Here is a 114,119-nt window from a genome sequence, read left to right on the forward strand (position 1 = left end):
CGGTGGCGGTGCCGATGGGCACGGCCACCGCCGGGCCGAGACCGATGAACCGTTCCGGCCCGGCGGAGATCCTGGGGTCGCCGGCCGCGTCGGAGCTGGTGACGGGGACGGCTTCGCGGAAGGCGAGCCCGCACAGGCTGGACCCGATGGGCAGCACCAGACCGCGGTGGACGTCCGACTCGCGGCCGATCGCCAGCTCCACGGAGAGATTGGCCCCGTCGCCGACCGGCAGGGCGACGACGGCCAGGACGGAGGACGTTATCTCCCGGGCGCGCTCGGCGATCCTGCCGAGCACCTCGCCGCGCGGCCGGCCGGAGAGCAGTTCGTAGGTGACCTCGCCGCTCGCCCGCAGCCAGCGCTCGCGCTGCCGGGACTCCTCGTACAGCCGGGCGTTGTCGATGGCCACACCGGCCGCGACGGCGAGGGTGGACAGGACGGCCTCGTCCTCGTCGTCGAACTGCCCGCCGCCGCGCTTCTCGGTGAGGTACAGATTGCCGAAGACCTTGCCGCGGACCCGGATGGGGGTGCCGGCGAAGCTGTTCATCGGCGGATGGTTGGCGGGGAAGCCGTAGGAGGCGGAGTGGTCGGAGAGCTTGGCCAGCCGCAGCGGCTCCGGGTTGCGGATGAGCTCGCCCAGGATGCCGTGGCCGGCCGGGTACGGGCCGATGGCGGCGATCTCCTCCTCGCTGAGGCCGACCGTGAGGAATTTCACCAGCCCCTTGCCGTCCTCGCTGATCACGCCCAGGGCCGCGTACTCCGCGTCGACCAGGGCCGCGGCCGCCTCGACGATGCGCTGGAGCACCCCCTCCAGATCGAGCTCCCGCCCGACCGACAGCACGGCCTCCAGCAGGTGGTGGACCCGGTCCCGGGTGCCCCGGGCGGCGTCGATCCGGGCCTGCAGCTCCTCCAGCAGTTCGTCCAGCCGCAGCTGCGGCAGCCGCACCACACCGCTGTCCTCGGCGCTTCCCACCCTGTGCTCACCTCCACATGGTCCCGGCGGGCCGAACGCCGGCCGGGGTCACGCACCCCACGGTATCCGGACCACCGGGGTCTCAGACACGCTCCCACCCGCGCCGGGGGCCGCGGGAGCCCAGCTGGACGTCGCGGCTGCGGTAGACGATGTACGGACGGGTGAGGTAGCCGAGCGGCGCGGTGAGCATGTGCACGAGCCGGGTGAAGGGCCAGGCGGCGAAGAGGGCCAGCGCGCTGAGCGCGTGCAGCTGGAAGAGCACGGGTGCGCCGGCCATCAGGGCGGGGTCGGGCTGGAAGAAGAAGATGCCGCGGAACCAGGGCGAGATGGTGGTGCGGTAGTCGTAGCCGCCGCCGACGACGTTCGCGGCCACGGTGGCGACGAGCCCCAGGACGATGGCGAGCACCAGCAGCAGGTACATGAACTTGTCGTTGCGCGTGGTGGCCAGGAAGACGGGGCCGACGGTGCGCCGCCGGTAGACGAGGATGGCGATGCCGGCGAGGGTGCTGATCCCGGCGATGGTGCCCAGCACGACGGCCGTGACGTGGTAGGTGTGCTCGCTGATCCCGGCGGCCTCGGTCCAGCTCTTGGGGATCACCAGCCCGCCGATGTGGCCGATGAGCACCACCAGGATGCCGAAGTGGAAGAGAGGGCTGCCGATCCGCAGCAGCCGGCTCTCGTGGAGCTGGGAGGAGCGGGTGGTCCAGCCGAACTTGTCGTAGCGGTAGCGCCAGACGTGGCCGGCGACGAACATCGTCAGGGCGATGTACGGCAGCACCACCCAGAGGAAGATCTCCGGGGCGCCGGACTCTCCCACGGCGGCATCGGCGGTCCCGGCGGCCAGGGCGCGCAGGGGCCCGGGTGTCGTGGCGGGGGGAATCATCGGCGGCCTCCGACGGCGTCGGGCATGAACTGCGGGGGTGTGAAGGGGGCCAGGCCGACCTCTTCCTCGGGCGGGCCCTCGGCGGCGAGCCGGGCGACGGCCTCCCGCTCGTTCCCGCGGAGCGGGGGCAGGGTGGCCGAGACGGAGTCCAGGACGTGCGCCCAGGGCGCCTCCGAGTCGCGCAGGGCGAGACGCAGCAGCTCCAGCCCGGCGCGGTGGTCGAGGAGCAGCGTGCGGCCCGCCTCCGGGTGCTGGGCGGCGAATTCCAGGACGACGGCGAGGTGGTCGGGGAGTTCGTCGTCGGTGAGGCGCAGTCCGGCCCGGGCGTAGGTCTGCTTCAGCCGGAGGAGGGCGACGCCGCGCTTCCGGGTGTCGCCGTGGGCGTAGTACGTGAGGAACGGGCAGCAGCGCTTGCGGTGGTCGAAGACGGCCACGTAGTCGGCGGCCAGCGCGGTGATCGGGGTGGCGCCGGCGTGGTCGAGGAAGCGGAGGAGCGGGGCGGCGGCCGCCTCCGGCAGGGCCGCGGCGGCCCGCCGGGCGAGCCGGGTGTGCTCCGGGAAGCCGTCCTCCGGATAGGCCAGCAGCAGGGACTGCACCTGCCAGGCCACCGGGATCCAGGGGGTGACGGAGCCGCTCACGGCCGGTCCTCCTTGCGCTCGGGGCCGCCGGAGGTGTTCGGGGAGGAGCCGCGCTCCTCGCTCTCCGGCGGGAAGAGTCCCTCGGGGTGCCCCTTGCCGTCCCAGTTGAGGAGGTTGACCCGGGCGGTCTTGTCCTCGGGGGAGGCGACGCTGTCGGAGGTCTGCCGGTCGCGCAGCGCCTGGTAGTTCTCCACGGCGATGGGGCTGGCGCCGCCGGACGCCTCACCGAAGGGGCCGGAGCCGCTCGGCAGTCCCGCGCCGCCCATGCCGGGGCCGCCCTCGTAGTCGAGGCTGCACTCGGTGGCGAGTTCCTCCAGGTTGTGCGCCTGCTCCGCGTGGGCGGGCGGGATGACGTAGCGCTCGTCGTACTTGGCGAGGGCCAGCAGCCGGTACATGTCGTACATCTGCTCCTCGCCCATGCCGACGGCGGCGGGGATGGCGCCGTCCGGGTCGCGGCCGAGGTTGATGTCGCGCATGTAGGCGCGCATGGCGGCCAGCCGGCGGAGGACCGCGTCGACCGGGGCCGGGTCGCCGGCGGTGAACAGCTGGGCGAGGTAGTCGACGGGGATGCGGAGCGCGTCGATGGCGGCGAAGAGGTTGCCGGAGTCCTCGGCGTCGTAGCCGGTGTCGCGGACGACGTCGACGACCGGGGAGAGCGGCGGGATGTACCAGACCATGGGCATGGTGCGGTACTCGGGGTGGAGCGGCAGGGCCACCTTGTAGGTGTTGATGAGGGCGTGGATCGGGGAGCGCTGGGCGGCCTCGATCCAGTCGCGCGGGATGTCCGCCTTCTCGGCCTCGGCGATGACCTCCGGGTCGTTCGGGTCGAGGAACACCTCGCGCTGGGCCTCGTAGAGCCCGGTGTCGTCGGGGGTGGAGGCGGCTTCGAGGACCTTGTCGGCGTCGTAGAGCATCAGGCCGATGTAGCGGAGCCGGCCGACGCAGGTCTCGGAGCAGACGGTGGGCAGCCCGACCTCGACGCGCGGGAAGCAGAAGGTGCACTTCTCGGCCTTGCCGGTGCGGTGGTTGAAGTAGATCTTCTTGTACGGGCAGCCGGTGACGCACATCCGCCAGCCGCGGCAGCGGTCCTGGTCGACCAGGACGATGCCGTCCTCCTCCCGCTTGTAGATGGCGCCGGAGGGACAGGAGGCGGCGCAGGACGGGTTGAGGCAGTGCTCGCAGATGCGCGGCAGGTAGAACATGAAGGTCTCTTCGAACTGGAACTTGACCTTCTCCTCGATGCCGGCGAGGAGCACGTCCTTGTCGCCGTGGTCGGGGGAGCCGCCGAGGTCGTCGTCCCAGTTCGCCGACCAGCTGATCTTCATGTCCTTGCCGGTGATCAGCGACTTGGGCCGGGCGACGGGGGTGTGCTCCTGGAGCGGGGCGTTGGTGAGCGTCTCGTAGTCGTACGTCCAGGGCTCGTAGTAGTCGTCGAGGCTGGGGAGCTTGGGGTTGGAGAAGATGGTGATGAGCTTCTTGAACCGGCTGCCGGCCTTGAGCCCGAGCCGGCCGCGCTTGTTGAGCTCCCAGCCGCCGCGCCAGGTCTCCTGGTCCTCGTAGCGGCGGGGATAGCCCTGGCCGGGGCGGGTCTCGACGTTGTTGAACCAGACGTACTCGACGCCGCTGCGGTTGGTCCACGCCTGCTTGCAGGTGACGGAGCAGGTGTGGCAGCCGATGCACTTGTCGAGGTTCATCACCATCGCCATCTGTGCCATGACGCGCATCAGTACTGCACCTCCTGGCCGCGGCGGCGGATGACGGTGACCTCGTCGCGCTGGTTGCCGGTCGGGCCCAGATAGTTGAAGGCATAGCTCAACTGGGCGTAGCCGCCGATGAGATGGGTGGGTTTGACCAGCAGCCGGGTGAGCGAGTTGTGGATGCCGCCGCGCCGCCCGGTGGTCTCGGTGCGGGGCACGTCGATGAGCCGGTCCTGTGCGTGGTGCATGTAGACGGTGCCCTCCGGCATGCGGTGGGAGACGATGGCGCGGGCGGTGACGACGCCGTTGCGGTTGACCGCCTCGATCCAGTCGTTGTCGTGGATGCCGAGCTTGGCCGCGTCCTCCTGCGCCATCCAGATGTTCTGCCCGCCCCGGGAGAGGGAGAGCATGAAGAGGTTGTCCTGGTACTCGGAGTGGATCGACCACTTGTTGTGCGGGGTGAGGTAGCGCAGGGTCAGGCCGGCCTCGCTCTGCTCGCCGAGCCGGGGCTCGTCGAACAGGGCGTGCATGTTGAGCGGGGGCCGGTAGACGGGCATCCATTCGCCGAGTTCGGCGATCCAGTCGTGGTCGAGGAAGAAGTGCTGGCGGCCGGTGAGGGTGTGCCAGGGCTTCAGCCGTTCGACGTTGATGGTGAAGGGCGAGTAGCGGCGGCCTCCGGACTCGGAACCGGACCACTCCGGGGAGGTGATGACGGGGACGGGCCCGGCCTGGGTGTCGGCGAAGGTGACCTGCTTGCCCTCGTGCTCGCCGGCCAGGTCGGCGAGCCGGCCGCCGGTGCGGGTCTCGACCTGGCGGAAGCCCTGGGTGGCCAGATGGCCGTTGGTGGTGCCGGAGAGGGCGAGGATCGCCTCGCACGCCTGGACGTCGCGGGCGATGGAGGGGCGGCCGGCGGCGGGGCCGCCTCGGACCGTGCCGTTCTTCTGCCGGAGGTACTCCAGTTCCCGTTCGTAGTGGAAGGTGACGCCCTTGGTGGTGGCGCCCATGGTGTCCAGCAGGGGGCCGAGGGCCGTCATCTTGTCGGCGACGGCCGTGTAGTCGCGTTCGACGGTGATGAGCTTGGGCATGGTGCGGCCGGGGACGGGCTCGCACTCCCCCGCCTTCCAGTCGCGGACCCGGCCGTGCGGGTTGGCCATCTCGTCCGGGGTGTCGTGCAGCAGGGGGGCCGCGACCACGTCCTTGACGGTGCCGAGGTGGCCGGCGGCGAGGGTGCTGAAGGACTTGGCGATGGTGTTGAACGCGTCCCAGTCCGTCCGGGTCTGCCACGGCGGCGGGATCGCGGGGTTGAAGGAGTTCACGAACGGGTGCATGTCCGTGGTGTTGAGGTCGTGCTTCTCGTACCAGGTGGCGGCGGGCAGCACCACGTCGGAGTAGAGGGTGGTGCTGGTCATCCGGAAGTCGAGGGTGAGCAGCAGGTCGAGCTTGCCGGTGGGGGCCTCCTCGTGCCAGGTGACGTCGCGGGGGCGGGCGCCGGGCGGGGCCTCGGTGGCGCGGACGGAGGAGTCGGCACCGAGGAGGTGCTTGAGGAAGTACTCGTTGCCCTTGGCGGAGGAGCCGAGGAGGTTGGCCCGCCAGATGGTGAGGACGCGCGGGAAGTTCTCGGGCGCGTCCGGGTCCTCGCCGGCGAAGCGGAGGTTGCCGGACTTCAGTTCGCCGACGATGTGCTCGGCGGGTTCGCGGCCGGCGGCGGCCGCCTCCTCGGCGAGGGTGATCGGGTTGCGGTTGAAGGTGGGGTAGGACGGCATCCAGCCCATCCGGGCGGACTGCGCGATGACGTCGGCCGTGGACTTGCCGGTGAAACTGCCGCCGGCCGTGGTGGCGGAGAGGGCGTCGGCGCCGAAGGGGTCGTAGCGGAACTGGTCGGAGTGGAGGTACCAGTACGCGGTCTGGATCATCTGCCGGGCGGGCCGGTTCCAGTCGGAGGCCGTGGCCAGGGCCGAGTAGCCGGTGATGGGCCGGACCTTCTCCTGGCCGACGTAGTGCGCCCAGCCGCCGCCGTTGACGCCCTGGCAGCCGGTGAGGGTGGTCAGGGTGAGGAAGGCGCGGTAGATGGTGTCGGAGTGGAACCAGTGGTTGGTGCCCGCGCCCATGACGATCATCGAACGGCCGCGGGACTCCTCGGCGTTGGCCGCGAACTCCCGGGCGATGCGGGCCGCCTGCTCCCCCGGTACCCCGGTGATCTTCTCCTGCCAGGCAGGGGTGTACGGCTGTTCGGTGTCCGCGTAGCCGGTGGGCCACTCGCCGGGCAGGCCCGGGCGGCTCACGCCGTACTGGGCCAGCAGCAGGTCGTAGACCGTCGTCACCAGGCGGCCGCCGATCCGGCGGACGGGGACGCCGCGGCGCAGCCGGCCCGCCGAGCCGTCGGGGGTGTCGAAGCGGACGAGGTCGACCTCCACCGGCGGTTCGCCGCCGCCGTCGGCGCTCAGCAGCGGGTCGGTGCCGCCGAGGTCGAGGTTCCAGTGGCCGGCGCCCGCCTCGCCGAAGCGGTGGCCCAGGGAGCCGCCGGGCACCACGGGGCGGCCGGTGGCGGCGTCGAGGAGGACGGTCTTGAAGTCGGCGTTCTCGGCCGCGGCCTCCTCGCCGTCCAGATCGGCCGCGGTGAGGAACTTGCCGGGCTTGTAGGCCGGCCCCCCGGCGCCGGTGCCCTCTCCGGTCTCCTCCAGGGCGACCAGGTAGGGCAGGTCGGTGTAGCGCTTGACGTAGTCGGTGAAGTAGGGGGTGGCGCGGTCGGTGAAGAACTCCTTGAGGACCACGTGGCCCATGGCCATGGCCAGCGCGCCGTCGGTGCCGGGGCGGGCGGGCACCCACTCGTCGGCGAACTTGACGTTGTCGGCGTAGTCGGGCGCGACGGCGACGACCTTCTGGCCGCGGTAGCGCGCCTCCGCCATCCAGTGCGCGTCGGGGGTGCGGGTCACCGGGAGGTTGGAGCCCCACATGACGAGGTAGCCGGCGTCCCACCAGTCGCCCGACTCGGGCACGTCGGTCTGGTCGCCGAAGACCTGCGGGGAGGCGACGGGCAGGTCGGCGTACCAGTCGTAGAACGACAGCATGACGCCGCCGACGAGGGAGTAGAAACGGGCGCCGGCGGCGTGGGAGACCATCGACATCGCGGGGATCGGCGAGAAGCCGGCGAGCCGGTCCGGCCCGTACTCCTTGATGGTGTGCACATGGGCGGCGGCGATCAGCTCGGCCGCCTCTCCCCAGCTCGCCCGGACCAGGCCGCCCTTGCCGCGTACGGACTTGTAGCGGCGGGCGCGCTCCGGGTCGGAGACGATGTCGGCCCAGGCGAGCACGGGGTCGCCGAGGCGCTGCTTGGCCTCCCGGTACATCTCCAGCAACAGGCCGCGGACGTAGGGGTAGCGCACGCGGGTGGGCGAGTACGTGTACCAGGAGAACGCGGCGCCGCGCGGGCAGCCGCGGGGCTCGTACTCCGGGGAGTCGGGGCCCACCGAGGGGTAGTCGGTCTGCTGCGACTCCCAGGTGATGATGCCGTCCTTGACGTACACCTTCCAGGAGCAGGAGCCGGTGCAGTTGACCCCGTGGGTCGAGCGGACCACCTTGTCGTGGCTCCAGCGGTCACGGTAGAAGTCGTCCGCCTGCCGGCCGCCGATCCGGTGGAGCGTCCGCTTGTCGGCGGAGACCTCGGCGCGGGTGAAGAATCTGCGGGTTCCGACCAGGGCGTCGGCCAGTTCACCGTCCAGGCCCGGTGCCGCACCTTCCCCGTTCCGTCCCTTGCTCCTCGTCCTCGCCATGGCGTCCTTTTCCCGGGCACGTGTACCCGTGTGTCGTACGGCGGTTCGGAACTGCGAGCTCCGCCGCCACCCAACGACACATCACGCCATGACGCAAGATCCCCGTCCGCGTGTCCACCAACCTCCTGGAGGACATCGGCGCTGGTGAACACGGAGGGGAACGGGCCGCTGCCCGGGGGTGTCCGGTCAGGCGGCCGGGAGCCGGGTGCCCACCCGGCCGCGCACCGCCTCGACCGCCTCCCACTCCTCCGTCCCCAGCAGGGCCAGGGCGGCGGGGAAGACGCCGTCCTGTTCCTTGAGGATGTGGTCGCGCAGGACGGCCAGGGCCTCTTCCAGGCGCCGCGGCCAGGACGGGTCGGCGGGGACGACCGGGGCTCCGGCGCCGTCCGGGCCCTCCCCGGCGTCCGGGGCGCCGGCCTCGGCGAGGACGGCCTCGATGCGGCGGTGCTCGTCCTCCAGAGCGGCGATCTGGTCCGGGAAGTCCGCGGTGAGCGCGGGGAACAGGCCGTGCTCCTCGACCTCGGTGTGCGGGCCGAGGACGCCGGCGATACGACGGGCGGTGGCGGCCATGCGGGGCAGGTCGCCGTCACGGCGGGCCTCCCGCACCTCGGCGATCATGGTGACGACGAGGTCGTGCTCGCGGGTCAGCTCGTCGATGGACGTCAGCGACTGGCAGCCGCAGTACTCGCACATGGGGTCGGCTCCTTCGGTGTGCCGGTGTGCCGTGGGGGCGGGGGTACCGGGGGCGGGGTTTCCGTGTCGGCGCGGTCAGACGCCGTGGCCGGAGATCTCGGCCCGGACCTTGGTGACGGTGTAGAGCAGAGCCGCCGCGGACACCACTGCGAGCAACACCAGACCGATGGCATAACTTCCCGTGGCCCCGTAGACGGCGCCCATCACGAGCGGCGGTACGAAGCCGCCCAGGCCGCCGGCCGCGCCGACCACGCCGGTGACCGATCCGACCCGCTCGGGCGGGGTGATCAGGGCCACCAGGGCGAACACGGCGCCGCTGCCGACGCCCAGGGCCGCGGCCATCGCCAGGAAGGCGAGGGTGCCGACCGGCATCAGCTCCGGGGTGAAGGACTGGACGACGGCTCCCGTGATCACCACGCCCAGGGCGCCGGCCAGCACGCGCACCGGGCCGAGGCGGTCCGAGAGCCAGCCGCCCACCGGGCGCATGAGCACGGCCAGCAGCACGAATCCGGCCATCCGGTTGGCGGCATCGGCGGGCTCCAGACCGTAGGCGGTGCGGAGGTAGGTCGGCAGGTAGACCGAGAAGGCGACGTAGCCGCCGAAGGCGAGCGCGTACAGACCGGATGCCTGCCAGGTCGCGACCAGCCGCGTGGTGACCGCCAGCCGGCTCAGCATGGAGCCGCCGGACACCGTACGGCCCGGGACGTCCCGCAGCAGGAGGATGGCGACGAGCGCGTAGACGCCCAGGGCGACGGCCGTGATGACGAAGGGCGCCGCGGTCCCGTACTCCTTGACCAGGTTGACCGTGGTCAGCGCGCTGATCGCGGTGCCGCCCATGCCGGCGCCGAAGACGCCGACGGCGAGACCGCGGCGCTCGGGCGGAAACCAGGAGTTGACGAAGGGGACGCCGACGGCGAAGGCCGTTCCGCCGATGCCGAGGAAGAAGCCGCCGATCAGCAGGCCGGCGAAGGTGGTGTGCCCGACCAGCCCCAGGTAGAGGACGGGGACGATGGTCGCGGCGGAGACCAGGGGGAACATGACCCGGCCGCCGTAGCGGTCGGTGAGAGCACCCACCGGGATGCGGCCGACCGAGCCGACGATCACCGGTACCGCGACGAGCAGCGACTGCTCGAACGAGGAGAGGTCCAGGATCTCCTGGAAGCGCGGCCCCAGCGGGCTGAGCAGGGCCCACGCCCAGAAGTTGAGGGCGAATCCGAGGGTGGCCAGGGTCAGCATCAGCCCGCGCGGCCCGGGCGAGGCGCCGGTGCCGGACGGCGGAGGTGCTGCGGTGGCCGCTCGCGAGGTGTCGTCCATAGGGGTGTCCGCATCCCTCGTGTGGCTGTCAGTGGTCATCGTGTCCCCGGCTGTCGTTCGATAGGAGAAGAGCGGGAAGGCTCCGGGGCCGCGGTGGGTTCCGTATGGGTGCCCTCCGGCCGCGGGTGTCATCCCCGTGCGGTCCAGGATCTTCACTCTTCCGGTGACCGGTAAGGGACCATTGGGACCGTCGCGAGGGGCCGTGTGGTCTCCGGTTTCCCGATGACGTGGGGTCCTGTGGGAGAACGGGCGGTCCCGGGGCACGTCGTGGGAGCGCGGGTGTCGGCGGGATCACACCGGGCGGGCCGGGCAGCGGACCCGTGTCCGGGGCCGGGCCGCGCGGGGTGTCCGCGGCCGTGGACGACGCGGAGGGCGGCGCCGGTTACGCGTGCGCGCGGGGGACGCCGGGGGGAACAAGGGGCGCCAGGGGGACGCGAGGGTCCGGGGAGCGGCGGCGGACGCGGGGTGAAATGACGGCGCGTCGCGGAAGCGGGAACGGGGGTGGGGGCGGGGCCCCCATGCGAACGGGCCGCCGGGGGCGGCCCGTTGTGCGGGGTCGGTCGAGCCGGTCGAGCCGGGGCCGCCGGGGCATCGGGCGGCGGCCCCGGCGGCTTCAGCGGCCGGGCGTGTCAGCGGTGGCTGAGGCGGAGGCGCCAGGCCTCCGGCCCGCGCTCCAGGTACTCCACCGAGAAGACACCCGGGTTGCGGTCCTCGATCTGGGCCAGCAGCGGCTTGGGGTCGTGCGGCGCGACCAGCACCATGGCCCGGCCGGCCGGAACGGCCCCGAGCGCGCCGAACACGGTGGCGTGACGGATGGCGTGCGGGACCTCGCGGACGTCGAGCTCGGGGTCGGCCTCCTCCTCGGTCTCGCCGCAGGTGCAGTGGCCGCCGCAGCCGCCACCCGCCTCCTGGCCGTCCTCGCCGTGCTCGTGGCCGCCGAGCAGGTCGTGCATCCCCGCGAGCAGCTCCGCCAGGGAGACCTCGGTGGACCCCGCGATCAGCGGCAGGATCAGGTTGTTCTCCTTGTCCAGGTGCTCCTCGAAGAGCACCTGGAGGGCCCTGCCCTCGGCGGCCGCGTGGACCGCGGTGGGCGCGGAGCGGACGGCGGCGACGAGCCCGGCGAGCCGGCGGTGCTCGGCGAGCATGCCGTCGACGAGCAGCCGGGCCTCCTTGGTGCCGTGGGCGGCCGGGTAGAGGGCCGCCTCCTCCGCGGCGGCGTGCGGGAGGAGCTCGCGTTCGCAGAAGGCGGCCAGGCTCGCCCGGGCAGCCTCCGCGCCGGCCGGGTTGCGGGCGGCGGTGTCGAGGAGGACGGAGACCCGTCCGGCCAGCTCACCGGCCAGATGGGTGTGGTGTGCCTCGACGGCCTCCACGGCGGCGGCGTCCTCGGGGTCCGAGGCGAGGGTGACGGTGTTCATGGCGCTTCCTCCAGCGTTGGCGGCCGGCCGGTTCCGGCCGGGTCCGGTGCCTGCAATATACTCCGGACATGTCCGTGAAAAATAAGGGTCCCCAGCCGGGAGGCGGATCGGACGGCCGGCCGCCCCTGTCGCGCCAGCGCGGTGCCGTGCTCCAGCAGCTGCGCGGCCAGGCCGGTTCCGTCACCGTCACGGCGCTGTCCCGGCTCTGCGGCCTGCACACCAACACCGTCCGTGAGCATCTCGACGCGCTGGTCGGCGCCGGGCTGGTGGTGCGCGAGCGCGCCCCGGTCGTCGGCCGCGGCCGTCCCGCGTGGCAGTACCGCGCCCGGCCGCCGCAGCAGTCCGCCGTACGCGAGTACGCCGGGCTGGCCACCGTGCTGGCCGGGCAGATCGCCCGTTCCAGCGCCGATCCGCGGGCGGACGCCCTCGCGGCCGGTGAGGAGTGGGGCCGCGCCCTTCTCTCCGGCGCGGAGCCCGCCCGGTCGACGGGGGACGCGCGCGGGCGGGTGCTGGATCTGCTGGGCGAGATCGGTTTCGCGCCGGAGCCGGACGAGGACGGTCTCGGGGCGCGGCTCCCGCGCTGCCCGTTCATCGAGGCCGTCCGCGAGCACCCGGGCGTGATCTGCTCGGTCCACGCCGGGCTGGCCCGGGGCGGCATGGCGGCGCTGGGCGGCGATCCGGACCAGGTGGAGCTGCTGCCCTTCGCGGAACCCGACGCCTGCCGGCTGCGGCTGGGCGTCCGGCCCGCGGGAGCCGGCGGACCGGCCGAGCCGGCCGGACGCGAGGGTGCCGCCGGCCCGACGGACGGCGGGGGGACCCGATGAGCGGACCGGGGCGTGCGGAGGCCCGGAACGCCGGGACGCGGCGGGCCGTCCTGCTGCTGCCCGCCGGGCTGGCGCTGCTGCTCGGGCTGAACGCCGCCCTGATGCTGCTGGAGCTGCCCGCGCCGCTCACCGTCGAACGGCTGCCCGAGGTGCACGGCATGCTGCTGGTCCTCGGATTCGCCGGAACGCTGGTCGCGCTGGAGCGGGCCGTCGCCCTGGGCACCCGCTGGGCGTATCTCTCACCGGCCTGCCTCGGCGCGGGCGGTCTCCTGCTCGCCACACCCGTCGACATCCGCGCCGGACGGCTGCTGCTGGTGGCCGGTACGGCGCTGCTGCTCGCCCTGTACGCCCGCTTCTGGCGGCGTCAGCCCGGCGCCGCGCTGCTGGCGCAGGGCGCGGGCGCGGTGGCCGCGCTCGGAGCGGCTCTGCTGTGGCTGGGCGGGCTCGACGTCCCCCGGCTGCTGCCCTGGCTCGCCGCGTTCCTCGTGCTGACCATCGCCGGTGAGCGGCTGGAACTGGCGCGGGTGGCCCTGCTCGCGCCCCGTGCGGAGAACATGTTCCTGGCCGCGGCGGGTGCCGTGCTCACCGGGGCCGTCGTCACCCTGCTGTGGCCGGCGGCCGGCACCGTGCTGCTCGGCGCGGCGCTGCTCGCGCTGGTCGGCTGGCTCACCGTGTACGACGTGGCCCGCCGGATGCTGCGCTCCACGGGCCTGCCGCGCTTCTCGGCCGCCTGCCTGCTGGCCGGCTACGCCTGGCTCGCGCTGGCCGGGGCGCTGTGGCTGCTGGGCGGTCCGGTGGGAAACGGGCCGCGGTACGACGCCGTGGTGCACGCCGTCTTCCTGGGCTTCGTCCTCTCGATGATCATGGCGCACGCGCCGGTGATCCTCCCCGCCGTGCTGCGCCGCCCGCTGCCGTACGACCGGGTGCTGGCGGGGCCGGCCTGGCTGCTCCATCTCTCGCTGGCCCTGCGCGTCCTGGTCGGGGACCTGCGGGAGACCGAGGGGGCCTGGCGGCTCGGCGGGGCGCTGAACATCGCCGCCGTGCTGCTCTTCGTCGTCTCGGCCGCGGCACTCTCGGTCCGCGCGGGACGCGCGGAGCCCGGGGCGGGCAACCGCCGTGCCGGGGGCTCCGGTTCCGGGGGCTCCGGTTCCGGGGGCTCCCGTTCCTCCGGCGCGGCACCGGAGCGGGCCGACGGCACGGCGGCCGGCTCCGGCAGCGCCCGCCCCGCTCCCGGAACACCGGATCCCGTCCCGGGCGCGCCGGATCCCGCGCCCAGCTCACCGGGCCGCGGGCCCGGCACCGAACACCCGGAGGTCCCGCGGTGACTCTGCTCTCCTCTGCCCCGTCGCCCGGACGGCCGCCCGCCGCCCCGGCGCGGCCCTCCGCCCGCGCCTCCTGGCATCTGGGGGTGAACGCCCTCGTGGCGGGCTGGCTCGGCCTGTTCGTCGTCGGGGTGTTCGTGCACCCGTTCGTGCCGGTGGCCCGCTGGCTGCTGGTGCATCTGCTGCTGCTCGGCGCGGTCAGCAACGCGATCGTCATCTGGTCCGGCCACTTCGCGGCATCGGTGCTGCGGCTGCCCGAGGCCGACCGGGGCGCCCCGGCGGCGTGGCGGCTCGGGGTGCTCAACGCGGGAGCGGTCGCCGTGGTCGCCGGCATGGTGGCCGGGATGTGGCCGGTGGTCCTGGCGGGCGGCGGCGCGGTCGGGGGCGCCGTGCTGGCGCACGCGGTGTGGCTGGTGCGGCTGCTCAAGCGGGCGCTGCCCGCGCGGTTCTCCATGACGGTGCGCTACTACGTCGCCGCCTCGTCGATGCTGCCCGCGGGTGCCGTCCTGGGTGTTCTCATGGCGCGCGGCGGCCACCCGGACGAGCTCGCGGCGCGGATGCTGGTGGCCCACGAGTTCGTCAATCTGCTCGGCTGGGTCGGCCTGACCATCGCCGGAACGCTGATCACCCTCTGGCCGACCATGCTGCGCACCCGGGTCGCCGACGGGGCCGAGCGGGCCGCGCGGCGCGCCCTGCCCCTGCTGGTCGCCGGACTGGCCCTGGCGGCGGCCGCGGCGCTGGCCGGACCGCCGCCGGCCGCCGCGGCCGGGGTGCTGCTGTACGCGGAGGGGCTGGTGCTCGCGGGCGCGCCCTGGCTGCGCGAGGCCCGGGGGAAACCGCCGCGTGCCTTCGCCCCCTGGTCGGTGGCGCTCGGGTGCGTCTGGCTGGCCGGGTCGCTGGTCGCCCTGGCGGCCGTCCTGGTCACCGCTCCGTCGTGGGCCGCCGTCGCGGAGCGCACGCCCGCGCTGACCGCCCCGCTCGCCGCCGGGTGGATCGCGCAGGTGCTGCTGGGCGCGCTCAGCTTCCTCGTGCCGGTGGTCCTCGGCGGCGGGCCCGCCGCCGTACGGGCGGCCACCGCCGGTCTGGAGGGCGCCTGGGCGGCCCGGCTGACCGCGGGCAATGTGTCGCTGCTGCTGTGCGTGCTGCCGGTGCCCTCGACCGTCCGGGTCGTCTGTTCGATGGTGCTGCTGTGGGTGCTGGTGCACTTCCTCGTGCTGCTCGTCCGCACGGTGCTGCGGAGCCGGAAGGCCCGCCGCTCCCCCGCTCCGGACGGACCCGCGCCCGTTCCCGCGCCGCTCCCCGGACCCCCCGCCGGCCCGGACCGGCACCGGCTGCTCGGCGGGGTGGCGGCCGGGCTGGCCGTCGTGGTGCTGGCCGTGGCGGGCGGCGCGGCCCTGGACACCCGTTCGCTGCCGGTCCTCGCCACCTCCCCCGCGGCGACCGAGGACGGCGGCGAGGTCACGCCGACGGGCGAGACCACCACCGTCGAGGTGACGGTGAAGAACATGCGGTTCACCCCCGCGGACGTGGACGTCCCCGCCGGGGACCGGCTGGTGGTGGAGTTCCGCAACACCGGCACCGACCAGCACGACCTGGTGCTGGAGTCCGGCAAGCGCACCGGGCGGCTGGCGCCCGGTGACCGGGAGACGCTCGACGCGGGCGTCATCGGCCGTGATCTGGAGGGCTGGTGCTCGGTCGTGGGGCACCGACAGATGGGCATGGTCTTCGCCGTGAACGTCACGGGCGGCGGCACGGACGGCGACGGGACCGCCGCCGGCGGGAAGGACTCCGGGGACCCGGCGGGCTCCGGCCACACCGGGCACACCGGGGGCGGTGCGGACACGCCGGCGAGCGGTGCCGCGGAGGACTTCGACCCGATGGCGGAGCCCGCCGAGGGGTTCGAGGCCCGGGACGCCGTGCTCCCGCCCGCCGCCGGCGGAACGGAACCCCGCACCCACCGGCGCACGCTCACCGTGCGGGAGACGGAGCGCGAGGTGGCCCCGGGCGTCCGGCAGACGCTGTGGACCTTCGGGGGCACCGCGCCCGGTCCCGTGCTGCGCGGACGGGTCGGCGACACCTTCGAGATCACGCTCGTCAACGACGGCTCGATCGGGCACTCGATCGACTTCCACGCCGGGGCGCTGGCCCCGGACCGGCCGATGCGCACCATCCAGCCGGGCGAGTCGCTGACCTACCGGTTCACCGCCGAGCGCAGCGGGGTGTGGATGTACCACTGCTCGACGATGCCGATGTCCGCGCACATCGCCAACGGCATGTTCGGCGCGGTGGTCATCGATCCGCCGGATCTGCCGGAGGTCGACCGCGAATACCTGCTCGTGCAGTCCGAGTCCTACCTCGGGGCGCAGGGCGGGACCGCCGACATGGGCAAGATCGCGGCGGAGAAGCCGGACGCGGTCGTCTTCAACGGCTATGCCAACCAGTACGCGCACGACCCGCTGACCGCGCGCGTCGGCGAGCGGGTACGGGTCTGGGTGCTGGCGGCCGGGCCGAACCGGGACACCGCCTTCCACGTCGTCGGCGGCCAGTTCGACACCCTGTACGAGGAGGGGAGTTACCGCCTGCGGCCGGACGACCCGGGCAAGGGCGGCGCCCAGGTCCTCGGCCTGGCCCCCGCCTCGGGCGGCTTCGTCGAACTGGCCTTCCCCGAGGCCGGCAGCTATCCGTTCGTCTCGCACCGGATGACCGACGCCGAGCGGGGCGCGAAGGGGGTGTTCGAAGTCCGGCGCTGACCGGGGAGCGGGAGCCGGGGCACATACCGGGACACGGGCCGGGGCGGTGCGGACACGCGGAGGTCCGTACCGCCCCGGCTCATGGCGTCACGCGCCGTGCGTCACACGCCGTGTGTGGTGCGTCATGCGTGGTGCGCTCGTTCGTGCCGCGTCATGCGGGCGGGGCGGTACGCGCGGTTTCCGGCGCGCGCCGCCCCGCCACCGCCCGTCCCGGCCCGCGGGCCGTTCCGTTCCGTCTCAGCCGGCCGGGGGCAGGAACTCCGCCAGGTCCTCCTGGTACGGGAAGGAGCCCGGCCGGTAGCCGCACCACGGCTCCTCCGCGTACGGGTCGCCGGTGACCCCGTAGGCGCGCGAGCGCGAGCCGCCGCAGACCCGGCGGAACTCGCAGGCGCCGCAGCGGCCGCCCAGCCGGTCCGGGTCGCGCAGGCCGGTGAAGAGATCGGACTCCCGGTAGATCGTGGCCAGGTCGTGCTCCCGCACGCTGCCCGCGCCCAGCGGCAGGAAGCCGCTGGGGTGCACGGTCCCCAGGTGCGAGACGAAGACGAAGCCGCGCCCGGCGTTGACGTCCAGCGGCGGGCGGCGGGCGTTGCGGACGGCGGTGTGCAGCCCCAGTTCCCGGGAGCGGTCCCGCAGCTTCTCGTACAGCGGGCCGAGCCCGAGCACGGCCACGTGGTCGGCCTCCCGGCGCTCCAGCACCCGGCGCTGGAGCACCACCCGCCGGAAGTGGTGCGCCTCCGTGGTCTTGGCGGGCACGGTCAGTCCCACGTCGTACACGAAGTTGAGGACGTCCTCGGCCTCCTCCGGGGTCAGGGCCTCCAGCAGCCGGCCGCGCCCGGTGGGCACCAGGAAGAAGGCGCTCCACAGCATCGCCCCGTGCTCCCGCACGAGGGCCACGACGTCGGGGAGGTCCAGCAGATTGCCGCGGTTGACGGTGGTGTTGACCTGGACCTTCATCCCGAGGCTCCGGGCGGTGTCCCAGGCGTCCAGGGTCCAGCGGAAGACGCCGGGCACGCCGCGGAAGCCGTCGTGCAGTTCGGCGGTGGAGCCGTCCAGGCTGAGCGAGAGGCCGGTGCAGCCCGCCTCGCGCAGCGCGGTCAGGTTCTCCGGCGTCAGGGTCGGGGTGCCGGACGGCGAGACGGCCATCGGCACGCCGAGCGAGGTGCCGTACGCGACGAGGTGCCGCAGGTCGGGCCGCTGGAAGGGATCGCCGCCGGTGATGACGAAGAGCGGCGCCGGGCGGCCGAACGCGGCCACCTGGCGGAGCAGTTCCTCGGCGGCCTCGGTGTCCAGCTCGCCGGGGTTGCGCCGGGTGACGGCCTCGGCCCGGCAGTGCAGGCAGGCCAGCGGGCAGGCCCGGGTGGACTCCCAGATCACGATGAACGGCCGCTCGGCGACGTTCTGGTGCTGTCTGCGGAGCGCGCGGGGGCCGTGCGCCGGAGCGCGGCCGGGTGCGGGCGCGACGGCCGCGCCCGCCCCGCCGGCCGGTGCGGCGCCGGGCACGCTGCCGCCGGCCGGTCCGTGATCGGTCATGGTTCGGTCCCTCCTGGAAGGCATCCGGCCCAGCATGCTCACCGCCCGCCTCCCGCGGCAGCGGCCGTCCGGGGGCCGCCGGCCGGGACCTTGGTCCTCTCCGCGCGGTCCCATCAGGCCCGGCCGGGCCCGTGCCGGAGGACCTACCGGACGTTCCCGGGGGACCATCGGGCCCTGCTGGGGGCACTTGTCCGCGATCTAGTTTCTGGCGCATGGCGAACGAGAGAACCGCAGATCCCGGCGGAGATGCCCCCGGCCGCAACTGGCCCCTGTCCGCACGGCGACTGCTGACGCGCGGTGAGGTGTCCGCGGACGGGCGGGCGGTGTACGGCGAGAACGACCCCCGGTGGGAGGACTTCTACCGGGGCCGCTGGGCGCACGACAAGGTGGTCCGCTCCACCCACGGAGTCAACTGCACCGGCTCCTGCTCCTGGATGGTCTATGTCAAGGAAGGGCTGATCACCTGGGAGCACCAGGCCACCGACTACCCGTCGATCGGTGCCGACTGCCCCGAGTACGAGCCGCGGGGCTGCCCGCGCGGCGCCTCGTTCTCCTGGTACACCTACTCCCCCAGCCGGGTCCGCTACCCGTATGTGCGCGGCACGCTGCTGACGATGTGGCGGGAGGCCCGGAAGCGGCTGGGCGACCCGGTGGCCGCCTGGGCGGAGATCACCGGGGACCCGGCCAAGGCGCGGGCGTACAAGCGGGCGCGCGGCAAGGGCGGGCTCGTCCGCGCCGACTGGGACGAGGTGGCGGAGCTGATCGCCGCCGCCCATGTGCACACCGTCAAGACCTACGGTCCGGACCGCACCGCCGGCTTCTCCCCGATCCCCGCGATGTCCATGGCGTCCTTCGCCGCGGGCACCCGCTTCCTGTCGCTGATCGGCGGCACGCTGCTCTCCTTCTACGACTGGTACGCCGACCTGCCGATCGCGTCCCCGCAGTCCTTCGGCGACCAGACGGACGTCCCGGAGGCGGCCGACTGGTGGAACGCCGGCTATCTCGTGATGTGGGGCTCCAACATCCCCGTCACCCGCACCCCCGACGCGCACTTCCTCACCGAGGTCCGCTACCGGGGCACCAAGGTGGTGGCGGTCGCCCCCGACTACGCCGACAACGTCAAGCACGCCGACGAGTGGCTGGCCCCGCACCCGGGCACCGACGGCGCCCTGGCCATGGCGATGGGGCATGTGGTCCTCAAGGAGTTCCTCGTCGACCGCGAGGTGCCGTACTTCCGCGACTATCTGCGCCGCTACACCGACGCCCCGTTCCTGATCACCCTGCGCGAGCACGGCGGCTCCCTGGTGCCGGACCGCTTCCTGACCGCCGCCGACCTGGGCGAGGGCGGGGAGCACCCCGAGTTCAAGACCGTGCTGCTGGACGAGACCACCGGCGAGCCCGTGGTCCCCGGCGGCTCGCTCGGCTTCCGCTGGGGCGAGCAGGGCAAGGGCAAGTGGAACCTGGAGCTGGGCGACACGGTGCCCGCGCTCACCCTGCAGGAACGCGCCGAGGACCGGGTGGAGGTGACCCTCCCCCGCTTCGACGAGGGCGCGACCGAGGGCGGCTCCTCGATGGTCCGCGGGGTCCCGGTGCGCCGGGTCGGCGGCCGGCTGGTGACGACCGTCTTCGACCTGATGCTCGCCCAGTACGGCGTGAGCCGCGAGGGCCTGCCCGGCCGCTGGCCGACCGGTTACGAGGACGCCTCCGAGCCGTACACCCCCGCCTGGCAGGAGACGGTCACCTCGGTGCCGGCCGTGCAGGCCGCGCGCATCGCGCGGGAGTTCGCCCGCAACGCGGAGCGCACCGAGGGCCGCTCGATGATCGCCATGGGCGCGGGGACCAACCACTGGTTCCACTCCGACACCATCTACCGGGCGTTCCTGGCGCTCACCACGATGACCGGCTGCCAGGGCGTCAACGGCGGCGGCTGGGCGCACTACGTCGGCCAGGAGAAGGTGCGCCCCGTCACCGGGCTGCAGCACCTGGCGTTCGCCTTCGACTGGCAGCGGCCGACCCGGCACATGGCCGGCACCTCCTACTGGTACATGAACACCGACCAGTGGCGGTACGAGGCGTTCGGACCCGAGGAGCTCTCCTCGCCGCTCGGCGAGGGCCGCTTCACCGGCCGGGCGTTCGCCGACTGTCTCGCTCAGGCGGTGCGGATGGGCTGGACCCCGGGCCACCCGGCGTTCGACCGCAACCCGCTCGACCTCGCCGACGAGGCGAAGGCCGCCGGCCGCGACGTCCCCGCGCACGTGGTGGACCAGCTGAAGTCCGGCAAGCTCAAGTTCGCGGCGGAGGACCCGGACGACCCGGCCAACTTCCCGCGCGTCCTCACCGTCTGGCGGGCCAACCTGCTGGGCTCCTCCGGCAAGGGCAACGAGTACTTCCTCCGCCATCTGCTGGGCGCGGATTCCGCGGTGCGCTCCGAGGAGACGCCGCCCGAGGGGCGCCCGAAGGAGGTGACGTGGCACGAGGAGGCCCCGGAGGGCAAGCTCGACCTGATGGTCTCGGTGGACTTCCGGCTGACCTCCACCGGCCTCTTCTCGGACGTCGTGCTGCCGGCGGCGACCTGGTACGAGAAGGACGACCTGTCCAGCACGGACATGCACCCCTTCGTCCACGCCTTCACCCCGGCCATCTCCCCGCCCTGGCAGGCGAAGACCGACTACGACACGTTCCTGGCCATCGCCGACCGGTTCAGCGAACTGGCGAAGGACCACCTGGGTACGCGCACCGACGTCCTCGCGGTGCCGCTCACCCACGACACCCCGGACGAGCTGGCGCAGCCCGGCGGCATCGTGCGCGACTGGAAGACCGGCGCGTGCGAGCCGGTGCCGGGACGCACCATGCCCAAGCTGGTGACGGTCGAGCGCGACTACGCGGCCGTGGCGGACCGGATGCGGGCCGTCGGCCCGCTGCTGGACACCCTGGGCACCACCACCAAGGGCGTCACCGTCCACCCCAACCGCGAGATCGAGGAACTGCGGCGGCGCAACGGCACCGTGCGCGGCGGCGCGGCCGACGGCCGGCCGTCGCTGGCCACCGCCTCCCACATGTGCGAGGCGATTCTCGCCCTCTCCGGCACCACCAACGGCCGCCTGGCCACCGAGGGCTTCCGCGCCCTGGAGGAGCGGACGGGCACGGAGCTGGCGCATCTCGCGGCGGAGCGGGAGGGCGAGCGGATCACCTTCGCCGACACCCGCAGCCAGCCGCGCGCGGTGATGACCTCGTACGAGTGGTCGGGCAGCGAGACCGGGGGGCGGCGCTACTCGCCGTTCACCATCAACGTCGAGCAGCGCAAGCCCTGGCACACCCTCACCGGCCGGCAGCACTTCTTCGTCGACCACGACTGGATGGCCGAACTGGGCGAGCAGCTCCCGGTGTTCCGCCCGCCGCTGGACGCCCGCCGCCACTACGGCGACGAGCACCTGGGCGAGGACGGCCGGGCGGAGGTCACGGTCCGCTATCTGACCCCGCACTCGAAGTGGTCGATCCACTCGGAGTACCAGGACAACGCGTACATGCTGGCGCTCTCCCGCGGCGGCCCGGTGATCTGGATGAGCTCCGCCGACGCCGAGCGCATAGGCGTCCGCGACAACGAGTGGGTGGAGGCGTACAACCGCAACGGCGTCGTCGCCGCCCGGGCCGTGGTCAGCCACCGGATGCCCGAGGGGACGGTGTACATGTACCACGCCCAGGACCGCACGGTGAACGTGCCGAAGACCGAGGTCAGCGGCAAGCGCGGCGGCACCCACAACGCGCTGACCCGGCTGCTGCTCAAGCCGTCCCATCTGATCGGCGGCTACGCCCAGTTCACCTATGCCTTCAACTACTACGGCCCGACCGGCAACCAGCGCGACGAGATCACCGTGATCCGCCGCCGTGCCCAGCAGGTCGACTACTGATGGCCGGCGCACGGACCCCCGCCCCACGGATCGCGGACGCCCGGACCCCCGGCGCCCAGAGCGGAGCAGCACGATGAGAGTCATGGCACAGGTCGCCATGGTGATGAACCTCGACAAGTGCATTGGTTGCCACACCTGCTCGGTGACCTGCAAGCAGACCTGGTCCAACCGGCCCGGGGTCGAGTACGCCTGGTTCAACAACGTCGAGACGAAACCCGGCGTGGGCTACCCGCGCGGCTACGAGGACCAGGAGCACTGGAAGGGCGGCTGGATGCTGGACCGCCGCGGCCGGCTGGTGCTGCGGTCCGGCGGCCGGGTGAAGCGGCTGCTGTCGCTCTTCTCCAACCCCGACCTGCCGTCGATCGACGACTACTACGAGCCGGTCACCTACGAGTACGACACCCTGGTCGACGCCCCCGTGGGCACCCATGTGCCGGTGGCCCGCCCGCGCTCCGTGCTGACCGGCGAACCCACCGCGATCACCTGGGGCCCCAACTGGGAGGACGGGCTCGGCGGCGCCGAGGAGACCGCCGGGGCCGACCCGAACCTCCGCGGCTCGCTCGCCGAGAAGGTGAAGTTCGAGTTCGAGCAGACCTTCATGTTCCACCTCCCCCGGCTGTGCGAGCACTGCCTCAACCCGGCCTGTGTCTCCGCCTGCCCGTCGGGCGCGATGTACAAGCGGGAGGAGGACGGCATCGTCCTGGTGGACCAGGACCGCTGCCGCGGCTGGCGGATGTGCGTCACGGCCTGCCCGTACAAGAAGGTCTACGTCAACCACGCCACCGGCAAGGCGGAGAAGTGCACCTTCTGCTTCCCGCGCATCGAGGCGGGCCAGCCGACCGTGTGCTCCGAGACCTGCGTGGGCCGGCTGCGCTACCTCGGCCTGGTGCTCTACGACGCCGACCGGGTCGGCGAGGCCGCGGCCGTCCAGGACGAGCACGACCTGCTGGACGCGCAGCGCAACGTCTTCCTCGACCCGTCCGACCCGGAGGTGATCGCGGCGGCCCGCCGCGACGGCATCGCCGAGGACTGGCTGGAGGCGGCCCGCCGCTCCCCGGTGTACGCGCTGATCTCCCGGTTCAAGGTGGCGCTGCCGCTCCACCCGGAGTACCGCACGCTGCCGATGGTCTGGTACGTACCGCCGCTCTCCCCCGTGCTCGACGCGGTGGGCGAGGCGGGCGGCAACGCGGACGACCCCGACCACGTGTTCGCCGCCGTGACCCGGCTGCGGATCCCGCTGGAGTATCTGGCGAACCTGTTCAGCGCGGGTGACACCGATGTGGTCGCCGGGGTGCTGATGAAGCTGACCGCGCTCCGCAGCCACATGCGCGCCGTCAACCTCGGCGAGACCGGCGAGGAGGCCGCCCTGGCGGCGGTGGGGCTCGACTCCGTCGAGGCGGAGGACCTGCACCGGCTGCTGGCGATCGCCAAGTACGAGGACCGCTACGTCATCCCCGCCGCGCACAAGGAGGACGCCGCCGCGCTCAGCGCGATGGAGAACCGCTGCCCGGTGGAGAGCTCCGGCGAGGAGCCGGCCGCCGGCGGCAAGGTGATGCTGGGCCTGCCCAGGATCCGGCGCCGGGACGCCGCCCCGGAGACCGGCGGACTGGCGGGAGGAGTGTCATGAGCCCCCTGAACCCGCTGCAAGCGGTCCGCACCCGGATCCGCCCCGCCGCCCGGCGGCCCGCGGACCTCACCCCGGAGGAGCGGGAGACCCGCTGTCTGCTGCTCCGCCTCTGCTCGCTCCTGCTGCAGTACCCGGACGACGAACTGGCCGCCGCCCGGGCCGTGCTCGACAGCTCCGTACGGGCGCTGCCGGACTCCCCGGCGGCCGCCGAGCTGGCGGAGTTCGCCGGCTGGTTCACGGCCACCGGCCCGGACGACCTGCGGCGCCACTACGTCGAGGTGTTCGACCTGCGGCGCAAGAGCAGCCTCTACCTCACCTACTACCTGCACGGCGACACCCGGCGGCGCGGCATGGCGCTGCTGACGCTCGCCCAGTGCTACCGCGCCACCGGCTGGGAGAGCGGCAGCGGGGAGCTCCCCGACCACCTGCCGGTGGTCCTGGAGTACGCCGCGCTGACCGGCACGGCGGCCGGTGAGGCGCCGCTGCGGCGGCACCGGCGCGGCCTGGAGCTGATCCGCCGCTCCCTGGGCGCGGCGGACTCCCCGTACGAGCACGTCCTGGCCGCGCTGCTGTCGCTGCTGCCGCCGGCGACCGACGCGGATCTGCGGGCCGTGGCCGAACTGGCCGCGGCCGGTCCGCCCGCGGAGGACGTGGGCCTGGATCCGTTCGACGGCGGCGTGTTCGCGCCGCCCGGCACCTTCGTGCCCCCGGCGCCGGAGCCGCCCACCCGGGTGCCCGCTCCCGGCCCGGCCGCCGTTCCCTCCACCGACCCGACCGCCGACCCGACCACCAGGGAGAACCTCCGATGACCGTTGCCGGCGGCCAACTCGCCGCTGCCACCACGGCAGGGGACCTCCTGCTGTGGGTGGCCCTCCCCTACGCCGCGCTCGCCGTCTGCCTGGTGGGCCACGTCTGGCGCTACCGCAGGGACCAGTTCGGCTGGACCAGCCGCACCACGCAGTTGCTGGAGCACCGCTGGCTGCGCTGGGGCGGCCCGCTGTTCCACCTGGGCGCCTTCGCGGTGATCGGCGGTCATGCCGTCGGTCTGCTGATCCCGGCCTCCTGGACGGAGGCGGTCGGGATCACCGAGCACATGTACCACGTGACGGCCGTGTGGCTGGGCACGGTCGCCGGGATCGCCATGGTGGCCGGGCTGGGGATGCTCAGCGCCCGCCGGCTGCTCTCCCACCGGATCCGCACCACCACCGACCGTTCCGACAAGGTGCTCTTCCCGGTGCTCGCCGCGACGGTGCTGCTGGGCATCGCGGCGACGGGCGCGCACAACGTCTTCGGCGGCGGCTACGACTACCGCACCACCATCTCGCCCTGGTTCCGCGGGCTGTTCACCCTGCAGCCGCTGCCCGAGGCGATGACGGGGGCGCCGCTGCTGTTCCAGCTGCACGCCCTGTCGGCGCTGCTGCTCTTCGCCGTCTGGCCGTTCACCCGGCTGGTGCACGTGTGGAGCGCGCCCGTCGCGTACCTGTCCCGGCCGTACCTGGTGTACCGGCACCGCGCCCCGGTGGCGCCGGCCGGCCGGCGCGGGACCCCGGCGGGGAACTCCCGGGAGCGGCAGGGGGCCCGGCGATGAGCGCCCGGCCCTCCCCCACCGCGGACTCCGCTCCGGACTCCGCCGCCGGCCGGCCCGCGCCGATGCACGCCCCCGAGGGGGACGGCATCGGCGCGGGCCGTCTCACGGCCGTCGTCATCACCGTGGCGGGCGCCCTCGGATGGCTCGCCTCGTTCGGCCTGGCCCGGGACTCCTGGGCGCTGCTGGAGGACCCGGCCTACGCACCGGCCTGCGACATCAGCCCCGTCATCGGCTGCGGTGACATCGCGCGGACCTGGCAGTCGGAGGCCTTCGGCGGCGTCCCCAACATGCTGTGGGGCCTGGGCGTCTTCGCCGTCGTGGGCGCGCTCGGCCTGGCCCTGCTGGCCGGGGCGCGGTTCCGCCGGTGGCTGTGGCAGCTCCTCCTGGGCGGGTCGCTGCTCGGCGTGGCCTTCGCGCACTGGCTGATCTACCAGTCGCTCTACGTCCTCGGCGAGCTGTGCCCGTACTGCATGCTGATCTGGGTGGTCACCATCGCCCTCTTCTGGACGCTGCTGACGGACGGCCTGCGCAACGGGGTGCTGCCGGTGCCGGAGCGCCGCCGGAAGGCGGCCGAGGCGGTGCTGGACGTGCGCTGGCTGCTGCTCTTCGGCTGGTACGCGGTGATCGCCGTGTTCATCCTGACCCGCTTCTGGTCGTACTGGACGAGCCTCGTCTGAGCCGCGCCGGCCGGCCGTCCACGGGCGCTTCCCGTGGGCGGCCGGCACCGGCGTGCCCGGGACCGGCGTGCCCGGCACCGGCGGCCCACACGGCTGCGCCCCGTCCCCCGCCTGGTCGCGGGGGACGGGGCGCCGGTGTTCGCCGGTGCGCGTCCGGGGAGGGGAACGCCTCCCGGCGGAGCCGGTCAGGCGGCGGCGTCCGCCAGCCACAGGTCCGGGCCGAAGACCTCGTACTTGACGTCACGGGCGGCGACGCCCGCCCGCAGGAGGTCCGTCCGGGCCCCGCGCATGAACTCCAGCGGGCCGCACAGGTACGCCTGGGCACCGGCGGGGATCTCCACCCCGGAGAGGTCCATCAGGCCGGTGCGGTCGCCGGACTCCTCGGCGCCGTTCTCGTACCAGAACAGGGCGCGGGTCGCGGGCAGCTTCGCGGCCAGCTCCAGGGTCTCGCCGCGCAGGGCGTGGTCGCCGGGCGAGCGGTCGGCGTGCAGGACGAGCACCTCCCGCTCGGGCGTGGTGGAGGCGACGTGCGCCAGCATGGCGGCCATGGGGGTCACGCCGACGCCCGCGGAGGCCAGGACCAGCGGCCGGTCGGAGTCCTCCAGGACGATGTCGCCGAACGGCGGGGAGAGCTCCAGCTCGTCGCCGACGCGGACGGTGCCGTGGAGCAGGTTCGACATCTCGCCGTCGGGGGCGCCCTCGCCGTCGACCCGCTTCACGGTGATGCGCCGCTCGTCCTCGCCGGGGGCGGAGGAGAGGGTGTACTGCCGGAGCTGCCGCACACCGTCGGGCATCACCTTGCTGACGCTCACGTACTGCCCGGCGCGGGCCTCGGGAGCGGGGCCCCCGTCGGCCGGGCGGAGCACGAAGGACACCGTGTCGGCGGTCTCCTCGCGGCGGTCGGTGACCCGCCACGTCCGCCAGTTCTGGCCCGGCCGGACGCCCGCGGCCTGGTAGAGCCGCGCCTCCTGGGCGATGAGGGCGCCGGCCATCAGCCAGTAGACCTCGTCCCAGGCGGCGGCCACCTCGGGCGTCACGGCGTCCCCGAGGACGTGGGCGATCGCGCCGAAGAGGTACTTGTGGACGATCACGTACTGGTCGTCGGTGATGCCGACGGAGACGTGCTTGTGGGCGATCCGGTCCAGCAGGGCGTCCGGCCGGCTGTCCGGGTTCTCCAGAAGCCAGGTCGCAAAGGACGCGATGGAACCGGCCAGCGCCTGCCGCTGGGCACCGCTGGCCTGGTTGCCCCGGTTGAACAGCCCGTCGAGGAGGTCGGGGCGCTCGGAGAACATCGTGCCGTAGAAGCGGGTGGTGATCTGTTCCAGCGCCCCGCCGACGGCGGGCAGGGTGGCGCGGACGAGCTCGGCGGACTCGGCGGACAGCACGGCAGCTCCCAGGGGGTGAGGGGAAGGGATTTCCGGCCTCCCGTTCGGGCGGCTCATTCGTGTATAGCAGCCGAAATACGAGGTCAGAGGGGTGATGGGACCTCTGCGGAGCATCTCGGGACGGAGGGCCCGCACACCCGGGCCCAAGGTCCCGGGTACCCCCGGGCACACCAGGGCCGGACGGCACCCCGGGGGGTCGCCGTCCGGCCCTCGTACACCGGCTACGGGATGGTCCAGAGCCCGGCCGCGGACGTCGCGTCGCGGGGCTCGGGCGGGGCGATCAGGTCGGCGTGACTGCCGAGAGCGCGCCCGGTGACCAGTTCCGGTTCGATGAGGATGTAGACGCCGTCGGCGACCGGTCCCCAGGAGTCGGGTCCGACCACCTCCAGCCTCCGGTGCTCCGCGGGATCCGTCACGACATGGGCGATCCCGGTGACGATCACGCTCCAGCCGCTCGACGTGGCCGCGTCGATCTGGTCGGCCTCGAACGCGACCACGGCGCCGTTCACCGATCCCGCCAGCCGGGAGCCGGTCGAGGTGCGGATGATCACCGAGTAGTCGCTGTCGAGGGAGAAGTTGACCGGCAGCACGGCGGGCAGCGCCTCGCTGGTGTAGACGATCCGTCCGATCGGGACGGTGGCCAGCCGCCGCAGACACTCCTGCCGGTCGAGTTGGTGAAAGCCGTTGTCTGGGTGCATCTGTCCATCCTTGGTACGGCGCAGCGGTCCGCGCCGGGGCAGCTGTGCCCCACGGGTGCCGGCGGGGCGTGGTTCCGGGGCGGGTGCCGGGCCCCGGCCGCCCGGCCGGGGACGATGCCCGCCCCAGCGGCCCAGGATCCACCGGCCGGGCGGCGGACGGCAGGGGCCACAGGTCCCGATCCCCGGCCGGCTGGTCCCGGCCTTTCCGGCGGAAGGGACGGATCGGACCGGCCTCCGCGCCCTTCCGGCCGTCCTCCACCGGGTATCCGCCGGAAGAGGGCGCCACACACCGGATACGGCGATCCCCTCGCACCGGATACGGTGGGGGGTGCGCGGCGCGGGCCCGCGACCGGGCCCGGCCCCGCGTATCCGGGCGGGCCGCACGCCGCCGCAGGTACGCAAGGCGCCACCCACCCCAGCGGGCGGCGCGGACAGAGGAGCGATGCATGGCGGAAAACGACCTGGCCACCGGAGACAGTCCGGTCAAGGTCTTCCTGCTCGACGACCACGAGGTCGTCCGGCGGGGGGTGCACGACCTGCTGGACGCCGAGCCGGACCTCACGGTGATCGGTGAGGCGGGCACCGTCGAGCAGGCACTCGTCCGGGTCCCCGCGCTGCGCCCCGATGTGGCGGTGCTGGACGTCCGGCTGCCCGACGGCAACGGGGTCAGCCTGTGCCGGGAGCTGCGTTCGCGGATGCCCGATCTGGCCTGCCTGATGCTCACCTCCTTCGACGACGAGGAGGCGCTGCTCGACGCGATCATGGCGGGGGCCGCCGGCTACGTGCTCAAGCAGATCTCGGGAACGGACCTGGTCGCGGCCGTGCGCACGGTCGCCTCCGGCCAGTCCATGCTGGACGCGAGCGCCACCACGCGGCTGATGGCCCGCCTCCGCTCCGACGAGGAGAAGGAGCCGGAGCCGGACGCTCTGCCGGGGCTGACCGCCCGCGAGCGGGAGATCCTGACCCTGATCGGTGAGGGCCTCACCAACCGCCAGATCGGCCAGCGGCTCTACCTGGCGGAGAAGACGGTGAAGAACCACATCTCGCGGCTGCTGGCCAAGCTGGGCGTGGAGCGGCGTGTGCAGGCCGCGATCATCGCCACCCAGGCGGAGGCCCGGGAGCCGCACCCGCCGGTGCGCGGCCGCACCCACGGCTGACCCGGGATCGCGGGACGGCAGGGGCGGGGCGGGCCGGACGGGTCCGCCCCGCCCCCGCGTATGTCCCCGGCGCGATCGGTCGTCGCGGGCGCCGTCCCGTCGCCCGCGCGGAGCCGCGGGACCACAGGCCCGGCGGAGGGCCCCGGGCGGCCCTACCCGGCCGGACGCCGCCGCACCGAGGCTGGAGGGACGCCGCCGACCGCCGACGTTCCCGGAGGACGCCATGCGCGACATCGCTCCCCAGCCCCTGTCCGACGACGACTTACAGGCCCTGGACGCCCATTGGCGTGCCGCGAACTACCTGGCGGCCGGGCAGATCCATCTGCTCGCCAACCCGCTGCCGGACGGATCCCTCGGCCCCGGGCACATCAAGCCGCGGCTGCTCGGCCACTGGGGCACCACCCCCGGGCTGAACCTCGTGTACACCCATCTGAACCGGGTGATCAAGGCCCGGGACCTGGACGCCCTCTGCGTCTGGGGGCCCGGCCACGGCGGGCCCGCCGTGCTGGCCAACTCCTGGCTGGAGGGCACCTACTCCGAGACGTACCCGGATGTGAGCCGGGACGCGGAGGGCATGGCGCGGCTCTTCCGGCAGTTCTCGTTCCCCGGCGGGGTGCCGAGCCATGTGGCGCCGGAGACCCCGGGCTCCGTCCACGAGGGCGGGGAACTGGGCTACTCCCTCGCACACGCCTACGGGGCGGCGTTCGACAACCCGGAGCTGCTGGTGGCGTGCGTCATCGGGGACGGGGAGGCGGAGACCGGGCCGCTCGCCGCCTCCTGGCACTCGAACAAGTTCCTCGACCCGGTCCGCGACGGTGCCGTGCTGCCGATCCTCCACCTCAACGGCTACAAGATCGCCAACCCGGCCGTCCTCGCCCGTATCCCCGGACAGGAACTCGACGAACTGCTGCGCGGCTACGGCCACGAGCCGATCCACGTCACCGGCGAGTGCCCCACCACCGTCCACCGCTCCATGGCCCTGGCGATGGACACCGCCGTCGACCGGATCTCCCTGATCCAGCGGACGGCCCGCGAGCAGGGCGTCACCGAACGCCCCCGCTGGCCCGTCATCGTGCTCCGCACCCCCAAGGGGTGGACCGGGCCCGCCGAAGTGGGCGGCCTCCCGGTGGAGGGCACCTGGCGCTCCCACCAGATCCCGCTGCCGGAGGTCCGCGACGATCCGGAGCAGCTCCGGCAGCTGGAGACCTGGCTGCGCTCGTACCGTCCCGGGGAGCTGTTCGACGAGCGGGGCCGGCCCACCGCGCAGGTGCTCGCCTGCGTCCCCGAGGGCGCCCGGCGCCTGGGCGCCACCCCGCACGCCAACGGCGGCCTGCTGCTGCGCGAGCTGCCCGTCCCGGCCCTGGAGGGGCACGCCGTCCCCGTCGACAAGCCCGGCACGACCCTGCACCAGCCCACCCGCGTTCTCGGCGGCCTGCTCGAAGGGATCATGGAAGCGACCACCGACCGGCGCGACTTCCGCGTCGTCGGCCCGGACGAGACCGCCTCCAACCGGCTCCAGGATCTCTACCGGGCCACCGGCAAGGCCTGGCAGGCGGAGGTCCTCTCCACCGACGAGCATCTGGAGCGGCACGGCCGGGTCATGGAGATCCTCTCCGAACACACCTGCCAGGGCTGGCTCGAGGGCTACCTGCTCACCGGCCGCCACGGCCTGTTCTCCTGCTACGAGGCGTTCGTCCACATCATCGACTCGATGGTGAACCAGCACATCAAGTGGCTGCGCGTCACCCGCCGGCTCCCCTGGCGCCGCCCCATCGCCTCCCTCAACTACCTGCTCACCTCGCACGTCTGGCGGCAGGACCACAACGGCTTCTCGCACCAGGACCCGGGCTTCGTCGACCACGTTCTCAACAAGGCGCCCGAGGTCGTCCGGGTGTACCTCCCGCCGGACGCCAACACCCTGCTCGCCGTGGCCGACCACGCCCTCCGCAGCCGCGACTACGTCAATGTGATCGTCGCCGGGAAGCAGCCCTGCTTCGACTGGCTGAGCCTGGACGCGGCCCGCGCCCACTGCGCCCGCGGCGCCGGGATCTGGGACTGGGCGGGCACCGAAGACGGAAGCCGCGAGCCCGACGTGGTGCTGGCCTGCGCGGGGGACGTGCCCACGCAGGAGGTGCTGGCCGCCGCCTCGCTGCTCCGCGCCCATCTGCCGGAGCTGTCGGTGCGGGTCGTCAACGTGGTGGACCTGGCCCGGCTGCTGCCCGGCGAGGAGCACCCGCACGGGATGCCCGACGCGGAGTACGACGCGCTGTTCACCCGCGACAGGCCGGTGATCTTCGCCTACCACGGCTACCCCTGGCTGATCCACCGTCTCGCCTACCGGCGGGCCGGCCACCGGAATCTGCACGTCCGCGGCTACAAGGAGATCGGGACCACGACCACGCCGTTCGACATGGTCGTCGGCAACGATCTGGACCGCTACCGCCTGGTGATGGACGTCATCGACCGGGTGCCGGGGCTGGCCGTACGGGCCGCCTCCGTGCGGCAGCTGATGGAGGACGTCCGGCTGCGCCACCACGGCTGGATCCGGGAGCACGGCACCGACCTCCCGGAGGTCACCGGCTGGACCTGGACCGGCTGACCGGCTGACCGGCCGGGCGGACGGGCCCGCCGGGCGCGCGACGGCGCCGTGGCCACCCGGTCCGGGGGAGGCGGCCTCCGCCCCCGGACCGGGTCACCGCCTCGTGGGACGGGCCCGGGCGGCGGACCCCGCCGCGACGGTCTCCGGGCGGGGCCGGGCCGGCCCCGTCGTACGGGCGGGGGCGTCGTACGGGCGGGGGCCGGGCCGGCGACCGCCGGTGTCAGGCATCCGGCACCAGGGCGACCGGGCAGCGGGCGTGGTGGGCCACCGCGTGCGGGACACCGACCAGGGCCGTCCCCGGCCCGCCGCCGCGTCCGGCGACCACCAGCCCGGCCCCCGCCGAGGTCTTCACCAGGGCCTCGGCCGGGGAGAACAGCCGTACGTCCGGGAGGACCGGGACCGTGGGGTACTCCTCCCGCCAGCCGCGCAGCGCGTCATCGAGCAGTTGCACCTCCTGGTCCTCCCAGGCGCCGCGTTCCTCCTCCAGCACCTCGTACGGGGCCCACGGCGCCGCGTACGGCGCGGGCAGGCTCCAGGCGTGCACGGCGCGCAGCCGGGCGCCGCGCCGGCGCGCCGTCTCGAAGGCGAAGCGCAGGGCGGCGCGGGCGGGGCGGCGGGCGTCGATGCCGAGGACGACCTCGGGTTCCTTCTCCTCCCCGGTCCGGGCCGCGGGGACGAGCACCACCGGGCAGGGCGCCAGGCCGGCCAGCTCCAGGGCCACCGATCCGAGGGCCAGCCCCTCGAAGCCGCCCAGTCCGCGGGTTCCCAGCACCAGCAGCCCGGCGGAACCGCAGGCGGCGGCCAGCGCGGCGGCGGGGACACCGGTGGCCTGTTCGCCCACGACGTCCAGGCCCGGACGGCGCCGGGTGATCTCCGTGACCGCTCCCCGCACCATGCGTTCCGCGCCCAGCCGCCAGGTCTCCGTCCCCCGCGCCGGCCGTTCCGCCGGTTCCGGGGGTGCCACATGGACGAGGCGGAGCGCGGTCCCCCGCGCCTCCGCCTCCGCCGCGGCCCACTCGGCCGCCGCCAGGCCCGGCCGGGAACCGTCGATTCCGGCCACCACATGACGGTCCATCATGTCCTGCCCCTCCCTCGCGCGCGTCTGTCCCTTCCGGCCACCCTGCCACCCCCGCCCCGGCCGCCCCAGAGGGCCGCGGCGCGGCAGGCGGCATTCCAGCCACGGGAACGGCGCGGCGGGCCGGGGCCGAACGGGGCCCGCCGGGTGCGACGCGGCCGGGGCACCGCGCGGCGCCCCGGCCGTCCCGCCCCGGCCCTCCCGCTCCGCCCTGCCCCGCCGCGGCGGTTCAGCCCTCCGGACCGGTGACCGCCCGGTTGAGCTCGCACTCGACCCCGACGACGCCCTCCACCGCGCGGGCGAGCCGCGCGGCCACCGGCACCAGCGAGGTGTCCCGGATCCGGCCGCTGAGGGTGACCACGCCGTCCTTCACCGAGACCCGCACCGGTGCGGCGGGGTCCGGGAAGAGGTAGGAGGTGACGGTGCGCCGCACCTCCTCGGCGATCTCCTCGTCCTTCCGCAGAAAGACCTTCAGCAGGTCGGCCCGGCTCACCAGGCCCTGCAGCCGCCCGTCGGCGTCCACCACGGGCAGCCGCTTGACGTGCCCGACGGCCATGATGCGCGCGGCCTCGGAGAGCGTCGCGTCGGCCCGTACGGTGACCGGCGGCGAGCTCATCAGCTCCTCGGCCGTGGTCGCGCCGGCCTTGGCGAGGTCGGGCAGGCGCAGCATCTGCTCCCGGCGGCTGGGGTCGCTGTCCCGGAACTCCTCCTTGGGCAGCAGGTCCGCCTCCGAGACCACCCCGACGACCCGCGACTCGCCCGCGAGCACCGGCATGGCGCTGACCTTCCACTCCGTCAGCATCCGGACGATCTCCTTGAAGGAGGCGCCGCGGCCGATGGCGACGACCGTCTGTGTCATCACATCGCTCACGATGTGCGGGGTCTCGGTGGGCATGGTCCTCTCCTCTGCGGGGAAGCGCGTGCGGGTGGCCGGCGGGGCCGGCCGGGCGGCCGGGGCGCCGTCAGCTCCGGTTGATGACGACCTTCAGGGCTCCGGTCTCCGCCGCGCGGGAGAAGACGTCGTACGCCTCCTCCATGGCGTCGAGCGCGAAGGTGTGGGTGGTCAGTTCGGCGGCGGGCAGCCGTCCGGCGGCCAGCATCCGCAGCAGCGCCGGGGTGGACGAGGTGTCGACCAGACCCGTGGTGATGGTCAGGTTCTTGATCCACAGGTCTTCCAGGTGCAGGGCGGCCGGCTTGCCGTGCACACCGATGTTGGCGACGTGACCGCCGGGGCGGACGATCCGGGTGCAGAGCTCGAAGCTCTGCGGCACGCCGACCGCCTCCATGACGACATCGGCGCCCAGTCCGCCGGTGATCCCGCGGACAAAGCCCTCGACGTCCTCCTCGGCCTGGACGACGTCGTCGGCGCCGAGCCGCTTGGCCGCGTCCAGCCGGGACCGCGCGAGGTCGACGGCGACGATCCGGCCGGGCGAGTACAGCCGCGCCGTGGCGACGGCCGCCAGGCCGATCGGTCCGGCGCCGACGATCACGACGGTGTCGCCGGGGGTCACCCGCCCGTTGAGCACACCGACCTCATAGGCGGTGGGCAGGATGTCGGAGAGCAGGATCGCCTGCTCGGAGGGCACCTCGTCCGGCAGCCTGTGCAGGGACAGGTCCGCGAACGGCACCCGCACGTACTCGGCCTGGGTCCCGTCGACCAGGTGGCCGAGGATCCAGCCGCCGCCGCTCAGGCACTGCCCGTAGGCGCCCTCGCGGCAGTAGCGGCAGCGGCCGCAGCCGGAGATGCAGGACACCAGGACCCGGTCGCCCACCCGGAACGCGCCGACCGCGTCCCCGGTCTCGGTGATCACGCCGACGGCCTCGTGGCCGAGGACCGTGCCCGGCCGGACCTCCGGGACGTCACCCTTCAGGATGTGCAGGTCGGTTCCGCAGATGGTCGTGGTGTCAACCCGCACGATCGCGTCGGTGGGCTGCTGGATGGCGGGGTCGGGGACGGTGTCCCAGGAGGACTGCCCGGGACCGTGGAAGACGAGTGCTCGCATGATGTTTCCTCCGTCGTCGTGAGTCCAGCATCCGGTGGCCGCGAGGGCGCCGCCCAGTGCCGAGCGGTGCATGCCCGGGACCGATGGTCCCGGGCCGCGCACCCGCCCCCACCGGCCCGGTCCGGCCCGTCCGGTGACGGTGCGTCAGCCACTCGGCACCGGGGAGGTCCGGCACGCGGGGCCGCGTACGTCAGTCGTGCGGGACGACGGCGACGGGGGCCGCGGAGTGGTGCAGCACCGCGTGCGCCACGGACCCGATGTGGGTGCCCAGCGGGGAGCGCCGTATCCGCCGGCCCACGACGACCAGCGAGGCCTCGGCCGACGCTTCCGTCAGATGGTGGGCGGCGGCGCCGACGCCCGTCTGCTCGGCGACCTCGACCTGCGGGAAATCGGCCCGCCAGCGGGCCAGGGCCGCGGTCAGTGCCCGCTCCTCGTACCGGGAGAAGTCCGCCGCGCTGGGCACGATGTCCGCGGTGGTCGGCGGGTAGGCGCCGGCGGACGGCCGGCTTCCCCAGGTCTCGGCGGGCGGCAGCCGGTAGCTGTGCACCACGCGGAGCCGGGCGGAGCGCCGGCCGGCGGCCTCGAAGGCGAAACGGATCACCTCGGCACTGGGCTGGGTGAGGTCCAGACCGAGGACCACGTCCCGGTGCGGGGGCGCGGTCGCGGGTTGCCCGCCCGCGCCGGCGCGGTGGCCGTCCCCCTCCGCCGTCCCGGCCCGTACGAGCACGGTGGGCCGGGTCGCGTGCGCCACGGTGGCCAGGGCCACGGAGCCGACCAGGAAGCCGGCCATGCCGCTCAGCCCCCGGGAGCCCAGGACCAGCAGCTCTCCCGTGCGCGCGATGCCCTGCAGCACCTCCGCGGGCCGCCCGGTGACCTCGTCGGCGGTGATCTCCAGTTCGGGGTGGCGCTCCCGGAGCGCGGCGACCGCCTCCTCGGGGATGCCGCCCGCCCACTCGTGCTGGGTCTCGACGCCGACGAAGGGCGCCTGGACGAGGTGGGGCTCCTTCTCCCGGGCATGGACCAGCCGCAGCGGCACACCGCGGAGCAGCGCCTCGCGGGCCGCCCACTCGGCGGCCGCGGCGCTCTCGGGGGAGCCGTCGAGACCCGCGGTGACGGTGCCGTTCATGGGTGAACCTCCGGAAGGTGAGCGGTGCGGCCCGCGGAGCCGGGCGGCCGGCCGCGGCACGCCCGGCCGTCCGGGCTGCCCACCGGCCCGGACGGCTGAGCGGCGTGCCCGGGGCAGCCGTGTCCGTTCCCGCGAGTCCCCCGATCCGGCCGGTGTAACCGGCCCCGGCCGGGGATCACACCTCCGGCCGGTCGCCGCTCAGGGAGCCGGCGGAGCCGGCGGACCGGGAGAGCCGGGACGCGGACGCGGCGGGAGGCCACCGCACAGGGGAGCCGGGGCACCCCTCGGGGTACGCTCCCCCGGACGGCGGGCTTCCGCCGTCTCGGCGGGGCGGCGGGCGGTTACCGGGACACCGGCCGCCGGCCGGGGCCGACCGGGCCCTCCGGCTGTACAGCGGGACCAGAGTCCCTGTTCAGGCCCCTCCCGCCGGCCGGAAACTGATCACATGGAGCCGGGACCGCCCGGATCCGCCGGCGCCCGCGGCGCCGTTCACGCGATTTTCTGGAGGAGTCGGCATGAACCACCCTGTCACGGTCGGACTCGACGGTTCGCCCGAGAGCCTCGCCTCTGCCGAATGGGCCGCCGGGGAAGCCCTCCGCCGGAAACTGCCGCTGCGGCTGGTTCACGTCCGCCCGCCGGCGCCGCCGACCCCGCCGGGCGGTGTGGACATCCACCACTGGGAGGAGAAGCTCCTCCGGGAGAACCGCGAGGCCCTGGAGCAGCGCCACCCCGGCCTGTCGGTGACGACCGGCCACATCACCGACCAGGACCCGGTGCACGCCCTGCTGGACGCCTGCGACGAGGCGGACCTGCTGGTCCTGGGGTCCCGGGGGCTGAGCGGCATGGCCGGTTTCCTCCTCGGTTCCGTCGCCATGGCCACGGTCGCGCGGGCCGCGAAGCCCGTGGTGCTGGTGCGGGCGGCCACCGCCGGCGCCGGTGCCCCGGGGGCGACCACGCCGGCGCCCGAGGGCCGCGAGGTGGTGCTGGGCTGGGACGTCCGGCATCCGAACGACGCCCTGGTGGAGTTCGCGTTCGACGCCGCCGAGCGGCGCGGTGTCCCGCTGCGCGTGGTGAGCGCCTGGGCCCCGGCCCCCGCCCTCCGCTACGAGCCGACGGCGGCGGCCGGCGGGAACCTGGAGCCCAGCACCGAGGAGCTGGCCCGGGAGCGGGCCGAGACGCTGGAGGGTCTGCTGCGGCCGTGGCGGGAGGCGCACCCCGGCGTCGAGGTGATCCCGGGCGTGCCGCTCGGAAGCGCCGGGCGGGAGCTGATCGAGGCGGCCGAGGACGCGAGTCTGGTGGTCGTCGGCCGGCGGCGCACGTCCGGCCTGCACATCGGGCCGCGGCTCGGTTCGGTGGCGCACGCGGTGCTGCACCATGTGTCCGCGCCGGTCGCCGTGGTGCCGCACGACTGACTCCGGGCCGGCCGGCCCCGGAGCACCGGGCCCGCCGCCGTCTCCCCGTTCGGTGCGGGGAGACGGCGGCGGGCCCCTGGCGTGTCCGCCGGCCCGTCCCGGGGCCGGGGCGGTCAGAGGGCCCGGAGCCCGGCGATCACGTCGCGCAGGATGCTCTCGTCCGGCAGTTCCGCCGGGGGCACCGGGCGGGAGACCCGGACCAGGTCCCCGTCGATGAGATCACCGATGAGCACCCGTACGACCCCCACCGGCAGATCGAGGTCGGCCGAGAGTTCGGCCACGGACTGCGGGACGTCCCGGCACCGCTCGACGATGTCGATGTGCTCCGGGGAGAGCGTGTGGTCCACGGCCGAGTGGCCCGCGTAGAGATCGGTCATCCCCCGGTCCTGGGCGACGACGACGGCGATCAGGTCGAGCTTGTCCTCCGCCGCGCTGCGGGTGCGTCCGCGCGTCATCGCGTACGGCCGCACGACCGGTCCGGCCTCGTCGTCGAACCAGTGCCCTTCCCCCTGGCCGTCTTCGCTCATGCCACCCCCCGTCACCCTCCGCCGGCCAGGTCTTCGCGCGGGGCGGTACCGAGGTGCGCGCCCACCCGCTTGACCAGCAGAGTCATCTCGTATGCGATCTGGCCCACGTCGGAGTCCGCGTCCGCCAGCACGGCCAGGCAGCTGCCGTCGCCCGCGGCGGTGACGAAGAGGAACGCCTCGTCCAGCTCGACGACGGTCTGCCGGACCCGGCCCGCCTCGAAGTGCCGGCCCACGCCCCTGGCCAGGCTGTGGAAGCCGGACGCGACGGCCGCCAGGTGTTCGCCGTCCTCGCGGCCGAGGTCCCGGGAGGTACCGGTCGGCAGTCCGTCACGGGACAGCACCAGGGCCTTCCGGATGCTGCCGACGCGCTCCACCAGCTCGTCGAGGAGCCAGCTCAGCTCGCCCGCTCCGCCCCGTGCGGCATTGCGTCCCATGGCCTGCGGTGAGGTCATCGACCGTTCCCCTCATGTGTCGTTCCTGGTGCTGTGTCCCCGGTGGTTCCGGTGTCGTCACCGTCGTGTGCCCGGGCGCGCTGCCAGCCGCGCTGGAGCGAGGCCATACGGGCCCGCACCTCCTCGGCGTCGCGGTCGGGCTCCGGGTCCGCTGTCTCCGGCGGCGGCTCGGACCGTGGCCCGTGCTCCGCCTTGAGCTGGGGGGCGAGGCTCGCCTGGCGGACGCGCTTGGGCAGTCCGCCCGGGCCGACGGGCCCGGCGCCGGGCCCGGCCTCGCCGTCGGGGGGCGGGGTCCGGCGGGCGGCGTCGACGGGCCGGCCGTGGTCGGACACCAGGACCGGGGCGCCGCGGCGGGGCCGCGGCGCGGAACGGGTGGCCTCCGGCCCCGCGGTGTCGCCGTCGCGTGCCTGCTGGTGCTGCTCCGCGGCCGGTGCGGCGGGCGGGCCGGGGCGGTCCCGCCGCGCGGGGCGGTCGGGGCGTTCGCCGCGCTCGTCCCGGTCGCCGTACCGGCCGGTGCGCCGGCGGGCCCGGAAGAGCAGCCCCTCGTGGTCGACCTCGTCCCCGGGTGCGTCCGGCGCCTCCAGTTCGACGGGGCCGTCGAGGGCCGGCATACCGCGCCGCGAAGGGCCGCCCAGCGGGACGGGCACCTGGGCGAGGGCGGCGAGCTTGCCGCCCGGGGCCGCCGTCTCGGTGGTGTCCTCGGAGCGGTCCCGGCCCTCCGGCGCCTTCTCGGTGAGGAGGGCTGCGGGGATGAACACCACCGCCGTGGTGCCGCCGTACGGAGAGGTCTGGAGGGAGACCCGGACCCCCTGCCGCTGCGCGAGCCGGCTGACGACGAAGAGGCCGAGCCGGTCGGTGTCGGAGAGTTCGAACTCGGGGGTCTCGGCCAGCCGGAGGTTGGCGTCGAGCAGCGTCTCCGGTGTCATGCCGAGACCACGGTCGTGGATCTCCAGGGTGAAGCCGTTGGCGACCCGCTCGCCGTGCACCTGCACGGCGGTGTGCGGGGGCGAGAACACCGTGGCGTTCTCCAGCAGTTCGGCGATCAGGTGCGTGAGGTCGGCGACGGCCGGCCCGGCGACCGCCAGCCGCGGCAGCCGGCGCACCTCGACGCGCTCGTAGTCCTCGACCTCGGCGACGGCGGCCCGGACCACGTCCATGAGCTGGACGGGCTTGCGCCACTGCCGGGCGGAGGCCGCGCCGGAGAGGATGACCAGGCCCTCCGCATGACGGCGCATACGGGTGGTGAGGTGGTCGAGCTTGAACAGGTCGGCGAGCTCGTCGGCGTCCTGGGTCCGGCGCTCCATGGTGTCGAGCAGACTGAGCTGCCGGTGGAGCAGCACCTGGCTGCGGCGGGCGAGGTTGACGAAGACCTCGGAGACGCCGCGGCGCATGTCGGACTGTTTGACGGCTGCCTCGACGGCGGCCCGTTGCAGGGTGTTGAGGGCCTGGCCGACCTGCCCGATCTCGTCCTGGCCGTACTCCAGCCGGGGCGCCTCGGCCTCGACGTCGACCTGTTCCCCGGCGGCGAGCCGGCGCATGACGGCCGGCAGCCGGACACCGGACATCTCGTGGGCGTCCCTGCGGAGCCGGCTGAGGTCGCGGGCGAGGCTGCGGCCGATGCGGAACGAGATGGCGATGGAGGCGATCACCAGCAGGAAGCCGAGCACGGCCACCGCCGCCGCCTGCAGGAGAACGCGGGTGACGTGCGGCTCGACGCGCTCCTGGTAGCGGCCGATGGCCTCGATGCCCATCCGGTCGAGGTCGGACAGGGCGGTCTCGGCCGCGGACTGCCACCGCTCGGCGTTGACGTCCTCCAGCCCCTCCGGGCCCTCGGAGATCAGCTTCTCCTCGGTGGCGCGCAGTTCGGAGGTCTCCGAGCCGGTCCAGAACTTCTCGTAGCGCTCCCGCTCGGCGGCGGGGAGCTGCGCCAGGTTGAGGCTGTAGAGGAGCCTCCGGTCGGCCACGCGGTCGGCGAACTTCCGCAGGTCGCCCTCGGACAGGGTGCCCGCGGTGAGCGCGGCGGCGAGCAGCGAGTCCTCGCGGGCCAGGGCCTCGCGGGCGCGGATGGTGCCGATGTGGGCGCGCCCCTCCTGGTCGAGCTCCAGCTCGTCGAGGGCGTAGGCGTGCAGGGCGAGCAGCAGCTCGTGGCAGGGGTCGACGAGTTCGTTGTACGTGGCGAAGGCGTCGGCGGGGGCGAGGGTGCCCTCCTGGGCCTTGCGCCGGACGCTGTCGAGGCCCTCCAGCTCGTCCTCCAGGTCGTGCAGACGGTCCCGGGCCCCGTCGTCGGCACCGATCTTCTCGTGGACGCCCTCGGCGGCCAGGGCCTTCCGGAAGGTGCCGAGCGCCTCATCGGTGGCGCTCTCCGTGCTGTGCAGCTCGGCCAGGGTGTCGGCGCTGCGCGGGTCGGCGAGGTAGACGAGGGTCTGGCGGCGTTCCCGCTGCAGGGTCTGCGCGAGCTGCTCGGCGGGTATACCCACGTTGTCGATGAGCGGGCTGATGTCGAGCAGCCGCTTGGCCTGGCCGCCGGTGAGCGCCGTGGCCAGGGCCCATGCGGACACGAGCGACACCAGCGGCACCAGCAGCAGCGCCACGATCTTCCTGCGGATCGACTTCCCGCGAAAGCGCATGGCCTCCCCCACTGTCAACCCCGGCTCGCCGGAGGTGGTGTTCCGTATTCCGTCTGCAAACGGCGTGAGCCTACTACTGCGAGGGTGGCAACTCGAAGACCAGTCCGGGTATCCGCGCATGTGCCGGTAAAGCCCCGACCCGGAGCTGTCGGATGATTCCAGGACATCACACCGGGAGGGTCCGCGCAGGCAAGAGCGCGCAACACCTCGTGAACGCGGCCATGTTGGCCGGAAAGCGATGAGCCCGGGAACCTCTGCCCCTTTCCGGTCGTGGTCCCTGGTGGAGGGGCGGAAGCGGATTTCTCCCCCACTCCGGTTTTCGGAACGACGCAAGGCGGGCAGCCGACCGGATACCCGGACTCCCGGGCCCGGCCCGGCACCACCGCCCGCGGGGGAAAGTGAAGGTTTGATGGATACGCAGACACACCGCCCGACCGAGGGCGGCGCGGGATCTCCGTATGAGGCGCGGGATCACGTCATCCCGGCGGACCCGTCGTTCGACGCACCCGGGGCCGGCACGCTGTGGACGGTCGAGCCGGCGGTCCGGCCGCCGCTTCCCGAACCGGTCCGCTCGGCCGCCGTGCGGGCGGGCATCATCGTCGCCGTGACCCTGATCACGGCCATGGTCGCCTTCTTCTGCACCATGGCCGCCGTGTGGGCGGCCCTGCCCGCCGTCCTCACCACCGTGGCCATGACCATCGCCGCCACCTGGAGCGTCCTCGACGTCTGGATCACCCGGCAGGTGTGGAACCAGCGGCACGGCGTCGTCTCCGTCCCGAGCAGTACCGCGCGGGCCCTGCGGCGCGAGCGGCGGCGGGCCCGGCGTGCGGCGCGGGCCGCCGCGCGGGAGGCCGCACGGAAGACGGCCGGGAAGACTGCCGGGAAGACCACCCGCTCCTCGCGGCCCGCGGGGCGCCGCCTGTCCTCGGTCTAGGCTCTCCCCGCTCCGGGCTCTCCCCGGTCTCCCCGGCCGGCCTCCGGGCCGTCCCGGAGCGGCCGTCCCGGGCTTCCGGGCTTCCGTGCTCCTGACGGCCCCGCCCCGGTGTCCCGGCCGCCCACTCCGCCGGCTCCCCCTACTCCGTCTGCTCCGGCTGCTGCGTCTGCTCCCGGGCGGCCGCCGCCTCTCCCCCGCCACCGGTCTCCGGCGGGCGGCGGAACATCCGGGTGGCGGTGATCTCCCCGTGCACCGTCTCCCCCGCGTCCTGCCGGGGCAGGCCGGGGCGCAGATGCTCCTCCACCCGGATGTACTTGAGCCCGGCCCGCAGATCCGCGTCGTTCCGCAACCTGATCACCAGCGGGAACTCCGCGAGCGCCGTGGTGTCGAACAGCCCGGTGGTGTAGAGGAGCTGCACGCCGAGGGCGTCCGCCACCGCCCGCTGCAGCTCCAGCAGATAGGTGGCGTTGGCCCGGCCGATCGGGTTGTCGAGGAAGAGCGTCCCCGCGTGCCGGTGCCGGTCGCGGCCGCGGTCGTTGCTGCGGAGCGCGGCCATGGTGCAGTACAGCGCGATGGCGGCGGTGAGCAGCTGGCCGCCGGAGAAGACGTCTCCCATCTGGCCGACCGGGACGCGCTCGGCGCGCAGCACCGCGTCCGGTTTGAGGATCTCCACGGCGATGCCGCGCGGCTGGAGGGCGGCCGCGACCCCGCGCAGCAGCAGGGTCATGCCGTCCCGGCGCAGATCGGAGTTCTTGCGCACGGCGCCGCGGGTGGCCTCGTCGATCACCTCGCCCAGCCGTTCGGTGAGCGTCGCCTGGTCGGGCTCCTCGAAGCGGATGCGCAGGAACTCCTGGCCCGACCACTCCCCCAGCCCGCCGGGCAGCCTCGACAGCCGCTGCGCCGACCGCAGCGTGGCCAGGGAGGCGTCCACCAGGCCGCGCAGCCGGTCGACGATGCTGTCCCGGTTCCGCTTCAGCTGCTCCAGTTCGTCGGTGAGGACCCGCAGCCGGGGCGCGAACGCCTCCCGCCAGGCCCCGGCGTGCTCGGCGAGGGCGGCGGCGGGCAGTTCCCTGATCTGCTGGCGGGCGGGGGTGCGGACCTGCTCGTAGCGGGCGGAGTTGGCGTGCCGCACGAGGATGTCGCTCGCCTCGCGGACCGCCGACTCGGCGGCGGAGAGGTCGGCGGCGCAGCCGCGCAGCGACCGCCGCGCCTCGGCGGCGGCCTGCCGGGCCTCCTCGGGGCCGCCCGGGTAGGGCGCGGGCGGCTCCTCGCCGTCCTGCTCACCGGCCCGGTCCGGCTCGCGCAGCAGTTCGCGCAGGAAGGCGGCCGTGTCGTCGAAGCCGCTCGCCGCCTCCTCGGCCGAGCGGTGCGCCCGCAGCAGCCCGGCGTGGGCGGCCCGGGCCGTCTCCCACGCCTCCTCGTGCCCGGCGAGTTCGGCGGTGGCGGTGCGCAGCAGGGCCTTGGCCTCCTCGGCTCCGGCGGGGACCAGCTCCCCGGGCAGTTCCGTGTAGGCCTCCCCCGGTTGTCCGTCGGGTCCGGGCGGCGGGGCGAGCCGTTCGGCCTCGCCCCGGTAGCGGCCGAGCTGTTCGCTGGCGGCGGAGGCGCGCGACTCCAGCATCTGCACCCGGGACTCCGCGCGGGCGGCGGCCGCCTGGCGGGACGGGCCGTCGGCGCCGTCGGCGCTCTCCAGGAGCTGGGCGGCGCGGGTGCGCACCTTGTTGGTGAGCCGGTCGAGTTCGGCGCGGGCCGCGCTCTCGTCGCTCTCCGCGCGGGCCTGTTCGGCGCGGAGGTCGGCGCCGACGCCGACCTTCTCGTAGAGCTGTGAGGCGGCCCGGTAGGCCTCGCGGAGATCGGGGAGGGCGGCGCCGCGGGCCTCGGCGGCGTCACGCCCCTCCCGGGCCGCGTCCTCGGCGACGCCGGCGATCTCGGCCCGCTCGGCGCGCAGGGTGCGGGCGGTGCGCCGGGCGTCGTCGGCGGCGCGCTGGGCGGCGCGGCGGTCCTCGTCCGCGGCCCGGGCCCGCTCCCAGCAGGCCGTGGCGCGGGTCTCGGCCTCGGCGGTCTCCTCCGCGGTCTCCCGCAGCCGGCTCTGCCAGCGGGCCCGTTCCCGGAGCCGGAAGGCGAGGCCGGAGAGGGCGTCGGCGGTGCGGCGGGCGCGCTGCGCGGCCTCCTGCCGCTCGTCCGCCGCCGAGACGGCTCCGGCCGCCGCCTCCTCCGCCTCGGCGCGGGCGGTCCGGGCCACGGCGAGCCGTTCCCGGGCGTCCGCGGCCGCGTCCCGGGCCGAACGGGCGGCCTCCGCCAGCTCGGTGAGCCGGCCGGGCGGGCAGTCCTCGCGCCAGGAGGCGATCCGGGCGGCCAGCGCCCGGTCCCCCGCCAGCCGGGCCGCCAGGGCGCGGATCTCCTCGTCGCGGGCGGCGGCGCGGGCCCGGCGGGCCCGCCGCTCGTCGTCGGCGGCGTGCTCGTCGTGCATGGCCGGGTTCGGCGGGACGAGGAAGACCTCCGCCCCGGGGCCGCCCCCGGCGCCCGCGCCGGCCGGCGGGGGCGGGGCGAGCAGCGCGGCGGTGCCGACGGCCACGGCCGAGCGGGGCAGCAGCGCGGCGCCCGCGAGCACCTCGCGGGCGCGGGCGTGGGTGGCGGGATCGGTGATGACGACGCCGTCGACGAGCTCGGGGCGGGCCGCGAGCACCGTGGCGTGGTCCTCCGGGGCCACGGCCTGGGCGAGGTAGCGCCAGCCGGGCAGGGCGGGGATGCCGTGCTCGCCGAGGTACTCGACGGCGGCCAGGACGTCGGGGCCGGGCGGCAGGAGGCCGCCGTCGCCGAGGGCGCCGAGGATGCGGGCGTCGTCGGCGGCGGCCGTCCTCAGCTCGAACAACTGCCGCTCGGCGGAGGTGACTCCGCGGTCGAGCAGATCGCGCAGCGCCTCGGCGTAGCGGTCCAGCTCCTCGACGGTCAGCGGGCCGTCCCCGGTGCCGTCCCCGGTGCCGTCCCCGGTGCCGTTCCCGTGGGCCGTTTCCGGGCCGGTTCCCGGCGCGGCGGCCGGTCCCGTTCCGGCGGCCGCGGTGCCCGCCGGGCGCCCGGGCACCGTCCCCCGGCCGGCGCCGTGCCCCTCTCCGGGGCCGGACGGCACGCCGCCGCCCGCCGCTTCCCCGCCGTCCGCCCGGCCGTTCGGACTCCCCTCGGCCGCGGGGGTACCGGTGCCCCCGCCCCCGGTGGCCCGCAGGTCCTCCGGGCCGCCCGGGTGCGGGACCGCCGCGACGCGGGGTCCGGACGGGGACGCGGCGGCCGAGCCGGACGGGGCGGATCCGGCGCCGCGCGGAGCGGGTACGGCGGCCGTTCCCGCCCGCCCGGGGGTTCCGGTCCCGCCGCCGTCCTCGGAGCCCGGTTCGGCGGCCGCCGCCGCGCCGGGTGCCGGAAGGCTCAGCAGCTCGGCGAGCCGGGGTTCCGCGGCGATGGCGGCGGCCGTGCGGCGCTCGGCGGCGTGGGCGGACTCCGCCGCGCGGGCGGCGTCCTCGGCGCGGGAGGCTGCCAGGTCGGCCCGGGTCTCCTCGGCCGCGGCCCCCCGGGCCCGGTCGGCGGCCTGCCGGGCCGTGTCCCGGGCGGCGTCCGCGGCGGCGACCGCGGTCCGTACGGCCTCGCCGGCGGCGAGCGCGGCACGCGCCGGGTCCGCGTCGGGCGCGGTGTCGTCGAGCCAGCCGGAGCGGACGGCCTCCGCCGTCTCCTGTTCGACCTCGGCGAGCCGCTGCCGCAGATGTTCGGCCTCGCTGCGGGCGCGCTGGGCGGCGGTCGCGGCTTCGGTGGCACCGCGGTGGGCGGTCTCCCCCTCGCTCTGGAGGGCGGCGGAACGGGCCTCTTCCCCGGCCGCGATCCGCTCGCCGTTCTCGACGGCCGCGTCCAGGGCGCCGACCAGTTCGGCGGCGGCGGTCGCCCGGGCGGCGAGCGCCGGGGCGGCGTCGCGCTCCGCCTCGCGGATGGCGGCGGCGACGCGCGCGGAGCGGTCGGCGGCGGCCCGGTGGCGCAGGACGGCCTCCGCGGCCTGCCAGGCGGAGAGGAGGGTGCGGGCCTCGCCCAGTTCCCGCTTCTGCGCGGCTGCGGCCTTCTCGGCGGCGGCGAGGGCCAGCGAGGCGTGCCGGTACGCGAGTTCGGCGGCGATCAGGGAGCCGCGCTCGCGGGCGTTCTCCGCCTCGGCGACGGTCCGTTCCGCGGCGGTGACCTGGCCGGCCAGTTCGGCGGCCCGGCCGCGCTCCTCGCGGGCGCGGGCGGCGAGCCGCCGGACGAGGGTGCGGGTGCGCCGCTCGGCCCCGGCGTGCACCTCGCGGGCGCGCTCCCGTTCCGCCGCGGCCTCCGTGATCCGGCCGAGCAGGTCGACGGAGCCGGCGGTGAAGTCCCGTTCGGCGGTGAGTTCGGCGCGGCGGCCGAGCTTGTGGGCGAAGCCGTGCACGAGGTCGGCGAGGCCGTCGGTGTCGCGGGTGTCGGTGACGGCGCGCAGCAGCAGGTCGGCGAAGTCGGCGTCGTTCTTGACGGCGAAGAGGCCGGCGGCCTCGCCCTCGTCGGCGTTCATCTCCCGCTGGTAGCGGAAGAGTTCGGGGTCGAGGCCGAGTTCGCCGAGGTGCTCGTTCCAGCGCTCGTGGATCTCCTCCCAGACCACGTCGAGGTTGGGGTAGGCGCGGCCCGCCTCGGTGAGGGCGTCGCGGAACCCCTTCATGGTGCGGCGGCGGCCCCGGGCGCCCGACACGCCCTCGGCGGGGGCCCGGACGGCGGTGGACTCGGCCACCGGCAGCGAGTCCAGGCTCATCCCGGGGCCGGGGCGGAAGGAGTACCAGGCCTCGGCGAACTTGCGCGGGTCGGAGGAGACCTGGCGGCCGCGCCACTCGCTGACCTTGCCGACGACGACGGTCTCACCGGTGAGGGTGTGCGTCCACTCCAGGGCGACGTGCCCGCAGTCGTCGGCGAGGAGGAACTTGCGGAGCACGCCGGAGCTGGCGCCGCCGAGGGTGTTGCGGTGGCCGGGCAGCATCACGGAGAAGATCAGTTTGAGCAGGACGGACTTGCCGCCGCCGTTCTCCAGGAAGAGCACTCCGGCGGGGGCCGGGCGGCGCGGCGGCCCGGTGGGCTCCTCCTCGAAGAAGTCCGCCTGGGCGGGGGCGGGGTGGGCCACGGGGTCGCCGACGCCGCGCAGGTCGAGCACGGTGTCGGCGTAGCGCGCGCCGGCGGGGCCGATGGAGTAGAGGCGGACCCGGGACAGCTCGTACATGGCGGCGGACTCTCGGTGTGATGCGGACGGTCGGGGTGGGGCGGCCGGCGTTCCCGGGGCGGCGGTTCGGGAGGTCCCGCCCCCGGGGTGCCGGGTGCGCCGGGCCCGTCAGGTGTGGAAGGGCAGTCCGGCGTCGGCGACGAGTTCGTCGCTCTCGTCGGGGGGCAGCAGGGTCGGGGTACCGTCGCCGACGGCCACGACGCCGAGCTCCAGCAGCTCGGCCAGCGCGGCGGAGCCGGCCATGTCGCGCACCTGGAGCTGGTAGCGGGCGGTGGTGCGGTACGAGCCTCCGGCGTCGTCCCCGGTGCGCTGGAGGAAGCCGGAGTCGGTGAGGAACGCGACGGCCTTGCCGACGATGCCGGTGGTCGAACCGGCCAGCCGGCGGGCGTCCTTGGTGGCGCCGGTGGCGCTGCGCCGGGACCACACCCGCCAGGCGGCCTCCAGCCCGGGGGCGCCGGTGGCCGGGTCGGTGTTCTCGCCCGCCGCCTCGGCGCGCTCCTCCAGCCGGCGGCAGGCCTGCCGGACGAAGGCGTCGACGCCGTTGACGGTGATCCGGCCGATGTAGCCGTCGTCGGCCAGGTCCTCGGGGCGGGGGAAGGCGAGGGCGGCGACGGCGAGATGGGCCAGGCCGTGCAGGAAGCGGTCGGTGGTGTCGGAGACGGCGCGGCGGGCGTAGTCACCCATGCGGACGGCGAAGACGGAGTCCTCGGCGGCCGTCACCACCATGCCCGCGCGGGACGACACCTCCAGGACGACGAGGCCGAGTCCGGTGGCGACCGCGTCGGCGAGCCGGGCGAAGGCCGGGTCGTCGCGGTGCCGGCGCAGCAGTTCGGCGTAGTCGGCGTCGCGGGCGGGGAGCAGCTTCGGCTGGAGGCCGTGGGAGACGAGCCGCGCGGCGTCGGCGGCGTCGGCCGGGGTGACCGCGGCGGTGCCCGCCGGGGCGCGCGGTGCGGTCTCCTCCCGGTCGCCGGGCGGCGGGGGGCCGTCGCCGGGCAGGCCCCGGGAGCCGTCGTCCGTGCCGTACTCGTTCACTGCTGTCGCTCCTTGCCGGGTGCGGGGCCGGGTGCGGGGGCCGGGGGCGTCACGCCGCCTCCGTGCTGCGGTCCGCGGCCATGCCCGCCGCGTCGAGCAGGGCGGTGCCGACGATCAGGTCGGCGCCGCCGTACTCCGGGTCGTCGAGCTGGACGCCGTCGTCCACGGCGAACAGCAGGCGCCGCTCACCCTGGCGGTAGGCGGTGCCGACCGGCGGGCTCGCGGCGTGCACCGCCAGCAGCGCGACGAGATAAGGCAGTTCGGGGTCCTGGCGACGGGCCTCGGCCAGCAGCCCGGAGAGCCGGCGCGGGGCGTCGGGCGGCAGGTCGAGCAGGTCCAGGGCGCGGGCCAGCTGCTCCTCGCTGAACCGGCTGTCGTCGGGCGTGGTGACGAGGTCCGGCTCGGGCATCTCCGCGCCGAGGTGCTCGCGTTCGGCGGGCGGGGTGAGGAGCAGGGCGGTGAGGTCGCCGAGGCGCACGGCCGCGGGTGTGCGCAGTCCGGTACCGCGGGCGAAGAAGGCGTCGGTGACGGGCAGGGCCCGCTCCACGGGCAGCGGCAGCAGCGGCGCGAGGAGCTGGCCGTACAGGTCGAGCCCGGCCCGCGCGGACGGCGGGGCGAACGCCTGCCGGTCCTGCTCGGCGCGGAACAGCGGTCCGGCCTCCAGCAGCCGGGACTGCAGCTGGGTGTGGCGCCGGACGCAGTCCTTGACGATGTCCACGAGCTCGGCGGCGCGCCGTTTGTGCTCGGCGTCCTCCGCCTCGTCGCGGGCGCGGCGGATGTTGGTGAGGATGGCGTTCTCGTGGCGGTAGCGGTCGGCGACGTGGTCGAGCGCCTCCGCGATCAGATCGGGCACCCGGTTCAGCCAGTCGACGGCGCGGACGTTGCGGCGGGTGGCCTCCAGGGTGCGGCGCAGCGTCTCGGCGTACTGCACGGTGCGGTAGCGGGCCTGCTCGGCCGCGAGCTGGGCGTCGGCGAGCCGGCCCCGGCTGATCAGCACCTCCAGCTTGACCTCGGCGGCGATCTGCGCGCTCGTGACATCCGTGTCGAGGGCGCCGACCAGGACGTTGACCGCCTCGTCGGTGGTGCGCAGATAGACACCGCCGCCGGGCCCGGGGACCTCCTCGATCAGCTTGAAGTCGTAGTCCCGGCGGACGTAGCGGCCGTCGGGGCCGAAGGTGCCGTAGACCGCGCGGAAGCCGCGGTCCACGCTGCCGACGTTGATGAGGTTCTCCAGGACCCAGCGGGCGACCCGTTCGTGCTCGGCGGCGGGGCGCTCCGGGGCCTGCGCGGCGACCCGGGGCAGCAGCCGGGCGACGACCTGCTCGTGGTCGGCGCCGGTGTCGAAGTCCATGTTCAGCGTGACGAGGTCGATGGCCGCCAGCGCCGTCTCCGCCATGGCGTAGACCGTGTACTCACCGGCGAGGTTGGCCTTGCGCGCGTCGAGGTCGTGGAGCGGCGCGGTGCAGGCGAGCGCGCGCAGCCGCCGGGCCAGCCCCTCGTCGGCGGCGGGCCCGGGGGCGGGCCGGGCCACCGAACCGGGCTGCACCCCACTGAGCTGCGGCGGAACGGATTCCGAGACGTGCGACTTCACGACGCACAGAGTAGGTCCTCGCGCTGACATCCTCCCAAACGGCGCGGATGGGACCGGCCGCGGCGGCTCAGGGAAGGACGTCCGCGGGGGTGCGCACCGCCTGGCGCAGGCGGGCCGCGTCCCGGCTGGGGGGCGCGCCGAACTGGCGGCGGTACTCCCGGCTGAACTGTGACGGGTTGTCGTAGCCGACACGGTGGCCGACCCCGGTGACGTCGCCGGGGCGGGCTGCGAGCAGCAGCCGGGCCTCCTGGAGCCGGATCTGCTTCTGGAACTGGATCGGGGTCATCGCGGTCACCGCCCGGAAGTTGCGGTGGAAGGCAGAGACGCTCATGCCGGACAGCCGCGCCACGTCCTCGACGCGGAAGGGCTGCGCGTAGTGCTCGCGGATCCAGCGCACCGCCCGCGAGATGTGGCTGAGGCCGCTGTCGGGCAGCCCGAGCTGACGGACCGTCGCACCCTGCTCCCCGGTGATCAGGCGCCACAGGATCTCGCGTTTGACCAGTGGGGCCAGCACGGCCCGGTCCCGCGGTTCGTCCAGCAGGCGCAGCAGCCGGACCACCGCGTCGAGCAGGGCGGCCGGAGCGTCGCTGACGGCGATCCCCGGCGGCGCGCCCTCTCCCGCGCGGTGCCTGTCCCCGGGGCCGGCCCGCAGCAGCAGTTCGGCGACCTCGGACGGTTCCAGCCTCAGGCCGAACCCCAGGGCCGGCCGCTCGGGATCGGCCCGGGTGAACTGCCCGGTGACGGGCAGGTCGACCGACGCGACCAGGTACTGCCCGGCGCGGTACTCGTACACCCGGTCGCCCAGGGCGAGCCGCTTGGCGCCCTGGGCGATGACCGCCAGCACCGTGCCGGACATCGAGGGGGCCGGCGGGTCCGGCCGGTCGACCTTCGAGACGAGGACGCCGTCGACGGCGGTGGTCGAGTCGGGCCGGGCGTGCCGGGCCAGCAGGGTGCGGAGCTCTTCGAGGTCCATGGGCCCATTGCAGCACCCCTCCGCGCCCCGGCTCCCCGAGCCGCCAGGATCGTGCAAGAACCAGCGAGCATCGTTCTAACGTTTCCGCAGGTCAGGGCGGTTGACTGGAGTCACCTCACTCCACCACGGCGAAAGAAGGCAGCCATGACCGCCCGCTACGGCTTCACCGCCACCCTGACCGCCGAACCCGGCAGCGGCGACCGGCTCGTGGAGCTGCTGCTGACCGGCCTGGACGAGGGCGCCCCGGGTTCGAGCGAGCACTGCCTGGTGTATCTCGTCTCCCGTTCCGCGTCCGACCCCGATGTCGTCCACGTCATCGAGGGCTGGACCAGCGAGGAGGACCACCACCGGATCTTCGCCGGCGAAGCCGCCCAGGCCATCGTGGCGCGGATCGGCGGGCTGCTGGCCAAGGAGGCCCAGTACACCGATTACGTGCCGGTGCACGGCAAGGCCGCGTTCTGAGCCGCCCGGCGTCCGCACCGGCCCCCTCCCCGCCTCCCGTCCGTCCGCACCGCCCGATGAAAGGCAACCCGCATGACCACGGCACACTCCGGCCTGGACCCCGAACTGCACGCGCTGCTGGCCGGGATACCCCGGATACCGGCACTCGATCCCGAAGTCCTCGCGCAGCTGCGCCGGCTGCCCCCGACGCCGGTCGACGCCCTCCTCTCCGACCGCCGGGCCGGCCACCGCGAGGTCACCGTGGACGCCGGGGACGGCGCCGGGATCCCTCTGTCGGTCTTCACCCCCGCGGACACCGGCGCCGCCGCCCCCTGCGTCTACTGGATGCACGGCGGCGGGATGGTCATGGGCGACCGCTTCTCGCAGATCGACATCCCGCTGGAGTGGCTCGACGCGCTCGGCGCGGTCGTGGTCTCCGTGGATTACCGGCTCGCGCCGGAGGCCACCGGCACCACCCCGGTCGACGACTGCTACCGGGGACTGCTCTGGGTCGCCGAGCACTCCGCCGAACTGGGCGTCGACCCCGCCCGGATCGTCGTCGCCGGCGCCAGTGCGGGCGGCGGCCTCGCCGCCGGTGTGGCCCTGCTGGCCCGTGACCGCGGCGCCCCGGCGATCGCCGCGCAGATGCTCGTCTGCCCCATGCTCGACCACCGCAACACCAGCGTCTCCAGCCTCCAGTACGCGGACGGGCCCGGTGTCTGGACGCGCCGGATGAACGAGTTCGGATGGCGCAGTCTCCTCGGCGGCCTCACCGGCGACGAGGTGCCCGCGTACGTCTCGCCCGCGCTGGCCGGCGATCTCTCCGGTCTGCCGCCGGCCTACATCGACACCGGCTCCGCCGAAGTCTTCCGCGACGAGGACGCCGAGTACGCCACCCGCATCTGGGCGGCCGGCGGCCGGGCCGAACTCCACGTCTGGGCGGGCGGCTTCCACGGCTTCGACGCGCTGTTCCCGCAGGCGCGGATCTCGGTCACCGCCCGCCGGACCCGCACCGACTGGCTCACCCGGGTTCTGTCCCCGGACCGCCCCGCCGCGTAGCGCCGCCGCTCCCCGCGCACATCGCCCCCACCCAGTCCACACCGGTACCACCGCACCCAGGAGGAACACCATGCAGGTCGCCATCGTCACGGGCGCCAGTTCGGGCATCGGGCAGAGCGCCGCGATCGAAATCGCCCGACGGGGAACCGGGGTCGTCCTGACCTACGGCCGCAACCGGCGGGGAGGACTCGAAACGGCCGCCGCCATCGAGAAGGCGGGCGGCACGGCCGTCGCGCTGCCGCTGGACGCCGGCGACACCGGCACCTTCGCCGCCTTCCGCGACACGGTGGCCGGCGTACTGCGCGACACCTGGCGGCGCGACACCTTCGACTGCCTGGTGAACAACGCCGGATTCTCCCGCACCTCGCTGATCGAGGACACCACCGAGGAGGAGTTCGACCAGCTCATGCGAGTCCTGCTCAAGGGCCCCTACTTCCTGACGCAGTCGCTGCTGCCGCTCATGGCGGACGGCGGCGCCGTCGTCAACACGAGCAGCAGCAGCGCCGCCGCGCGGACCGGCCTGGAGCCCGGCTACGCGGCCTACGCGTCGATGAAGGGCGGTCTGGACGTCCTGACCCGGTACATGGCCAAGGAGTTCGCCTCGCGGGGCATCCGTGTCAACGCCGTCTCCCCGGGACCGGTGCGCACCCGGATCGCCGGCGACGCCTTCACCCGGTTCCCCGAGGTGGTCCCGGCGCTCGCCGCGAGGACCGCGCTCGGCCGGATCGGCGAACCCGGCGACGTCGGAGCGGTGATCGCCGCCCTGGTCTCCGGGGAGAGCCGCTGGATCACGGCGCAGAACATCGAGGTGTCGGGCGGCTACGACCTCTAGCACCGGCGGGCCCCGCGCCGCCCGGAACCACCCCGGCCGCCGGGGCCGGTTGTCGGAGGACGGTGGGATGCTTCTCGCGTCGCCGCACCGCCCCGGCTCCCCGGCCGGCGGGGAGCCGGACCGGTACCGGCTCCGCTTCCGGGGGCCGGGACCGACCGGCCGGAGCGGCCGCGGATACTGTTGTTCAACAATCCACGCCGTGTTCCGCTCGCCCACGGGGGGCCCATGGACCGCACCAACGCGCAGGCCGCGTCCGCCGCCGATCCCTTCGCGCCGCTCGCTGCCGACCGCGACCGGCTCGGACGCGGCAGCACGGCGCAGCGCGTCGCCGACGTCCTGCGCGACCGGATAGCCGAGGGGACGCTGCCGCCCGGCACCCGGCTCTCCGAGGAGGCGCTCGGTGCCGCGCTCGGCGTCTCCCGCAACACGCTGCGCGAGGCGTTCCGGCTGCTGGCGCACGGCCGCCTGGTCGTGCACGAGGTGAACCGGGGAGTCCGGGTGCGGGTGCTGAGCCGTGCGGACGTCCTGGACATCTTCACCGTCCGGCGGGCCCTGGAGCTGGCCGGGCTGCGCGCCGCGCCGGAGGCCCGCCCGAGTCAGCTGAGCGCTCTGGCGCAGGCGGTGGCCGGGGGCGAGGCCGCCGCGCGGGCCGGTGACTGGCGGGCGGTCTCCACGGCCGATCTGCGGTTCCACCGGGCGCTGGGCGGGCTGGCCGGCAGCCCCCGGATCGACGAGTACCTGAGCCGCGTCCTCGCCGAACTGCGCCCCGCGCTGCTGGCGCTGCCCCGGGCCCGCTGGCTGAACGAGCCGCCGCCGGTCCGGAACCGGCGCTTGACGGATCTCCTGGAACGCGGTGCGCTGCACGTGGCCGAAGCGGAGCTGGAGAGCTCCCTCGCCGACTCCCGGCAGATGCTTCTGGACACGATGGGGAAGGCCGCCACATGACCGCTTCCGCGCCTCCGTCCGCACCCGTCATCGACCTCAACGCCGACCTCGGCGAGGGGTTCGGCCGCTGGAGCCTGACCGACGACGACGCCCTGCTGTCGGTCGTCACCAGCGCCAATGTGGCCTGTGGTTTCCACGCGGGCGACCCGTCCACAATGCGCCGGGTGTGCGAGCTCGCCGCCGAGCGGGGGGTGCGGATCGGCGCCCAGGTCGCGTACCGGGATCTGGCGGGCTTCGGCCGCCGCGCCATGGACGTGCCGCGCCGGGAGCTCGCCGACGAGGTCGCCTACCAGATCGGGGCGCTGGACGTCTTCGCGCGCGCCGCCGGTTCGCGCGTCGCCTATGTCAAGCCGCACGGCGCGCTGTTCAACCGGACGGTGCACGACGAGGAGCAGGCCGCCGCGGTCGTCGAGGGAACCGTGCTCGCGGCGGGAGGCCGTCCGCTGCCCGTCCTCGGGCTGCCGGGTTCGCGGCTGCTGGCGGCGGCGGAGGGCGCGGGCCTGCCCGCGGTCGCGGAGGCGTTCGCCGACCGCGCCTACTCCACGGACGGCACGCTGGTGCCGCGGGGCCGGCCGGGTGCCGTCGTCGAGGACCCGGAGGAGGTCGTGGCGCGCTCCCTGCTGATGGCCGTGGACCACCGGGTGGCGACCGCCGAGGGCGAGAAGATCACCGTGCGGGCCCGCTCCCTGTGCCTGCACGGCGACACCCCCGGGGCCGCCGCGCTCGCCCTGCTGGTCCGGGAGGCGCTGGCCGCCGACGGGGTGGCGCTGGAGCCCTTCGCATGAGGGTCCTGCGGGTGGGGCGGCACGCTCTGCTGGTGGAGCCCGGCAGCCCCGAGGCGGCGAGCGCGCTCCACGCCGAGCTCGTGCGGCGCCGTGAGACGGGAGAGCTGCCCCCGGTGCGCGAGATCGTGCCGGCCGCGCACACCGTGCTGATCGACGGCCTGGACGACCCGCGGGCCCTCGCCTCCGAACTGGCCGGGTGGGAGGTGCCCCCGCAGTCCGCCGGGGCGGGGCGCACGGTCCGACTCCCGGTCCGGTACGACGGCCCGGACCTGGCGGAGGTGGCGGAGCGCTGGGGCGTCCGCCCCGAGGAGGTCCCGGAGATCGTCGGCGGGGTGCGCTTCCGGGTGGCGTTCTGCGGTTTCGCCCCGGGGTTCGGCTATCTGACCGGGCTGCCGGAGCGCTACCGGCTGCCGCGCCGCCCGACGCCCCGGACATCCGTACCGGCGGGCTCGCTGGCTCTCGCCGGGGAGTACGCCGGGGTGTACCCGCGCTCCTCGCCGGGCGGCTGGCAGCTGATCGGCAGCACCGGCGAGGTGCTGTGGGACCCGGCCCGCGAACCGGCCGCGCTGCTCGCCCCGGGCACGGAGGTCCGTTTCGTCGCCGCCGACGGCCCGGCGGCCGTGCGGGACGGTCTGCGGTGAGCGCCGTCCGTGCGTCAACGGACGTGCCCGGACCGGCGGTCCGGGCCGAGCGGCCGGGCGCGCTGACGACCGTCCAGGACCTGGGGCGCACCGGCCACGCCCATCTGGGGGTGCCCCGGTCCGGCGCGCTGGACCTCCCCGCGCACCGGCTGGCCAACCGTCTCGTCGGCAATCCCCCGGAGGCCGCGACGCTGGAGACCACCGTGAGCGGTGCCGCGCTGCGCGTACGGACGCCGGTCACCGCCGCTGTCACGGGCGCGCCCTGTGCGGTGAGGGTCGACGGCCGGCCCGCTCCCTGGGGTGCGCCGGTGCGGCTGCCGGCGGGCGCGGTCCTGGACGTCGGTCCGGCGGCCGGCGGGCTCCGCTCGTACATCGCCTTCGCGGGCGGGGTCGCGGCCGCACCCGTGCTGGGCAGCCGCTCCGCCGATCTGCTCTCCGGACTGGGCCCTCCCCCGCTGGCCGCCGGTGACGAACTCCCGCTCGGGACGCCGCACGGGCCGCCGCCCCCGGTGGACGCGGTGCCCTGCCCGGGTCCGCCCGCCGAGCTGGTGCTGCCGGTGCTGCCGGGCCCGCGCCACGACTGGTTCGCGCCGGACGCGCTGCGCTGCCTGGCACGCGCCCGGTACGCGGTGTCGCCCGCGAGCAACCGGATCGGGCTGCGCACCGACGGGCCGCCGCTGCGGCGCTCCCGGGCGGGTGAACTCCCCAGTGAGGGCATGGTGGTCGGCGCGGTGCAGGTGCCGCCGGACGGCCGTCCGGTCGTCTTCCTCGCCGACCATCCCGTGACCGGCGGCTACCCGGTGATCGGTGTCGTCCCCGAGGAGCGCCTCTGGGCGGCGGCGCAGGCTCCCCCGGGCACGCCGCTGCGCTTCGTGCCGGTCAGCCGCTGACCGCCGGGCGGGGGCCCCGGTGCGGGGCTCACGCGTGCGGCGCCCGGGGCCCGCCCGGCCGGAGCGGCCTCGCCCGCCGGCAGGCCGTGCCGCCCCGCTCACACCCCGCCGGGGGCGAGTCCCGCGTCGGGGCCGATGCGGCTGCGGACGGCCGTCTGGACCTCGGCCTCCTCGGCGGGATCGCTGGCCAGCCGGCGCAGCTGCTCGACGACCCGGGTGTCTCCGATGGCGGCGTGCCGGGCGGCCAGTTCGCGGGTGGACTCCTCGCAGTCCCAGAGGCATTCGACGGCGAAGCCCGCCGCGAAGGAGGGATCGGTGGCGGCGAGGGCGCGGGCGGCCCGGCCGCGGAGCTGGGAGGAGGAGGTCTCGCGGTAGATGTGCCGGAGGACGGGGGCGGCGCTGTCGATCCGCAGCCGGCCGGTGCCGTCCACGAGGGTCCACAGGTCACGGGCGTCGGCTCCACCGCTCCGCACCGTGCGGCGGAGCGCGGCCAGGACGAGGCCGGCGTCCCGCACGCCGCCGCGGCAGGCGAGCATCCCGGCCGCGGCGTTGCCGACGGCGTCGTCGCGGTGCGCCCAGGCGCGGGCGCGTTCGAGGGCGGCGATGCTCCGCATCCGCTCGAAGGAGGCGAGGGCGGTCTCGGCGACGAGCCCGGACGGGCCGGAGGCGGAGGAGTCCGAGGCGGCGAGGTCCAGCAGATCGAGGACGCCGGGGTCCTGCCGGTCGGCGAGATGGCGCAGCGCGGCGCTGCGGGCGGCCTCGGGGCCGTTGCGGGCGGCTTCGAGGAGCAGCGGGCGGTCCTCGGGGCCGGCCACGGCGGCGAGACAGCGGGCGGCGGCCTCGTGCCGCGGCTGCTCCGGCTCCTCCTCGTAGGAGCGCTGGGCCCACTCCAGGATCTCCGGGACGCTCCAGCCGGGGCTGGGTCCGGCGGGCCTGAGCTGGCGCTGCCAGCGGTCGAAGGAGCCCTGTTCCCGCGCGGCGCGGACGCGGGCGGCGACGTCCGGGCCGGCGGCGCCGTCCGCCCACAGCCGCCAGGCCCGGGGTTCCCAGGCGTCGCGCACGGCGGCGGTGAGGGCGGCGTCGCCCTCCGGGCCGGCCGGGAAGCGGGCGAGGACGGGCGCGCCCAGGGAGCGGAGCACGGAGTCGTCGGCGCGCAGGGCGAGTTCGTCCAGCGCCCACGGCCAGTTGGTGCCGGCGGCGGTGTAGCGGCGCAGGAGGTCCACGGCGTCGGTGCGGCCGTAGCCGGCGAGGTGGCCGAGGAAGGAGAGGGCGAGGCCGGTGCGTTCCTCGGCGGTGTCCATCACGTCGTCGGCGTCGAAGAGGTGCTGTTCGATCGCGTCGAGGCCGCCGTCGAGCGCGAGGTGGAGGCGCGCGTAATAGAGGGAGCGGTTCTCCAGCTGCCAGTCGTGACGGGGGTCACGCACCACGCAGTGGTGCAGTGCGGCGAGCGCCTCGCCCCGGGGGGCCGCGAGGGCGTGCAGGGTCCCGTCGCCGCGGCCTCGCTGCAGGAGGCCGAGCAGGGTGCCGCTGGGCGCTATGTCTGGATCGAACATGAGGTCAGCATCCGGTGCGGGAGGGTCGCTGGCAACGGGATATTTCCGCTGACCGGCATTCTTGCCGGTGACCGCGGCCCCCATGCCCGGCGGGGAGAGGGTATTCCGGGTCCCGAACGCCGCACCCTACCCGGACGCGGCCGTTCCGCCGAGCCGGGCCGGGAACACCGCCGCGGACCGGCGTCATATGCCGTCCGCACCACCGGGTCGGGTATCGCCGAATCTCTTACGGACCGTCGCTCCCTGTGCAACAGTCGTAACCGGCCCTCCCGGCAGATCCCCGACCTGTCCGTGCCGCGCCTGTATCGGAGTCCCTCATGCCGTCCCATGTGTCCGCGGAGCACCCGGCCGCCCAGCCGCCCGAGCCGGGCACGGTCGAATCCCTGATCTCCCAGGCCATGCGCCTGCGCGGAGAAGTCGACGCCGTACGGCGCACCACGACCGCCGAACCGGAGGACGCGCGGCTGCGCTGGCAGCGCGCGCTCTGCGAACTCGCCGTCCACCACCTGGACGATCTGGGCCGCCGGCTGGGACAGCTGCGCGACGGCCCGGCCGCCGAGCCCGCCGGCGCGGCCGTCTCCGCCGGGGCGGCGGCCGGCCGTGTGCCGCTGCCTGCCGCGCCGCCCGAGGCGCCGGCCCGCCGCCCGGCCGGCCGGGCGGGCAGCGCGGAGTGGAACCTCCTCACCGACGAGGCCGACTGGTCCGGCGAGCTGTACGGGCTCTTCGCCCGCTCCCCGCAGGAGGGCCCGCTCTCCCTGGACGAGCTGCCCTCCTGGCTCGTCGAGGAGGACCAGCCGCTGCTGACGGCGATCGTCACGGACTGCCTGGTGGACGGCCGCCCGATCGACGGCGAGTTCCGCATCGTCCGCGCCGACGGCGTCGTGCGCACGGTCCACATGACGGGACAGCCCGTCCTCGACACCGACGGCCGCACGGCCTCCATGTGGGCCGTCCTCCGCGACGTCACCGAACTGCGCCGCAGCGAGCGGGAGGTCCGCGACAGCCATGAGGCGCTGCTGCGCCGGCGGCAGATCGCGCGCACCGAGCACCGGATCGCGGTGGAGCTGCAGGAGGCCGTGCTGCCGCCCTGGCGCGAGACCCTGCGGTTCCCGCCGGCCACGGGCGGCGGGCCGGATCTCGCCGCCCACTACCTCCCCTCGGCCACCAGCGCCCTGATCGGCGGCGACTGGTACGACGCCCTGCAACTCCAGGACGGCGGCGTGCTGTTGAGCGTGGGGGACCTCACGGGCCACGGTGTCGCCGCCACCTCCGGCATGGCCATGCTGCTCGGCGCCCTGCGCGGGATGGCGCTCGCCGGGACGGAGCCGGGCGCGCTGATGGAGCGGCTCAACCAGCTGCTGGACACCGCGGCCCAGCCGGCCCTCGGCAGCGCGCTGTGCTGCCGGTACGACCCGGCCGGCCGGGCCCTGGAGTGGGCACAGGCCGGCCATCCGGCTCCGCTCCTCTTCCGCGGCGGCACCGGGCGCGCCCTCCCCCGGCCGGAGGGCGTGCTCCTCGGCGCCACGAGCGGAGCCGCCTACGGGCAGGCACGGGAGCCCCTGGAGCCCGGCGATGTGGTCGTCCTCCACACCGACGGACTCGCCCGGCGGGCCGCCGGCCTGTCCGACTCGCCCGACGGCGAACCCGGCGGCGCCCGGCGCCTGCTGGAGCTGGCGCCCCGGTTCTGCGCGGCGCGCAGCGCACGGGAGTGCGTCCGCGTCGTGGTCGAGGAGTTCGGCGGCACGGAGCGTGAGGACGACGCCTGCGTCCTGGTCGCCCGGATCGGCGGCGGGGAAGCGGAGCGGCGGGAGCCGTTCCGGGACGTGCCGTAACGCCGGAACTCCGCGCGGCCGGCGGCCGGTTCGCCGACGGGCCGGCACGCCGGCGCCCCGTGGGACCCGGCGGGTCACCGGGCCCGTGCCGCGCGCCCCCTCGGGCGCCGGACGGGAGAGGTCGGCTACACGCCCGTCACCCGTCCCCCGGCCCCGCGCGCGGAGGCACGGGACGACGGCGCCTTGGGCAGGGCCGCCTGGATCTCCGCGCGCAGGTCGTCGACCGTGGAGTGCCCGGCGTACTGCCCCGTCAGCCGGTACATCTCCCGGAGCCGGTCCCACGTCCGGTGCGAGGAGGTCTCCCCGATGCTGACCAGCGCCAACCGGGCGTAGCGGTCGGCCTGTTCCGGGTCGTCGGCGATGAAGCACGCCGAGGCGAGCGAGATGTAGTCGAAGATCTGCGAGCGCTGGTGGCCCTTGCCGCGAAGCCGCAGCGCCTCCTTGGCGTGACGTTTGGCGATGACGGCGGCCGACGGGTCGTGTTCGGCGAGGGTGCGGAACGCCAGGGCCTGCATGCCGTGCAGGTCGGCCTCGTCGAACATCTGCATCCAGCTGGGCGGCGGTACGTCGCCCCGGTCGGAGGCGAACAGGTCCTCGGCGCGGCCGAGGGTGCGGCGCATCGCCTGCCCGCGGCCCAGCGAGGCCTGGGCCCACGCCTCGATCGTGCAGAGCATGGCGCGGGTGCGCGGCAGGGTCTCCTCCCCGGAACCGGAGGCGGCGAGTTTCATCAGGTCCAGGGCCTCGTCGGGGCGGCCGAGGTGGACCATCTGCCGGGCGGCGCGGGACAGCGCCTCCCCGGCCCGCGGCCGGTCACCGCCCTCGCGGGCGGCGTGCGCCGCGATGACGAAGTACTTCTGCGCGGTCGGCTCCAGGCCGACGTCGTGGGACATCCAGCCGGCGAGCACCGCGAGATTGGCCGCGACGCCCCACAGCCGGCGCTGGAGGTGCTCCGGGTGGCGGTAGGCGAGTATGCCGCCCACCTCGTTGAGCTGGCCGACCACGGCCTTGCGTTGCAGCCCGCCGCCGCGGGCCGCGTCCCAGGCGCGGAACACCTCGACCGAGCGCTCCAGCGCCTCGACCTCCTGTGTTCCGACGGGGGCCGCGTCGAACCGGTCGAAGTCGGCCATTCCGGCGGTCGCCGGGCTGCCGGTGCGGGGCCCGGGGAGGGCGCCCGCGGGGTCGGTGTCCAGCCAGTCGCGCATGGCGACGGCGAGTGCTGATCCTGTGGTGAGCGCGGCGCCCGCGCCCACCAAGCCGCGTCGGTTGAGCATGAGGTCCATTCCCGTGAATTCGGTGAGAACCTCGGCGGTCCGCTCGGGCGCCCAGGGGAGTCCGTCGTCGGACTGCCGCGTCCTCCCCGCACGCCCGCGCCGGCCGAGTCCGAGGTCCTCGATGGTCACGACACGGCCGAGACGCTCGGTGAACAGGGTCGCCAGCACCTTCGGCACGGGATCGCGCGGCACCTCGCCGGTGTCGATCCAGCGCCGCACCCGCGAGGTGTCGGTCGCCAGCTGGGGGTGGCCCATGGCCGCCGCCTGCCGGTTGACCAGCCTCGCGAGCTCGCCCTTGGACCAGCCGGTGAGGCCGAACAGGTCCGCGAGTCGGGTGTTGGGTTCCTTGGTCACGTCAAGCCCCCAGGTTCCTCGGCTGCCTCGACATTAACGGCCTGTCAGGGGGGTGCGGAGTATTCGCCAGGCTTCGCCAGGGTCCGCCAGGTGGTGTGCCACCCGCGCCCGGGTGTCGGGTAGGAACCGCGCCACCCGTCCCGGTGACCGGACCGCATTTCCCCAGGGTGCGGAGCCCGGCCCCCGGGCGGGCGGCGCAGGCATGCCGTCGGCCCACGAAGGGATCCGTTCCGCCCATGTACGCAGCGCCGTCCTCCGTGTCCGCCCCGCCTCCGCCGTACCGGCCGCAGGCAGGTGGTGGCAGGCCGTACGCCGCCGGTGCCGTACCGGCAGGGCCGGCCCTGCCGGCCGTCGGGCGGCCGCAGCGCGCGGTGGGCCGGGGCGGCCAGACCCTCAGCGGGAGGATCGACTTGTCCGGCCCTCAGGGCACCCAGCTGCGCACCGCCATCGCGGCGGTGCACCGCGTCTGCCCGGAGTTCCATCCGGTGCAGGTGCTCCGCCGCAGCGGGCGCTCGGTGCTGATCGTCGGCACCACGGGCCGTGCCACGGCGGTGGCGAAGTGCCTGCTGGACCACTCCCCCGACCGGTCGGAGCGGGCCCGGCAGGAGATAGCGGCGTACCGGGCGTTCGTCCGGCACCGCCCGCCCGTGCGGGTGCCCCGGCTGGTCGCGGCGGACCCGGACAACGGCACGCTGGTCGTGGAGCGGATGGCGGGGCGGCCGGCGGCTCTGCAGCGGCATCCGGTGGAGGGCCCGCCGCGTACCGACATCAAGACGGTGCTCCAGGCGGTCTGCCGGGTCAACCAGTGGCGGCCGCCGGCCGGGCTGTTCGGCGTGCCCCTGGACTACGCGGGCCGGCTGAACCGGTACCACGAACTGGGCCTGCTCACCGACCGGGACACCAGCGACCTGCAGAAGCTGCTGCACGGCCTGGCGCAGTCGGGCAGCCGGCAGGGACAGGGGCAGGGGCAGTTCTGCCACGGCGACGCGCTGCTCTCCAACGTCCTGCTCTCCCCGGCCGGCCCGGTGCTGCTCGACTGGGACCATGCCGGCTGGTACCTCCCCGGCTACGACCTGGCGACGCTGTGGGCGGTCCTCGGCGAGGCGCCCGCCGCCCGCCGCCGGATCAGCCGGCTGGCGCAGGCGGCCGGCCCGGCCGCGCGGGACGCCTTCCTCGTCAATCTGATGCTGGTGCTCACCCGGGAGATCCGCACCTGCGAGACCACCGTGCAGCGCATGATGCGCGAGCCCGCCCCGGTCCTGCCCGGGGCCACGGGCTCCCCCGGTGAGGCGCAGCGGCTGCTGCTGCGGCGTCTCCACGACGACTGCGGAATGGCCCGGCGGGCGGTACGGGCAGCGGTGGGCACCCGCTGAGGGGCGCCGTACGGGGCGCGCCCCCCGGGGGCGGGGCGCGCCCCGTACGGTGGGGGCCGGGCGCTTCCCGCAGGGCGCGACGCGGTGCCGTCCAGGCGCGGTACGGCTTCCCCGCGCCCCGGTGCCACAGGTCACCCCACGGCCCGCGAAGCCTGTTGCCCGCCGTCGGCCCCCCTGGGCCGCAGTTCACTGGTCGCGGCGGTGCACGGCGGCGACGGCGAGGACGACAGCGGCGAGTGCCCAGGCCGCGTAGACGGTCCAGGCCCCGCTCACCGTCCAGGGGTACGGCCCGTGGGGGAAGCCCTGCACGGCGACCAGGCGGCTCCAGGCGCCGAGGGGCAGCGCGTGGTCGAGGACGGCTGTCCAGTGGCGGTTCTCCTGGACGGCCGCGGGCAGCAGCAGAAGCACCGCGAAGCATGCGACCGGGGTGGCGGCGCCATGCCGGATGAGAGCGCCGAGCGCCAGGCCGGTGAGCGCGGCCACCGGGGCCAGCAGCGCGGAGGCCGCGACGACCCGCAGCGCGCCCGGGTGGCCGAGCGAGACCCCGGCGTCCCGGCCGCCCAGGATCGCCTGCGTCAGCAGGAACGAGGCCCCCGCTACGACCGCTCCGAACACGGTGGTCACCACCGCCACGACGCACACCTTCGCCGCCATGAGTGAACGGCGGGCCGGGACCGCTGCGAAGGTCGTGCGGATCAATCCGGTGCCGTACTCGCCGGTGATCGCGGCGGCCCCGATGGCGCCGGTGACGAGGAGCATCACCAGGGCGGCGTTGGCGGTGAAGGCGTCCAGCAGCGGCATGCCGTCGGCCACGAAGCCGGCGCGGCTGCCCGGCTCGGACGCGTCCCAGTAGCGGTAGCGGTCCCAGGCGGCGCCCACGTTGAACGCCATGACGGCCGTCGCGCCCGCGAGCAGGCTCCAGGGGGCCGAGCGGAGCGACCACAGCTTGAGCCACTCGGCGGCCAGGAGGTCGCGGAACCGGGCAGGGGGCTCCGTCCCCGCCGTCCCGGCCAGGGCTGTCCTTGTCACTGTCCTCACCGTCGGCACCGGCCCTCCCCCGCGGGGTATTCGACACTGCCGGCGGTGAGTTCCATGAAGGCGTCCTCCAGCGAAGCGGTGCGGGTGGCCAGTTGGCTCAGCGGGATGCGGTTGCGGCAGGCGATCCCGCCGATCCGCTCCGCGGTCATACCGGTCACGGCGAGCAGGTCCCCGTCCTCCGGGTGTACGGCGGCTCCCGCCGCGGTCAGCAGCGCGCTCAGCCCGCCGGGGTCCGGGGTCCGTACGGCCACGCCCGTGCGGGTGCCGCGGGCCGCGAACTCCCGCAGGCTCTCCGCCGCGATCAGCTCACCCCGGCCGATGACGATCAGTTCGTCGGCGGTGTGTTCCATCTCGGACATCAGATGACTGGAGACGAAGACGGCGCGGCCTTCGGCGGCCAGCTTGCGGAACAGTCCCCGCACCCACTTCACACCTTCCGGGTCGAGCCCGTTGAGCGGTTCGTCGAACAGCAGGACCGGCGGGTCGCCGAGCAGCGCGGCGGCCATCCCGAGCCGCTGCCGCATGCCGAGGGAGAATCCGCCGACGCGGCGCCGCGCCGCGCCGGCCAGTCCGACCTCCTCCAGCACCTCGTCCACCCGGCGGCGCGCCATGCCGTTGCTCCGGGCGAGAACGGCCAGATGCGCCGACGCGCTGCGGCCGCCGTGCACATCGCCCGCGTCCAGCAGCGCGCCGGCATGGCGCAGCCCGCGCGGGTGTTCGCGGAAGGTCCGGCCGCCGACGGTCACGGTGCCGCCGGTCGGCTCGTGCAGGCCCAGGACCATCCGGAGTGTCGTGCTCTTCCCGGCGCCGTTGGGGCCGAGGAACCCGGTGATCCGTCCCGGTCTCACCGTGAAACTCAGGTTGCGCACGGCGGTCGTCCGGCCGTACCGCTTGGTCAGTTCATTGGCTTCGATCACCTTGCCCACGGTGCCGGGGCGTGCCCGCGCCTGTCGTCGGGCCCCCGGGGGCAATCTCCGCGGGGACGCCGACCACGGATGTACGACCCAGGTCCGACGACCGGCCGGTACCGTGTCGTTACCATCGCCCGCATGCCGGCTTCACTGTCCCGCGCCGCCCGTACCCGGACGTCGCCCTCCGTCGTCGTCCGGAGGTGGGGACGCCTACCGCCCGGTGCATGGGTGGCCCTCACCTGGTGCGTGGGGACGGCTTTCGCGTTCCTTTCCCGCGTGCGGCTGCCCGGGGAGGCGCAACCCACCGTCCACCCAGGGGTGTATCTCTACCGCTGGGACGGCCTGACGGTGATGGCACTGGCCAGTGCCGCGACGCTGGCCGGGGCCGGTCTGCTGCGCCGCCGTCCCGCGGCGGCGCTCGCGCTGATGCTCGCGGGGGCCGCCATCGCGTCCACGGCACTGAGCGTGGGAGAGATCCCCCTGGCACAGTTCCTCGCGGTCGATGTCGCCCTGTACGCCATCGCTGCGACCCGGCCGCGCCGGACCGGAATCGCGGCCACCGTCACGGCGCTCGGCGTACTGGCCGGCTACCTTGCCACCCGCTTGTCGTTCGGATGGCCGGTGGGCACCTCGGTGGAGCTGTCCGTGGCTCTGACGGCCGTTGTGGCCTGGCTGCTCGGCGACGCGGCGCGCCGGTCCCGGGAACACGCCGAACAGTCGCGCGCCCAGGCCGCCCAGCAGGCCGTCACCGCCGAACGGCTCCGCATCGCCCGGGAGTTGCACGACATGGTCGCGCACAGCATCGGTGTCATCGCTCTCCAGGCCGGCGCGGCGAGCCGGGTCATGGAGACCCGGCCGACGGTCGCGCGGGAGGCGCTGGCCGCCATCGAGACCTCCGGCCGGGAGACGCTGTCGGGGCTGCGCCGGATGCTCGGGGTCCTCCGGCAGCCCGAGTCCGTTGAGCCGGGCGCGCCGACGCGGGTGCCGCCGACCGGTCCCGGTCTGGGGCTGGCGGACATCGGCCGGCTGGCCGCGGCCACGACGGCGGCCGGGGTCCGCGTGGACGTGGAGTGGCGCGGCGAACCGTGTCCGCTGCCTCCGGAGCTCGACCGGTCCGCCTACCGCATCATCCAGGAGGCGGTGACCAACGTGGTCCGCCACGCCGGCACCGGCTCGTGCCGGGTGGCCGTCGACCACGCGCCCGACCAGCTGTCCATCCAGGTCACCGACGAAGGGTGCGGCCGGCCCGGGGAGGCGGGCGGCCCCGGCTCGGGGCTGGCCGGGATGCGTGAGCGGGTCCGGCTGCTGGACGGCGAGTTCGCCGCCGGGCCGCGCCCCGGCGGCGGTTTCCGGGTGGCGGTCCGGCTGCCCGTACCGGCGGGGGCGCGGTGACGGTCCGCGTCGTGCTCGCCGACGACCAGCCGCTCGTCCGCGCGGCGCTGCGGGCGGTCCTCGCCGATGCCCCGGGTCTGGAGGTGGCCGGTGAGGCGGGCACCGGCGCCGAGGCGGTCCGGCTGGCGGCGGAACTCCGCCCGGATGTCGTGGTGATGGACATCCGCATGCCCGGTATGGACGGCATCGAGGCCACCCGGCTGATCACTTCGGACCCAGGTGGCGCCCATGTCATCGTGCTGACCACCTTCGACGACGACGAATACCTCTACGGGGCGCTGCGCGCCGGCGCGTCGGGCTTTCTCGTCAAGGACATGGCCCTGGAGGACATCCTCGCGGGGATCCGTGCCGTCGCCGCCGGGGACGGCCTGATCGCCCCGGGTGTCACCCGCCGGCTGATCAAGGAATTCGCGGGCCGCCCCGAGCCCGCCCCCGCCTCCGGGGCCGGCGGCGGGTTCGTGCCGCCCGCGCTCGGGAGCATCACCGCACGGGAGCGCGAGGTGCTGGCGCTCATCGGCAGCGGTCTGTCCAACGGGGAGGTCGCGGAGCACCTGGTCATCAGCGGGGCGACCGTCAAGACCTATGTGACCCGGTTGCTCTCCAAGCTCGGCGCCCGCGACCGGGTCCAACTCGTGATCATCGCCTATGAGACGGGGCTGGTGGGGACGGGCCGCTGAGGGGTACGGGCGGGGGTGGCGGGGCGCGGCCGCCGCCGATCGGGTGCCCGCCCGGGAGGCCGCTTCACCGCGCGGTGATGACGTACCGGTGTCCGGCGCGGGCCCGCAGCAGAATGGCCCCGTCATCCCCCTTCCGGGTTTCCGCCGTCCGGCCCCCGGTCGACTCCTCGACGGCGTACGGCCCTTCGAGCAGGCCGCCGCGGAGTCGGAGCTTCCCGGTGTGCCCGGTGGCGAGGACGGCCGTGTGCGCTCGGCCGCCGGACCAGGCCAGGTCCACCGTGACGTCGCCGCGGGCGCGGAGGCCGTGGACGGAGCCCTCCGGCCAGGCGGCGGGGAGTGCGGGCAGGAGTTCGATCTCGCCGTGATGGCTCTGCAGCAGCATCTCGGCGATTCCGGCCGTGGCCCCGAGGTTGCCGTCGAGCTGGAACGGCGGGTGGGTGTCGAGGAGGTTGGGGAGGGTCGATTCCCGCAGTTGCCCGGCGAGCAGGGCGTGGGCCCGGTCGCCGTCGTGGAGCCGGGCCCAGAAGTTGATCTTCCAGGCCCTGCTCCAGCCGGTGCCGCCGTCGCCACGCGCCCCGAGTGACGTCCCGGCCGCCGCCGCCCACCGACTGCCCGGGCTGATCTGCCGCCCGGGGTGGAGGGCGAAGAGGTGGGAGACGTGCCGGTGGCGGTCCTCCGGGTCGTCCAGGTCCTCCTTCCACTCCTGGAGCTGGCCCCAGGAGCCGGTGCGCAGGCCGGGGCCGAGGCGGTCGAGGGCCCGCCGCACGCCGTCCCGGAAGTCCGGGTCGTCGCCGAGGACGCGGGCGGCCTCAAGGGTGTTGGACAGCAGGTCGTGGACGATCTGCTGGGCCATCGCGGTGCCCGCGGTGAACCGGCCGTGCTCCGGCGAGTACGCGGGGGAGACGACGAGCGTGCCGTCGGAGGGGTCCGTGCGGAGCTGGTGCAGCCAGAAGACGGCGGCCTCCTTGAGCGGAGGGTAGGCGGTGTCACGGAGGTAGCCGGTGTCGAGGGAATAGCGGTACCGGTCGTGGAGGAGCTGCGTGAGCCAGGCGGCGGCCTCGGGGAACCAGAAGGCGGTGGGCCAGTCGTGGACGCCCGTGAAGCCGTACGGATTGGTCTCGTTGTGCACCACCCAGCCCGGTGAGCCGAACATCTCCCGGGCCGTGATCCGGCCGGGGGCGAGCAGGGCCGTCACGAAGCGGTCGTACGGCTCGGCGGTCTCGGACAGATGGGTGGAGTGAGCGGGCCAGTAGGCCATCTGGAGATTGATGTTGGTGTGGTAGTCGGCCGCCCAGGGCGGTGCCGTGCTGTCGTTCCAGACCCCCTGGAGGTTGGCGGGCAGCGAGCCGGGGCGGGAGGAGGCGATCAGCAGATAGCGGCCGTACTGGAAGGCGAGCGCCTCCAGCGCACGGTCGGCGGCCGCGGCGTCGCTGCGGACGGCTCCGTCCGCGTCGGTGATCCCCGCCGCGCCGGCGGTCCCGTCCGCGCCGGGGCCCTGGCCGGTCCTGGCGGCCGCCGTCCCGCCCGCGTAGTCCCGGAGCAGACGGTCCGTCGGTATGTCGGCCGGCAGCCGGCCGCCGAGGTCGAGCCGTACCCGGTCGAACAACCGCCGGTGGTCGGCCGTGTGTTCGGCGAGCAGGTCGCGCGGGCCGCGGCGTACCGCCCGGTCGACGGCGGTGGTCACCCGCGGGTGCGGATCGTCACCCCGGTAGTGCGGGTGGATGTCCGCGTAGCCGGTGCCGGCGGCGAGGACGAACCAGGCGCTGTCGGCGCCCTCGACGGAGACCCGCCCGTCGTCGCCGTCACGGCGGGTGCCGCCGTCCGCGATCACCTGCAGCTGGGCCTCGAACAGCAGGCCGTTGTCGTGGAGGGTGCCGCGTACGGTGATCCGTCCGCCGGCGGCGGTGACGGTGACGTCCCGGTCGTCCTCGGGTGTGGTGACGCGCAGGGTGAAGCCGGTGCTCCCCGGCCGGTCCGCGCCGAGCCGTCCGACGAGCACACCGGCCGGGTGGGAGGCGAAGAACGCGCGCCGGTGGGTGACCCCCCGGTCGTCGGTGTGGCGGACGGTGGCCAGGGCGGTGCGGAGGCCGAGTGCGCGCCGGTAGCGGACGGGGGCGCCGTGCGCCTCGGGCGGCAGGTCGAGCCAGAGGTCGCCGAAGGGCTGGTACGCACCGTAGCCCCGGCGGGGACGGCCGAGAAGCGCCGCCGCCTCCTCCGGGTCGAGGGACCCGGACGCGTCGATCCGGCGCCGGGCCTCCTCCAGTGCTCCGGGGCGCGGGGCGGGCCAGTTGCCGTGGTCGTATCCGGCGGCGGAGCCGGGGCCGCCGGTCCACAGCGTCTTCTCGTTGAACTGGAGCCGCTCGGTCGGGACGGTTCCGAAGACCATCGCCCCGAGCGCGCCATTGCCGATGGGCAGGGCCTCCCGCTCCCAGTCGGCGGCGGGTCGGTCGTACCGGAGGACGGGGTCCCCGGCGCCTTCCCGGGGACCGGAGCCGGACATGCCGTGCCCGGACGTGCCGTGCCCGGGCGGGCCGCCGGGGGCGGAGGGGGGCTCCTGCGACCGGTGCGCGCCTGGTGACATGCCGCGTCACGCTAGAGGTCCGTGCGGTACGTGACAACAAGGCGTGGAGCGCGGGGGCGGGCGGGCCGTCCCCGCGCCGCCCGGCGTCACCGGCCGGATGCCTCCGCCGCGGACCGGCCGCCGCGCTCACTTCCGGGCACGGCCGCACCGCGTCCGCGAACTGTGTCCGGCCGCGGACTTCCCCGCGGGGAACCGCGGATCCCGGGGAGAGCCGGCGGAGTGCCGCGGGCTCAGGCCGTCTGGAACATCTCCGCGGGCAGCGGCTTGAGGAGGCGGTAGAGATCGTCCGTGATGGGCCGGTCCCAGCTCGCGATGGTGACGAGCACGCCGTCGCTGCGGTCGAACTGGGCGCAGGAGATCCGGCTTTCGGAGAATTTCAGCCGGCGCACGATGAGGAGGTTGTCCTCGTGCATCACCGGGGTGTCCTCGGTCTCCGTCACCCGCACGGGCTCGTCGTTGTCCAGCGCTTCGAGGAGCTGGGCCACCTCGAAGGGCACCTCGTCCTCCCCGGTCTCCCGGGCCGGGGAGCCCTCCGGCAGGTTGCCGATGATCATCGCCGGGCCGCGGCCGCCGAACAGGTCGTAGCGGAGGAAGACACCCTGGCAGCTTCCGTCCGGCGCGGGAAGCAGCCCGGCACCGAGATTGCCCGGCCAGTCACCGGGATCCATCGCGAGGACGTCGAAGTCCGGTCCGGTGGGCGTGGCTGCGCTGCGGCGGCGGAGGAAGGACATGCGGCCATGGTACGGGGCCGCCGTTCACCCGGGCGCGGGCGGCCGGGCCGGACGACGCGCACCGTGATCGGGTGCGGCGGCCGGGCGACCGGCCCCGGACACGGCGTCCGCGGGCCGCCCGGGCCGCCGCCCCGGTGCGCTCTATCCGCCCGAACGGGTGATGCGCGGCCGGGCGGCGCGGGGGCGGCAGTCCGGGCGACCGGGCCACCGGGCGGGACCAGGGCCGGGTCGCAGGCGGACGGCGGCCCGGAAGGGCGCGTGTCGCCCGCCGCGCGCCCCGTACCAGGGGATCCGGCCACCGGCTCCCGGGCCCGGAACCCCGGACCCCGGCCCCGGCCTCGGCCTCGGCGTCGGCCTCGGCGTCGGCGTCGGCCTCCGGGCAGCCGGTACGGCCGGGAGGGGCACGGCTCACCCTCCGGCGCCGCTCCCGGGCCGGGCGGCTAGGGTCCGTGTCCGTCCACCATGACCGGGAGGAGACCCGTGACGACGACAGACCTTCGGCAACTCCTGCGCGGGCTGGGGGTGTTCGAGGGCGAACTGCCCCGCTTCGACCCCGCGGGCACACCACCGGCACCGCACGAGCTGTTCACCGGCTGGCTGCTGGAGGCCATCCGCGCCGGCGTCCCCGAACCGCACGCCATGACGCTCTCGACGGCCGGCGCGGACGGTGTTCCGTCGGCCCGGGTGCTGATCCTCAAGAACGTCGACGCGGCGGGCTGGCAGTTCGCCGCGCACGCGCGCAGCCCCAAGGGCCGGGAGCTGGCGGAACGGCCGTACGCGGCGCTGACCTTCTACTGGCAGCCGCAGGCGCGGCAGGTCCGGGTGCGGGGCCCGGTGGTGGCGGAGTCCCCCGAACGGAGCGCCGCGGACTTCCGCGCGCGGGGCGCGGGCGCCCGCGCGGAGGCCCTGCTCGGCCGGCAGAGCGAGCCGCTGGATTCGCCGGCGGCCCGCGATACCGCCGTGAGGGACTCGCTGGCACGGCTGGAGCGCGAACCGGACCTGGCGTCCCCGGAATGGACGCTGTACACCGTGCACGCCGAGGCGGTGGAGTTCTGGCAGGGCGACCGGGACCGCCGCCACACCCGGCTCAACTACCGCCGGGAGGCGGACGGCTGGCGGAAGGAGCTGCTGTGGCCCTGACCGGATCCGCGGTGGCCGGACCGGCCGCGCCCGAACAGCGCCCGGCCCCCGTCACCACCGGACACGAACACGTCTCCGTGCCGACGGCCGGCCCATGGCCGTAGCGGAGCCGGCCGGTCGGGGCACGGAGTCGCTGCACCTGTGGAATCGCGGACTCGGCACCGTTCCGGAGGAGGTCTGGGACCGTACGGGGCTGCGCGTCCTGGTCCTCGCCGGCAACGGGCTGACCGAGCTGTCTCCCCGGATCGCGGGACTGCGCCGGCTGCACACCCTGGATCTCGGGCACAACGCCCTCACGGCCGTCCCGGAGGAGATCGGCGGGCTGACCGGCCTGACCCGCTTCCTGTATCTCCACGACAACCGGCTGACAGCGCTTCCCCGTTCGCTGACCCGGCTGACCGCACTGCGCTACCTCAATGCCGGCGAGAACCCTCTCACCGCCCTGCCACCGGACCTCGGCGTCATGACGGGCCTGGTCGAACTGCGCGCACAGCACGGCGCGCTGACGACGCTGCCCGAGTCCGCCGGGGAACTGCGGAATCTGCGCGAGCTCTGGCTGCGCGGAAACCGGATCACCGAACTACCCGGCACCCTGGGCGCGTTGGCGGAACTGCGCGAACTCGACCTGCGCGGGAACCGCCTCACGGGTCTCCCCGACGGCATGGCGGGGCTGCCGCTGCTGCGCCGGCTCGATCTGCGGGCCAATCCGCTGCGCCGGCTGCCGGAGTGGCTCACCGGGCTGCCGTCCCTGGAGAAGCTCGACCTGCGCTGGACCGGCGTCGACGAGGACGGCCCGGTGGTACGGGAGCTCGCCCGGCGGGGCTGCGCGGTACTGCTCTGAGCCACCGCCCCCGCCGGGGCGGCCCGGCGGGCGGACGCCCGGCCCGGACGGCGCCGCTCCGGCCCGCCCCGGCTCCGTCGTCTCCCGTTTCCCGCGCCTCCCGTTTCCGTCGCCTCCCGTTTCCGTCGCCTCCGCCGCTCTCAGCCGAGGTCGAACTCGCCGTCGCGGGCGCCCAGGACGAAGGCGCGCCACTCCCCCGGGGTGAAGACCAGGGCCGGGCCCTCGGTGTTCCGGCGGTCGCGCATCGCGACGAAGCCCTCGACGAAGGCGACCTGGACATCGCCTCTCCCCTGGCCGCTGGACTGCCAGACCGCGTTGTCGAGATCGAGCTGCGGCTTCCCGTGCTCCGTGCCCGCCCGCCGTGTGGGAGTGTCCGCCATGCCCCTGCTCCTCCCGGTCCGTTTCACCCGGTCAGCCTAACGACGGCGGGCGGCGCCGGACAGGGCCCGGCGGGCCCGCGGCGGTGGAGGAGACAGCGGCGCCGGGCCGCCCACGGGGGCAGCCCGGCGCGAGGCCTGCAATGCGGCGCATGCGGCGGCCACCGCCCGCACGGTGTACGGGTGGTGGCAGCCGCCGGTCAGCCCGCCTTGCCGAATTCGTCGGTGATCGCTTCGCCGAACGCCTTGAGGTCGTCCGGCTTGCGGCTGGTGATCAGCTTGTTGGGGCCGGCGGAGCAGACCTTGAGCTGTTCGTCGACCCAGGTGCCGCCGGCGTTCTCGATGTCCGTCTTCAGGCTCGGCCAGGAGGTGAGGGTGCGTCCGCGCACCACTCCGGCCTCGACCAGGGTCCACGGTCCGTGGCAGATCGCCGCGACCGGCTTGCCCGCGTCGAAGAAGCTCTTGGCGAAGGCCACGGCCTTCCGGTCGAGCCGCAGGAAGTCGGGGTTGGCGACACCCCCCGGCAGGACCAGGCCGGCGTAGTCGTCGGCGGAGGCATCGGACACGGTCTTGTCCACGGGGAAGGTGTCCGCCTTGTCCAGGTGGTTGAACGCCTGGATCTCACCGGAGGAGGTGGAGACCAGCTCCGGTGTCCAGCCGGCGTCCTTCACCGCCTGCCACGGCTCCGTCAGCTCGATCTGTTCGACACCCTCCGTGGCCACGAGGAAGGCAACCTTCACGTTTCCCACGTCCTCTCGAACTCTTGCGTCGCTTGCCCGGTGCACTCGCCGCGTACCCGGGCGTATCCGGGCGAAACAGCCGGAGGGAGAGGGCGGGAGGGAGGGCGCGGCCGACGGGTGCTCAGACCGTGCCGGAGCCCGTGACCGGCCTGCCGTCGAAGATGCCGAGGCGTTCGCGGTAGAGCTCGATCGGCACGCCGTTGGGGTCGCGGAAGTACAGGCTCTCCTCGACGCCGCGGTCGGGACCCGCGTACTCCACGTTCTCCCGGTCCAGCGCCGCACGGGCGGCGGCGAACTGCTCGTCGCCCACGGAGAGGGCGAGGTGCTGGATGCCGCCGACGGTCTCGGTGGCCGGCGGGTGCTCGTGGCCGGGGAAGTCGAAGAAGCCCAGCAGATTCCCGTGGCCGAGGTCGAAGAAGAAGTGCGTGGAGCCGCGGTAGTCGCGGTTCTCCACGATCTCGACGAGCGGGAAGCCCAGGAGCTCCTGGTGGAAGCGGATGGTCTCCTCGACATCGCGGCAGATGAAGGCCACGTGGTGGATCCCGCGCACCGTGGTCGGCGGCCGGTCGCCGGGCTCGCGCAGCCAGCGTTTCCGCAAGCGCTCGCGGCGGTCTCGGACGGCTTGGAGTTCAGCGCCCTCCGGTTGCGGCATACCGCTTCTCCTCTCGCCCCGGGGTCGCGGCGGTGGACCCCGTCACCGCCAGTATGCGGGCGGGGGCCGCTTCCGCGCCCCGGGTTCCCGGCGGCCGTACGGAGGAAACGGGTGGCGTCCGGAGGGGCGCGGGTGCCGTCCGGCCCGGCGGGGTTGACAGTGACATGAACACGGGAAGAAAGTTTCAGCTGGTGGCCGACCGTCCGGAAATTTTCTCCAGAGGAGCTGCGATGGCGGACGACACGGTGGACGGCGGCACGGGGGACGGCGGACTCTCCCGGCGCCGGTTCGCGGGCGGCGCGCTGTCGCTCGGCGGGGCGCTGTTACTGGCCTCCGCGCCGGCCCAGGCCGCGCCCCTCCTCTCCGGCAGCGGCCGCGCCCCCGTCCTGCGCCGGGGCTCCGCCCGGCAGGCGGGGCTGCTCCGGCCGCACCTCGACCGGCTGATGGAGGACGCCCGCGGCTTCCTCGGCCCGTCCCCCGAGCACCCCTGGTACGCCGGCGCCGTGGTCCTCGCCGGACGCGGCCGGACGGTCGCCCTGCACGAGCCGATCGGCTACGCGGTCCGCTACGCGGCGTACGACGAGGAGTCCGACAGCGGGGTGGAGTTCCCCCCGGACGAGCGGATCCCGATGTCCGCCGGCACCGTCTTCGACCTGGCGTCCCTCTCCAAGCTGTTCACCTCGGTCCTCGCGGTGCGGCAGATGGAGCGCGGGGCGCTGGAGCCGGCGGCGCCCGTCGCCTCGTATCTCCCGGCCTTCGCCGGCGGCGGCAAGGAGGAGATGACCGTACGGCAGCTCCTCACGCACACCTCCGGTCTCCGGCCCTGGATCCCCCTGTACCGGGAGCCCACCCGGGAGGGGAAGCTCCAACTCCTCTGGGACGAAAGGCCGGTGAGCCCGCCCGGCACCGCCTACGCCTACTCCGACCTCAACCTCATCTCCCTCCAGCTCGTTCTGGAGGAGATCACCGGCCGGCCGCTGGACGCCCTGCTGCGGCGGGACGTCACCGGGCCGCTGGGCATGCGCCGCACCCGCTACAACCCTCCCGCCTCCTGGCGTCCGCGGATCGCCGCGACGGAGGACGCCCGGGCGCCGTGGAGCGGCCTGGACCGCGGGCTGGTCTGGGGCGAGGTGCACGACGAGAACGCCTGGTCGCTCGGCGGTGTCGCCGGGCACGCGGGGGTGTTCTCCTGCGCCTGGGACCTGGCCGTGCTGTGCCGCACCCTGCTGAACGGCGGCGCGTACGGCGACGTCCGCATCCTGGAGCGGGAGTCGGTCGAGCTGATGTTCACCGACTACAACACCGGCTTCCCCGGCGACGAGCACGGCCTGGGCTTTGAGCTCTACCAGCACTGGTACATGGGCGCGATGGCCACCCCGCGCAGCGCCGGGCACACCGGCTTCACCGGCACCTCCCTCGTGCTCGACCCGGTGTCCGACTCCTTCCTCGTCCTGCTGGGCAACTCCGTCCACCCGGTGCGCACCTGGCGCTCCGGCAGCGCGCCGAGGGTGGCGGCGGCGACACATCTGGCGCGGGCCGTGCCGGTCCGTCCGGACGAGGGCCGCACGGCCTGGTTCACCGGCATGGAGAACGGCGCGACGACCACCCTCACCCTGCCGGAGCTGACCCTCACCGGAACCGCGCCCCGGCTCGTCTTCTCCCTGTGGTGGGACACCGAGCCGAACGCCGACCGGCTGCGTCTGGAGGCCTCGGCGGACGGCGGGGAGAGCTGGCGGCCGGTGCCGTTCACCACCGAGGGGCCCGGGGACGCGGCCCCGGCGGAGCATCCGGAGGGCACGGTCGGCGGCTGGTCGGGACGGGTCTGGCACCGGGCGTCCGCCGGCCTGGCGCAGTGGCGCGGCGGCCCCGTGCGGCTGCGCTGGCGCTGCGAGACGGACGTCCGGTACGTCGGGCGGGGTGTCTACGCGGACGGGATCCGGGTGACGGACGGCCGCCGCACCGTCTTCGACGGCTCCCGCCGGGCCGACGCGGAGCGCATCGAGGCGGTGGGCTGGGCGCCGTCGGCGGACTGAACCACCGCTGCGGGGAATCCGGTTGCGGGGGTTTCCGGGGCCCGCACCGCACGCCCGTACATCGCGGTGTCCGGCCGGCCGCTCAGACCGCCCTGTCGGTCAGATCGAAGCGGCAGAAGACGCTCTTGCCGCCTCGGGCGCGGGGCGCCCACCAGGTGGCGTCGGCCAGGGTGGTGACGAGGAACAGGCCCCGGCCGCGGTCGGCGAGCGGGAAGCCCGGCAGGGCCGCGGGCAGTTCGTGCGGAGAGACCTGCGCCGCGGGAGGGGCGGGCGGCCGGGGGTCGCCGTCGGTGACCTCCAGGAACAGCCACTCCGGCCAGGCCCGCAGCGTCACGCCGATCCCGTGGGGGCCGTCATCGGCGGGTCCGTGCCCGGACGGCCTTCGGTTTCCGGCCGCTCCGTGCCCGGCCGGGGGCTCCGGGTGCGGCGCGGCGTGCTCCACCGCGTTGCCGACCAGCTCCGACACGCACAGCGTCACGTCGTCGGCCAGCGAGGGCAGCCGCCACTCGCGGAGGGTCTCCGCGACCGCCCGGCGCGCCGCTCCCACCGACTCCGGGGCGCCGGCCGCCAGGCCGATCCGCCGGCATCTCTCCGCCGGGTGGACGGCCGCCCGGGCGCCGTGCGGCTCCCGGGGTACGAGGGATGCCGTCCGCGCCGTGCACACCGGCGGCTCCCGTAACTCGCGCGAGTTCATCGCCCTGCCCTTCGGTCACCGGCGGAGTGCGGCCCGCCGTCTCATGGCTACCAGTGAACGGCCGATACCGCGCGGGCGGCAGTGTTCAAAGGGGGTTCACGCACACAGAGGGGTGCACGGAAGGGCCCATGAGTGCCGAACGTGAACCCCCCGCACCCCCAACGGAATGCGACGCGGTGAGCACGGAACGTCACATCCGGGGCAGCGGTGCGGGACGGGAGGGGCCCGGGCTGCGGACGGACGCCTCAGCGGCGGTATCCGGAATCCCCCGCGGCGACCGCGCCGGACCGTACCGGGCCCTGTCGGCGGCGGACCAGCACCCGGCCGTTCCGGAACGTGCTCCCTCCGTGCGCCGCCGGAGGAGTCAACGGCGCACGGGAGCAAGGGAGTTGCCGCTGGGCCGGTCCGGTGCGCCTCCTTCACCGCCCGTGCGACGGGGCGGATTCCGGACGGACGGCGGCGAGGGCGTGGCTGCTGCGAGAACGGGCGGCGGCCAGGGGCGGGCGGAAGGCCAGGGCCGCCGGGGGTCCGGCCGTTCAGCGGCCCAGGGCCGCCATGGCCGCGTTGTGGCCGGGAATGCCGCTGACCCCGCCACCGCGCACCGCGCCCGCCCCGCACAGCAGCACATTGGCGTGCCGGGTCTCGACCCCCCAGCGGCCGGTGGCCTCCGTGGCGTAGGGGAAGGACAGGTCGCGGTGGAAGATGTGGCCGCGGGGCAGCCGGAGTTCGCGGTCCAGATCGAGCGGTGTCTTCGCCTCGATGCAGGGCCTGCCCTCGGCGTCGGTGGCGAGGCAGTCGGAGAGCGGCTCGGCCAGGTGGGCGTCGAGCTGGGCGAGGGTGGCCCGGAGCAGGCGGTCCCGGACGGAGTCCCCGGTGCCGCCCGCACCAGGCGCGCCCGCACCCTGCGCGCCGCCGCTCGCGCCGCTGTCCTGCGCCGGGTCGCCCTCGAAGAGCCGGGCCGGGGTGTGCAGGCCGAAGAGGGTGAGGGTGTGGTGGCCGCTCTCCGCGAGCTCCGGCCCGAGGATCGACGGGTCCGTGAGCGAGTGGCAGTAGATCTCGCTGGGCGGCGCCCCGGGGAGCTCCCCCGCCGCCGCCTGCCGGTGGGCCTCGGCCAGTTGGCCGTAGCCCTCGGCGATGTGGAAGGTGCCGGCGAACGCCTCGCGCGGGTCGGCTTCCGGGTCCCGCAGCCGGGGCAGCCGGCGCAGCAGCATGTTGACCTTGAGCTGGCAGCCCTCCGCGCGTCCGGCCGCGGGCGGCTCGTCGCCGAGAAGCGCGGCCAGTTCCTCGGGGGAGGCGCCGGCGAGGACGTGCCGCGCCGCCACCGTGCCCGTGCCGTCCGCGTGGCGGTACGTCACCTCGGCGTGGGTGCCGTCCGTCTCCAGACGCGTCACCTCGTGTCCGGTGCGGATCTCGGCGCCCGCCGCGCGGGCCGCGCCGGCCAGGGCCGTGGTGAGCGCGCCCATGCCGCCCACGGGCACGTTCCAGTCACCGGTGCCGCCGCCGATCACGTGGTAGAGGAAGCAGCGGTTCTGGGCGAGGCCCGGGTCGTGGGCGTCGGCGAAGGTGCCGATGAGGCCGTCGGTGAGGACGATGCCGCGTACCAGGTCGTCGGCGAACGTTTCTTCGATCGTGACGCCGAGCGGCTGCTCGAACAGCGCCTGCCAGGCCGCCTCGTCGTCGATCCGGTCGCGCAGTTCGCCCCGGGTGGGCAGCGGCTCGGTGAGGGTGGGGAACACCCGCTCGGCCAGCCGGCCCGTCATGCCGTAGAAGCGCTCCCACGCCTCGAACTCCCGGTCGGAGCCGGTGAGCCGGGCGAACGACGCGCGGGTGCGGGCGGTGCCACCGCCGACGAGCAGCCCGGTGGGCCGGCCGTCGCGGACGGCGGGGGTGTACGAGGAGACCGAGCGGTGCCGGACGGCGAAGTCCAGCCCGAGATCGTCGACGATCTTCCCGGGGAGCAGGCTGACCAGGTACGAGTAGCGCGAGAGGCGCGCGTCCATCCCGGCGAAGGGGCGGGTGGAGACGGCCGCGCCGCCGACCCGGTCCAGCCGCTCCAGCAGCAGCACGCTGCGGCTGGCCCGGGCGAGGTAGGCGGCGGCCACCAGGGCGTTGTGCCCGCCGCCGACGATGACGGCGTCGTAGGCGCCCCGGATCGGGGTCGCCGGCGCGGAGGACGCGGCGGGTTCCCGGGGGCTCGGTTCCGGTGCGGTGGGTTCCGGTGTGGTCGGCATGGCTCTTGTTACCACGCCCGGGACGGCTCCCAGCGGTCGCGGGACGCGGTGCGGGCTGCGAGGATCACCGCAGGCGGGCGCGGTACGGGCCCGGCCCCGCCGGGGCGGAGCGCGGTCGCCCTGTGCGGTCGTCGCCCTGTGCGGTCGCCCTGTGCGGCCTACGGGCCTGCGCCGGGCGCGGTGCCGCGCCGGGTGCGCGGGGCAGACCGGACACGCGGGGGCACCCCTGTGGGCTGCGGCCGGCTCCCGGACCGGGCCGGCATGGCCGCGGCGGGGCCGTTGTGGTGCGGTGTACGGCCGCCGAGCTGCGGGCACTGACTGCGGCCCCGGCCGTGGTCCCGGTCGTGATCGTACGGGTGCCGGTGGGTGAGGTGGCGGATGCAGACCTTTCTCCCTTGTGCGGAGTTCCTGGAGAGCGCCCGGGTGCTGGACGCGCGGCGGCTGGGCAAGCAGCGGGTCGAGACGATCCAGGTGCTGCGGGGCCTCACCGTGCCGGGATACGGCTGGCGGCATCACCCGGCCGTCCGGATGTGGGCGGGCTACGAGGAGGCGCTGGTCCGGTACGGCCTGGACATGATCCGGGTGTGGTGTGAGAACGGCCGCCGGGACACCTGCGCGGCGACCCTGGTCACCGATCTGTCCCACGCCACGGGGCGCACGGCGGCCCGGTCCCAGGAGGAGCTCGGCGCGGCGGGCGAACTGCCGCCCTGGCTGGGCGATCCCGCCTTCCATCTGAGCCACCGGTCGGCGCTGGTACGGAAGGACCCGGAGCGGTACGGACCGCTGTTCCCGGGGGTTCCGGACGATCTGCCGTACGTGTGGCCCGTCTCGGACCGGTACGGGTCGGCGGGGCCCGGCGCGGCGTAGCCGCTCCCGCGCCGGTGCGGCCGCGCCCGGCGCGGGCAGGACGCGGGCCGGAGACCCTCCGTCCCGGAGCGGAACCGCCCCGGCGAGCGCGGCGCCGTTCCCCTCGCCGCACGCGGAGTGTCTCCGCCTGCGGCCGCCCGCCCGGCCCGCACCCGCTCGCGGCCGCCTCCGGCTCCGGCTCGGGAAGCCCTCGATACCCCGGATACCCCGGATACCCAGAGGTCTCCGGAAGCCCGGGAAGCCCTCGGAAGCCCCGGAAGCCTACTGAACCGCGTCCGCCCCGGCAGCCGTCAGCCCGGCCCCGGCCCGCCGCCGCGGAGCCCGGCCAGGCGGCGGTAGATCTCCACGGCCTCCGCCGACCGCCCCAGCTGCTCCAGGCAGTGGGCCTCGTCTCCCCGGCTGGCCAGGGAGTCCGGATGGCCGGGGCCGAGGACGTTCTCCCGGTCGCGGGCGACCCTCCGGTAGACGTCGAGGGCGTCCTCCCAGCGGCCCAGCCAGCCCAGGCAGACGGCGATCTCCCGGCGGCCGGAGAGGGTGTCCGGGTGCTCGGGGCCCAGGACCCGCTCCCGGACGGCGCAGACCTCGCGGGCCTCGCTCAGCGCCTCCGGCCACCGCCCCAGCCGGCCGAGGTTGACGCCCACCCCGTGCCGGGCGCGGAGGGTACCGGGGTCCTCCGGGCCGCCGGCCCGGGTCCGTTGCTCCACCAGGTCGCGGTACAGCTCCAGGGCCTCGGCGCCGCGGCCCAGCCGGCCGAGGCTGACGCCCTCCTCGTGGCGGGCCGCGAGGGTGTCCGGGTGGAGCGGGCCCAGGACGCGCCGCCGGGCCGCGGCGATCTCCCGGTAGACGCGGAGCGCGTCCGCCCAGCGGCCGAGCTGTCCGAGAGCGTGCGCCACCTCGTGGCGGGTGGTCAGCGTGTCGGGGTGGTCGGGGCCGAGGATGCGGGAGCGGGCGGCGGCGACCTCGGAGGCCGTCCGGTAGGAGTCCGCGGACCGCCCCAGCCGGCCCAGGGTGACGGCGAGGTTGTGGCGGCAGCGCAGGGTGTCGGGGTGGCCGGGGCCGTCGGCGCGTTCGCGCGCGGCGAGCACGGCGGCGTAGAGCTGGTGTGCCTCGAAGTCCCGGCCGAGCCGCCCGAGGACGTGGGCCTGGTCCTGCCGGACGAGGAGGGTCGCGGGGTGGTCCGGGCCGAGGGCGCGCTGCCGCAGCTCCGCCACGTGCTCGTACTCGGCCAGGGCCTCCGCGGGGCGTCCGGCGCGGAGCAGGGCGGTGCCGGCCTCGTAGCGGCTGGCGAGGGTGTCCGGGTGGTCGGGGCCGAGGATCCGCTCGCGTTCGGCGGCCACGGCGCGGTGCGTCGTGGCGGCCTCCGCCCAGCGGCCGTGGCGGGCGAGGGTGAGCCCGGACACGTGGCGGCGGGCGAGAGCGGCGGCCGCGCCGGACGGCGGCGGGGGCCGCACCGGTGCCTGCGGCGGCGGGCCGGTGGCCGTGGGGCCGGTGCGGCCGGTCCAGGGGCCGGTGAGCCCGGTGGAGACGTCGGGGGGCGTGGCGCGGGCGAGGGCGCCGACGGCCTTGGAACCGGTGGTCATGCCGCGGGTCCAGGCCGGCAGCCGCGGCTCGTACGGCTCGTCGAGCGGTACGGGGCTGCCGGCCGGGTGGGCGTAGCGGGCGGCGGCGAGCCGGTCGCCGAGCTCGGCGGCGTCGCCGGGACGGTCGTCGGGGTCCTTGGCGAGCAGGTCGAGCACCAGCCGCTCGAAGGGCTCGGGCAGCTCGGGCCGGTGGTCGCGGAGCGGGCGGGGCGTGGTGTCGCGGTGGCCGACGAGGACGGACCAGGCGTCCTCCTGGTCGAACGGCGGGGTGCCGGTGGCCAGTTCGTAGAGCACGCAGCCCAGCGAGTAGAGGTCGCTGCGGTGGTCGGCGGAGCCGCCGGAGATCTGCTCGGGCGACATGTAGTGCGGGGTGCCCATGGCGATTCCGGCACTGGTCAGGCGGGAGCCGGGGTCCATGTCGCGGGCGAGGCGGGCGATGCCGAAGTCGCAGATCTTGAGGGTGCCGTCGGCGAGCCGGACGATGTTGGCCGGTTTGAGGTCGCGGTGCACCACGCCCTGCCGGTGGGTGTAGGCGAGGGCGGCGGCGATCTGCTCGGTGACGTCCACCAGGTCCGGGAGGGGCAGCGGGTGGTGGCCGTTGTCCTCCAGCACCTGCCCGAGGTGGCGGCCGTCGAGGAGTTCCATGACGAGGTGGAGCACGCCGTCGTCCTCGCCGAAGTCGTGGACGACCGTGATCCCGCGGTGCTGGAGCGAGGCGGCCACCCGGGCCTCGCGGCGGAAGCGTTCGCGCAGCACGCGGGCGGACTGCTCGTCGAGTTCGGGTCCGAGCGGCTTGAGGCACTTGACGGCGACCTGGCGGCCCAGCGACTCGTCCAGGGCGCGCCAGACCTCGCCCATGCCACCGCGCCCGATCCGTTCGAGCAGTCTGTAGCGGCCGCGGACCAGTCCGGTCTTCTCCACTGCGATCGCCGCCCCCGTCGATTCGCGCCCTCCTCGGCGGACTCCAGTATGACGAGCCGTGTGTGAACTGTGTACGGCGCCGTCCGGGTTGGCGGCGGGAGCGCGGGGCCGTCGGCGGTCGGCTGGTGGCAACTCCCGGAGTTGAGAGGGGACTTGGCGCCCCCCGGGCGGGGGGCGCATGACCACCGCGTCCTGGCGCCACGCCGCCGCGAGTACGCGGCGGCCACACACCGCCGGACGGACGCGCACCGCCCCGCGCTCCGCACACGGTCTCCCGGGGACGGGCGCACGACGGCGGACGGGCCCGTACGGACCCGCCCGCGCCGTGTCGTGGTGCGCCCGGACGGCGGCCCGGGCGCCCGTCCGCGGCTACGAACCGCTGCCGCGGTCCTTGGCCTCGCCGGCCACCGTGCGGCCCGATTCCCGGGCCCGGCCGGTGACGTGGCCTGCCTGTCCGCGGGCCTCCTCCCCGGTGTGCCGGGCCGCGCCCATGGCCGAGCGTGCCACCTCCTCCGCGGCGTGCCGCGCGGTCTCCCCCGCGCCCGCCTTGAGGCGTCCGGCGTACTCTCCGGCCGCCGCCTTCACGGGGCCGGTGGCGCCGCCGGTCCGTTCGGCGAACCGGGAGACGGTCCGCTGCTCGGTCTCGGAGCCGGGGAGCAGCGACGCTCCCAGCATTCCGGCGCCGAAGGCGATCACTCCGGCCGCCACCGGGTTGCCCTCGGTGCGGCGGGCGGCCTCGTGCGGCGCCCCGCGGGCCCGGTGGCCGGCCTCTTCGGCGGTCCTCCGGACGGATTCGGCGGCGTCGGCGGAGGTCTCCTGGACGGAGTGGGCGGTGTGCCGGGTCCGTTCCCGCGCCTGCTCCTTGCCGTGCGAGCTGCTGCCCATCACGCGTTCCCGGGCGCCGGTCACGGCCTGCCGCATCCGCTCGCGCCGCCGCTCGACCGCCCGGCGGGGGCTGGCGCGGTCGGCCAGTTCGTCGACGTCGTGGGCCAGTTCCTTGCGGGTGGATTCGATGCCCGCCCTTATCCGGTCGGGTGAGTCGGGTGACGTGCCCATTCCGCGTCCTCCTTCAGGGTCTCGATGGTCTGTTCCGGCGCCGGGGAGAACTGCCGCGTCCGGGCCCGGCCGACCAGGGCCAGCACGCCGCCGGCGACAGCCCACAGGCCGGTGACGATCAGCGCGGCCCAGGCCGGGTCCATGACGTTGGACAGCGCGAACACGGCGGTCAGCGAGAGGAACAGGGCGACCATGTAGCCCGCGAACACCGCGCCGCCGAACATCCCGGCCGCCTGGCCCGCCTTGGCGCCCTCGGCCTTGAGTTCCGCCTTGGCCAGCTGGATCTCCTGGCTCAGCAGCCTGCGGAAGTCGTCGGTCACCCGGGAGACGAGTTCGCCCATCGAGGGCTCGGCCTCCCCGGGCCGCCGTGCGGCGCGGCCGGCGGTTCCGGCCTCCAGGTCGCGGAGGATGTCCTCGCGGTCGCGTTCCGCGGCCGGGGCCGCTCCGGTTCCCCGTGCTGTGGTCAGGGTCATCTCAGCCCACCTCCGGCGGCCGGCCCGGCAGGCCCGGCCAGTCGGCTTCGCGTGCGGTCGTCCGCCCGGGGACGCCCGGGTCCCGTGTCTCGGGGCGGGTGCCGCGGGACGGCGCCGGGCTCTCCCCGGACGGTCCGGTGCGGCCGCCGGCGGCCCGGTCGCGCATCGGGCCGGTGCGGTCCGCCGCGGTCCCCTCGCCCCCGCTCTCCGTCCCGGAGGACGCGGACTTGAGGTCCTTGGCGATCCGGCCCGCGGCGAGTCCGGCGGCGGCCGCCGCGCCGAGGAAGACGCCCGGCTTGCGCCGCGCGAACGACTGGATCTCCTCGGTGATCCCGCCAGCGCCGCGCTTCTCCAGGAAGTCGGCGGCGCGGTGTCCGCCGTCCGACGCCTTCTCGGCCATGGTGCGGGCCGGTGAGCCCTCCCGGGCGCTGCCGGCCATGCCCGCCAGGTCGTCCGCCCACTGCCGGACGGTGTCCGCGGTGCGCCGGACCTGGCTGTCCGCCTCGCTCCTGGCGCGGTCGCGCAGGTCGCCGAGGGCCGAGCCGGCCTGTTCGCGTGCCGTGTCCGCGACCGCCCTGGCCTCGTGTCCGGCGGTGGCGCGCACCTCGCCGGCGGCGTGTCGGGCCTCTCCGGCCGTGGCTGCGGCCTCGTGTCCGGCTGTCTCCCCGGTCTGCCGACCGGGTCCGGCACTCGCATGACTGGCACGTGCCGAGTCGCTCATGGGTGCCTCCCTTCGCCTGTCGCCCCACAGGGCGTTCGACCCCCGTCAGCTCTCGGTCCGACGGGTAACCAGCCCGATACGGACAAAACAGGCAAATCCGCAAGACGGGTTCGGCCGGACGGTCATCACCGCAGGTGAGGAACGCCCACACCACGCAGCGGCCCCGGCCGCCGGCCGCGGTGCCGGAGGCCTCGCGAACCACCGGGATCGCCGACTTCCGGTGCGGTGACGCCCCCGTTCAGCACACTGGTGGGGACGACCGGTGTCGAGCCGCCTGGGAGACGCGTGATGAAGATGCTGATCAATGTTCCGGAGACCGTGGTCGCGGACGCGCTGCGCGGGATGGCCGCAGCGCATCCCGAGCTGACCGTCGACGTGGAGAACCGCGTGATCGTCCGGCGGGACGCGCCCGCCCCCGGCAAGGTCGGCCTGGTCTCGGGCGGCGGCTCGGGGCACGAACCGCTGCACGGCGGCTTCGTGGGCCACGGAATGCTGGACGCGGCCTGCCCCGGCGAGGTGTTCACCTCCCCCGTCCCGGACCAGATGGTGCGGGCCGCGGCGGCCGTGGACAGCGGCGCGGGGGTGCTGTTCGTCGTGAAGAACTACACCGGGGACGTCCTCAACTTCGAGATGGCGGCGGAGCTCGCCGAGGACGAGGGCATCCGGGTGGCCAGTGTCCTGGTCAACGACGACGTGGCCGTGACCGACAGCCTCTACACCGCCGGGCGGCGCGGCACCGGGGCCACCCTCTTCGTCGAGAAGATCGCCGGGGCCGCCGCCGAGGAGGGCGCGCCGCTGGAGCGGGTGGAGGCCCTGGCCCGGCGGGTCAACGACGCCTCCCGCAGCTTCGGGGTGGCGCTGAGCGCCTGCACCACCCCGGCCAAGGGCGGCCCCACCTTCGACCTGCCGCCCGGCGAGCTGGAGCTGGGCATCGGCATCCACGGCGAGCCGGGCCGGGAGCGGCGCGCCATGATGACGTCCGGGGAGATCGCCGACTTCGCCGTGGACGCCGTCCTGGAGGACCTGGACCCCCGCGAGCCGGTGCTGCTGCTCGTCAACGGCATGGGCGCCACCCCGCTGCTGGAGCTCTACGGCTTCCACGCCGAGGTGCACCGGGTGCTGCGGGAACGCCGGGTGGACGTGGCCCGCACGCTGGTCGGCAACTACGTCACCTCGCTGGACATGGCGGGCTGTTCGGTGACCCTCTGCCGGGCGGACGAGGAACTGCTGCGGCTGTGGGACGCGCCGGTGGCGACCCCCGGGCTGCGCTGGGGACGCTGAGCCGCCGGGCGGACGGGCGGCGCCGCTGCCGGGCGGACGGGCGGCGCCGCTGCCGGGCGGCGCCGCCCCTCGCTCAACCCGGCTCGCGCGGCGGCCGGTTCAGGCCGCCGTACCGATGCTCCGGTGGGCCGGGGCCGTCACCGGGACCAGGATGACCGGGCAGTGCGAGCGGCGCAGCAGGGCCTGGGCGACCGGGCTGAGCCGCGGCCCGAAGGGGCCGGGCCTGCGATGGGCGGGGACGACGACCACATCGGCCCGCCCGGTGTCCCACAGCAGTCCGCGCCTGCGGTCGTGGGCCCGGCGGCGCCCGGCGCGGGAGCGGGCCGGCGCGGGCGGGCCGGTCTGCCGTATCCGCAGGGCGGTCCCGCGCCGCTCGGCCTCCCGGAAGGCGTAGACGGCGGCCTCGGCGTCGGTGGCCTCGTCCGCGCCGAGGAGCACTCCGCGGCGCTCGGGGCGCCGTTCACCGGGGAGCCGGCTGCCGCGGACGACGAGCAGCGGCCCGCGGGCGCCGGCCGCCACGCGCAGACTGACAGAGCCGAGCAGCAGCCCGGCCGCGCCGCCGAGACCGCGGTGGCCGACGACGGTGAGGACCGCGTTGCGGCCGCGGCGCACCAGGGCCCGCGCGGGATCGCCGACGACCGGGGTGCCGGTCACGGGCAGCTCGGGGTGGCGCTCCATCACCCGGCTGACGGCCGACTCCAGAATGGGCCCGGCCCGGTCCAGGGCGGGGACGGCGTGGACGATCTCCAGGAGGGCTCCGCAGTGCTCGGCCTCCCGGGCCGCCATGTCCAGGGCCCGCACGGAGGCGGCCGAGTCGTCCACCCCCACCACCACGTGCCGCGGGGTCATGTCCGCTCCTCTCCGTTACGGGGCCGGGATGGCCGGGGGTGCCCGGCGGGCGGCCCCGGCCGCCGTGTCCGCCGGGGGCCGCGCGTACCGGCCGGCCGGTGCCGGGTGCGGCCGGTGCGACCTCGGCCCCGAACCCGCGGTCACGGGCGCGGGAGCGCTCCCGGCACCCGTACTCTCGCACCGCGCACGCGCCGTCCGGGAGAGGCTGACCGGCCCCAGCCGGGGGCGCACGGCCCCGCGTTCACGCCGGTCCGGAGGGCCGGGCGTCCCGGGGCGACCGGGGCCATAGGGCCCTTCCCCCGGCCTGGCCGCTGTTCTTAGCTGAAGGCGCACCGGCTGTACGCGGGGTACGACCGGGCCGAGAGACAGGTGGACGACCATGGTGGAGGCCGGGAGTCGCACGGCGGACGGCCTGCGCGTACGGGGGACCGACGGCGTCGTCGTCGCCGAACTGCGCGGGGAGATCGACATCCTGACCGCGCCGGCCCTCTCCGTACGCCTCGACGCGCTCACCGCCTCCGCCGCCCCCGACCTGGTGGTCGACCTGCGGGCGGTGACGTTCCTCGACTGCCGGGGCCTGGCCATGCTGTGCCGGGCCCGCAACCGTGTCCTGTCCCGCGGCGGCCGGCTGCGCCTGGTGGCGGGCGACGGGCACATCCTGCGGGTGATGCGCCTGACGCGGCTCGCCCGGGTCTTCGACGTCAGCGCCGGCCTGGCCGAGGCCCTCGGCTCCCCGGCGTCCGCCGGGCTCCCGCCGGCCGTCCTGGCACGGGCGGAGGCCGCGGCGCCATGACCGGCCGGCGCGGCTCCGGCCGCACCGTCGTCATCGGCGTCGGAAACGACTTCCGGCGCGACGACGGGGTGGCCTGGCGGGTCGTCGGACGGCTCCGGGAGCGCGCGGAGGGGAGTCCGTTACCGCCGGGCACCGAACTGCGGGAGTGCGACGGCGATCCCGGGCGGCTGATCGGCCTGTGGGAGGGCGCGGAGCTGGCCGTGGTGGTGGACGCCGCCCACGCGCACCCTCCGTCTCCGGGCCGGGTCCACCGGCTGGAGCTGGACCGGCGCCGGCTGTGGCGGGACGGGGCAGCCAGCTCCCACGGACTCGGGCTCGGCGAGGCGGTGGAACTCTCCCGCGCGCTGGGCACGCTGCCCGCCCGTCTCGTCGTGTACGCGGTCGAGGGCGCGGACAGCACCCTGGGCACCGGGCTGTCCGCTCCGGTCGCCGCGGCCGTGGAGCCGCTCACCGCGCGGATCGAGGCCGACATCGGGAGCGGCGACGGGACCGGATGCGACGGGGACGGCCCGCCCGGGATCCCCGCCGGGCCGGCGCGGCCCGCGGAACGCCCGGGGTCCGCGGACGGCCCCGGACCGGACCGGCCGCCGGGCCCCGGGCCGGACGGGAGCGCCGCCGCGGGCGGGGACCCCGCCGCGGCCGGGGGCACCCCTGCGGCCGGGGGCACCCCTGCGGCCGGTACCGTGCCCGGCCCGGCTGCGGCGGAAGCGGACGCCGGGCGCGCCGGGGACGACGGCGGGGGGTGAATCACCGTGTCCGGGACAGCGGACGGGACCGCGCGGGCCGCGCGGCGCGTCGAGGTGTCCGGCACCGTGCAGGGCGTCGGCTTCCGCCCGTTCGTCCACCGCACCGCCACCCGGCTGGGCCTGGACGGCTGGGTGCGCAACGCCGGCGGGCGGGTGGTCGTGACCGCCGCCGGCCCCCCGGAGGCACTGGACGCGCTCATCGAACAACTGCGCGACGACGCACCGCCGCTCGCCCGGGTCGGCCGGGTCCGCGTCACCGGGCTGACCGGACGTGCCCCCGACCCGGGCTCGGGTTTCGCCGTCCGCGACAGCACTCCGCACCGGGACGGCGCGGACGGCGGCCGGGCCCGGACGGCCCGTCCGGCGCCCGGCTCAACGGCCTTGTCCCCGGACCTCGTTGACAGGGCGGCGGACGACGAGGGCGACGGCGACGCGGTCGATGACGTGTCCCGCGCCGATGAGGCGGCCGTCCGGGAGATCCCGCCCGACGCGGCGACCTGCGCCGCCTGCCTGCGCGAGCTGTTCGACCCCGCCGACCGCCGCCACCGCTATCCCTTCGTCAACTGCACCGACTGCGGCCCGCGCGCCACCGTCATCGAGGATTTGCCGTACGACCGCGAACGCACCACGATGCGCGGCTTCCCGCTCTGCGCGCGGTGCGCGGCCGAGTACGCCGACCCCGCCGACCGGCGCTTCCACGCCGAGCCGCTGGCCTGCCCCGGGTGCGGGCCCCGGCTTGCGTGGCGGGCGGCCGGCGGGCCGGTGTCCGCGAGCGGCGAGGAGGCGCTGCGGCGGGCGGTCGGCGTCGTCGCGGGCGGCGGCATCGTGGCCGTCAAGGCGCTGGGCGGTTACCAACTGGTGTGCGACGCGCGGAACGCGGCGGCCGTGGCCGAGCTGCGGCGGCGCAAGCACCGACCCGCCAAGCCGCTCGCCGTGATGGTGCGCGACCTGGCCGCGGCGCGGCGGCTGGCCCGGGTCGGCCCCGCCGAGCAGGCCGTGCTCACCTCCCCGGCCGCGCCGGTGGTCCTGTGCCGCGCCCACACCCCGCCGCCGCTCGCCGCCCACACGGCGCCGCCGCTCGCCGCCGACAGCCCCGCCCCTCCCCCCGCGCCGGACGGCACGGTCCCCGTCCGGCCGGATCCGGGCGCTGCCGTGGAGAGCCGCCGGGCGCCCCCGCCGGGCCCGGTGGCGCCCGGTGTCCACCCCGGCACCCACCGGATCGGGCTGTTCCTGCCCACGTCGGGGCTGCACCATCTGCTGCTGCACGACCTGGCCCGGCCGCTGGTCGTCACCAGCGGCAACCTCGCCGGCGAGCCCATCGCCACCGACGACGCCGAGGCCGTCCGGCTGCTGTCCTCCGTCGCCGACGGCTTCCTCTTCCACGACCGGCCGATCCGCGCCCGCTACGACGACTCGGTCGTGCTCGTCGCCCGCGGCCGGCCGCTGACCGTCCGCCGGGCGCGCGGCTGTGCCCCGGCGCCGCTGCCGCTGCCCGTACCCGCCGGGGTCCCGCTGGCCGCCGCCGGGGCGCAGCTCAAGCACACCTTCGCCCTGGCCTCCGGCCACCGCGCGGTCCTCGGGCCGCACACCGGCGACCTCCAGGACGCCCGCGCCCAGGAGGCGTTCGCGGCCTCGTACACCGATCTGACGCGGCTCACCGGCATCGCCCCGCGCGCGGTCGCGCACGACCTGCATCCCGGCTATCTCTCCACCCAGTGGGCGCGGGCCCTGCTGCCGGACGCCCTCGTCCCGGTCCAGCACCACCACGCGCACATCGCCGCCGTCGCCGCCGAACACGGCCTGACGGAACCGGTCACCGGCGTCGCCTACGACGGCCTGGGGCTCGGCGACGACGGCACGCTGTGGGGCGGCGAGATCCTGGTCGCCGGCCTGACCGGCTGCCGCCGCGTGGGCCGCTGGGGCACGGCCCCGCTGCCGGGCGGCGAGGCGGCGGTGCGGAACCCGGCCCGGATGGCCCTCGGCTACCTCCACGGCGCCGAGCCCCTGGGCGCGCCCCCGCCGCCCCCCGCGCTCGCCCGCCCGTTCACCGGCCGGCTCGACCCGCGCCACATGGCCGTCGTCCGGGCGATGATCGCCCGCGGCCTCAACTCCCCCCGCGCGTCCAGCGTCGGGCGGCTGTTCGACGCGGCGGCGGCGCTGCTCGGCCTCGGCGACACCGTCTCCTACGAGGGCCAGGCCGCCGTGGCCCTGGAGGCGGCGGCCGGTACGGTCCGCGCCGAGCCGCCGGCCTGGCATATCGTCCGGGCGGGCGGGCTGTGGGTCTCCGACCCCGTACCCGTCCTCACCGGACTGCTGGAGCGGCAGGCCGCGGGGGTCCCGGTGCCGGAGCTGGCCGCCGCGTTCCACACCGCGGTCGCCGCGGCCACCGCCGCCCTGGTCGAACGGGCCGTCGCGGAGGGCGCGCCGCGCACGGTCTGCCTGGCCGGCGGCTGCTTCCAGAACCACCGTCTGCTCACGGAGGTCTCGGCGCTGCTCCGCGACCGGGGGCTGCGGGTGCTGACCGGCAGCGCCGTCCCGGTCGGCGACGGCGGCATCAGCTACGGCCAGGCGGCCGTCGCCGCGGCCCTGCTGCGAGCGTGAACGCCTGAGAGGAGCGTGATCCCCATGTGCCTGGGCATCCCCGGCCGGGTGATGGACGTCCGCGAGGACGCGGGCCTGCGCATGGCCACCGTCGACTTCGGCGGTGTACGGCGCGAGGCCTGCCTGGAGTACACCCCGGAGGCGGTGCCGGGTATGTACGTCATCGTGCACGTCGGCTTCGCCATCACCGTCGTCGACGAGGAGGAGGCCCGCCGCACCCTCGACGTCCTCCGCGCCATGACGGACGCGGTGGCGGGCGAACTGGGCGAACCTCTCCCGGCGCGGCCCCGGCCCGGACCGTCGGCGAGGACGGAGGGAACGGAGCGGCCGCGGTGAAGCGGCGCAGCCGGGTCAGCCGGTGTCGAGGCCGTCGACCAGGCGGTTGAGGAACCGTGTGAAGGTGGCCTCGGGGGTGAGGGGGCGCCCGGTTGCGGCCAGCGCTTCGGCCAGTTCGGGATGGCGGCCGTCGGCGGCGACGGCGGCGAGATAGCGGGCTTCGGCCGCGGCCCGGCCCGGGGACCGCGAGGCGTCGGCCTGGGCGACCTCGTGGGCCACGTGCCCCGCCACGAAGGCCGTGAGCTGGGCGAAGATCTCCAGCTTCGCGGCACCGTCCAGACCGGTGGGCCGCAGAGCGGCGAGCGCGTGCTCTAGGAAGGCCAGGGTGTTGGGGCCGGGGGTGCGGCGCGTGGACAGGGCGGCGGGCAGCCAGGGGTGCCGCAGCATGAGGGCGCGCTGCTGTCGGCCGATGTGCTTGAGGTCGGCGCGCCAGTCCCCGGTGGGCGGGTCCGAGGCCGGCAGTTCGCCGCTGACGTGATCGACCATCAGTTCCAGCAGTGTCTCCTTGTCGGGGGCGTAGCTGTACAGCGACATGACGCCGGCTCCGACCCGGGCGGCGACCCGCCGCATGGTGACCGCTTCGATCCCTTCCGCGTCCGCGAGGGCGACGGCGGCCGCCGTGATGGCCTCCCGGCTGAAGGCGGGCCTGCGGCCCCTGCGGGGGCGCTCGTTGAGCCAGAGCTGCTGGGGATCGACGCCCGGGGCCCCGGGCCCTCCGTCACCGGTCACGGTCCTCGTGCTCCCTCTCCCCGAACGCGGCGGTCCTTGCCCGTGCCATCCAAGCACCTCCTCTATTCCCGTACGATGTACGAGAATAGAGGAGGGGAACGATGACATCCCGCGCGCACCGCCCCGTGCCGAGACCGGCCTGGGCACCGCCTTCCGCGAAGCCGCCCCTGTCCGCACGAGCGCTGAGGGCGACATGGCGCCGCCTCCCGGCCAAGCGGCACACCGCCGGGTGGGAGCCGGGGCTGGTGGTGCCGGCCGCCGACGGCAGCCCGCTGGTCACCGATCACTACTTCCCACGCGCCGAGGGCGACTTCCCCACCCTCCTGGTGCGCTCGCCCTACGGCAGGGGCCTGCCCTGGTCTCCCCTGTACGGCGTGCTCTTCGCCGAACAGGGCTTCCACGTGGTCCTCCAGAGCTGCCGCGGCACCGGCGGCTCGGGCGGCGCGTTCCATCTGTGGCGCAACGAGGCGGCCGATGGCCGGGCCGCGGTGGCCTGGCTCCGGCAGCAGCCCTGGTTCAACGGCACCCTGGGGACGGTCGGCCCCAGCTACCTGGGCTATGTGCAGCGGGCCCTCGCCCTGGACCCACCGCCCGAGCTGAAGGCGATGGTGGTGCAGGTGGGGCTGCACGATCCCCACGCCCTCTTCCACGCACACGGCGCCCTCCGCCTGGAGAACGCCCTCGCCGTCGGCGTCGGCATGACGTATCAGCACCGGGGGACGATGCCGTTCCTGAAGGCCACCCTGCGGCTGCGGCGCCGCCTGCGGGACATCACCACCGCCCGTCCGCTGCGCGGCGCGCAGGTGTCCGCCCTCGGCCGCGAGGCGCCCTGGCTGGACGACGTGATGACGCACCCGGACCCCGGGGACCCGTACTGGCAGGGCGCGTCGGCGGCCGAGGCGGCGGAGCGGCTGAGGGTGCCGACCAGTCTGATCACCGGATGGCACGACGTGCTGGCCGACCAGACCTTCGAGCAGTACGGCCGGCTGCGCCGGGCCGGGTGCGAGACCACCCTGCTGGTCGGCCCCTGGACCCACACCTCCGCACTGCAGCAGGGGTGGCCCGAGGTGTTCGCCGAGAGCCTCGCCTGGCTGCGCGCACACCTGGAGGCCGACCCCTCCGGTCTGCGTCCCACGGCGGTGCGCGTGCACCTCGGCGGCGAAGGCGGCCGGCGGGACCTCGACGCATGGCCCCCGGGCCCGGCCGCCACCGCGTGGTACCCCACCCCGGAGGGGCACCTCACCCGGCAGGCACCCACCGGCTCCCTGCCGGTGGCCTCGTTCCGCTACGACCCGGCCGATCCCACCCCGTCCGTCGGCGGCCCGCTGCTCTCCCGCACCGCCGGTCCGCGCGACAACGGCGCTCTGGAGGCCCGGGACGACGTCCTGACCTTCACGGGCCCTCCGCTGACCGGGCCGCTGGACGTCCTCGGTCCGGTCTCCGCGCGGCTGAGCGTCTCCACCGACACCGGCCATGCCGACGTCTTCGTCCGCCTGTGCGACGTCGACCCGCGAGGGCGCTCCGTCAACGTCTGCGACGGGCTGGGCCGGCTGAGGACGACCGGCCGGGCACCGTCGCGGGCCGACGTGGCGATGGGCGCCGCCGCCCACCGCTTCGCCACCGGCCACCGCCTCCGCTGGCAGATCAGCGGAGGAGCCCATCCGCGCTACGCCCGCAGCCCCGGCACCGGGGAGTCACCGCTGGACGCCAGCGCCTTCGCACCGGTGCGCATCACCCTCCACGCGGACTCGGCGCTGACGCTTCCGCACGGCTCCCGGCCCGGTCAGCTCTCGTCACGCGACGCTCGGGCCGAGCGCGGATCGGCCGACGCACCGGCTGCCGGGTCCCGCGGCCGCGCCGGAGGCGCCGCCCGGTGAGAGCCGCCGGGACACCCGGTGTCCCCGCCGGCGCGGCGCCTCCCCGCCCCGGCGGAGACGACCGGGCTGCCTCACCGGTCGCCGGTCTCAGCAAAGGACACGGGCCCGGCCGGCACTCCCCCCGTCACCGGCGGGATTCCGAGCCGGGCCGTGGTCCGCCGGGGGGCCGAACGTCCCGGTCACCGTGCCCCGTCGGCCCTCACGGCCGTCGGGCGCGGGGGGCGAGACTGGGCGCGTCACGCCCCGACTTCCGGGAGCCGCCACCATGTCCGCATCCGGCCGCACCCCCGTGTCATCCCCGCCGCCCGGGCCGCCGGGGGGCCATCGGGCGCCGCGCGTTGTCGTCGGCGTCGACGGGTCGGCCGGTTCGGTCGCCGCGCTGCGGTGGGCCGCCGCCCGGGCCCCGTCGCTGGGTGCGGGGCTCGTCGTCGTCCACGCCTGGGAGCCGGCCGCCGTCCGCTGCGCGCCGTACGCGCCGGCCGCTGCCCGCCCGTCGGCGGAGGAGTCGCGGGCGCGCGCCGGCGAGGTCCTGGAGCGGGCCCTCCGCGCCGGGCTCGGGCCGGGTGCGGAAGCCGGGGTCCGCGCGGTCCTCGCCGAGGGCCCGCCGGCGGCGGTGCTTCTGCGGTACGCCGGCGACGCCCTGCTGCTCGCCCTGGGGCGGCGCCCGCCGCCGGGGCCGGGACCCGGGCCGGTTCCCCCGGACGCGGGCGGCGGGCCGGTGGCGCGGGACTGCCTGCGGCACGCCCGCTGCCCGGTGGTCGTCGTCCCCGGCGAACCGGCCCTGCCGCACGGCGGCCACGGCGCACCGGGCGCCGGCGCGGAGGCGTACGGCCCGGAGACGTACGGCGCGGAGCCGTACCGCGCCGGGGTGTACGAGACATACGGCGCGGTGGGCTGTGGTCCCCCCGTACGGGCCCCTCGGCCCCCGCGGGCGGCGTTCGCGGCGCACCGGCACTGAGACGAGGGGCGGCGGACCGCCGCCGCACCGCCCCGGACCGAGCAGGACCCGACCACACCCCCGAGGGGGAATCATGGCGGAGACCGGAACGGACATCGGCGCCCCGGCCGTACTCGACCGGGACGGGCTCGACGCGCTCGTGAGGGCGCTGGCCGCGCGCGGCCGGACGGTGATCGGGCCGACCGTGCGCGACGGGGCCGTCGTCCTCGCCGAGATCGACTCGGGCGACCGGCTGCCCTACGGCTGGGGGGTCGAACTGGCGGCCGGACGCTACCGGTTGCGGCGGCGCACCGACGGCGCGGCCTTCGCGCACAGCGCCGGGCCGCAGTCCTGGAAGACGTATCTGCATCCGGAACGGGTGCGGCAGTGGAGCGCCGACCGCGCGCCGGACGGCGGCCTCGCCGTCACCGCCGGGGACGGTGAGGACGCGCCGCGGCCGTCGTTCGCCTTCCTCGGCGTCCGGCCGTGCGATCTGCGGGCCATCGCCGTGCAGGACCGGGTGCTGGCCGGCGGCCGCCACCCGGACGCGGCCTACCGTGCCCGGCGCGAGCGGGCCTTCATCGTCGCCGTCGAGTGCACGGAGCCGGGCGAGACCTGCTTCTGCGTCTCCATGGGCACCGGCCCGGCGGCCGAGAACGGCTACGACCTGGCGCTCACGGAACTCACCGCGGACGGCGGCGGTGACATCGACGGCCACGGGGACGGGGAGCACCGCTTCCTCGTCCGCGTCGGCAGCGAGGAGGGCGCGGCCGTCCTGGAGGAGGTGGCGCACCGGCCCGCCGACCGGCCCACGGCGGCGGCCGCCCGGGACCGGGTGACCGAGGCGTCCCGCCGGATGGGCCGTGCCATGCCGCCGGTCGACCTGCGGCGGCTGATGGGCGGCAGCCTGGACTCCGCGCACTGGGACGACATCGCCGAGCGCTGTCTGAGCTGCGGCAACTGCACCCTGGTCTGCCCGACCTGCTTCTGCACCACCACGGAGGACGTCACCGACCTCACCGGCGACCACGCCGAGCGGTGGCGCCGCTGGGACTCCTGCTTCGACCTGGACTTCTCCTTGATGCACGGCGGCCCGGTGCGGTCCTCGGTGCGCAGCCGCCACCGCCAGTGGATGACCCACAAACTCGCCACCTGGTACGACCAGTTCGGCAGTTCCGGCTGTGTGGGCTGCGGCCGCTGCGTCGTCTGGTGCCCGGCCGGCATCGACATCACCGAGGAGGCCGCGGAGTTCCACGCGCGGGCGCGCGACGCGGAGAGCGGCCGGGACGGGCCCGGCGGCGACGGCCGATCCGGCAGTGGCGTCCCCACGGCCGCCGCGCACCGCACGGACGGAGGACTCTCGTGAAAACCTCGGCCACCGGCTTCTCCCCCGGGACGGGTGCCGGAACCGCCCCCGGCCCCGGCACCGCCGGGGACCCCGGGCACGCCCCGGGCCCCGGCCACGACCCGGGCACCGGCCACGACCCGGGCACCGGCCCGTCCACCGTGCCGCTCCCCTACCGGGTGGTGCGCCGCCGCGCGGAGACCGCCGACACCGCGAGCTTCGTCCTCGAACCGCTGGACGAGGCCCTGCCGCCGTTCCGTCCCGGCCAGTTCGCCATGCTGTACGCGTTCGGCGTCGGCGACATCCCCGTCTCGGTCAGCGGCATCCTGCCGCACCGCCACCGGCTGATGCACACGGTCCGGGCCGTCGGCGCCGTCTCCACCGCCCTCTGCGAGCTGGGCCCCGGCGACACCGTCGGGGTGCGCGGCCCCTTCGGCACCGTGTGGGACACCTCCCGGGCCGCGGGCGGCGACGTGCTCGTCATCGCCGGCGGCATCGGCTTGGCGCCGCTGCGGCCGCTGGTCTACGAGGTGTTCCGCGCCCCGCACCGGTTCCGGCGCGTCCACGTCCTCATCGGTGCCCGCACCCCCGGCGATCTGGTCTACCGCGACGAGACCGCCGTGTGGGCGGCCGCCGGCCCGGGCGGCACGGCGCTCACCGTCGACCGGCCGGACGCCGGCTGGGCCGGCGACGTCGGCCTCGTCACCGGCCTGCTGGGGCACGCGCGCTTCGACCCACCCGGCACCACGGCGTATGTCTGCGGCCCCGAGGTGATGATCCGGGCCACCGCCCGGGAGCTGGTGCACCGCGGGCTGCGGCCGGAGCGCGTGCTGGTCTCGCTGGAGCGCACCATGCGCTGCGGCACCGGGCACTGCGGGCACTGCCAGCTCGGGCCGCTGCTGCTCTGCCGGGACGGAGCGGTCCTCGGCTACGACCGTGCCGCGCCCCTCCTCGCCACCCGGGAGCTGTGACATGACCACGGACGGCACCACCACGGCCGGCGCTGCCGGGACCGCCGGAACCGCCGCGCGGGCGGACGGTCCCCCCACCCTCGCCGTGTACAAGCTCGCCTCCTGCGACGGCTGCCAGCTCACCCTGCTGAACTGCGAGGACGAACTGCTGGCGCTGGCCGGGCGGGTGCGCGTCGGCTACTTCCCGGAGGCGACCCGGGCGGTCCTGCCCGGCCCGTACGATCTGGCGCTGGTCGAGGGCTCCGTCACCACGGCCGCCGACGCCGAACGGGTGCGCGAGATCCGCGCCGCCTCCCGCCACTTGGTGGCCATCGGTGCCTGCGCGACGGCCGGCGGCATCCAGGCGCTGCGCAACTTCGCCGATGTGGCGGAGTTCCGCGCGGCCGTCTACGCCCGCCCGGAGCAGATCGACGCGCTGGCCGGCTCCACCCCCGTATCGGACCATGTAAAGGTCGACTTCGAACTGCGCGGCTGCCCGGTGGACCGGGGCCAGCTGCTGGAGGTCGTCACGGCGTTCCTCGCCGGGCGCAAGCCCGGCATCCCCGACCACAGCGTCTGCTTCGCGTGCAAGCGGCGCGGCACGGTCTGCGTGACCGTGGCCCACGGCACCCCCTGCCTGGGCCCGGTCACCCACGCCGGCTGCGGCGCCCTGTGCCCGGCGTACGGGCGCGGCTGCTACGGCTGCTTCGGCCCGTCCGCCGACGCCGCCCCGGACAAGCTGATCCCGCTGCTCCGCCGGGACGGCATGGACGACCGCGCCGTCGAACGCTTCCTGCGCACCTTCACCGCCGCCGCCTTCGAGAGCCTGCGGGCCGGCGGCACCGCCACCGGCGGAGCGCGGGAGAAGCGGGCGCCCGGGGACACACGGGAGCGGGACCGGAAGCAGAAGCAGAGGAAAGAGGCGGCGTCATGACCCACCGCGGCTCCCGCGTGCTGCACGTCGGCGCCCTCGCCCGCGTCGAGGGCGAGGGCGAGCTGCGGCTGCGCGTCCACGACGGGCGGGTGGCCGAGGCCCGGCTGCGCATCTACGAACCGCCGCGCTTCTTCGAGGCGTTCCTGCGCGGCCGCGCCCACACCGAACCGCCGGACATCACCGCCCGGATCTGCGGCATCTGCCCCGTCGCCTACCAGATGAGCGCCTGCCGGGCCATCGAGGACGCCTGCGGTGTCACGGTCGGCGGGCAGCTCGCCGCGCTGCGCCGGCTGCTGTACTGCGGCGAGTGGATCGAGAGCCAGGCCCTCCACATCCACCTGCTCCACGCCCCCGACTTCCTCGGCTGTGACGGCGCGATCGAACTCGCCCGCACCCACCGCCCGGAGGTCGAGCGGGGCCTGCGGCTGAAGCAGGCCGGCAACGCGATCCTGGAACTCCTCGGCGGCCGCGCCGTCCACCCGGTCAACGTGCGCCTCGGCGGGTTCCACCGCGTGCCCGCCCGCTCCGAACTGGAGCCGCTCGCCGAGCGGCTGCGGCGGTCCCTCGACGACGCCCGGGAGACGGTGCGCTGGGCGTCCGGCTTCGACTTCCCCGACGCGGCGGTCGACGCCGACCTGCTCGCCCTGGCCGAACCCGGCGGGTACGCCATCGACGGCGGCACGCCCACCGTGCTGCCCGCCGGCGGCGGGCCGCTCCGCTCCTTCCCCGTCGCGGAGTTCGGCGAGCACGTCACGGAGGAGCAGCTGCCGCACTCCACCGCCCTGTACTCCCGGCTCGACGGCCGCCGCCATCTCACCGGGCCCCTCGCCCGGTACGCGATCAGCGGCCGGTGGCTGACGGGCGCGGCGCGCGAGGCGGCGGACGAGGCGGGGCTCGGGGAGATCTGCCGCAACCCCTTCCGCAGCGTGCTGGTGCGCGGCGTGGAGACCGTCCACGCGGTGGAGGAGGCGCTGCGCGTCATCGAGGCGTACGAGCCGCCGAGCCACCCGTACGTGGAGGTGCCGCCGCGTGCCGGCACCGGCCACGGGGCGACGGAGGCCCCGCGCGGGCTGCTCCACCACACCTACGTCCTGGACGCGGACGGCACCGTCACCGCGGCGCGGCTGGTGCCGCCCACCGCGCAGAACCAGGGCGCCATCGAGGCGGATCTGCGCAGCGTGGCCCAGGCCGCGCTGGACGGCGGCGATCCGACGGACGAGGAGCTGACGGCGCTGTGCGAACGGGCCATCCGCAACCACGATCCGTGCATCTCCTGCGCCACCCACTTCCTCGACCTGACCGTGGACCGGGAGTGAGGGGGCGGGGCATCCGCGGACCGCGACCGCACACACGAGCCGCGCGCCCGGGCGCGCGGAACTCATCCGACGAGCGAGGCACCATGAAGTATCTGGACGAGTACCGTGATCCGGCCCTGGCCCGCCGCCTGCTGGAGGAGCTGCGCCGCACCGCCACCCGCCCGTGGCGGATCATGGAGGTCTGCGGTGGCCAGACCCACACGCTCGTCCGGCAGGGCATCGACGAGCTGCTGCCCGCCGGGATGCGGATGGTGCACGGCCCCGGCTGCCCGGTGTGCGTGACGCCGCTGGAGACGCTGGACCGGGCCATGGCCATCGCCGCCCGGCCGGGCGTGACCCTCGCCAGCTTCGGCGACATGCTCCGCGTCCCTGGTTCGGACACCGATCTGCTGTCGCTCCGCGCCCGGGGCGCGGATGTGCGGGTCGTGTACTCGCCCATGGAGGCCGTCCGGCTCGCCGTGCTCCACCCGGACCGTGAGGTGGTGTTCCTGGCGGTCGGGTTCGAGACGACCGCCCCGGCCAACGCCATGGCCGTGCTGCACGCCTCCCGCCTCGGGCTGCGCAACTTCTCGGTGCTGGTCAGCCATGTCCTCGTGCCGCCCGCCATGACGGCGCTGCTGGACGACCCGGACTGCGAGGTGGAGGCGTTCCTCGCCGCCGGGCACGTCTGCGCGGTGATGGGCTGCTCCGCGTACGAGCCGATCGCGGCCCGCTACCGGGTGCCCATCGTCGTCACCGGGTTCGAGCCGCTCGATCTGCTGGAGGGCATCCTCATGACGGTGCGGCAGCTCGAAGCGGGCCGGGCGGAGGTGGAGAACCAGTACGCGCGGGCCGTGCGGCGGGACGGCAACATCGCCGCCCGGAGCATCGTCGAGCACGTCTTCCGGGTCACGGACCGGACCTGGCGCGGTATCGGCCCGCTGCCGGAGAGCGGTCTCGGGCTGCGCCCGGAGTTCGCCGACTATGACGCGGCCCTCCGCCACAAGGTGGAGGACCTGCACCCGGCCGAGGACCCCCAGTGCCTGGCCGGCTCCATCCTGACCGGCGCCGCCCTGCCCGTCGACTGCCCCGCCTACGGCACCCGCTGCACCCCCCGCCACCCCCTCGGCGCGCCCATGGTGTCCGCCGAGGGCACCTGCGCCGCGTTCCACGCGGCCGGACGGACCAGGAGCCCGCTGTGAGCAGCTGCCCGAACCCCCATGAGGAACACGAGCGCGTGCTGCTCGGCCACGGCGCCGGCGGCCGGCTGACCGCGGAGCTGCTGGAGAGCCTGCTGCTGCCGGCCGTCGGCGGCTTCCCGGCGGGCCCGCCGGAGGGGCCGCTGGAGGACGCGGCGCCGCTGCCCGGCCGGCCGGAACTGGTGATGAGCACCGACGGGTTCGTCGTCCATCCGCTGTTCTTCCCCGGCGGCGACATCGGCTCGCTCGCCGTGCACGGCACCGTCAACGACCTGGCGGTGATGGGGGCCCGTCCGCTCGCCCTGTCGGTGGCGCTCGTCATCGAGGAGGGGCTGCCGCTGTCCGAACTGCGGTCGGTGGCGGGCTCGCTGGGCAAGGCGGCGCGCGAGGCGGAGGTGCCGGTCGTCACCGGGGACACCAAGGTCGTGGGGCGCGGCGCCGCCGACAAGATCTTCATCACCACCACCGGGATCGGCACCCGCATCCCCGGCCTGGCCCCGTCGGCGGCCCGCGCCCGCCCGGGGGACGCGGTGCTGCTGTCGGGCCCCATCGGCCTGCACGGTACGGCCGTTCTCAGCACCCGCGAGGGGCTGGGGTTCGAAGCCGACATCGCCTCCGACTCCCGTCCGCTGCACCGGCTGGTGGAGGCCCTGGCCCCGGTCGGCGCCCGGCTGCACACCCTGCGCGATCCGACCCGGGGCGGTCTGGCCGCCACGCTCAACGAGATCGCCCGTGACTCGGGGGTGGCCGTGGAGATCGACGAGTCCGCGCTGCCGGTGCCCGGCCCGGTCGCCTCGGCCTGCGACCTGCTGGGGCTGGACCCGCTGCATGTCGCCAACGAGGGCTGCATGGTGGCCTTCGTGGCCCCGTCCGCCGCCGAGGCGGCCCTGGCGGCGATGCGTTCGCGCGCGGAGGGCACCGGCGCCGTCCGGATCGGCGAGGCGACGGCGGGCCCGGCGGGCCGCGTCCTCATGCGCACCCTGGTCGGCGCCCGCCGCATCGTGGACATGCCGGTCGGCGAGCAACTGCCGCGCATCTGCTGACGGTTGCGGTGGACCGCGCCGAGCTGCCGGCGCGCGTGCGGTGAACGCCGCACCGGGAGGCCCGCGCACGCGCCGCCCGTCCGCCCGTGTGGCGGGCGGGCGGCGCGTGCGCCGGGGTCAGCTCGCGTCCGCGGCGTTCCGGCGGCGCAGGAACCACCACGCGCCGCCGCCGAGCGCGAGCACGCCCGCCGCTCCGGCGGCCAGCGGGAGGACGGACGACCCGCTGTCCTCCCCGGCCGCCGCGGTCCGCTCCGCCTCCTCTGCCTCTCCGGCCGCCGTGGCGGTGTCCTCCGCCGCGGTGGCGGACGGCTCGGGGGCCGCTGCCGTCGCGGCCCCGGCCTTGTCATCGGAGTCCTCGGCGCCGGAGTCCCCGGGGTCGACCGGCTCGGCCCCCGGGGCGGCGGGCTTCAGTTCGAGGACGGGGGCCGGCTGCCCGGAGTCGTGCCCGTCGCCGTGCCCGTGTCCGGCGTCGGAGGTCTCGATCCAGCGCGCCACCGTGCCGTCCGCGTAGGTCTCCACAGTCTTGAAGGCCAGCTTCCGGGCGTCGGGGAGCTGCCGGACGGTGATCTCGTACGCGGCGTCGGCGCCCGCGGGGGTCTCGGGCCCGGCGAGGCGGTAGCCGCCGTCGGTGGTCTTCAGCTTCCAGCCCTTGGGGGCCTTCTTCAGCTCGACGGCGGAGGGTTCGATGCCGTCCGGCAGTTCGACGCGCAGCTCCGTGAAGCCGGCCTCGGGGTTCTCCGCCTCCGAGGTGAAGGCGAGGGTGACGTTCTCGGCCAGGGCCCGGGCGTCAGCGGCCGTGACGTGGGCGTGGGCGTGGGCCGGAGCGGTGGTCAGCACGGCGGCGCCGAGCGTGAGGGCCGCGGCGGCCGTGACGCGGCGGAGGGTGTGCGGGCGCGGGTGCGCGGAAAGCGGGCGCGGGCGAACGGACATGGGGGAGCTCCTCGGGTGAACGGCCGGAGCGCGGCGGGGCGACCGGCGCGGGGAAACGACAACCACGGTTGCGCTTCCTGTCCGGCGGCCCCCGGCGGACCACGGCGCTCGCCAGGAACTCCCGTGCCGGCGAGGGCGGTTCGGCGGGGACGGCGGTGTCCGCGGGCTCCGGCGCGCGGCCGGTGGGCCCCGCGGGGCGCGGGCACCGGGTGAGGAGGGCGGCGAGCGCTTCCCCGGCGGCCCGCCGCACGGCACGGGCCGCGCGGGCCGCGGCGGCCGCCGTCGTGTCGGTGCGGTGCAGCAGCCAGGCCACCGCCAGCGCGGCGAGGACGTGCGCCGCCGTCATGGCGGCCGGGGCCGGGTGGCAGAGGTGGACGCCGGCCGCCGCGAGCGCGCCGTCGGCTCCGCGCCCCGGAAGCCCGCCGCCGTCCGCTGCCTGCGCTGCGTGCGCCGCGTGCCCGGCCGCCGGGCCGCAGCCGGCGGCGAGGGACAGAGCGGTGTGCAGCACGGCCTGCGCCGCGAGGGTGGCCGCGACGACGGCGGGCAGGGCCCGGCGGCGGCGCGCCAGCGGCCGTACGGCGGCGTACTGCGCGGCGGCCAGCACCGCTGCCGTCCCCCACGGCACCGGGACGTCCAGGACGGCGTGGTGCCCGGCGACCGCCAGCACCGTGCCGGTGAGCGCGAACACCGCGGCCCGCGGACGGCCCGACGGCCACGGCACCGGGCCGGCGGCCGGGCCGCGCGAGGGCCCGGCCGGCGGCTTCGGCTGATGAGCCATCAGGTAGTCACTCGCTCCGCGGGTCCGGGGGATCGTGCGCCGAGAGGGATACGGGGGCGGAGCACCGTCCGTTCACCCCGCCGGGCACCCCATGGCATTCTCGCTGAGCATCCGCCGTCCCCGCCACGTACTCGCTACCGGACCCGGGACTCCGGTCCCGGAATCCCGCGCACGGAGCGGGGGGCACGGGAACGGGAGGACGGGTGGCGACCGGACGTGCGGAGAGACGGAGAGAGCGGCGTGAGCGGAGATCTCGGCGGGCGGCGGCGGGCACACGGCGGTGCGCCCCCGGTGGCACCAACGGCCCCTGCCCGTAAGGCTGTACGGTTCGGTGCTGCCCGGACGGCGGCACGGGCCCGCCTCGTCCCCGCGCCCCCGGCGGCCGCCCCGGCCGTCTCGCGCTCCCGCGCCCGGCGGGTGTCCGCGCTGCTGGTCCTGGTCGGCGCGGTGCTGGCGGCGCTGCTCGGCGGCGCCGGCTCCGCGTCCGCCCATGCCGCCCTCCGGTCCGCCGATCCGGCGGAGGACACGGTGCTCGAGGCGGCTCCGCGCCACATCACCCTCACCTTCACGGAGAAGGTGAGCATGACCAACCGCACGATCCGCGTCATCTCCCCCTCCAACACCCAGGTGGCGGAGGGGGATCCGCGGCACACCGGCGGCGACGGCACCGCGGTCCGGATCGGCCTCCGCGACGGTCTCCCCGACGGCACGTACACCGTGGCCTGGCATGTGGTCTCCGCCGACAGCCACCCGGCCTCCGGCGCGTACACCTTCTCCATCGGCGAACCGTCCGGGACGGCCGCCGTCGTCCCCGCCGACACGGCGGGGAACGACACGACGGAACGGCTCTACGGCGTCGCCCGCTACGCCGCGTACGGCGGACTGGCCCTGCTCGTCGGCGGCTGCGCCTTCGCTCTGCTGTGCCTGCCGCACGGCCCGGTGCCGCGCCCGCTGCGCCGCCTGGTGGCCGCCGGCTGGTCGGTTCTGGCGCTCGCCACCGTCGCGCTGCTCCTGCTCCGCGGCCCCTACCAGAACGGTGACGGCCCGCTGCGGGCCCTCGACCTGTCGGCCCTGCCCGCGACGTTCGGCAGCCGTCCGGGGGCCGCGCTGCTGTTCCGGCTGCTGCTGCTCGCGGTGGCCGGTGCCTGCCTGGCGCTGCCCGCCGCCGGTTTCCGCACGGTGACGGCGAAGACCGCGCGGGCCCCGGGCCGCACCCCCGCCGGGCCGGACACGGCGCCGGACGGCGCGGCCGGCGGAGAGGGAGACGGCTCGCCGGGCAGCGGGGGCGGTGCCGCGGAGGCCGGTGCCGCGGACGGCGGGGACGATGCGGCGGACCGGGCCGGGTACGGCTCAGCGGCCCCGGCAGCGGCCCGCGCCGCCACCGGAACCCCTCAGGACCCGGCCGGCGGACCCGGCGGGCCGCACACCGCCGACGGGACGCCGCACGACCGGCGGCCGCCCGCTCTCGTCCTCATCGCGGCGGCCCTGCTGACGGTCGGGCTGGCGGCGACCTGGGTGACGGTCGAGCACGCCTCGGTCGGCCCGCAGGCTCCGTTCGCCGTCACGGTGGCCGGCCTGCACCTGGTGGCGATGACCGTGTGGGTGGGCGGTCTCGCCGCCCTCTCCGTCACCGTGCTGCGCCGCGGCGGCCCGCCGGCCGGAGACGGGGCCGAGGACGGGCCCGGGACCCGGGACGGGGAAGGGAACGGGTACGCGAGGGCCGCCGGGCGTTTCTCCACCCTCGCGTTCGTCTCGGTGACCGTCCTGGTTCTGACCGGCCTGGTCCAGTCCTGGCGCCAGGTCGGGGCCTGGGATCTGCTGCTGACCACCTTCTTCGGGAAGCTGCTGCTCACCAAGGCGGTCATCGTGCTGCTCCTGCTGGTCGTGGCGGGCGTCTCACGCCGGCTGACGGCCGGGCTGCGCGGACCGGGCCCGTCGGAGCCGGCCCCCGCGCCGATGGCCGCCCCGGAGCCGGAGCCGGAACTGGTGGCCGTGGGCGCCGGAGCCGAGGCCGGGGCCGGGAAGTCCGGGGCGGCCCACGCCCCGCCGCCCGGCCACGACCGGGGAGACGGCGGCCCCGGAGACGCCGGTCCGGGAGCCACCGCCCCGGCGGACACCGGCCCGGCAGGCGAGCGCACGGGAGAGGAGACCACGGCGGCCGGGGTCACGGCGCCGGACCGCACCACGGCCCCCGTCTCCCGGGGCCGCCCCTCCGGTGCCGTCCCCCTGTCACCCCGCGGCGGCGGTTCCGTCCGGGAGGGCCTGCGCCGCTCCGTGATCGCCGAACTCGCCATCGGGGCCGTGATCCTGGCCGTCACGGCGGTACTGACCGGCACCCAGCCCGCCCGTGCGGTCCTCGACGCCAGCGAGGAGATCGCCGCCCGGGGCGCGGCCGTCGCCGTGGTGGACGTGCCGCTGAACACCGGGACGGAGGGCGGGGAGGCCGGGGACGCCGCCGCGCCGGGTGTGGAGACCGTCGCGAACGTCACCGTCGATCCGGCCCGGGTCGGCACCAACCGGGTGCAGGTGCTCGTCCTCGCGGGCCGCGGCCTCGCCGGCGTTCCGGAGGTGCGCGTCTCCTTCACCCTCGAGGAGAAGGGCATCGGCCCGCTGGACGCGCGGCTGGAGGACGCCGGCGGCTACTGGATCAACGACGATCTGCGGCTGCCGCTCCCGGGGAAGTGGACCATGGCCGTCACCGTGCGCACCTCCGAGTTCGACCAGGTCACCAAGACGGTCACCGTGGAGGTCCGCCCGGTCCCGGGGTCGGCGCCGGAGAAGACCGGCACCGGCACCGGCTGACCCCCGTGCGGAGAGGCGGGGCGGCTCAGTTCCGCGCCGTCCCGGGCGGGGCCGCCGGGAGCCGGAGCGTGATGACCGTGCCGCCCTCCGGGCCCGAGGACGCCTCCACGGTGCCGCCGTGTGCCGTGACCAGCTCCTTGACCACGGCCAGGCCGATCCCGCTGCCGCCGACGTCCCGCGCGGCGCTCCCCCGCCACAACCGGTCGAACACGTACGGCAGTTCGGCGGCCGGGATGCCCGGCCCGTCGTCGGCGACCTCGATCACCACCACGCCGCCCCCGGCGCCCTTCCGGGGCTCGGCCCGCGCGGTGACGGTCACGGTGTCGCCGGGGCGGCAGTAGCGGGCGGTGTTGCTGAGCAGGTTGCCCAGCGCCTGGTGGAGCCGGTCGCCGTCGGCGTGGACGGGGAGCGGCCCGGCGGCCGGGCGGGTCCGCACGATGAGGCCGGCGGCGCGCAGTTCGGGCTCGCGGTCGCGGACGGCGCCGCGCACCAGTTCGGTGACGTCGAGGGTGGTGCGGTGCAGGGAGAGCCGGGCGGATTCGGCGGCGGAGAGTTCGGCGAGGTCGCCGACGATGCGGCCGAGGCGCAGGGTCTGGTCGTGGAGGGCGGCCAGCCGTTCGGGCGCGGGCTCGGCGTAGCCGTCGCGGAGTTCCTCCAGGCCGGCCTGGAGGGCGGCGAGCGGGGTGCGGAGTTCGTGGGCGACGTCGGCGGCCAGCCGGCGCCGGGCGCGCTCGGCGCGGGTGACGTCGTCGGCCATGGTGTCGAACGCGCGGGAGAGTTCGCCGAGTTCGCCGGGGGCGTCCACCCGGGAGCGGGCGGTGCGGTCCCCGGCGGCGATGGCGCGGGCGGTGTGCGCGACGCGTACGACCGGGCCGGTGAGCCGCCGGGTGACGTACCAGCTGACGGCCAGGGCCAGGGCGAGGGCGGCGAGCGCGGCGGCGGCGATCCAGCCCCAGGCGATGTCGCGGCCCTCCGTCCCGCTCGCGGCGGGGAAGCCGAGGTGGACGGAGCCGACGGTGCGGCCGTCCGCCCGGATGTCTGCGGTGACGGCCCGGCCGGAGGAGGTGCCGGGCCCCGGCCCGGAGCCCGGGCCCGGCGTGGCACTCGGACTCTGCCCGGCGCTAGGACCCTGCCCGCCGCTCGGGTCCGGCGCCGTGCTCGGGTCCGGCGCGGCGCTCGTCTCCGCGCCGGGGGCCGGGTCCGCGCTGTCCGGCGTGTCCCCGGTCCCGTCCCGGTCTACGCCGTGCATCTGCCCCCGGCCCTGGCCGGTCCCCGGGCCGCCCCCGTGGCCGCCACCCGGGGACAGCAGCATGTGGCCGTCGGCGTCCCGTACGGTCAGCACCACCTCGGCGCCGAGGGCGATGGTGCGGGCGGGGCCCAGATCGGCGCCCTCCCAGCCGTCCGCGCGCCGGTAGGCGTCGGCCGCGGCGGCGGCCACCCGGTCGGCCACCCGCTGCCGGTCGGCCTGGCGCGCGGTGCCGATCCCGCGCTCGGTGCCGATGAGGGCGGCGGCCGTGAGCAGGGCGATCGAGGCCAGCGCGACGACGGCGAACGCCGCGAACAGCCGCCGCCCGAGCGGTCCGGCACCCCGGCCGGTGTCCTTCCCGGGCCGGGGCGCGCCATCGGCCCCGGGCCCGGAAAACCCGGTCCCGGAAACGGGAGCCGGCCGCGGCTCCGGTCCCGGCCGCGGCTCCGCTCCCGGTCCCGGTCCCGGCTCGGGTCCCGCGTCAGGTGTCACGTCTCAGCCCCAGCCGGTATCCGACGCCCATGACCGTCTCCACGACCTGCGTCCCCGCGGGGCCGAGCTTGTGCCGCAGGTTCTTCACATGCGAGTCGATGGTGCGCTCGTACCCGGAGAACTCGTAGCCGCGCACCCGGTTGACCAGCTCGTACCGCGAGTACACCCGGCCGGGGACGGACGCCAGGGCGGTCAGCAGCCCCCACTCGGTGGGGGTCAGCTCCACCTTGGTGCCGTCCATCTGCGCCTCGTGCCGGTCCTCGTCGATCAGCAGGCGCCCGTGTCCGTAGGAGGTGGCGGCCGAGTCGGACCAGCCGCTCTCGTGCCGGGCGCGGCTGAGCACGGCCTGCACCCGCAGCACGACCTCGGTGGGGCTGAACGGCTTGGTGACGTAGTCGTCGGCGCCCAGCCGGAGCCCGCGGATGCGGTCCTCCACCGCGTCGCGCGCGGTGAGCACGACCACCGGTGTCCCGCCCCGCTCCCTGGCCTCGCGCAGCACTTCGCTGCCGTCCACGTCCGGGAGCCCGAGGTCCAGCACGGCGATGTCGACGCCCCGGTCGCCGAGGAGGCGGATCGCCTCGGCGCCCGAACCGGTCGACACGACCGCGTACCCGGCGCGCTCCATGTAGCGGCGCAGCAACTCACGGATCTCCTTCTCGTCCTCGACGACGAGCACAGTGGTGGCCATGAGCCCACGTATACGTGGAGCCCCACCGGGCTGCCAGGGCCGAATGACCCTCCCTCCCCCGGTTGGCGGACCGTTTCGCGGCGCCCGCCTCCATGCCGTCTCCACACCGCCGCCACACCGTCTGCCGCGCCCGGGACGACGGTGGGATCAACGGGACGGAAGGGTTCCGCCCCCGGAAATCCGAGGAGGAGCGCCATGAAGCGCAGCGTCAAGCTCGCCACCGCCGTCGCCGGTGCGGTCGTGATCGGTGGCACCCTGGCCGCCGGGCCGGTGATCGCCGCGGCGAACGACGGACCGGGCGCGTCCGGCGGAACCACCTCGCAGAGCGCGCAGCCGGGCCCGCAGCAGCGTGGCGGCCCGCAGCAGGGCGGCCCGGGCATGGGCCGGGGCCACGGGACGGGCCAGGGCATGGAGAACAGGCAGGGCCAGGGCATGGGGACGAGGGACGGATCGTGCCTCGCGGCCGGTTCCGTCACCGCGGACCAGGGCACCCTGACCGACGCGCAGAAGAAGACCCTCGCCTGGGCCGCCGAGGAGGAGAAGCTCGCGCACGATCTCTACACCGCCTTCGGCGAGAAGTACGACGCCCGGGTCTTCGACCGGATCGCCGTGGCCGAGACGAACCACCTCGAAGCCGTCCGGACGCTGCTCGACCGCTACGACGTGACGGACCCGACCACGGGCAAGGCGGCGGGCGAGTTCACCGACAAGACGATTCAGGCGACCTACGACCGCCTGCTCGCCCAGGGCGAGAAGAACGAGGACGGCGCCCTCAAGGCGGGCGTCACGGTGGAGACCGAGGACATCAAGGCCCTCACCGGGGCGATCGCCGCGATCGACGACGCCCCCGACGCCAAGCAGGTCTACGAGAACCTGCTGGCCGGCTCGGAACGCCACCTGGCGGCCTTCAACCGCTGGCTCGGCTGACCGGGAACGGCCCGGCCCGCGGGCCGGGGAAGGAAACGGAAACAGAGGGCCGGGGCACTCGCCCCGGCCCTCACACCCGCCGTCCGGCCCGGCCCGGCTCCTTCAGATCCCCGTCGTCACTTCCACGTACGGACGAGGACGTTGGCTGCGGACCGGCCCGGGGACAGGGTCACCACATGGGCCCTGCAGTTGACGTCCCCGTAGAAGGACCAGGTCTGGTTGTCCCGGTTGACGACGGACCGGGCCTGGTAGCCGGGAACCCAGCCGCAGGTGTGGAAGCGGGGGTTCTTGTAGACCCGCATGACCCCCCGGAAGTACGGCCGGCTCCAGAAGCAGACGTACCCGGAGGGGCAGTTCTGCTCGGCGCGGGCCTGGCGGGAGGACTTCCGGGCCTCGGTGGTCTCGGCCTGGGCGGCACCCGTGAGGGTGCCGAGCACCGCGACCGCCGCGAGCACCGCGGAGATCCTCGCGGTCCGACGACGTTTCGCCATGGATGTTCCCCTTTCTCGGTCGGGGTGCCGTACCGCCGCGGAATGACGGAGGAACGAGGAACAGCCGGCCATGAGTTGCCACCGCGCTGTCGGCGAGCCCCCCGAGGACATGTCTGCTGTGCCGTGTATGACCGGGCTGGTCCATCATCGGGCGCTTAAGCACCGAAAAGCCCTGGATGGCATCGAATCCCCACCTTCGGGGGAACGCGGAGCACACAGCGCGAACGCGGTCATTCCCCGGCGCGCCGACGGCTGTCGCCCCGCCGCACGGGCGCCCTCCCGCCGACGCGGCTCTCCCGGTGGTCGACGCACGGCCGATCACCCGTGCGGCATTGGGCGAAGGAACCCAGCACTCGTGAGGCGGACAGACGTGTACCCAGCGGACGGGGGGACCGCTGGGTACACGGGCCGCCGGGGAGCTGTCCGCTTCTCGCGGGCCCTGATTGCACGGTGCGCGAACTCCGCTCCGCTTCTCCGTGCCTGGCGCTCTCCTCGGTGCCACCCACAGGACATCACGTCGCCGCGCCCGCCGACAGGGCCGACCGGCCCTCCAGGAGAACCCGGTCGGGACTTCCCCCATGCGTCGGCCGGCTCGGTACCGGCTGGTGCCGCGGCGGCCTCGTCACGCCGCGCGGCCGTGTGCCGTGCCGTCCGCCGCGGGCCCGGCCGCCCGCCGGTGCGCGGGGCCGTCCGCGGCCCCGGCCTCGCGCCCGGCCCCGGCCTCGCGCCCGATCCCGGTCCTGCCGGACACGGCCCCGCGCTCGTACGGCCCCGGAACGGGGAAGTAGGCCTCCAGGAACGGTGAGAGCAGTTCCCGCTGAGCCTCCAGGTCCTCCTCGCCGGACACGGTGTCGTTGAGGCAGAAGACGGTCCGGTCCCGCCGGGCCAGCAGCCGGTCCAGCCGTACGCCCACCACCGGGTCGGAGATGTCGAGGTAGGCGTAGCGGAGCTGCCCCGGCACGGCCCGGGCGGTGAGGAACGCGTAGTAGTGGTGGAGGGAGGAGACGACCGACAGGTCGTCGAGGCTGCGGAAGCGGCGGCTCGCGGTGGCGCGGTGCCGTTCCGGGAAGCGTTCCTCGATCTCGTACAGGACGGAGCGCCGCAGCGCGTGCGGGGTGTGCTTCATCTTGTGGCCGATGACCGTGGAGGAGATCTCCTCGATGAGCACCCGGTTGTTCTTGCCCGCGGCGGAGACGGGCACGTCCCGCTCGTTCGGGGCGCCGGGCGGGATCAGCGCCGGGGAGGGGAAGAACTGGGTGAGCCCGTTGGCGTGGAAGAAGTCCTGCGGGCGGGTGGGGCGGCCGAGGAAGACGTCGTCGTTGAAGTAGAGGAAGTGTTCCGACAGGCCCTCGATGTGGTGCAACTGGCTTTCGATGGCGTGGGAGTTGAAGGTGGGCAGCAGCCCGGGGTCGCTGAAGATCTCCGTGTGGTCGACGATGCGCAGCCCGGGCACCTCGGTGTCCAGCCACGACGGCACCTGGCGGTCCGTGACGAGATAAATGGTTCGCAGCCACGGGGCGTAGAGGTGCAGGGAACGCAGTGAGTGGCGGAGTTCGTCGTGGCCGGCGTAACGGGCGGCGTTGGCCGCCTCCTCGTGGTAGGCGTGCCCGGCGGTCTCCGCGCGGCGGGCGAGCCAGTCGGGGTCGTGGCCGTCGACCCAGGTGTAGACGGCGTCCACGGGGAAGCGGACGTCCTCGGGGGCGGGCCGGGCGAACTCCTTGCGGGTGCGCACCGGCGGCAGCGGCCGGGCCGGCGGGGCGAGTGCGGTGAAGAGGGTTTCGGAGACCTCGACGGGGTCGTCCGTGCGGGGCACCACTTCGGCGGTCCGGTTGTGGCGCGGTGCGGTCAGGGTGTCCCCGGTCTCCTCGCCGGCGGCCCAGAACTCCACGTCGCAGCCGTACTTGGGGCCGAGGACGAGGCGGCCCTCCGGGTCGCCGTGGTACCAGGTCAGCCGGATGACGTCCGCCTCCGCGACCGCGCGCCAGGTCGCGGCGCGGAAGCCGGGGGCGGTCCGCCGCAGGCGCTCCCCCGCCTCCACGGTGGTGACGTAGCCGGGGGCGTCGGCGCAGGCCCGCGCCAGGGCGCGGTGGGCGCGTGCGCGGTCGGCGGCGGCGACGGCGACGACCGCGGAGGTGTCGCGGCGGCCCCGGACGGAGAAGTGGTCCACCCCGGCCGCGTCGAGGGCCTCGCGGACCCGGGCGGCGTTCGCGTTGCGTGCCCCCAGGGGGGTCGGGTCGGGCGTCACCAGCACGGCTCTCGGTGCGCCGCCGGCCAGGCGCAGCGCCCGGTCCGGCCCGCGGAACAGGTCGGGGTGGCGCCGGACGGCGTGGGCGGCGCGGATCCGGCCGAGGGCGTCCCCGGGGGACGGCACCGTGGTGAACCACCGCTTGGCGCGGGCCCGGGCGTCGGGGGACGTACGGGCCACGACGGCCCGTCTGAGGCGTACGGGGACCGCGCGCCGGTAGAACCGGACGGGCCAGGACACCTCGGGATTGCGGTGGCCGGCGCGGGTGGTCGCGGACGGTGCGTCCGGGGTGTCCGGGGCTTCCCGCGCATCGGCCGTGCCGGGTGCTTCGGAGGCGCCCGGGGCGTCCTGCGCCCGCGGCACGTCGTCCTCCGTGCCCGGCCAGGAAGAGGCGTCCTCCCGGCGCGTCGCGTCCGGCGGTGTCGTATCGATGTCGTGCACGGCAACCAACTCCCCTGACAAAGGCCGGAGTCCGGCCCTGGCGGTCGGCCCCCGGCCCGCTCGAACGGCTCTCCGCGGAGGGCCGTTCACGGCAACGTCCTGCTGCGGGTGCCCTCCCGCCGGGCCTCCGATGCCCCCGGTGAAGGGACGAACGGCCGCCCACCGGCAGGGGAATGGCGGTACACGGCCGGCGAGGGCAGCAGGACCGGCGGCCGGACCGGCCCCCTCGGACAGACTTGGCGTCGGCCGGCCCGGTCGGTGCCGGGCGGAGCACCGGGCATCAGGCACCCGGAGCACGAACCGGCGGAAAGCGTGTACCCAGCGGACGGGGTACCGCTGGGTACACGGGCCTCCGAGGGGCTGTCCGCTTCTCGCGGGCCCTGATTGCGCGGTGCGCGGCTCGGTGTCCGCTGCTCCGCGTCTGCTGCTCTCCTCGGTGCCACACCAAGAACATCACGTGTCGCCGCCGGTCAACAGGGCCGACCGGTCCCGCCTCCGGGCCCACCGGCCCGCAACCCCAGGCCCCGTGCCCGGTGCTGCGCGCTGCGTACGCGGCCTCAGCGGGCCGTTGCGGTGAGGCGTCGCAGTGCGGCGTGGGCCGGTGGGCCCCAGGTGGGCTTCCCGCCGGGGTCGCCCTGGACGCCTGCTTCTCCGACGAGGATGCCGCTGAGTGCCTGCAGTACCGCCCATCCCCGGGCGCGGCGTAGGGTCGCGGCGTCCGGGGCCGGCTGGTAGGCGGCGTGGAAGCGGTCGGCCGCGCCGTCCGGCAGGAGCAGCCAGGGGGCGGCGAGATCGTAGGCCGGGTCGCCCGCGCAGAGGTCGCCGAAGTCGACCACGCCGCTGAAGGTGCCGTCCAGGGTCAGGATGTTGGCCGGATGGAGATCGCCGTGGAGCCACAGGGCCGGGCCCGCCCAGCCGGGCGCCGCGACGGCGTCGTCCCAGACCGCGCGGACGGCGTCCGGGTCGGTGACGAGCCCCCGCTCGGTGGCGGAGGCGAGTTGCCGGGCGAACTGCTCGGCACGGTCCGCCAGCGGCTTTCCGCGGCCATGACCGCCGACGGGAGCGTTGCCGGGGGCCGGCTGGTGAAGGGCTGTCAGAAACCCGGCGAGGGCATCGGCCGCCTCCGCGGCGCGTGTGACGGGGACGCGGTCGCCGGGCACGCCCGGCACCCAGGTGGTGACGATCCAGGGACGCGGGAACCGCCCGGAGGGCTCACCAAGACGCTGGGGAACGGGGACGGGCAGCGGGAGGCGCGGGGCGAGAACGGGCAGCCACGCGTACTCCTTGCGCAGCAGAGCGTCCGCGGACCGCGTCGCCCAGGGAAGCCGGACGGCGAGGTCGGCGCCGAGCCGCCACAGCTGGTTGTCCCAGCCCCGCGCGCCGAGACGCACGGGACGATCGGCCAGGTCGGGGTGCTGATCACGCAACAGGTCACGGACCAGCTCGGCGGTGATCTCGATCTTGGTGTCCGTCATGGTGGGCAACAGTAGCCGGGGCCGTCGGCCCCCTCTCGCCCCGGTCCGGAGGCCCTGCCGTCACGCCCGACGGAGTGGTCGTGCTCGTCGCCCGGGGGAGACCGCAAACCTTGAACCGAAAGCGTCGCAGGGCCCATCAGGACGGAAAGCGTTTGACCGCCCCCGGCGTCCGGCGGTCGGATGGCCGCTCATGAGCACAACGCAGACGCATCCGGGCACGCGGCCCGTCGACGACGCACTCGTACGGCGGCTGGTCGCCGGGCAGTTCCCCCGGTGGGCGGGTCTCCCGGTGCGGCGAGTGCCGTCCGGCGGCACGGTCAACGCGATGTTCCGGCTGGGCGACGGCATGGTCGTACGCCTGCCGATGACGGAGGGCGGGGCCGCCGACGTGTCGCTGGAGCAGGAATGGCTGCCCCGTCTCGCACCCCAACTGCCCACGGCCGTCCCCGAGGTGCTCGGCGCCGGGCGGCCCGCCGAGGGCTATCCGTGGCCCTGGTCGGTGTACCGGTGGCTGAAGGGGCGGAACCCCGAGCCGGAGGCCCTGAGTGACCCCGTGCGGCTGGCCGGGGATCTGGCCGGGTTCGTGGCGGCGATGCGGAGCATCCCCGTGCC

89 protein-coding genes (2 of these 89 running past the window's edge) are annotated in these 114,119 nt (G+C 75.5%); 43 read left to right on the plus strand and 46 right to left on the minus strand.

Features of this window, described 5'->3' with window-relative positions; all coding sequences use genetic code 11:
* The 8 genes from LIX60_RS01315 to LIX60_RS01350 form a co-directional block, all read right to left on the minus strand.
* Positions 1–970 carry the 5' portion of a GAF domain-containing protein gene (locus LIX60_RS01315; RefSeq protein WP_227956797.1) on the minus strand. The gene continues 752 nt to the left of window position 1, outside the view, so only the first 970 of its 1,722 coding nucleotides appear in the window; the start codon lies at positions 968–970; the stop codon falls past the left edge of the window.
* Between the two features lie 82 nt (positions 971–1,052).
* Positions 1,053–1,853, minus strand: a complete 801-nt coding sequence (gene narI / locus LIX60_RS01320; RefSeq protein ID WP_227956798.1) for a respiratory nitrate reductase subunit gamma — start codon at positions 1,851–1,853, stop codon at positions 1,053–1,055.
* A complete protein-coding gene (narJ, locus tag LIX60_RS01325) occupies positions 1,850–2,491 on the minus strand; it encodes a nitrate reductase molybdenum cofactor assembly chaperone (protein ID WP_227956799.1) in 642 nt (213 codons plus the stop codon). Before narJ (LIX60_RS01325) ends, narI (LIX60_RS01320) begins: the two co-directional genes overlap by 4 nt.
* Entirely contained in the window at positions 2,488–4,215 is a 1,728-nt protein-coding gene (gene narH / locus LIX60_RS01330) for a nitrate reductase subunit beta (RefSeq protein WP_227956800.1), read from the minus strand. Before narH (LIX60_RS01330) ends, narJ (LIX60_RS01325) begins: the two co-directional genes overlap by 4 nt.
* Entirely contained in the window at positions 4,215–7,958 is a 3,744-nt protein-coding gene (locus LIX60_RS01335; protein ID WP_227956801.1) for a nitrate reductase subunit alpha, read from the minus strand. Before LIX60_RS01335 ends, narH (LIX60_RS01330) begins: the two co-directional genes overlap by 1 nt.
* Before the next feature lie 186 nt (positions 7,959–8,144).
* Complete coding sequence (locus LIX60_RS01340) at positions 8,145–8,651, minus strand: hemerythrin domain-containing protein (RefSeq protein WP_227956802.1); 507 nt, start codon at positions 8,649–8,651, stop codon at positions 8,145–8,147.
* Between the two features lie 75 nt (positions 8,652–8,726).
* The gene (locus LIX60_RS01345; protein ID WP_374117773.1) at positions 8,727–9,965 is read right to left on the minus strand and encodes an MFS transporter; all 1,239 of its coding nucleotides are present in this window, start codon (positions 9,963–9,965) and stop codon (positions 8,727–8,729) included.
* A 629-nt stretch (positions 9,966–10,594) separates the two neighbouring features.
* Entirely contained in the window at positions 10,595–11,380 is a 786-nt protein-coding gene (locus LIX60_RS01350; protein WP_227956803.1) for a DUF2249 domain-containing protein, read from the minus strand.
* Between the two features lie 68 nt (positions 11,381–11,448).
* Between LIX60_RS01350 and LIX60_RS01355 the strand changes: the two genes are divergently transcribed.
* The 3 genes from LIX60_RS01355 to LIX60_RS31665 all read left to right on the plus strand — a co-directional run bounded on the left by LIX60_RS01355 (position 11,449) and on the right by LIX60_RS31665 (position 16,276).
* Positions 11,449–12,204: a metalloregulator ArsR/SmtB family transcription factor gene (locus LIX60_RS01355; protein ID WP_227956804.1), complete on the plus strand. Its 756-nt coding sequence runs from the start codon at positions 11,449–11,451 to the stop codon at positions 12,202–12,204.
* The gene (locus LIX60_RS01360; RefSeq protein ID WP_227956805.1) at positions 12,201–13,529 is read left to right on the plus strand and encodes a hypothetical protein; all 1,329 of its coding nucleotides are present in this window, start codon (positions 12,201–12,203) and stop codon (positions 13,527–13,529) included. Before LIX60_RS01355 ends, LIX60_RS01360 begins: the two co-directional genes overlap by 4 nt.
* 83 nt (positions 13,530–13,612) lie before the next feature.
* Positions 13,613–16,276, plus strand: coding sequence for a multicopper oxidase domain-containing protein (locus LIX60_RS31665; RefSeq protein ID WP_227956806.1), 2,664 nt, complete (start codon positions 13,613–13,615; stop codon positions 16,274–16,276).
* A gap of 237 nt (positions 16,277–16,513) precedes the next feature.
* On the opposite strand, the gene LIX60_RS01370 is transcribed toward LIX60_RS31665, so the two are convergent.
* On the minus strand, positions 16,514–17,806 hold the full coding sequence (locus LIX60_RS01370; RefSeq protein ID WP_227956807.1) for a TIGR04053 family radical SAM/SPASM domain-containing protein: 1,293 nt from the start codon (positions 17,804–17,806) through the stop codon (positions 16,514–16,516).
* 212 nt (positions 17,807–18,018) lie between these two features.
* On the opposite strand from LIX60_RS01370, the gene LIX60_RS01375 reads away from it, so the two are divergent.
* The 5 genes from LIX60_RS01375 to LIX60_RS01395 all read left to right on the plus strand — a co-directional run bounded on the left by LIX60_RS01375 (position 18,019) and on the right by LIX60_RS01395 (position 25,606).
* Positions 18,019–21,714, plus strand: a complete 3,696-nt coding sequence (locus tag LIX60_RS01375) for a nitrate reductase subunit alpha (RefSeq protein ID WP_227956808.1) — start codon at positions 18,019–18,021, stop codon at positions 21,712–21,714.
* Between the two features lie 73 nt (positions 21,715–21,787).
* Complete coding sequence (gene narH, locus LIX60_RS01380) at positions 21,788–23,341, plus strand: nitrate reductase subunit beta (protein WP_227956809.1); 1,554 nt, start codon at positions 21,788–21,790, stop codon at positions 23,339–23,341.
* On the plus strand, positions 23,338–24,150 hold the full coding sequence (narJ, locus tag LIX60_RS01385; protein WP_227956810.1) for a nitrate reductase molybdenum cofactor assembly chaperone: 813 nt from the start codon (positions 23,338–23,340) through the stop codon (positions 24,148–24,150). The genes narH (LIX60_RS01380) and narJ (LIX60_RS01385) overlap by 4 nt, the downstream gene beginning before the upstream one ends.
* The gene (gene narI, locus LIX60_RS01390) at positions 24,147–24,929 is read left to right on the plus strand and encodes a respiratory nitrate reductase subunit gamma (RefSeq protein ID WP_019706506.1); all 783 of its coding nucleotides are present in this window, start codon (positions 24,147–24,149) and stop codon (positions 24,927–24,929) included. The genes narJ (LIX60_RS01385) and narI (LIX60_RS01390) overlap by 4 nt, the downstream gene beginning before the upstream one ends.
* On the plus strand, positions 24,926–25,606 hold the full coding sequence (locus tag LIX60_RS01395; protein ID WP_227956811.1) for a vitamin K epoxide reductase family protein: 681 nt from the start codon (positions 24,926–24,928) through the stop codon (positions 25,604–25,606). Before narI (LIX60_RS01390) ends, LIX60_RS01395 begins: the two co-directional genes overlap by 4 nt.
* 185 nt (positions 25,607–25,791) lie before the next feature.
* Here LIX60_RS01395 and LIX60_RS01400 read toward each other — a convergent pair whose 3' ends face one another.
* The gene (locus LIX60_RS01400; protein WP_227956812.1) at positions 25,792–26,991 is read right to left on the minus strand and encodes a globin domain-containing protein; all 1,200 of its coding nucleotides are present in this window, start codon (positions 26,989–26,991) and stop codon (positions 25,792–25,794) included.
* Positions 26,992–27,212: 221 nt separating this feature from the next.
* A complete protein-coding gene (locus LIX60_RS01405) occupies positions 27,213–27,689 on the minus strand; it encodes a pyridoxamine 5'-phosphate oxidase family protein (protein WP_019708232.1) in 477 nt (158 codons plus the stop codon).
* A gap of 446 nt (positions 27,690–28,135) precedes the next feature.
* On the opposite strand from LIX60_RS01405, the gene LIX60_RS01410 reads away from it, so the two are divergent.
* Both LIX60_RS01410 and LIX60_RS01415 read left to right on the plus strand, forming a co-directional pair.
* On the plus strand, positions 28,136–28,846 hold the full coding sequence (locus LIX60_RS01410) for a response regulator transcription factor (RefSeq protein ID WP_019706264.1): 711 nt from the start codon (positions 28,136–28,138) through the stop codon (positions 28,844–28,846).
* Between the two features lie 223 nt (positions 28,847–29,069).
* Positions 29,070–31,445, plus strand: coding sequence for a phosphoketolase (locus tag LIX60_RS01415; protein WP_227956813.1), 2,376 nt, complete (start codon positions 29,070–29,072; stop codon positions 31,443–31,445).
* A 220-nt stretch (positions 31,446–31,665) separates the two neighbouring features.
* On the opposite strand, the gene LIX60_RS01420 is transcribed toward LIX60_RS01415, so the two are convergent.
* The 4 genes from LIX60_RS01420 to LIX60_RS01435 all read right to left on the minus strand — a co-directional run bounded on the left by LIX60_RS01420 (position 31,666) and on the right by LIX60_RS01435 (position 35,649).
* Positions 31,666–32,523, minus strand: coding sequence for a universal stress protein (locus LIX60_RS01420; protein WP_227956814.1), 858 nt, complete (start codon positions 32,521–32,523; stop codon positions 31,666–31,668).
* A 226-nt stretch (positions 32,524–32,749) separates the two neighbouring features.
* Positions 32,750–33,415 carry a CBS domain-containing protein gene (locus tag LIX60_RS01425; RefSeq protein WP_227956815.1) on the minus strand — a complete coding sequence of 222 codons (666 nt, stop codon included), beginning with the start codon at positions 33,413–33,415 and terminating at the stop codon, positions 32,750–32,752.
* Positions 33,416–33,482: 67 nt separating this feature from the next.
* Positions 33,483–34,523 (minus strand): zinc-dependent alcohol dehydrogenase family protein, encoded by a 1,041-nt coding sequence (locus LIX60_RS01430; RefSeq protein WP_227956816.1) that lies wholly within the window; start codon positions 34,521–34,523, stop codon positions 33,483–33,485.
* Positions 34,524–34,713: 190 nt separating this feature from the next.
* Positions 34,714–35,649 (minus strand): universal stress protein, encoded by a 936-nt coding sequence (locus tag LIX60_RS01435; RefSeq protein ID WP_227956817.1) that lies wholly within the window; start codon positions 35,647–35,649, stop codon positions 34,714–34,716.
* A 515-nt stretch (positions 35,650–36,164) separates the two neighbouring features.
* Between LIX60_RS01435 and LIX60_RS01440 the strand changes: the two genes are divergently transcribed.
* On the plus strand, positions 36,165–37,061 hold the full coding sequence (locus LIX60_RS01440; RefSeq protein WP_227956818.1) for a universal stress protein: 897 nt from the start codon (positions 36,165–36,167) through the stop codon (positions 37,059–37,061).
* 113 nt (positions 37,062–37,174) lie between these two features.
* Here LIX60_RS01440 and LIX60_RS01445 read toward each other — a convergent pair whose 3' ends face one another.
* Genes LIX60_RS01445 through LIX60_RS01455 form a run of 3 tightly spaced genes read right to left on the minus strand, consistent with a single transcriptional unit; the run spans position 37,175 to position 40,667 of the window.
* Positions 37,175–37,588, minus strand: a complete 414-nt coding sequence (locus LIX60_RS01445; protein ID WP_227956819.1) for a DUF742 domain-containing protein — start codon at positions 37,586–37,588, stop codon at positions 37,175–37,177.
* Between the two features lie 11 nt (positions 37,589–37,599).
* A complete protein-coding gene (locus LIX60_RS01450; protein WP_227956820.1) occupies positions 37,600–38,040 on the minus strand; it encodes a roadblock/LC7 domain-containing protein in 441 nt (146 codons plus the stop codon).
* On the minus strand, positions 38,037–40,667 hold the full coding sequence (locus LIX60_RS01455; protein ID WP_227956821.1) for a nitrate- and nitrite sensing domain-containing protein: 2,631 nt from the start codon (positions 40,665–40,667) through the stop codon (positions 38,037–38,039). The genes LIX60_RS01450 and LIX60_RS01455 overlap by 4 nt, the downstream gene beginning before the upstream one ends.
* Positions 40,668–41,076: 409 nt before the next feature.
* Here LIX60_RS01455 and LIX60_RS01460 point away from each other — a divergent pair, with 409 nt between their 5' ends.
* Positions 41,077–41,601, plus strand: a complete 525-nt coding sequence (locus tag LIX60_RS01460) for a hypothetical protein (RefSeq protein WP_227956822.1) — start codon at positions 41,077–41,079, stop codon at positions 41,599–41,601.
* 139 nt (positions 41,602–41,740) lie between these two features.
* On the opposite strand, the gene LIX60_RS01465 is transcribed toward LIX60_RS01460, so the two are convergent.
* From LIX60_RS01465 to LIX60_RS01480, 4 genes are all read right to left on the minus strand, one after another.
* Positions 41,741–46,849, minus strand: a complete 5,109-nt coding sequence (locus tag LIX60_RS01465) for a hypothetical protein (RefSeq protein ID WP_227956823.1) — start codon at positions 46,847–46,849, stop codon at positions 41,741–41,743.
* 108 nt (positions 46,850–46,957) lie between these two features.
* The gene (locus tag LIX60_RS01470) at positions 46,958–47,845 is read right to left on the minus strand and encodes a hypothetical protein (RefSeq protein WP_227962571.1); all 888 of its coding nucleotides are present in this window, start codon (positions 47,843–47,845) and stop codon (positions 46,958–46,960) included.
* An 85-nt stretch (positions 47,846–47,930) separates the two neighbouring features.
* On the minus strand, positions 47,931–49,502 hold the full coding sequence (locus LIX60_RS01475) for a hypothetical protein (protein WP_227956824.1): 1,572 nt from the start codon (positions 49,500–49,502) through the stop codon (positions 47,931–47,933).
* Positions 49,503–49,539: 37 nt separating this feature from the next.
* Positions 49,540–50,445: an AraC family transcriptional regulator gene (locus tag LIX60_RS01480; RefSeq protein WP_227956825.1), complete on the minus strand. Its 906-nt coding sequence runs from the start codon at positions 50,443–50,445 to the stop codon at positions 49,540–49,542.
* A 144-nt stretch (positions 50,446–50,589) separates the two neighbouring features.
* On the opposite strand from LIX60_RS01480, the gene LIX60_RS01485 reads away from it, so the two are divergent.
* From LIX60_RS01485 to LIX60_RS01515, 7 genes are all read left to right on the plus strand, one after another.
* The gene (locus tag LIX60_RS01485; RefSeq protein WP_227956826.1) at positions 50,590–50,907 is read left to right on the plus strand and encodes a putative quinol monooxygenase; all 318 of its coding nucleotides are present in this window, start codon (positions 50,590–50,592) and stop codon (positions 50,905–50,907) included.
* Positions 50,908–50,979: 72 nt separating this feature from the next.
* Complete coding sequence (locus LIX60_RS01490) at positions 50,980–51,945, plus strand: alpha/beta hydrolase (RefSeq protein WP_227956827.1); 966 nt, start codon at positions 50,980–50,982, stop codon at positions 51,943–51,945.
* Between the two features lie 70 nt (positions 51,946–52,015).
* Positions 52,016–52,777, plus strand: coding sequence for an SDR family NAD(P)-dependent oxidoreductase (locus LIX60_RS01495; protein WP_227956828.1), 762 nt, complete (start codon positions 52,016–52,018; stop codon positions 52,775–52,777).
* Between the two features lie 225 nt (positions 52,778–53,002).
* Positions 53,003–53,722: a GntR family transcriptional regulator gene (locus tag LIX60_RS01500; RefSeq protein WP_227956829.1), complete on the plus strand. Its 720-nt coding sequence runs from the start codon at positions 53,003–53,005 to the stop codon at positions 53,720–53,722.
* Complete coding sequence (locus tag LIX60_RS01505) at positions 53,719–54,507, plus strand: LamB/YcsF family protein (protein WP_227956830.1); 789 nt, start codon at positions 53,719–53,721, stop codon at positions 54,505–54,507. Before LIX60_RS01500 ends, LIX60_RS01505 begins: the two co-directional genes overlap by 4 nt.
* Positions 54,504–55,148 (plus strand): allophanate hydrolase subunit 1, encoded by a 645-nt coding sequence (locus tag LIX60_RS01510; RefSeq protein WP_227956831.1) that lies wholly within the window; start codon positions 54,504–54,506, stop codon positions 55,146–55,148. The genes LIX60_RS01505 and LIX60_RS01510 overlap by 4 nt, the downstream gene beginning before the upstream one ends.
* Entirely contained in the window at positions 55,145–56,038 is an 894-nt protein-coding gene (locus LIX60_RS01515; RefSeq protein ID WP_374117774.1) for a biotin-dependent carboxyltransferase family protein, read from the plus strand. Before LIX60_RS01510 ends, LIX60_RS01515 begins: the two co-directional genes overlap by 4 nt.
* 98 nt (positions 56,039–56,136) lie before the next feature.
* On the opposite strand, the gene LIX60_RS01520 is transcribed toward LIX60_RS01515, so the two are convergent.
* Positions 56,137–57,591: a HEAT repeat domain-containing protein gene (locus tag LIX60_RS01520; protein WP_227956832.1), complete on the minus strand. Its 1,455-nt coding sequence runs from the start codon at positions 57,589–57,591 to the stop codon at positions 56,137–56,139.
* A gap of 317 nt (positions 57,592–57,908) precedes the next feature.
* On the opposite strand from LIX60_RS01520, the gene LIX60_RS01525 reads away from it, so the two are divergent.
* Complete coding sequence (locus LIX60_RS01525) at positions 57,909–59,423, plus strand: PP2C family protein-serine/threonine phosphatase (RefSeq protein WP_227956833.1); 1,515 nt, start codon at positions 57,909–57,911, stop codon at positions 59,421–59,423.
* 125 nt (positions 59,424–59,548) lie between these two features.
* On the opposite strand, the gene LIX60_RS01530 is transcribed toward LIX60_RS01525, so the two are convergent.
* Positions 59,549–61,048 (minus strand): hypothetical protein, encoded by a 1,500-nt coding sequence (locus LIX60_RS01530; RefSeq protein ID WP_227956834.1) that lies wholly within the window; start codon positions 61,046–61,048, stop codon positions 59,549–59,551.
* 236 nt (positions 61,049–61,284) lie between these two features.
* On the opposite strand from LIX60_RS01530, the gene LIX60_RS01535 reads away from it, so the two are divergent.
* Positions 61,285–62,421: an aminoglycoside phosphotransferase family protein gene (locus tag LIX60_RS01535; RefSeq protein WP_227956835.1), complete on the plus strand. Its 1,137-nt coding sequence runs from the start codon at positions 61,285–61,287 to the stop codon at positions 62,419–62,421.
* Between the two features lie 186 nt (positions 62,422–62,607).
* Here LIX60_RS01535 and LIX60_RS01540 read toward each other — a convergent pair whose 3' ends face one another.
* Positions 62,608–63,450 carry an ABC transporter permease gene (locus LIX60_RS01540; RefSeq protein WP_227956836.1) on the minus strand — a complete coding sequence of 281 codons (843 nt, stop codon included), beginning with the start codon at positions 63,448–63,450 and terminating at the stop codon, positions 62,608–62,610.
* A 5-nt stretch (positions 63,451–63,455) separates the two neighbouring features.
* Positions 63,456–64,376, minus strand: a complete 921-nt coding sequence (locus tag LIX60_RS01545) for an ABC transporter ATP-binding protein (RefSeq protein WP_227956837.1) — start codon at positions 64,374–64,376, stop codon at positions 63,456–63,458.
* Positions 64,377–64,646: 270 nt separating this feature from the next.
* Between LIX60_RS01545 and LIX60_RS01550 the strand changes: the two genes are divergently transcribed.
* A complete protein-coding gene (locus LIX60_RS01550) occupies positions 64,647–65,762 on the plus strand; it encodes a sensor histidine kinase (protein ID WP_227956838.1) in 1,116 nt (371 codons plus the stop codon).
* Positions 65,759–66,439 carry a response regulator transcription factor gene (locus LIX60_RS01555; protein WP_227956839.1) on the plus strand — a complete coding sequence of 227 codons (681 nt, stop codon included), beginning with the start codon at positions 65,759–65,761 and terminating at the stop codon, positions 66,437–66,439. The genes LIX60_RS01550 and LIX60_RS01555 overlap by 4 nt, the downstream gene beginning before the upstream one ends.
* Positions 66,440–66,503: 64 nt before the next feature.
* Here the strand turns inward: LIX60_RS01555 and LIX60_RS01560 are convergent, their stop codons facing one another.
* Together LIX60_RS01560 and LIX60_RS01565 are read right to left on the minus strand one after the other, a co-directional pair.
* Entirely contained in the window at positions 66,504–69,020 is a 2,517-nt protein-coding gene (locus tag LIX60_RS01560; RefSeq protein ID WP_374117775.1) for a glycoside hydrolase N-terminal domain-containing protein, read from the minus strand.
* Positions 69,021–69,250: 230 nt separating this feature from the next.
* Positions 69,251–69,751: a hypothetical protein gene (locus tag LIX60_RS01565; RefSeq protein ID WP_227956840.1), complete on the minus strand. Its 501-nt coding sequence runs from the start codon at positions 69,749–69,751 to the stop codon at positions 69,251–69,253.
* Between the two features lie 462 nt (positions 69,752–70,213).
* Between LIX60_RS01565 and LIX60_RS01570 the strand changes: the two genes are divergently transcribed.
* Positions 70,214–70,891, plus strand: a complete 678-nt coding sequence (locus tag LIX60_RS01570) for a pyridoxal 5'-phosphate synthase (RefSeq protein WP_374117776.1) — start codon at positions 70,214–70,216, stop codon at positions 70,889–70,891.
* Between the two features lie 94 nt (positions 70,892–70,985).
* Positions 70,986–71,732 carry a leucine-rich repeat domain-containing protein gene (locus LIX60_RS01575; RefSeq protein ID WP_227956842.1) on the plus strand — a complete coding sequence of 249 codons (747 nt, stop codon included), beginning with the start codon at positions 70,986–70,988 and terminating at the stop codon, positions 71,730–71,732.
* Positions 71,733–71,872: 140 nt separating this feature from the next.
* Here LIX60_RS01575 and LIX60_RS01580 read toward each other — a convergent pair whose 3' ends face one another.
* From LIX60_RS01580 to LIX60_RS01590, 3 genes are all read right to left on the minus strand, one after another.
* Complete coding sequence (locus tag LIX60_RS01580) at positions 71,873–72,112, minus strand: DUF397 domain-containing protein (RefSeq protein ID WP_227956843.1); 240 nt, start codon at positions 72,110–72,112, stop codon at positions 71,873–71,875.
* Positions 72,113–72,309: 197 nt separating this feature from the next.
* On the minus strand, positions 72,310–72,849 hold the full coding sequence (locus tag LIX60_RS01585) for a type 1 glutamine amidotransferase domain-containing protein (protein WP_227956844.1): 540 nt from the start codon (positions 72,847–72,849) through the stop codon (positions 72,310–72,312).
* Positions 72,850–72,970: 121 nt separating this feature from the next.
* Positions 72,971–73,501 (minus strand): VOC family protein, encoded by a 531-nt coding sequence (locus tag LIX60_RS01590; protein ID WP_227956845.1) that lies wholly within the window; start codon positions 73,499–73,501, stop codon positions 72,971–72,973.
* Between the two features lie 230 nt (positions 73,502–73,731).
* Between LIX60_RS01590 and LIX60_RS01595 the strand changes: the two genes are divergently transcribed.
* Positions 73,732–75,534, plus strand: coding sequence for a serine hydrolase domain-containing protein (locus LIX60_RS01595; RefSeq protein ID WP_227956846.1), 1,803 nt, complete (start codon positions 73,732–73,734; stop codon positions 75,532–75,534).
* Positions 75,535–75,616: 82 nt separating this feature from the next.
* Here LIX60_RS01595 and LIX60_RS01600 read toward each other — a convergent pair whose 3' ends face one another.
* Together LIX60_RS01600 and LIX60_RS01605 are read right to left on the minus strand one after the other, a co-directional pair.
* Positions 75,617–76,228: an ATP-binding protein gene (locus LIX60_RS01600; RefSeq protein WP_227956847.1), complete on the minus strand. Its 612-nt coding sequence runs from the start codon at positions 76,226–76,228 to the stop codon at positions 75,617–75,619.
* Between the two features lie 536 nt (positions 76,229–76,764).
* Positions 76,765–78,459 (minus strand): NAD(P)/FAD-dependent oxidoreductase, encoded by a 1,695-nt coding sequence (locus tag LIX60_RS01605; protein ID WP_227956848.1) that lies wholly within the window; start codon positions 78,457–78,459, stop codon positions 76,765–76,767.
* Between the two features lie 378 nt (positions 78,460–78,837).
* On the opposite strand from LIX60_RS01605, the gene LIX60_RS01610 reads away from it, so the two are divergent.
* Positions 78,838–79,326: an MSMEG_6728 family protein gene (locus LIX60_RS01610; RefSeq protein WP_227956849.1), complete on the plus strand. Its 489-nt coding sequence runs from the start codon at positions 78,838–78,840 to the stop codon at positions 79,324–79,326.
* 290 nt (positions 79,327–79,616) lie between these two features.
* Here LIX60_RS01610 and LIX60_RS01615 read toward each other — a convergent pair whose 3' ends face one another.
* The 4 genes from LIX60_RS01615 to LIX60_RS01630 form a co-directional block, all read right to left on the minus strand.
* Positions 79,617–81,827: a serine/threonine-protein kinase gene (locus tag LIX60_RS01615; protein WP_227956850.1), complete on the minus strand. Its 2,211-nt coding sequence runs from the start codon at positions 81,825–81,827 to the stop codon at positions 79,617–79,619.
* Positions 81,828–82,196: 369 nt separating this feature from the next.
* Positions 82,197–82,883: a DUF3618 domain-containing protein gene (locus LIX60_RS01620; RefSeq protein ID WP_227956851.1), complete on the minus strand. Its 687-nt coding sequence runs from the start codon at positions 82,881–82,883 to the stop codon at positions 82,197–82,199.
* Complete coding sequence (locus LIX60_RS01625; protein WP_227956852.1) at positions 82,850–83,356, minus strand: phage holin family protein; 507 nt, start codon at positions 83,354–83,356, stop codon at positions 82,850–82,852. The genes LIX60_RS01620 and LIX60_RS01625 overlap by 34 nt, the downstream gene beginning before the upstream one ends.
* A gap of 1 nt (position 83,357) precedes the next feature.
* Complete coding sequence (locus LIX60_RS01630) at positions 83,358–84,077, minus strand: hypothetical protein (protein ID WP_227956853.1); 720 nt, start codon at positions 84,075–84,077, stop codon at positions 83,358–83,360.
* A 288-nt stretch (positions 84,078–84,365) separates the two neighbouring features.
* Here LIX60_RS01630 and dhaK point away from each other — a divergent pair, with 288 nt between their 5' ends.
* Positions 84,366–85,358 (plus strand): dihydroxyacetone kinase subunit DhaK, encoded by a 993-nt coding sequence (dhaK, locus tag LIX60_RS01635; protein ID WP_227956854.1) that lies wholly within the window; start codon positions 84,366–84,368, stop codon positions 85,356–85,358.
* A gap of 99 nt (positions 85,359–85,457) precedes the next feature.
* Here dhaK and LIX60_RS01640 read toward each other — a convergent pair whose 3' ends face one another.
* Positions 85,458–86,207, minus strand: a complete 750-nt coding sequence (locus tag LIX60_RS01640; RefSeq protein ID WP_227956855.1) for a universal stress protein — start codon at positions 86,205–86,207, stop codon at positions 85,458–85,460.
* A gap of 379 nt (positions 86,208–86,586) precedes the next feature.
* Between LIX60_RS01640 and LIX60_RS01645 the strand changes: the two genes are divergently transcribed.
* From LIX60_RS01645 to LIX60_RS01660, 4 genes are read left to right on the plus strand one after another with little or no spacing between them, the layout of a single operon-like run.
* Complete coding sequence (locus LIX60_RS01645; protein WP_227956856.1) at positions 86,587–87,000, plus strand: STAS domain-containing protein; 414 nt, start codon at positions 86,587–86,589, stop codon at positions 86,998–87,000.
* Positions 86,997–87,746, plus strand: coding sequence for a hydrogenase maturation protease (locus LIX60_RS31875; protein WP_374117777.1), 750 nt, complete (start codon positions 86,997–86,999; stop codon positions 87,744–87,746). The genes LIX60_RS01645 and LIX60_RS31875 overlap by 4 nt, the downstream gene beginning before the upstream one ends.
* Positions 87,747–87,752: 6 nt before the next feature.
* The gene (locus tag LIX60_RS01655) at positions 87,753–90,347 is read left to right on the plus strand and encodes a carbamoyltransferase HypF (protein ID WP_227956857.1); all 2,595 of its coding nucleotides are present in this window, start codon (positions 87,753–87,755) and stop codon (positions 90,345–90,347) included.
* A 24-nt stretch (positions 90,348–90,371) separates the two neighbouring features.
* Positions 90,372–90,683 carry a HypC/HybG/HupF family hydrogenase formation chaperone gene (locus tag LIX60_RS01660; protein ID WP_227956858.1) on the plus strand — a complete coding sequence of 104 codons (312 nt, stop codon included), beginning with the start codon at positions 90,372–90,374 and terminating at the stop codon, positions 90,681–90,683.
* A gap of 15 nt (positions 90,684–90,698) precedes the next feature.
* Here the strand turns inward: LIX60_RS01660 and LIX60_RS01665 are convergent, their stop codons facing one another.
* On the minus strand, positions 90,699–91,412 hold the full coding sequence (locus LIX60_RS01665; protein ID WP_227956859.1) for a TetR/AcrR family transcriptional regulator C-terminal domain-containing protein: 714 nt from the start codon (positions 91,410–91,412) through the stop codon (positions 90,699–90,701).
* A gap of 101 nt (positions 91,413–91,513) precedes the next feature.
* On the opposite strand from LIX60_RS01665, the gene LIX60_RS01670 reads away from it, so the two are divergent.
* The 8 genes from LIX60_RS01670 to hypE all read left to right on the plus strand — a co-directional run bounded on the left by LIX60_RS01670 (position 91,514) and on the right by hypE (position 100,992).
* Positions 91,514–93,289: a CocE/NonD family hydrolase gene (locus LIX60_RS01670; protein WP_227956860.1), complete on the plus strand. Its 1,776-nt coding sequence runs from the start codon at positions 91,514–91,516 to the stop codon at positions 93,287–93,289.
* A gap of 265 nt (positions 93,290–93,554) precedes the next feature.
* On the plus strand, positions 93,555–94,247 hold the full coding sequence (locus LIX60_RS01675; protein WP_227956861.1) for a universal stress protein: 693 nt from the start codon (positions 93,555–93,557) through the stop codon (positions 94,245–94,247).
* Positions 94,248–94,320: 73 nt separating this feature from the next.
* Positions 94,321–95,592, plus strand: coding sequence for a 4Fe-4S dicluster domain-containing protein (locus LIX60_RS01680; RefSeq protein ID WP_227956862.1), 1,272 nt, complete (start codon positions 94,321–94,323; stop codon positions 95,590–95,592).
* A 140-nt stretch (positions 95,593–95,732) separates the two neighbouring features.
* Entirely contained in the window at positions 95,733–96,542 is an 810-nt protein-coding gene (locus LIX60_RS01685) for an FAD/NAD(P)-binding protein (RefSeq protein WP_039820873.1), read from the plus strand.
* Between the two features lies 1 nt (position 96,543).
* Complete coding sequence (locus tag LIX60_RS01690) at positions 96,544–97,455, plus strand: oxidoreductase (protein WP_227956863.1); 912 nt, start codon at positions 96,544–96,546, stop codon at positions 97,453–97,455.
* Positions 97,452–98,771: a Ni/Fe hydrogenase subunit alpha gene (locus LIX60_RS01695; RefSeq protein WP_227956864.1), complete on the plus strand. Its 1,320-nt coding sequence runs from the start codon at positions 97,452–97,454 to the stop codon at positions 98,769–98,771. The genes LIX60_RS01690 and LIX60_RS01695 overlap by 4 nt, the downstream gene beginning before the upstream one ends.
* Before the next feature lie 83 nt (positions 98,772–98,854).
* Entirely contained in the window at positions 98,855–99,952 is a 1,098-nt protein-coding gene (gene hypD, locus LIX60_RS01700) for a hydrogenase formation protein HypD (protein ID WP_227956865.1), read from the plus strand.
* Complete coding sequence (hypE, locus tag LIX60_RS01705) at positions 99,949–100,992, plus strand: hydrogenase expression/formation protein HypE (RefSeq protein WP_227956866.1); 1,044 nt, start codon at positions 99,949–99,951, stop codon at positions 100,990–100,992. Before hypD ends, hypE begins: the two co-directional genes overlap by 4 nt.
* Before the next feature lie 117 nt (positions 100,993–101,109).
* On the opposite strand, the gene LIX60_RS01710 is transcribed toward hypE, so the two are convergent.
* A complete protein-coding gene (locus LIX60_RS01710) occupies positions 101,110–101,829 on the minus strand; it encodes a DUF1775 domain-containing protein (RefSeq protein ID WP_227956867.1) in 720 nt (239 codons plus the stop codon).
* Positions 101,780–102,700 (minus strand): hypothetical protein, encoded by a 921-nt coding sequence (locus LIX60_RS01715; RefSeq protein WP_227956868.1) that lies wholly within the window; start codon positions 102,698–102,700, stop codon positions 101,780–101,782. The genes LIX60_RS01710 and LIX60_RS01715 overlap by 50 nt, the downstream gene beginning before the upstream one ends.
* Before the next feature lie 417 nt (positions 102,701–103,117).
* Here LIX60_RS01715 and LIX60_RS01720 point away from each other — a divergent pair, with 417 nt between their 5' ends.
* Entirely contained in the window at positions 103,118–105,502 is a 2,385-nt protein-coding gene (locus tag LIX60_RS01720; RefSeq protein ID WP_227956869.1) for a copper resistance protein CopC, read from the plus strand.
* A 25-nt stretch (positions 105,503–105,527) separates the two neighbouring features.
* Here LIX60_RS01720 and LIX60_RS01725 read toward each other — a convergent pair whose 3' ends face one another.
* Complete coding sequence (locus tag LIX60_RS01725; protein WP_227956870.1) at positions 105,528–107,240, minus strand: HAMP domain-containing sensor histidine kinase; 1,713 nt, start codon at positions 107,238–107,240, stop codon at positions 105,528–105,530.
* The gene (locus LIX60_RS01730; protein WP_125622314.1) at positions 107,230–107,928 is read right to left on the minus strand and encodes a response regulator transcription factor; all 699 of its coding nucleotides are present in this window, start codon (positions 107,926–107,928) and stop codon (positions 107,230–107,232) included. The genes LIX60_RS01725 and LIX60_RS01730 overlap by 11 nt, the downstream gene beginning before the upstream one ends.
* Positions 107,929–108,123: 195 nt before the next feature.
* Here LIX60_RS01730 and LIX60_RS01735 point away from each other — a divergent pair, with 195 nt between their 5' ends.
* On the plus strand, positions 108,124–108,855 hold the full coding sequence (locus LIX60_RS01735) for a DUF2202 domain-containing protein (RefSeq protein ID WP_227956871.1): 732 nt from the start codon (positions 108,124–108,126) through the stop codon (positions 108,853–108,855).
* A gap of 116 nt (positions 108,856–108,971) precedes the next feature.
* Here the strand turns inward: LIX60_RS01735 and LIX60_RS01740 are convergent, their stop codons facing one another.
* From LIX60_RS01740 to LIX60_RS01750, 3 genes are all read right to left on the minus strand, one after another.
* The gene (locus LIX60_RS01740) at positions 108,972–109,346 is read right to left on the minus strand and encodes a peptidase inhibitor family I36 protein (protein ID WP_227956872.1); all 375 of its coding nucleotides are present in this window, start codon (positions 109,344–109,346) and stop codon (positions 108,972–108,974) included.
* Positions 109,347–109,968: 622 nt separating this feature from the next.
* Positions 109,969–112,032: a stealth family protein gene (locus tag LIX60_RS01745; protein WP_308101029.1), complete on the minus strand. Its 2,064-nt coding sequence runs from the start codon at positions 112,030–112,032 to the stop codon at positions 109,969–109,971.
* A 557-nt stretch (positions 112,033–112,589) separates the two neighbouring features.
* Entirely contained in the window at positions 112,590–113,507 is a 918-nt protein-coding gene (locus LIX60_RS01750) for an aminoglycoside phosphotransferase family protein (protein ID WP_227956873.1), read from the minus strand.
* 190 nt (positions 113,508–113,697) lie between these two features.
* Between LIX60_RS01750 and LIX60_RS01755 the strand changes: the two genes are divergently transcribed.
* Positions 113,698–114,119 carry the 5' end (the start) of an aminoglycoside phosphotransferase family protein gene (locus LIX60_RS01755; protein WP_227956874.1) on the plus strand. Its footprint extends 484 nt past the window's final position, so 422 of the gene's 906 nt are visible here — the first part of the coding sequence; it begins with the start codon at positions 113,698–113,700; the stop codon falls past the right edge of the window.

The organism is Streptomyces sp. S07_1.15, assembly GCF_020739505.1.
In the GTDB taxonomy this organism is placed as follows: Bacteria; Actinomycetota; Actinomycetes; order Streptomycetales; family Streptomycetaceae; genus Streptomyces; species Streptomyces xinghaiensis.

Bases quoted from the DNA above. Each gene is read 5' to 3' on its own strand.
- narI (WP_019706506.1), top strand. From the start codon at position 24,147: ATGACCGTTGCCGGCGGCCAACTCGCCGCTGCCACCACGGCAGGGGAC.
- LIX60_RS01340 (WP_227956802.1), bottom strand. From the start codon at position 8,651: ATGTGCGAGTACTGCGGCTGCCAGTCGCTGACGTCCATCGACGAGCTG.
- LIX60_RS01475 (WP_227956824.1), bottom strand. From the start codon at position 49,502: ATGTCAGCGCGAGGACCTACTCTGTGCGTCGTGAAGTCGCACGTCTCG.
- LIX60_RS01620 (WP_227956851.1), bottom strand. From the start codon at position 82,883: ATGGGCACGTCACCCGACTCACCCGACCGGATAAGGGCGGGCATCGAA.
- LIX60_RS01425 (WP_227956815.1), bottom strand. From the start codon at position 33,415: ATGCCCACCGAGACCCCGCACATCGTGAGCGATGTGATGACACAGACG.
- LIX60_RS01600 (WP_227956847.1), bottom strand. From the start codon at position 76,228: ATGAACTCGCGCGAGTTACGGGAGCCGCCGGTGTGCACGGCGCGGACG.
- LIX60_RS01440 (WP_227956818.1), top strand. From the start codon at position 36,165: ATGAACCACCCTGTCACGGTCGGACTCGACGGTTCGCCCGAGAGCCTC.
- LIX60_RS01565 (WP_227956840.1), bottom strand. From the start codon at position 69,751: ATGTCCTTCCTCCGCCGCCGCAGCGCAGCCACGCCCACCGGACCGGAC.
- LIX60_RS01445 (WP_227956819.1), bottom strand. From the start codon at position 37,588: ATGAGCGAAGACGGCCAGGGGGAAGGGCACTGGTTCGACGACGAGGCC.
- narH (WP_227956809.1), top strand. From the start codon at position 21,788: ATGAGAGTCATGGCACAGGTCGCCATGGTGATGAACCTCGACAAGTGC.
- LIX60_RS01370 (WP_227956807.1), bottom strand. From the start codon at position 17,806: ATGACCGATCACGGACCGGCCGGCGGCAGCGTGCCCGGCGCCGCACCG.
- LIX60_RS01460 (WP_227956822.1), top strand. From the start codon at position 41,077: ATGGATACGCAGACACACCGCCCGACCGAGGGCGGCGCGGGATCTCCG.
- LIX60_RS01690 (WP_227956863.1), top strand. From the start codon at position 96,544: ATGACCACGGACGGCACCACCACGGCCGGCGCTGCCGGGACCGCCGGA.
- narH (WP_227956800.1), bottom strand. From the start codon at position 4,215: ATGCGCGTCATGGCACAGATGGCGATGGTGATGAACCTCGACAAGTGC.
- LIX60_RS01450 (WP_227956820.1), bottom strand. From the start codon at position 38,040: ATGACCTCACCGCAGGCCATGGGACGCAATGCCGCACGGGGCGGAGCG.
- LIX60_RS01670 (WP_227956860.1), top strand. From the start codon at position 91,514: ATGACATCCCGCGCGCACCGCCCCGTGCCGAGACCGGCCTGGGCACCG.
- narJ (WP_227956810.1), top strand. From the start codon at position 23,338: ATGAGCCCCCTGAACCCGCTGCAAGCGGTCCGCACCCGGATCCGCCCC.
- dhaK (WP_227956854.1), top strand. From the start codon at position 84,366: ATGAAGATGCTGATCAATGTTCCGGAGACCGTGGTCGCGGACGCGCTG.
- LIX60_RS01605 (WP_227956848.1), bottom strand. From the start codon at position 78,459: ATGCCGACCACACCGGAACCCACCGCACCGGAACCGAGCCCCCGGGAA.
- LIX60_RS01395 (WP_227956811.1), top strand. From the start codon at position 24,926: ATGAGCGCCCGGCCCTCCCCCACCGCGGACTCCGCTCCGGACTCCGCC.
- LIX60_RS01750 (WP_227956873.1), bottom strand. From the start codon at position 113,507: ATGACGGACACCAAGATCGAGATCACCGCCGAGCTGGTCCGTGACCTG.
- LIX60_RS01580 (WP_227956843.1), bottom strand. From the start codon at position 72,112: ATGGCGGACACTCCCACACGGCGGGCGGGCACGGAGCACGGGAAGCCG.
- LIX60_RS01410 (WP_019706264.1), top strand. From the start codon at position 28,136: ATGGCGGAAAACGACCTGGCCACCGGAGACAGTCCGGTCAAGGTCTTC.
- LIX60_RS01355 (WP_227956804.1), top strand. From the start codon at position 11,449: ATGTCCGTGAAAAATAAGGGTCCCCAGCCGGGAGGCGGATCGGACGGC.
- LIX60_RS01595 (WP_227956846.1), top strand. From the start codon at position 73,732: ATGGCGGACGACACGGTGGACGGCGGCACGGGGGACGGCGGACTCTCC.
- LIX60_RS01535 (WP_227956835.1), top strand. From the start codon at position 61,285: ATGTACGCAGCGCCGTCCTCCGTGTCCGCCCCGCCTCCGCCGTACCGG.
- LIX60_RS01415 (WP_227956813.1), top strand. From the start codon at position 29,070: ATGCGCGACATCGCTCCCCAGCCCCTGTCCGACGACGACTTACAGGCC.
- LIX60_RS01505 (WP_227956830.1), top strand. From the start codon at position 53,719: ATGACCGCTTCCGCGCCTCCGTCCGCACCCGTCATCGACCTCAACGCC.
- LIX60_RS01680 (WP_227956862.1), top strand. From the start codon at position 94,321: ATGGCGGAGACCGGAACGGACATCGGCGCCCCGGCCGTACTCGACCGG.
- LIX60_RS01625 (WP_227956852.1), bottom strand. From the start codon at position 83,356: ATGACCCTGACCACAGCACGGGGAACCGGAGCGGCCCCGGCCGCGGAA.
- narI (WP_227956798.1), bottom strand. From the start codon at position 1,853: ATGATTCCCCCCGCCACGACACCCGGGCCCCTGCGCGCCCTGGCCGCC.
- LIX60_RS01465 (WP_227956823.1), bottom strand. From the start codon at position 46,849: ATGTACGAGCTGTCCCGGGTCCGCCTCTACTCCATCGGCCCCGCCGGC.
- LIX60_RS01630 (WP_227956853.1), bottom strand. From the start codon at position 84,077: ATGAGCGACTCGGCACGTGCCAGTCATGCGAGTGCCGGACCCGGTCGG.
- LIX60_RS01345 (WP_374117773.1), bottom strand. From the start codon at position 9,965: ATGGACGACACCTCGCGAGCGGCCACCGCAGCACCTCCGCCGTCCGGC.
- LIX60_RS01495 (WP_227956828.1), top strand. From the start codon at position 52,016: ATGCAGGTCGCCATCGTCACGGGCGCCAGTTCGGGCATCGGGCAGAGC.
- LIX60_RS01335 (WP_227956801.1), bottom strand. From the start codon at position 7,958: ATGGCGAGGACGAGGAGCAAGGGACGGAACGGGGAAGGTGCGGCACCG.
- LIX60_RS01715 (WP_227956868.1), bottom strand. From the start codon at position 102,700: ATGGCTCATCAGCCGAAGCCGCCGGCCGGGCCCTCGCGCGGCCCGGCC.
- LIX60_RS01375 (WP_227956808.1), top strand. From the start codon at position 18,019: ATGGCGAACGAGAGAACCGCAGATCCCGGCGGAGATGCCCCCGGCCGC.
- LIX60_RS01520 (WP_227956832.1), bottom strand. From the start codon at position 57,591: ATGTTCGATCCAGACATAGCGCCCAGCGGCACCCTGCTCGGCCTCCTG.
- LIX60_RS01735 (WP_227956871.1), top strand. From the start codon at position 108,124: ATGAAGCGCAGCGTCAAGCTCGCCACCGCCGTCGCCGGTGCGGTCGTG.
- LIX60_RS01510 (WP_227956831.1), top strand. From the start codon at position 54,504: ATGAGGGTCCTGCGGGTGGGGCGGCACGCTCTGCTGGTGGAGCCCGGC.
- LIX60_RS01490 (WP_227956827.1), top strand. From the start codon at position 50,980: ATGACCACGGCACACTCCGGCCTGGACCCCGAACTGCACGCGCTGCTG.
- LIX60_RS01740 (WP_227956872.1), bottom strand. From the start codon at position 109,346: ATGGCGAAACGTCGTCGGACCGCGAGGATCTCCGCGGTGCTCGCGGCG.
- LIX60_RS01660 (WP_227956858.1), top strand. From the start codon at position 90,372: ATGTGCCTGGGCATCCCCGGCCGGGTGATGGACGTCCGCGAGGACGCG.
- LIX60_RS01675 (WP_227956861.1), top strand. From the start codon at position 93,555: ATGTCCGCATCCGGCCGCACCCCCGTGTCATCCCCGCCGCCCGGGCCG.
- LIX60_RS01575 (WP_227956842.1), top strand. From the start codon at position 70,986: ATGGCCGTAGCGGAGCCGGCCGGTCGGGGCACGGAGTCGCTGCACCTG.
- LIX60_RS01480 (WP_227956825.1), bottom strand. From the start codon at position 50,445: ATGGACCTCGAAGAGCTCCGCACCCTGCTGGCCCGGCACGCCCGGCCC.
- hypD (WP_227956865.1), top strand. From the start codon at position 98,855: ATGAAGTATCTGGACGAGTACCGTGATCCGGCCCTGGCCCGCCGCCTG.
- LIX60_RS01420 (WP_227956814.1), bottom strand. From the start codon at position 32,523: ATGATGGACCGTCATGTGGTGGCCGGAATCGACGGTTCCCGGCCGGGC.
- LIX60_RS01730 (WP_125622314.1), bottom strand. From the start codon at position 107,928: ATGGCCACCACTGTGCTCGTCGTCGAGGACGAGAAGGAGATCCGTGAG.
- LIX60_RS01590 (WP_227956845.1), bottom strand. From the start codon at position 73,501: ATGCCGCAACCGGAGGGCGCTGAACTCCAAGCCGTCCGAGACCGCCGC.
- LIX60_RS01610 (WP_227956849.1), top strand. From the start codon at position 78,838: ATGCAGACCTTTCTCCCTTGTGCGGAGTTCCTGGAGAGCGCCCGGGTG.
- LIX60_RS01695 (WP_227956864.1), top strand. From the start codon at position 97,452: ATGACCCACCGCGGCTCCCGCGTGCTGCACGTCGGCGCCCTCGCCCGC.
- LIX60_RS01455 (WP_227956821.1), bottom strand. From the start codon at position 40,667: ATGCGCTTTCGCGGGAAGTCGATCCGCAGGAAGATCGTGGCGCTGCTG.
- LIX60_RS01485 (WP_227956826.1), top strand. From the start codon at position 50,590: ATGACCGCCCGCTACGGCTTCACCGCCACCCTGACCGCCGAACCCGGC.
- LIX60_RS31875 (WP_374117777.1), top strand. From the start codon at position 86,997: ATGACCGGCCGGCGCGGCTCCGGCCGCACCGTCGTCATCGGCGTCGGA.
- LIX60_RS01640 (WP_227956855.1), bottom strand. From the start codon at position 86,207: ATGACCCCGCGGCACGTGGTGGTGGGGGTGGACGACTCGGCCGCCTCC.
- LIX60_RS01350 (WP_227956803.1), bottom strand. From the start codon at position 11,380: ATGAACACCGTCACCCTCGCCTCGGACCCCGAGGACGCCGCCGCCGTG.
- LIX60_RS01360 (WP_227956805.1), top strand. From the start codon at position 12,201: ATGAGCGGACCGGGGCGTGCGGAGGCCCGGAACGCCGGGACGCGGCGG.
- LIX60_RS01570 (WP_374117776.1), top strand. From the start codon at position 70,214: ATGACCGGGAGGAGACCCGTGACGACGACAGACCTTCGGCAACTCCTG.
- LIX60_RS01405 (WP_019708232.1), bottom strand. From the start codon at position 27,689: ATGCACCCAGACAACGGCTTTCACCAACTCGACCGGCAGGAGTGTCTG.
- LIX60_RS01645 (WP_227956856.1), top strand. From the start codon at position 86,587: ATGGTGGAGGCCGGGAGTCGCACGGCGGACGGCCTGCGCGTACGGGGG.
- LIX60_RS01525 (WP_227956833.1), top strand. From the start codon at position 57,909: ATGCCGTCCCATGTGTCCGCGGAGCACCCGGCCGCCCAGCCGCCCGAG.
- LIX60_RS01500 (WP_227956829.1), top strand. From the start codon at position 53,003: ATGGACCGCACCAACGCGCAGGCCGCGTCCGCCGCCGATCCCTTCGCG.
- LIX60_RS01430 (WP_227956816.1), bottom strand. From the start codon at position 34,523: ATGCGAGCACTCGTCTTCCACGGTCCCGGGCAGTCCTCCTGGGACACC.
- LIX60_RS01560 (WP_374117775.1), bottom strand. From the start codon at position 69,020: ATGTCACCAGGCGCGCACCGGTCGCAGGAGCCCCCCTCCGCCCCCGGC.
- LIX60_RS01435 (WP_227956817.1), bottom strand. From the start codon at position 35,649: ATGAACGGCACCGTCACCGCGGGTCTCGACGGCTCCCCCGAGAGCGCC.